146 protein-coding genes and 1 pseudogene are annotated in these 86,583 nt (G+C 68.7%); 20 read left to right on the top strand and 127 right to left on the bottom strand.

The features are described from left to right. Positions 1-147, bottom strand: a pseudogene (locus tag B0675_RS42395) (chorismate mutase); the annotation flags it as partial. 497 nt (positions 148-644) lie between these two features. Here B0675_RS42395 and B0675_RS40940 point away from each other — a divergent pair. Then, on the top strand, positions 645-881 hold the full coding sequence (locus tag B0675_RS40940; protein WP_241540086.1) for a helix-turn-helix transcriptional regulator: 237 nt from the start codon (positions 645-647) through the stop codon (positions 879-881). A gap of 194 nt (positions 882-1,075) precedes the next feature. Here the strand turns inward: B0675_RS40940 and B0675_RS41185 are convergent, their stop codons facing one another. Then, positions 1,076-1,303, bottom strand: coding sequence for a hypothetical protein (locus B0675_RS41185; protein ID WP_143661138.1), 228 nt, complete (start codon positions 1,301-1,303; stop codon positions 1,076-1,078). 135 nt (positions 1,304-1,438) lie between these two features. Between B0675_RS41185 and B0675_RS39655 the strand changes: the two genes are divergently transcribed. Next, positions 1,439-1,684 carry a GntR family transcriptional regulator gene (locus tag B0675_RS39655; protein ID WP_241540087.1) on the top strand — a complete coding sequence of 82 codons (246 nt, stop codon included), beginning with the start codon at positions 1,439-1,441 and terminating at the stop codon, positions 1,682-1,684. Positions 1,685-1,717: 33 nt separating this feature from the next. Continuing rightward, on the top strand, positions 1,718-1,906 hold the full coding sequence (locus tag B0675_RS39660; RefSeq protein WP_081223865.1) for a hypothetical protein: 189 nt from the start codon (positions 1,718-1,720) through the stop codon (positions 1,904-1,906). A gap of 56 nt (positions 1,907-1,962) precedes the next feature. On the opposite strand, the gene B0675_RS39665 is transcribed toward B0675_RS39660, so the two are convergent. From B0675_RS39665 to B0675_RS41190, 4 genes are all read right to left on the bottom strand, one after another. Beyond that, positions 1,963-2,175, bottom strand: coding sequence for a hypothetical protein (locus B0675_RS39665; protein ID WP_143661139.1), 213 nt, complete (start codon positions 2,173-2,175; stop codon positions 1,963-1,965). Positions 2,176-2,182: 7 nt separating this feature from the next. Then, positions 2,183-2,482: a hypothetical protein gene (locus B0675_RS39670; RefSeq protein WP_179165506.1), complete on the bottom strand. Its 300-nt coding sequence runs from the start codon at positions 2,480-2,482 to the stop codon at positions 2,183-2,185. A gap of 104 nt (positions 2,483-2,586) precedes the next feature. Next, positions 2,587-3,096, bottom strand: coding sequence for an ImmA/IrrE family metallo-endopeptidase (locus B0675_RS39675; RefSeq protein ID WP_179165507.1), 510 nt, complete (start codon positions 3,094-3,096; stop codon positions 2,587-2,589). A 199-nt stretch (positions 3,097-3,295) separates the two neighbouring features. Then, positions 3,296-3,508 (bottom strand): hypothetical protein, encoded by a 213-nt coding sequence (locus B0675_RS41190; protein WP_143661140.1) that lies wholly within the window; start codon positions 3,506-3,508, stop codon positions 3,296-3,298. A gap of 67 nt (positions 3,509-3,575) precedes the next feature. Here B0675_RS41190 and B0675_RS39680 point away from each other — a divergent pair, with 67 nt between their 5' ends. Next, a complete protein-coding gene (locus B0675_RS39680) occupies positions 3,576-3,779 on the top strand; it encodes a hypothetical protein (RefSeq protein WP_081223868.1) in 204 nt (67 codons plus the stop codon). Between the two features lies 1 nt (position 3,780). On the opposite strand, the gene B0675_RS39685 is transcribed toward B0675_RS39680, so the two are convergent. From B0675_RS39685 to B0675_RS39700, 4 genes are all read right to left on the bottom strand, one after another. Then, positions 3,781-4,086: a hypothetical protein gene (locus tag B0675_RS39685; RefSeq protein WP_081223869.1), complete on the bottom strand. Its 306-nt coding sequence runs from the start codon at positions 4,084-4,086 to the stop codon at positions 3,781-3,783. After that, positions 4,083-4,325, bottom strand: a complete 243-nt coding sequence (locus B0675_RS39690; protein ID WP_143661141.1) for a hypothetical protein — start codon at positions 4,323-4,325, stop codon at positions 4,083-4,085. Before B0675_RS39690 ends, B0675_RS39685 begins: the two co-directional genes overlap by 4 nt. Positions 4,326-4,565: 240 nt before the next feature. Further along, on the bottom strand, positions 4,566-4,805 hold the full coding sequence (locus B0675_RS39695; protein ID WP_143661142.1) for a hypothetical protein: 240 nt from the start codon (positions 4,803-4,805) through the stop codon (positions 4,566-4,568). A gap of 21 nt (positions 4,806-4,826) precedes the next feature. Beyond that, the gene (locus B0675_RS39700) at positions 4,827-5,024 is read right to left on the bottom strand and encodes a hypothetical protein (protein WP_081223872.1); all 198 of its coding nucleotides are present in this window, start codon (positions 5,022-5,024) and stop codon (positions 4,827-4,829) included. Between B0675_RS39700 and B0675_RS42655 the strand changes: the two genes are divergently transcribed. Together B0675_RS42655 and B0675_RS39710 are read left to right on the top strand one after the other, a co-directional pair. After that, positions 5,023-5,754: a DUF6233 domain-containing protein gene (locus B0675_RS42655; RefSeq protein WP_347110922.1), complete on the top strand. Its 732-nt coding sequence runs from the start codon at positions 5,023-5,025 to the stop codon at positions 5,752-5,754. The two genes, B0675_RS39700 and B0675_RS42655, sit on opposite strands and share 2 nt — an antisense overlap. A 40-nt stretch (positions 5,755-5,794) precedes the next feature. Further along, a complete protein-coding gene (locus tag B0675_RS39710; protein ID WP_081223873.1) occupies positions 5,795-6,661 on the top strand; it encodes a DNA ligase in 867 nt (288 codons plus the stop codon). Between the two features lie 81 nt (positions 6,662-6,742). On the opposite strand, the gene B0675_RS39715 is transcribed toward B0675_RS39710, so the two are convergent. Further along, positions 6,743-6,940, bottom strand: coding sequence for a hypothetical protein (locus B0675_RS39715; RefSeq protein WP_081224686.1), 198 nt, complete (start codon positions 6,938-6,940; stop codon positions 6,743-6,745). A gap of 4 nt (positions 6,941-6,944) precedes the next feature. Continuing rightward, entirely contained in the window at positions 6,945-7,130 is a 186-nt protein-coding gene (locus B0675_RS39720) for a hypothetical protein (RefSeq protein ID WP_081224687.1), read from the bottom strand. Positions 7,131-7,252: 122 nt separating this feature from the next. On the opposite strand from B0675_RS39720, the gene B0675_RS39725 reads away from it, so the two are divergent. Beyond that, positions 7,253-7,441: a hypothetical protein gene (locus B0675_RS39725; protein WP_081224801.1), complete on the top strand. Its 189-nt coding sequence runs from the start codon at positions 7,253-7,255 to the stop codon at positions 7,439-7,441. A gap of 34 nt (positions 7,442-7,475) precedes the next feature. Beyond that, entirely contained in the window at positions 7,476-7,661 is a 186-nt protein-coding gene (locus B0675_RS39730) for a hypothetical protein (protein WP_081224688.1), read from the top strand. Between the two features lie 179 nt (positions 7,662-7,840). Here the strand turns inward: B0675_RS39730 and B0675_RS41690 are convergent, their stop codons facing one another. From B0675_RS41690 to B0675_RS41695, 4 genes are all read right to left on the bottom strand, one after another. Further along, a complete protein-coding gene (locus tag B0675_RS41690; RefSeq protein WP_081224689.1) occupies positions 7,841-8,203 on the bottom strand; it encodes a helix-turn-helix transcriptional regulator in 363 nt (120 codons plus the stop codon). Positions 8,204-8,492: 289 nt separating this feature from the next. Beyond that, positions 8,493-9,065: an endonuclease domain-containing protein gene (locus B0675_RS42400; protein WP_241540208.1), complete on the bottom strand. Its 573-nt coding sequence runs from the start codon at positions 9,063-9,065 to the stop codon at positions 8,493-8,495. Further along, on the bottom strand, positions 9,062-10,219 hold the full coding sequence (locus tag B0675_RS39745; protein WP_179165576.1) for a tyrosine-type recombinase/integrase: 1,158 nt from the start codon (positions 10,217-10,219) through the stop codon (positions 9,062-9,064). The genes B0675_RS42400 and B0675_RS39745 overlap by 4 nt, the downstream gene beginning before the upstream one ends. A 1-nt stretch (position 10,220) precedes the next feature. Further along, positions 10,221-10,580, bottom strand: coding sequence for a hypothetical protein (locus B0675_RS41695; RefSeq protein WP_179165577.1), 360 nt, complete (start codon positions 10,578-10,580; stop codon positions 10,221-10,223). A 64-nt stretch (positions 10,581-10,644) separates the two neighbouring features. Between B0675_RS41695 and B0675_RS39750 the strand changes: the two genes are divergently transcribed. Continuing rightward, complete coding sequence (locus tag B0675_RS39750; protein WP_081224691.1) at positions 10,645-10,824, top strand: hypothetical protein; 180 nt, start codon at positions 10,645-10,647, stop codon at positions 10,822-10,824. A 57-nt stretch (positions 10,825-10,881) separates the two neighbouring features. Here B0675_RS39750 and B0675_RS41700 read toward each other — a convergent pair whose 3' ends face one another. The 65 genes from B0675_RS41700 to B0675_RS40050 form a co-directional block, all read right to left on the bottom strand. Continuing rightward, entirely contained in the window at positions 10,882-11,040 is a 159-nt protein-coding gene (locus tag B0675_RS41700; RefSeq protein ID WP_179165578.1) for a hypothetical protein, read from the bottom strand. A 14-nt stretch (positions 11,041-11,054) separates the two neighbouring features. After that, entirely contained in the window at positions 11,055-11,372 is a 318-nt protein-coding gene (locus tag B0675_RS39755) for a hypothetical protein (RefSeq protein ID WP_143661177.1), read from the bottom strand. 35 nt (positions 11,373-11,407) lie between these two features. Further along, positions 11,408-11,776: a hypothetical protein gene (locus B0675_RS39760; RefSeq protein WP_081224693.1), complete on the bottom strand. Its 369-nt coding sequence runs from the start codon at positions 11,774-11,776 to the stop codon at positions 11,408-11,410. A 57-nt stretch (positions 11,777-11,833) separates the two neighbouring features. After that, positions 11,834-12,175 carry a hypothetical protein gene (locus tag B0675_RS39765; RefSeq protein ID WP_241540209.1) on the bottom strand — a complete coding sequence of 114 codons (342 nt, stop codon included), beginning with the start codon at positions 12,173-12,175 and terminating at the stop codon, positions 11,834-11,836. 29 nt (positions 12,176-12,204) lie between these two features. Then, positions 12,205-13,143 carry a hypothetical protein gene (locus tag B0675_RS39770; protein WP_179165579.1) on the bottom strand — a complete coding sequence of 313 codons (939 nt, stop codon included), beginning with the start codon at positions 13,141-13,143 and terminating at the stop codon, positions 12,205-12,207. Positions 13,144-13,208: 65 nt separating this feature from the next. Further along, positions 13,209-13,829, bottom strand: coding sequence for a hypothetical protein (locus tag B0675_RS39775; RefSeq protein WP_081224695.1), 621 nt, complete (start codon positions 13,827-13,829; stop codon positions 13,209-13,211). An 8-nt stretch (positions 13,830-13,837) separates the two neighbouring features. Beyond that, positions 13,838-14,599, bottom strand: coding sequence for a hypothetical protein (locus B0675_RS39780; RefSeq protein WP_081224696.1), 762 nt, complete (start codon positions 14,597-14,599; stop codon positions 13,838-13,840). Further along, positions 14,596-15,687, bottom strand: a complete 1,092-nt coding sequence (locus tag B0675_RS39785; RefSeq protein ID WP_081224697.1) for a DUF5047 domain-containing protein — start codon at positions 15,685-15,687, stop codon at positions 14,596-14,598. The genes B0675_RS39780 and B0675_RS39785 overlap by 4 nt, the downstream gene beginning before the upstream one ends. A gap of 3 nt (positions 15,688-15,690) precedes the next feature. Next, positions 15,691-17,922, bottom strand: a complete 2,232-nt coding sequence (locus B0675_RS39790; RefSeq protein ID WP_081224698.1) for a hypothetical protein — start codon at positions 17,920-17,922, stop codon at positions 15,691-15,693. A 10-nt stretch (positions 17,923-17,932) separates the two neighbouring features. Continuing rightward, on the bottom strand, positions 17,933-22,867 hold the full coding sequence (locus tag B0675_RS39795) for a hypothetical protein (protein ID WP_081224699.1): 4,935 nt from the start codon (positions 22,865-22,867) through the stop codon (positions 17,933-17,935). A gap of 22 nt (positions 22,868-22,889) precedes the next feature. After that, a complete protein-coding gene (locus tag B0675_RS39800) occupies positions 22,890-23,240 on the bottom strand; it encodes a hypothetical protein (protein ID WP_081224700.1) in 351 nt (116 codons plus the stop codon). A 59-nt stretch (positions 23,241-23,299) separates the two neighbouring features. Then, positions 23,300-23,734 (bottom strand): hypothetical protein, encoded by a 435-nt coding sequence (locus tag B0675_RS39805; RefSeq protein ID WP_143661178.1) that lies wholly within the window; start codon positions 23,732-23,734, stop codon positions 23,300-23,302. A gap of 89 nt (positions 23,735-23,823) precedes the next feature. Further along, positions 23,824-24,303, bottom strand: a complete 480-nt coding sequence (locus tag B0675_RS39810) for a phage tail protein (RefSeq protein WP_241540210.1) — start codon at positions 24,301-24,303, stop codon at positions 23,824-23,826. Positions 24,304-24,482: 179 nt separating this feature from the next. After that, positions 24,483-24,875, bottom strand: coding sequence for a hypothetical protein (locus tag B0675_RS39815; protein WP_081224703.1), 393 nt, complete (start codon positions 24,873-24,875; stop codon positions 24,483-24,485). Beyond that, entirely contained in the window at positions 24,872-25,201 is a 330-nt protein-coding gene (locus tag B0675_RS39820; protein WP_081224704.1) for an HK97 gp10 family phage protein, read from the bottom strand. The genes B0675_RS39815 and B0675_RS39820 overlap by 4 nt, the downstream gene beginning before the upstream one ends. 15 nt (positions 25,202-25,216) lie before the next feature. Further along, a complete protein-coding gene (locus B0675_RS39825) occupies positions 25,217-25,597 on the bottom strand; it encodes a hypothetical protein (RefSeq protein WP_081224705.1) in 381 nt (126 codons plus the stop codon). Next, positions 25,597-26,013, bottom strand: a complete 417-nt coding sequence (locus B0675_RS39830; RefSeq protein WP_081224706.1) for a hypothetical protein — start codon at positions 26,011-26,013, stop codon at positions 25,597-25,599. Before B0675_RS39830 ends, B0675_RS39825 begins: the two co-directional genes overlap by 1 nt. Before the next feature lie 8 nt (positions 26,014-26,021). Further along, on the bottom strand, positions 26,022-27,038 hold the full coding sequence (locus tag B0675_RS39835) for a glycosyltransferase family 4 protein (protein ID WP_347111317.1): 1,017 nt from the start codon (positions 27,036-27,038) through the stop codon (positions 26,022-26,024). A 14-nt stretch (positions 27,039-27,052) separates the two neighbouring features. Then, the gene (locus tag B0675_RS39840) at positions 27,053-28,009 is read right to left on the bottom strand and encodes a phage major capsid protein (RefSeq protein ID WP_081224707.1); all 957 of its coding nucleotides are present in this window, start codon (positions 28,007-28,009) and stop codon (positions 27,053-27,055) included. An 11-nt stretch (positions 28,010-28,020) separates the two neighbouring features. Beyond that, positions 28,021-28,680, bottom strand: coding sequence for a hypothetical protein (locus B0675_RS39845; protein WP_081224708.1), 660 nt, complete (start codon positions 28,678-28,680; stop codon positions 28,021-28,023). A gap of 63 nt (positions 28,681-28,743) precedes the next feature. After that, positions 28,744-29,517 (bottom strand): hypothetical protein, encoded by a 774-nt coding sequence (locus tag B0675_RS39850; protein ID WP_081224709.1) that lies wholly within the window; start codon positions 29,515-29,517, stop codon positions 28,744-28,746. Further along, a complete protein-coding gene (locus B0675_RS39855) occupies positions 29,498-30,961 on the bottom strand; it encodes a phage portal protein (RefSeq protein WP_107483001.1) in 1,464 nt (487 codons plus the stop codon). Before B0675_RS39855 ends, B0675_RS39850 begins: the two co-directional genes overlap by 20 nt. Further along, positions 30,958-32,589, bottom strand: coding sequence for a terminase (locus B0675_RS39860; protein ID WP_081224711.1), 1,632 nt, complete (start codon positions 32,587-32,589; stop codon positions 30,958-30,960). Before B0675_RS39860 ends, B0675_RS39855 begins: the two co-directional genes overlap by 4 nt. A 1-nt stretch (position 32,590) precedes the next feature. Continuing rightward, the gene (locus B0675_RS39865; protein ID WP_081224804.1) at positions 32,591-33,070 is read right to left on the bottom strand and encodes a hypothetical protein; all 480 of its coding nucleotides are present in this window, start codon (positions 33,068-33,070) and stop codon (positions 32,591-32,593) included. A 356-nt stretch (positions 33,071-33,426) separates the two neighbouring features. Next, complete coding sequence (locus B0675_RS39870; RefSeq protein WP_081224712.1) at positions 33,427-34,629, bottom strand: hypothetical protein; 1,203 nt, start codon at positions 34,627-34,629, stop codon at positions 33,427-33,429. Then, positions 34,626-34,925, bottom strand: coding sequence for a hypothetical protein (locus tag B0675_RS39875; protein WP_081224713.1), 300 nt, complete (start codon positions 34,923-34,925; stop codon positions 34,626-34,628). Before B0675_RS39875 ends, B0675_RS39870 begins: the two co-directional genes overlap by 4 nt. Then, on the bottom strand, positions 34,918-35,169 hold the full coding sequence (locus B0675_RS39880) for a hypothetical protein (RefSeq protein ID WP_081224714.1): 252 nt from the start codon (positions 35,167-35,169) through the stop codon (positions 34,918-34,920). The genes B0675_RS39875 and B0675_RS39880 overlap by 8 nt, the downstream gene beginning before the upstream one ends. 6 nt (positions 35,170-35,175) lie before the next feature. Continuing rightward, entirely contained in the window at positions 35,176-35,394 is a 219-nt protein-coding gene (locus tag B0675_RS39885; protein ID WP_081224715.1) for a hypothetical protein, read from the bottom strand. After that, positions 35,379-35,585: a hypothetical protein gene (locus tag B0675_RS39890; RefSeq protein ID WP_081224716.1), complete on the bottom strand. Its 207-nt coding sequence runs from the start codon at positions 35,583-35,585 to the stop codon at positions 35,379-35,381. The genes B0675_RS39885 and B0675_RS39890 overlap by 16 nt, the downstream gene beginning before the upstream one ends. Before the next feature lie 11 nt (positions 35,586-35,596). Further along, a complete protein-coding gene (locus tag B0675_RS39895) occupies positions 35,597-35,884 on the bottom strand; it encodes an endonuclease (RefSeq protein ID WP_081224717.1) in 288 nt (95 codons plus the stop codon). 2 nt (positions 35,885-35,886) lie between these two features. Further along, positions 35,887-36,087 (bottom strand): hypothetical protein, encoded by a 201-nt coding sequence (locus tag B0675_RS39900; RefSeq protein ID WP_081224718.1) that lies wholly within the window; start codon positions 36,085-36,087, stop codon positions 35,887-35,889. Then, the gene (locus B0675_RS41790; protein ID WP_206602759.1) at positions 36,080-36,808 is read right to left on the bottom strand and encodes a hypothetical protein; all 729 of its coding nucleotides are present in this window, start codon (positions 36,806-36,808) and stop codon (positions 36,080-36,082) included. The genes B0675_RS39900 and B0675_RS41790 overlap by 8 nt, the downstream gene beginning before the upstream one ends. Further along, positions 36,808-37,023, bottom strand: a complete 216-nt coding sequence (locus tag B0675_RS41195; protein ID WP_143661179.1) for a hypothetical protein — start codon at positions 37,021-37,023, stop codon at positions 36,808-36,810. Before B0675_RS41195 ends, B0675_RS41790 begins: the two co-directional genes overlap by 1 nt. Positions 37,024-37,039: 16 nt before the next feature. Further along, positions 37,040-37,285, bottom strand: coding sequence for a hypothetical protein (locus B0675_RS39910; protein WP_081224719.1), 246 nt, complete (start codon positions 37,283-37,285; stop codon positions 37,040-37,042). Between the two features lie 18 nt (positions 37,286-37,303). Continuing rightward, the gene (locus B0675_RS39915) at positions 37,304-37,687 is read right to left on the bottom strand and encodes a hypothetical protein (protein ID WP_143661180.1); all 384 of its coding nucleotides are present in this window, start codon (positions 37,685-37,687) and stop codon (positions 37,304-37,306) included. 21 nt (positions 37,688-37,708) lie between these two features. Next, positions 37,709-37,903, bottom strand: a complete 195-nt coding sequence (locus B0675_RS39920) for a hypothetical protein (RefSeq protein ID WP_081224721.1) — start codon at positions 37,901-37,903, stop codon at positions 37,709-37,711. Then, on the bottom strand, positions 37,900-38,766 hold the full coding sequence (locus tag B0675_RS39925) for an NAD-dependent epimerase/dehydratase family protein (RefSeq protein WP_081224722.1): 867 nt from the start codon (positions 38,764-38,766) through the stop codon (positions 37,900-37,902). Before B0675_RS39925 ends, B0675_RS39920 begins: the two co-directional genes overlap by 4 nt. Beyond that, positions 38,766-39,365 carry a class I SAM-dependent methyltransferase gene (locus B0675_RS39930; protein WP_081224723.1) on the bottom strand — a complete coding sequence of 200 codons (600 nt, stop codon included), beginning with the start codon at positions 39,363-39,365 and terminating at the stop codon, positions 38,766-38,768. The genes B0675_RS39925 and B0675_RS39930 overlap by 1 nt, the downstream gene beginning before the upstream one ends. Next, positions 39,362-40,072 (bottom strand): hypothetical protein, encoded by a 711-nt coding sequence (locus tag B0675_RS39935; RefSeq protein ID WP_081224724.1) that lies wholly within the window; start codon positions 40,070-40,072, stop codon positions 39,362-39,364. Before B0675_RS39935 ends, B0675_RS39930 begins: the two co-directional genes overlap by 4 nt. 12 nt (positions 40,073-40,084) lie before the next feature. Further along, a complete protein-coding gene (locus B0675_RS39940) occupies positions 40,085-40,372 on the bottom strand; it encodes a hypothetical protein (RefSeq protein WP_081224725.1) in 288 nt (95 codons plus the stop codon). Between the two features lie 8 nt (positions 40,373-40,380). Next, a complete protein-coding gene (locus B0675_RS39945; RefSeq protein WP_081224726.1) occupies positions 40,381-43,140 on the bottom strand; it encodes a hypothetical protein in 2,760 nt (919 codons plus the stop codon). Between the two features lie 33 nt (positions 43,141-43,173). Next, the gene (locus B0675_RS39950; RefSeq protein ID WP_081224727.1) at positions 43,174-43,569 is read right to left on the bottom strand and encodes a hypothetical protein; all 396 of its coding nucleotides are present in this window, start codon (positions 43,567-43,569) and stop codon (positions 43,174-43,176) included. 613 nt (positions 43,570-44,182) lie between these two features. Beyond that, positions 44,183-44,422, bottom strand: a complete 240-nt coding sequence (locus B0675_RS39955; RefSeq protein WP_241540212.1) for a DNA-binding protein — start codon at positions 44,420-44,422, stop codon at positions 44,183-44,185. 123 nt (positions 44,423-44,545) lie between these two features. Beyond that, complete coding sequence (locus B0675_RS39960) at positions 44,546-45,319, bottom strand: GIY-YIG nuclease family protein (RefSeq protein ID WP_143661181.1); 774 nt, start codon at positions 45,317-45,319, stop codon at positions 44,546-44,548. A gap of 114 nt (positions 45,320-45,433) precedes the next feature. Further along, positions 45,434-45,655 (bottom strand): hypothetical protein, encoded by a 222-nt coding sequence (locus tag B0675_RS39965; protein ID WP_081224730.1) that lies wholly within the window; start codon positions 45,653-45,655, stop codon positions 45,434-45,436. After that, the gene (locus B0675_RS39970) at positions 45,652-46,110 is read right to left on the bottom strand and encodes a DUF6221 family protein (protein WP_081224731.1); all 459 of its coding nucleotides are present in this window, start codon (positions 46,108-46,110) and stop codon (positions 45,652-45,654) included. The genes B0675_RS39965 and B0675_RS39970 overlap by 4 nt, the downstream gene beginning before the upstream one ends. Before the next feature lie 169 nt (positions 46,111-46,279). After that, complete coding sequence (locus tag B0675_RS39975; RefSeq protein ID WP_143661182.1) at positions 46,280-46,675, bottom strand: hypothetical protein; 396 nt, start codon at positions 46,673-46,675, stop codon at positions 46,280-46,282. Further along, a complete protein-coding gene (locus B0675_RS39980; protein WP_081224733.1) occupies positions 46,672-47,391 on the bottom strand; it encodes a hypothetical protein in 720 nt (239 codons plus the stop codon). Before B0675_RS39980 ends, B0675_RS39975 begins: the two co-directional genes overlap by 4 nt. Positions 47,392-47,926: 535 nt before the next feature. Then, positions 47,927-48,412, bottom strand: a complete 486-nt coding sequence (locus B0675_RS39985) for a hypothetical protein (protein ID WP_081224734.1) — start codon at positions 48,410-48,412, stop codon at positions 47,927-47,929. A gap of 109 nt (positions 48,413-48,521) precedes the next feature. After that, positions 48,522-48,794, bottom strand: coding sequence for a hypothetical protein (locus B0675_RS39990; RefSeq protein WP_081224735.1), 273 nt, complete (start codon positions 48,792-48,794; stop codon positions 48,522-48,524). A gap of 51 nt (positions 48,795-48,845) precedes the next feature. Then, complete coding sequence (locus tag B0675_RS41705; RefSeq protein ID WP_179165580.1) at positions 48,846-49,007, bottom strand: hypothetical protein; 162 nt, start codon at positions 49,005-49,007, stop codon at positions 48,846-48,848. Between the two features lie 43 nt (positions 49,008-49,050). After that, positions 49,051-49,560, bottom strand: a complete 510-nt coding sequence (locus B0675_RS39995) for a hypothetical protein (protein WP_081224736.1) — start codon at positions 49,558-49,560, stop codon at positions 49,051-49,053. Then, a complete protein-coding gene (locus B0675_RS40000; protein WP_081224737.1) occupies positions 49,560-50,351 on the bottom strand; it encodes a hypothetical protein in 792 nt (263 codons plus the stop codon). The genes B0675_RS39995 and B0675_RS40000 overlap by 1 nt, the downstream gene beginning before the upstream one ends. 150 nt (positions 50,352-50,501) lie before the next feature. After that, complete coding sequence (locus B0675_RS40005) at positions 50,502-52,580, bottom strand: hypothetical protein (RefSeq protein WP_081224738.1); 2,079 nt, start codon at positions 52,578-52,580, stop codon at positions 50,502-50,504. Further along, a complete protein-coding gene (locus B0675_RS40010) occupies positions 52,577-53,908 on the bottom strand; it encodes a hypothetical protein (protein WP_081224739.1) in 1,332 nt (443 codons plus the stop codon). Before B0675_RS40010 ends, B0675_RS40005 begins: the two co-directional genes overlap by 4 nt. 21 nt (positions 53,909-53,929) lie before the next feature. Continuing rightward, on the bottom strand, positions 53,930-54,139 hold the full coding sequence (locus tag B0675_RS40015) for a hypothetical protein (RefSeq protein WP_081224740.1): 210 nt from the start codon (positions 54,137-54,139) through the stop codon (positions 53,930-53,932). A gap of 1 nt (position 54,140) precedes the next feature. Then, positions 54,141-54,344, bottom strand: a complete 204-nt coding sequence (locus B0675_RS40020; protein WP_081224741.1) for a DUF4236 domain-containing protein — start codon at positions 54,342-54,344, stop codon at positions 54,141-54,143. After that, the gene (locus B0675_RS40025; protein ID WP_081224742.1) at positions 54,344-54,655 is read right to left on the bottom strand and encodes a hypothetical protein; all 312 of its coding nucleotides are present in this window, start codon (positions 54,653-54,655) and stop codon (positions 54,344-54,346) included. Before B0675_RS40025 ends, B0675_RS40020 begins: the two co-directional genes overlap by 1 nt. Before the next feature lie 11 nt (positions 54,656-54,666). Next, complete coding sequence (locus B0675_RS40030; protein WP_081224743.1) at positions 54,667-54,963, bottom strand: hypothetical protein; 297 nt, start codon at positions 54,961-54,963, stop codon at positions 54,667-54,669. A 19-nt stretch (positions 54,964-54,982) separates the two neighbouring features. Continuing rightward, the gene (locus B0675_RS40035) at positions 54,983-55,579 is read right to left on the bottom strand and encodes a hypothetical protein (RefSeq protein WP_081224744.1); all 597 of its coding nucleotides are present in this window, start codon (positions 55,577-55,579) and stop codon (positions 54,983-54,985) included. Continuing rightward, complete coding sequence (locus B0675_RS40040) at positions 55,579-55,857, bottom strand: hypothetical protein (RefSeq protein ID WP_081224745.1); 279 nt, start codon at positions 55,855-55,857, stop codon at positions 55,579-55,581. Before B0675_RS40040 ends, B0675_RS40035 begins: the two co-directional genes overlap by 1 nt. Before the next feature lie 197 nt (positions 55,858-56,054). Continuing rightward, positions 56,055-56,213 (bottom strand): hypothetical protein, encoded by a 159-nt coding sequence (locus B0675_RS41710; RefSeq protein ID WP_179165581.1) that lies wholly within the window; start codon positions 56,211-56,213, stop codon positions 56,055-56,057. Beyond that, complete coding sequence (locus B0675_RS40045) at positions 56,213-56,611, bottom strand: hypothetical protein (RefSeq protein WP_143661183.1); 399 nt, start codon at positions 56,609-56,611, stop codon at positions 56,213-56,215. Before B0675_RS40045 ends, B0675_RS41710 begins: the two co-directional genes overlap by 1 nt. Next, the gene (locus B0675_RS40950; RefSeq protein ID WP_107483002.1) at positions 56,611-56,844 is read right to left on the bottom strand and encodes a hypothetical protein; all 234 of its coding nucleotides are present in this window, start codon (positions 56,842-56,844) and stop codon (positions 56,611-56,613) included. The genes B0675_RS40045 and B0675_RS40950 overlap by 1 nt, the downstream gene beginning before the upstream one ends. Then, positions 56,844-57,482 carry a hypothetical protein gene (locus B0675_RS40050; protein WP_081224747.1) on the bottom strand — a complete coding sequence of 213 codons (639 nt, stop codon included), beginning with the start codon at positions 57,480-57,482 and terminating at the stop codon, positions 56,844-56,846. The genes B0675_RS40950 and B0675_RS40050 overlap by 1 nt, the downstream gene beginning before the upstream one ends. 213 nt (positions 57,483-57,695) lie before the next feature. Between B0675_RS40050 and B0675_RS40055 the strand changes: the two genes are divergently transcribed. The 7 genes from B0675_RS40055 to B0675_RS40085 all read left to right on the top strand — a co-directional run bounded on the left by B0675_RS40055 (position 57,696) and on the right by B0675_RS40085 (position 61,816). Continuing rightward, the gene (locus tag B0675_RS40055; RefSeq protein ID WP_081224748.1) at positions 57,696-58,040 is read left to right on the top strand and encodes a hypothetical protein; all 345 of its coding nucleotides are present in this window, start codon (positions 57,696-57,698) and stop codon (positions 58,038-58,040) included. Between the two features lie 72 nt (positions 58,041-58,112). Further along, on the top strand, positions 58,113-58,763 hold the full coding sequence (locus tag B0675_RS40060) for an NUDIX domain-containing protein (RefSeq protein WP_081224749.1): 651 nt from the start codon (positions 58,113-58,115) through the stop codon (positions 58,761-58,763). Next, entirely contained in the window at positions 58,760-59,173 is a 414-nt protein-coding gene (locus B0675_RS40065) for an NUDIX hydrolase (RefSeq protein ID WP_081224750.1), read from the top strand. The genes B0675_RS40060 and B0675_RS40065 overlap by 4 nt, the downstream gene beginning before the upstream one ends. 318 nt (positions 59,174-59,491) lie before the next feature. Next, entirely contained in the window at positions 59,492-59,797 is a 306-nt protein-coding gene (locus B0675_RS41715; protein WP_081224751.1) for a hypothetical protein, read from the top strand. 93 nt (positions 59,798-59,890) lie between these two features. Continuing rightward, on the top strand, positions 59,891-60,385 hold the full coding sequence (locus B0675_RS40075) for a hypothetical protein (RefSeq protein WP_081224752.1): 495 nt from the start codon (positions 59,891-59,893) through the stop codon (positions 60,383-60,385). A 156-nt stretch (positions 60,386-60,541) separates the two neighbouring features. After that, the gene (locus B0675_RS40080; protein WP_081224753.1) at positions 60,542-61,084 is read left to right on the top strand and encodes a helix-turn-helix domain-containing protein; all 543 of its coding nucleotides are present in this window, start codon (positions 60,542-60,544) and stop codon (positions 61,082-61,084) included. A 24-nt stretch (positions 61,085-61,108) separates the two neighbouring features. Beyond that, positions 61,109-61,816, top strand: a complete 708-nt coding sequence (locus B0675_RS40085; RefSeq protein ID WP_081224754.1) for a hypothetical protein — start codon at positions 61,109-61,111, stop codon at positions 61,814-61,816. 45 nt (positions 61,817-61,861) lie between these two features. Here B0675_RS40085 and B0675_RS40090 read toward each other — a convergent pair whose 3' ends face one another. The 23 genes from B0675_RS40090 to B0675_RS42520 form a co-directional block, all read right to left on the bottom strand. Continuing rightward, positions 61,862-62,347: a hypothetical protein gene (locus B0675_RS40090; protein WP_081224755.1), complete on the bottom strand. Its 486-nt coding sequence runs from the start codon at positions 62,345-62,347 to the stop codon at positions 61,862-61,864. Continuing rightward, the gene (locus B0675_RS40095) at positions 62,344-62,823 is read right to left on the bottom strand and encodes a hypothetical protein (protein ID WP_081224756.1); all 480 of its coding nucleotides are present in this window, start codon (positions 62,821-62,823) and stop codon (positions 62,344-62,346) included. The genes B0675_RS40090 and B0675_RS40095 overlap by 4 nt, the downstream gene beginning before the upstream one ends. After that, on the bottom strand, positions 62,820-63,065 hold the full coding sequence (locus tag B0675_RS40100; RefSeq protein WP_081224757.1) for a hypothetical protein: 246 nt from the start codon (positions 63,063-63,065) through the stop codon (positions 62,820-62,822). Before B0675_RS40100 ends, B0675_RS40095 begins: the two co-directional genes overlap by 4 nt. Continuing rightward, entirely contained in the window at positions 63,062-63,379 is a 318-nt protein-coding gene (locus tag B0675_RS40105; protein WP_081224758.1) for a hypothetical protein, read from the bottom strand. Before B0675_RS40105 ends, B0675_RS40100 begins: the two co-directional genes overlap by 4 nt. Continuing rightward, complete coding sequence (locus tag B0675_RS40110) at positions 63,376-63,774, bottom strand: hypothetical protein (protein ID WP_081224759.1); 399 nt, start codon at positions 63,772-63,774, stop codon at positions 63,376-63,378. Before B0675_RS40110 ends, B0675_RS40105 begins: the two co-directional genes overlap by 4 nt. Continuing rightward, positions 63,771-64,007: a helix-turn-helix domain-containing protein gene (locus tag B0675_RS40115; protein ID WP_081224760.1), complete on the bottom strand. Its 237-nt coding sequence runs from the start codon at positions 64,005-64,007 to the stop codon at positions 63,771-63,773. The genes B0675_RS40110 and B0675_RS40115 overlap by 4 nt, the downstream gene beginning before the upstream one ends. Next, a complete protein-coding gene (locus B0675_RS40120; RefSeq protein WP_081224761.1) occupies positions 64,004-64,288 on the bottom strand; it encodes a LuxR C-terminal-related transcriptional regulator in 285 nt (94 codons plus the stop codon). Before B0675_RS40120 ends, B0675_RS40115 begins: the two co-directional genes overlap by 4 nt. Next, complete coding sequence (locus tag B0675_RS40125; RefSeq protein WP_081224762.1) at positions 64,285-64,506, bottom strand: hypothetical protein; 222 nt, start codon at positions 64,504-64,506, stop codon at positions 64,285-64,287. The genes B0675_RS40120 and B0675_RS40125 overlap by 4 nt, the downstream gene beginning before the upstream one ends. Beyond that, complete coding sequence (locus B0675_RS41720; protein ID WP_179165582.1) at positions 64,503-64,676, bottom strand: hypothetical protein; 174 nt, start codon at positions 64,674-64,676, stop codon at positions 64,503-64,505. Before B0675_RS41720 ends, B0675_RS40125 begins: the two co-directional genes overlap by 4 nt. After that, positions 64,673-65,029, bottom strand: a complete 357-nt coding sequence (locus B0675_RS40130) for an HNH endonuclease signature motif containing protein (RefSeq protein WP_206602760.1) — start codon at positions 65,027-65,029, stop codon at positions 64,673-64,675. Before B0675_RS40130 ends, B0675_RS41720 begins: the two co-directional genes overlap by 4 nt. Positions 65,030-65,132: 103 nt before the next feature. Beyond that, positions 65,133-65,354 carry a hypothetical protein gene (locus B0675_RS40135; protein WP_081224764.1) on the bottom strand — a complete coding sequence of 74 codons (222 nt, stop codon included), beginning with the start codon at positions 65,352-65,354 and terminating at the stop codon, positions 65,133-65,135. Beyond that, positions 65,351-65,617, bottom strand: a complete 267-nt coding sequence (locus B0675_RS40140) for a hypothetical protein (protein WP_143661184.1) — start codon at positions 65,615-65,617, stop codon at positions 65,351-65,353. The genes B0675_RS40135 and B0675_RS40140 overlap by 4 nt, the downstream gene beginning before the upstream one ends. Continuing rightward, complete coding sequence (locus tag B0675_RS40145) at positions 65,614-66,663, bottom strand: hypothetical protein (protein ID WP_081224766.1); 1,050 nt, start codon at positions 66,661-66,663, stop codon at positions 65,614-65,616. Before B0675_RS40145 ends, B0675_RS40140 begins: the two co-directional genes overlap by 4 nt. A gap of 64 nt (positions 66,664-66,727) precedes the next feature. Next, complete coding sequence (locus tag B0675_RS40150) at positions 66,728-67,084, bottom strand: hypothetical protein (protein ID WP_081224767.1); 357 nt, start codon at positions 67,082-67,084, stop codon at positions 66,728-66,730. A gap of 80 nt (positions 67,085-67,164) precedes the next feature. After that, the gene (locus tag B0675_RS40155; protein ID WP_081224768.1) at positions 67,165-67,881 is read right to left on the bottom strand and encodes a DNA cytosine methyltransferase; all 717 of its coding nucleotides are present in this window, start codon (positions 67,879-67,881) and stop codon (positions 67,165-67,167) included. 37 nt (positions 67,882-67,918) lie between these two features. Continuing rightward, on the bottom strand, positions 67,919-68,386 hold the full coding sequence (locus tag B0675_RS40160; protein ID WP_081224769.1) for a hypothetical protein: 468 nt from the start codon (positions 68,384-68,386) through the stop codon (positions 67,919-67,921). A 58-nt stretch (positions 68,387-68,444) separates the two neighbouring features. Further along, entirely contained in the window at positions 68,445-68,744 is a 300-nt protein-coding gene (locus B0675_RS40165; RefSeq protein ID WP_081224770.1) for a hypothetical protein, read from the bottom strand. Between the two features lie 197 nt (positions 68,745-68,941). Next, positions 68,942-69,889, bottom strand: coding sequence for a DNA cytosine methyltransferase (locus tag B0675_RS40170; protein ID WP_081224771.1), 948 nt, complete (start codon positions 69,887-69,889; stop codon positions 68,942-68,944). Beyond that, positions 69,886-70,122 carry a hypothetical protein gene (locus B0675_RS40175; RefSeq protein WP_081224772.1) on the bottom strand — a complete coding sequence of 79 codons (237 nt, stop codon included), beginning with the start codon at positions 70,120-70,122 and terminating at the stop codon, positions 69,886-69,888. Before B0675_RS40175 ends, B0675_RS40170 begins: the two co-directional genes overlap by 4 nt. Beyond that, positions 70,119-70,313: a hypothetical protein gene (locus B0675_RS41200; protein WP_143661185.1), complete on the bottom strand. Its 195-nt coding sequence runs from the start codon at positions 70,311-70,313 to the stop codon at positions 70,119-70,121. Before B0675_RS41200 ends, B0675_RS40175 begins: the two co-directional genes overlap by 4 nt. Then, the gene (gene dnaB, locus B0675_RS40180; RefSeq protein ID WP_241540213.1) at positions 70,310-71,668 is read right to left on the bottom strand and encodes a replicative DNA helicase; all 1,359 of its coding nucleotides are present in this window, start codon (positions 71,666-71,668) and stop codon (positions 70,310-70,312) included. Before dnaB ends, B0675_RS41200 begins: the two co-directional genes overlap by 4 nt. Next, complete coding sequence (locus B0675_RS42405; protein WP_241540214.1) at positions 71,665-72,246, bottom strand: ATP-binding protein; 582 nt, start codon at positions 72,244-72,246, stop codon at positions 71,665-71,667. The genes dnaB and B0675_RS42405 overlap by 4 nt, the downstream gene beginning before the upstream one ends. Further along, positions 72,243-73,310, bottom strand: a complete 1,068-nt coding sequence (locus B0675_RS42520; RefSeq protein WP_081224774.1) for a hypothetical protein — start codon at positions 73,308-73,310, stop codon at positions 72,243-72,245. Before B0675_RS42520 ends, B0675_RS42405 begins: the two co-directional genes overlap by 4 nt. A gap of 216 nt (positions 73,311-73,526) precedes the next feature. Here B0675_RS42520 and B0675_RS40190 point away from each other — a divergent pair, with 216 nt between their 5' ends. Further along, the gene (locus tag B0675_RS40190; RefSeq protein WP_143661187.1) at positions 73,527-73,745 is read left to right on the top strand and encodes a hypothetical protein; all 219 of its coding nucleotides are present in this window, start codon (positions 73,527-73,529) and stop codon (positions 73,743-73,745) included. 59 nt (positions 73,746-73,804) lie between these two features. Here the strand turns inward: B0675_RS40190 and B0675_RS40195 are convergent, their stop codons facing one another. From B0675_RS40195 to B0675_RS40300, 23 genes are all read right to left on the bottom strand, one after another. Then, positions 73,805-74,221 (bottom strand): hypothetical protein, encoded by a 417-nt coding sequence (locus tag B0675_RS40195; protein ID WP_081224776.1) that lies wholly within the window; start codon positions 74,219-74,221, stop codon positions 73,805-73,807. Next, the gene (locus tag B0675_RS40200) at positions 74,218-74,631 is read right to left on the bottom strand and encodes a hypothetical protein (protein WP_143661188.1); all 414 of its coding nucleotides are present in this window, start codon (positions 74,629-74,631) and stop codon (positions 74,218-74,220) included. Before B0675_RS40200 ends, B0675_RS40195 begins: the two co-directional genes overlap by 4 nt. After that, on the bottom strand, positions 74,624-74,899 hold the full coding sequence (locus tag B0675_RS40205; protein ID WP_081224778.1) for a hypothetical protein: 276 nt from the start codon (positions 74,897-74,899) through the stop codon (positions 74,624-74,626). The genes B0675_RS40200 and B0675_RS40205 overlap by 8 nt, the downstream gene beginning before the upstream one ends. 91 nt (positions 74,900-74,990) lie before the next feature. Continuing rightward, positions 74,991-75,329: a hypothetical protein gene (locus B0675_RS40210; protein ID WP_081224779.1), complete on the bottom strand. Its 339-nt coding sequence runs from the start codon at positions 75,327-75,329 to the stop codon at positions 74,991-74,993. Further along, positions 75,326-75,547 carry a hypothetical protein gene (locus B0675_RS40215; RefSeq protein WP_081224780.1) on the bottom strand — a complete coding sequence of 74 codons (222 nt, stop codon included), beginning with the start codon at positions 75,545-75,547 and terminating at the stop codon, positions 75,326-75,328. The genes B0675_RS40210 and B0675_RS40215 overlap by 4 nt, the downstream gene beginning before the upstream one ends. 68 nt (positions 75,548-75,615) lie before the next feature. After that, on the bottom strand, positions 75,616-76,401 hold the full coding sequence (locus tag B0675_RS40220) for an AAA family ATPase (RefSeq protein ID WP_081224781.1): 786 nt from the start codon (positions 76,399-76,401) through the stop codon (positions 75,616-75,618). 10 nt (positions 76,402-76,411) lie between these two features. Beyond that, entirely contained in the window at positions 76,412-77,251 is an 840-nt protein-coding gene (locus tag B0675_RS40225; RefSeq protein ID WP_081224782.1) for a PD-(D/E)XK nuclease-like domain-containing protein, read from the bottom strand. Next, entirely contained in the window at positions 77,248-77,577 is a 330-nt protein-coding gene (locus B0675_RS40230) for a hypothetical protein (RefSeq protein ID WP_081224783.1), read from the bottom strand. The genes B0675_RS40225 and B0675_RS40230 overlap by 4 nt, the downstream gene beginning before the upstream one ends. A 127-nt stretch (positions 77,578-77,704) precedes the next feature. After that, positions 77,705-78,820, bottom strand: a complete 1,116-nt coding sequence (locus tag B0675_RS40235; RefSeq protein ID WP_081224784.1) for a DNA polymerase III subunit beta — start codon at positions 78,818-78,820, stop codon at positions 77,705-77,707. Beyond that, complete coding sequence (locus B0675_RS41730; protein ID WP_179165583.1) at positions 78,817-78,963, bottom strand: hypothetical protein; 147 nt, start codon at positions 78,961-78,963, stop codon at positions 78,817-78,819. The genes B0675_RS40235 and B0675_RS41730 overlap by 4 nt, the downstream gene beginning before the upstream one ends. Before the next feature lie 68 nt (positions 78,964-79,031). Then, on the bottom strand, positions 79,032-79,376 hold the full coding sequence (locus B0675_RS40240; RefSeq protein ID WP_081224785.1) for a hypothetical protein: 345 nt from the start codon (positions 79,374-79,376) through the stop codon (positions 79,032-79,034). A 131-nt stretch (positions 79,377-79,507) separates the two neighbouring features. Continuing rightward, positions 79,508-79,852, bottom strand: coding sequence for a hypothetical protein (locus B0675_RS40245; protein WP_081224786.1), 345 nt, complete (start codon positions 79,850-79,852; stop codon positions 79,508-79,510). After that, positions 79,849-80,178 (bottom strand): hypothetical protein, encoded by a 330-nt coding sequence (locus B0675_RS40250; RefSeq protein ID WP_081224787.1) that lies wholly within the window; start codon positions 80,176-80,178, stop codon positions 79,849-79,851. Before B0675_RS40250 ends, B0675_RS40245 begins: the two co-directional genes overlap by 4 nt. Next, positions 80,175-80,543 carry a hypothetical protein gene (locus tag B0675_RS40255; RefSeq protein WP_081224788.1) on the bottom strand — a complete coding sequence of 123 codons (369 nt, stop codon included), beginning with the start codon at positions 80,541-80,543 and terminating at the stop codon, positions 80,175-80,177. Before B0675_RS40255 ends, B0675_RS40250 begins: the two co-directional genes overlap by 4 nt. A gap of 94 nt (positions 80,544-80,637) precedes the next feature. After that, the gene (locus B0675_RS40260; RefSeq protein WP_081224789.1) at positions 80,638-80,877 is read right to left on the bottom strand and encodes a hypothetical protein; all 240 of its coding nucleotides are present in this window, start codon (positions 80,875-80,877) and stop codon (positions 80,638-80,640) included. Further along, entirely contained in the window at positions 80,874-81,176 is a 303-nt protein-coding gene (locus tag B0675_RS40265; protein ID WP_081224790.1) for a hypothetical protein, read from the bottom strand. Before B0675_RS40265 ends, B0675_RS40260 begins: the two co-directional genes overlap by 4 nt. Further along, positions 81,177-81,395 carry a hypothetical protein gene (locus tag B0675_RS40270; protein WP_081224791.1) on the bottom strand — a complete coding sequence of 73 codons (219 nt, stop codon included), beginning with the start codon at positions 81,393-81,395 and terminating at the stop codon, positions 81,177-81,179. Continuing rightward, positions 81,395-81,757 (bottom strand): hypothetical protein, encoded by a 363-nt coding sequence (locus B0675_RS40275; RefSeq protein WP_081224792.1) that lies wholly within the window; start codon positions 81,755-81,757, stop codon positions 81,395-81,397. Before B0675_RS40275 ends, B0675_RS40270 begins: the two co-directional genes overlap by 1 nt. Next, positions 81,754-82,299, bottom strand: a complete 546-nt coding sequence (locus B0675_RS40280) for a hypothetical protein (protein WP_081224793.1) — start codon at positions 82,297-82,299, stop codon at positions 81,754-81,756. Before B0675_RS40280 ends, B0675_RS40275 begins: the two co-directional genes overlap by 4 nt. Then, positions 82,296-83,111 (bottom strand): hypothetical protein, encoded by an 816-nt coding sequence (locus B0675_RS40285; protein ID WP_081224794.1) that lies wholly within the window; start codon positions 83,109-83,111, stop codon positions 82,296-82,298. Before B0675_RS40285 ends, B0675_RS40280 begins: the two co-directional genes overlap by 4 nt. Next, on the bottom strand, positions 83,108-83,434 hold the full coding sequence (locus B0675_RS40290; protein WP_143661189.1) for a hypothetical protein: 327 nt from the start codon (positions 83,432-83,434) through the stop codon (positions 83,108-83,110). Before B0675_RS40290 ends, B0675_RS40285 begins: the two co-directional genes overlap by 4 nt. Before the next feature lie 105 nt (positions 83,435-83,539). Continuing rightward, positions 83,540-83,833: a hypothetical protein gene (locus B0675_RS40295; protein WP_081224796.1), complete on the bottom strand. Its 294-nt coding sequence runs from the start codon at positions 83,831-83,833 to the stop codon at positions 83,540-83,542. Further along, positions 83,830-84,036, bottom strand: a complete 207-nt coding sequence (locus B0675_RS40300; protein WP_277625271.1) for a helix-turn-helix transcriptional regulator — start codon at positions 84,034-84,036, stop codon at positions 83,830-83,832. Before B0675_RS40300 ends, B0675_RS40295 begins: the two co-directional genes overlap by 4 nt. 216 nt (positions 84,037-84,252) lie before the next feature. Between B0675_RS40300 and B0675_RS40305 the strand changes: the two genes are divergently transcribed. The 3 genes from B0675_RS40305 to B0675_RS40315 all read left to right on the top strand — a co-directional run bounded on the left by B0675_RS40305 (position 84,253) and on the right by B0675_RS40315 (position 86,549). Then, positions 84,253-84,771 carry a helix-turn-helix transcriptional regulator gene (locus tag B0675_RS40305; RefSeq protein ID WP_081224798.1) on the top strand — a complete coding sequence of 173 codons (519 nt, stop codon included), beginning with the start codon at positions 84,253-84,255 and terminating at the stop codon, positions 84,769-84,771. 98 nt (positions 84,772-84,869) lie between these two features. After that, positions 84,870-85,274 carry a hypothetical protein gene (locus tag B0675_RS40310; RefSeq protein WP_081224799.1) on the top strand — a complete coding sequence of 135 codons (405 nt, stop codon included), beginning with the start codon at positions 84,870-84,872 and terminating at the stop codon, positions 85,272-85,274. 21 nt (positions 85,275-85,295) lie between these two features. After that, the gene (locus B0675_RS40315) at positions 85,296-86,549 is read left to right on the top strand and encodes a hypothetical protein (protein WP_081224800.1); all 1,254 of its coding nucleotides are present in this window, start codon (positions 85,296-85,298) and stop codon (positions 86,547-86,549) included. The last annotated feature ends 34 nt before the right edge of the window (positions 86,550-86,583 follow it).

Below are 86,583 nucleotides of genomic sequence, written 5' to 3' on the forward strand. Positions count from 1 at the left end.
TCATTGAGGATCTTGACTGGCCGCTCCTTCGCTGGTCAAAGAGTTATCGGCGATCCGCTCATGGTGTCTGATCACTTCAGCGATGATGAAGGTGAGGAGCTTCTCGGCGAAGGCCGGGTCCAGTTCTGACCTCGCGCTCTTCCGCAACGCCCCAGCTAGGCGGCATCGCCCTCGAACGGCGAGCCCTCCCCGACGTCCTGGGAGTACCTCCGGAGTTCATTGCGGATGTCGTCCGCCTACCTCTAGTCGTCCCCTAAAAATCCCCTAAGGGATCACTGGATTGCTGCAGCTCAGGGCAGCCAAGAAGAGACAGGCGGCCCCCCACACTCCTGCCGGCCAGGCGTGAGGGGCCGCCCCAAGTGCCGAGCCATCACCGAGGGGGGGCTAATCCGTAGGTGACGGCCCGACACGCTCGTGGGGTTCGACCTGTCTCCTTGCCGGATGGATGCAGGTCGATGCCTTGATTCACTCGATCGAGCGAACGGGCGTTCGAATCTTGCACACTACAGCCACCCCTGCGGCGTTCTCCATAGCGCGCAGAGCTGAGAGCTGCAGCGACGCACCTCGGGTGGCGCGTTTCAAGATCGAATATTGCCCGGTAAACCGGGCTGACTTATGATCATCTTCGGCAGAGCGTTTGTCACGTGCCCCGCCTGCCCGATGACGACTCCTGGCTGCTCCGTGAGCGCCGCGCCATCGGCGACCGCATCCGCATCAGGCGCCTTCACGAGAACATGACCCAGGAGACCGTGTTCCTCGCAGCCGGCCTGTCGCGCTCCGCCTATCAGGACATCGAGGCAGGCAAGACCGACGCGCGCATCGGCTCCCTGCATCGGATCGCCTGGGTCCTCGGCGTGCACGTGACGGACCTCCTCCGCTGAAGTTGAATCTTTGTCAAGAGAAGACCATGACGCGAGACCGGAAACAAGCTTGTTGGGTGCATTTATCTGACCAATATTGGTCCACACCACCGATGTCCGTAACCGGTTGCGTATGCCCTGGCCAGGACTTTTCGGGACTGGTATCGGTTAACTGTCGCTTACTCGGCGTTTGACCGACCGTTCAGTACCGGCCATCACGCGCCGCGGGCGATGGACCGTAAGGCCCGCGCGGCGATCCCCTGCCACAGCTCGTACAGTCGGGCCCCGTCGGGGCAGGCCTGGTCGATGTCCTTGCATGGCTTGCAGCTTCGGCAGTGCTGCACGTAGACGTTCCACGCGGCCGTCGGCGGCGACAGCTTCCCCCGGCCAGCCGACGCCTGTCGGCTTCCCGTGGGGGGTTCGGGGTCTCTACGCTCGTCCACGTCGACGCTCCGCTTGCCGGTTGGTTCCCCGGCCGTGCATGGCGGGGCTGTTTCAGCAGCTTAGACATAGCATGCTATGGCGTGCCACGTATGCGACCGCTCGCGTGGCATGGGATGGCGTGTCACGTTGACCGTGTGATCGAATTCGAGGCGGATGTGCCCAGGTGGAAGCAGGTAGCCGAGGTGATCCGTGGACGGATCGCGGACGGCACCTATGCGCCCCGCACTCGTGTCCCCTCGGTCGTTCAGCTCGCCACCGAGTTCGGGATCGCGCAGGCGACCGCACAGAAGGTTCACCGCGGCCTCCGCGACGAGGGCCTCATCTACACGGAGCCGGGCCTCGGATCGTTCGTCTCCAGCCGGCCTCCTGCCGAGGGCTGACCGCTGTCACACCCGGCGGCTACGCTTTGATCTATGTCCTCCCCTCCCCCGCTCCCGGGTTCCGCGCGGCCTGCCGACGTGGTGAATGAGGAGATCCGCGCCCTGATCACGCGGGCTGGCGGCTGGCTGTACGGGGAGACGCGGCAGCGGTACGAGGTACTGCGCGACGAGTGGACGGTCGCGACGGCCGCTGAACGCGGGGACATCGTCGAAGCGGCATAGAGTGCATGGCGAAGCCCCGGCCACTAGACCTGGCCGGGGCTTCGCTGTGTCCTGCGTCAGGCGTCAGGGATGTCGGCGGCGGTCACGGTCTCGAAGTGCCACCATCGGCCGTCTTCCCACTTCATGACTTGGGCGGTGTCGGCGCCGGAGCGGAGTCCGGTCCGGACGTGCGCGAACGCCTTGGCCTCGCTGGTGTGGCCGATCTCGGCGAGCTGGGCGCCGCCTTGGGAGAGGATCACTCGCCAGGGCTCTCGGGGCTTTGCGGTCATCGGTGCCTCACTTTTCGTGGATCTTGCGGGCGTGGTTACGGATGCTGAGGGGTGCTCCTGCGTACTCGCAGTTCGGGCAGATTTCCCAGCCGCCTTCGTCGACGGCGGCGTCGAGGACGGACTTGTCGGGGCCGAAGCCGTGGTGGCTGAGGAGGCGGGCTACGGAGCTGTCGTAGCGGGCGGCGAGGAGGGCGGCTTCGGCGACCTTGTCGTGGCCTCGGCAGAAGAAGGCGCCGAGGCTGGTGGTGCCGCCGCAGCCGCACCAGCAGGTGCCGGTGGGGAGTAGGCGGGGTGTCTCGTTGGTCATGAAATCAAGATAGCCAATCTAGATTGGCTATCAAGATGGACTAGGAAAGATACGCACCCCGATGGACCGTGCGCCGGGACGGGCATGTCGCCCCGGCGGCGTGATCAGACGTCGAGGATGATCCCGAGCCCCATCAGCCGGCCGGCCATAGTCGACCTGGTGAGGTCGAAGCGTGGGGCGAGTAGGTCGACGAGCTGAGCGGCAGTCCGGAAGTCTGCCTCGACGGCCGCGCTCCGGACCGCCGTCTCGGGGGCGAGGAGTTCCAGGGCGAACCGGTTGGCCTCGGTCTCCTCGCGGTCCGTTGGCAGGCTGGCCAGGTTGCCCAGAGCGTGGCGTTCGACGGTGTCGAGGATCAGGTCACGCCGCCGGTGAAGTTGCAGATGCCCGACGAGGTGGGCGAGGGCGAACCGCTGCCGGGTCGGGTCCAGGTCCGCGTTGATGCCGATGACGGTTTGATCGTCGCGGCGCACCAGCATCCCGGACAGTTCGACGGGGGCCGGCTGGCGGACGACGGTGGCACCGAGCCGTTCCGCGACAGCCTCCGGGTCTACTGGAAGCCCGCTGGCGGGGCTCTCCTGAACAAGCTGTCGTGCCGCTGCCTCACCTCGCGCCATACCGTCCCCTTCGCCGCAGCGGCGTGAAGAGGCCCCGTCCGCGAGGGACGGGGCCGTCTGCGCGGAGTCTGCGACCCGTTGCCTCGCAGCACTGGCGGCGCGCACCGCCTTCGGTCGTCCCCGTCGCCGGCGACTTCCTACACGGGCCCGGTGAGACCTTGCCCCGCGCCCGGGGTCCGGCGTTCGCGTCATGCCGTGGCTACGAGGGTAGCTGGTATCGCCTCCCGCAGGACATGCATCGCGGCTTGCCGTGGTAGCCGGTGACGGTGCCGCCGTTCGTCATGCAGACGGCGCCGTTGGGTGCCGTGTTGTCGCCGTCGAGGAGGAACCAGGCCTCCCCGCATCCGCAGACTGCTCCGTCGTAGGCGGGCTGGGCAGCCTCGGACCTACGCTCATCAAGGTTGATGGTCATGGATCAAGGCTCGGCTACCGGGAGTGCCGCTTCAAAGGGGAACCGGTGAGCAACCTATGATCCCGGGGTGGCTATCGAACTCCCCCCGGACCTGATTGCGCTGGAACGTTCCGCCTGGACGGAGATTCAGGCTGGTGCGCTGACCGTGGACACGGCGCGGGCCGTGCACGAGGGGATCGCCGCGTTCGCTGCCGAGGCGGGGCACGCTCGGTACGCCGTCGAGATGGGGCTCAAGCAGACCGTGCGGCATCCGGAGCCCGAGGCGGCCTGACCTACTCCGCCGCCTTGAGCGCCCGCTCGATGACCTCGTCGAATGAGCTACCCGCGATTCCGAGGCGCCCCAGGATCAGAGGCTCGCGTACCTGCTCCTCGGCGGCAGTCAGCCGGTCGTCGCGGCGCATCGCGCGCCACGTCCGGAAACCGAGCTCGTACTCCTGTGCCGACGAGTACGCGTGCCGGTGCGGCGCCTCGACACGCTCCCCCAACTCGCCAGCGGTGTACGGACGTCCCGAGTCGGTGTGTTCTTGGTCGTAGCCCCAGCGCACCGAGCAGCCGGGACCGTGCTTGCGGCAGTTCACGGCGCCTCGCAGCGGTGGATACGGGTAGCGACAGGCCCCTGCCAGCTGTGAACCTCGACGGTGTCGCCGCGGCAGTCCTTCGTCAGGCAGATGGTGCGGCCGGGCCGGATCGGGCGCTCGGGCGACTCGTCGGCTAGGCCGAGTTCGCGCTCCAGGCGGGCGATGCGCGCGTAGTCCGGGCGGGCCGCGGCTGAGGCCGGGCGCCGCCAACTGTGGCGGGCGAGAGACTCCCAGATCATGTATGGCCATCGACAGAACAGTGGGGCGTTCGGCTGCTCCCCCACCAGCGCGAAAACGGCGGCAGCCGCACAGCAGAAGATCCAGACGTTGACTGGGATCTCAGGCATCGACGCGCCCTCCAAAGTCGTCCGCCCCGCCCGGTCTCTCAGCGGGCGGGGCGGCACCGAGTAGCTGCCCAATAGCTCTGCATACTGGACAGTTGACCGCCAGTTTACGGGCCGCCACCGACAACTCGGCGGTCAGCGCGTCGAGATGCGGTACTCGTCGACCGGCGGGTGCTGCTCGTCCGGGTCGATGACGTCGGGGATCTGGTCGACCCACCACGGCATGTCAGTGCGCGCTTCGATCCACGTCCGCTGCCGCCCGGCCAGCTCGTGCGCGTAGCCGTTCATCAGCGTCCGCGCCTCGTCCTCGCTCACACCAGCCGCGAGCAGGCGAAGCCAGAGAGCCATCGACGGAGACTTCGGATCCAGACTCATGCGGCCAGGATGGCAGAGCGGTCAGTCCTCGTCGGGCCACCTGTGGATAACCGTCCCGGTCGCGGTGTCGGTGAGGGTGATGACGGCGCCCTCGACACCCCAGTCCCGCACCCACACGGGGATCTGCTTCCTCGCCGCGGTCTCGGTTGCCCACCAGCCGCGCATCGTGCGACGCCCGCCCATCGTCAAGGTCAGGCGGTAGCGGCCCTCGTCATCCATGCTGCTCATCCTCGAGCAGGACGTGGAGCGGGACGCGCGCCTCGAGCGCCGCGTCGCGAAGAACGGCGAGTACTTCCTCGAGCGGCGCTGGCGGCCCTGCCGGTTTCGGTGTCGTCGCCACCATGCAGGCGATGCACCGGTCCACCCAGAAGCGGCCCCGGCCGGGAACGTCGGCTACGCCGGCGACAGCCGCGGCGCGCCCGCAGCGGAGGCAGGCGCGTCCCTCGGCGAGGCGTCGCTTGCCGCTCGAGCGGAACGGGGCATCGGCGGGCGCCAGCTCGAGGTCGTCAACTGTGACGCCGAAGAGAGGCAGCAGGTCAGGGCTGTGCATGCTGTCCTCCCGTTGCTCGAGCCCGATGTGACGGTCGCAGCGTACAGCCCTACTATCGAACATGTGAACGACCCTGTCTTGTCCAGACTCGAGCAGCTCCGGTTCCTCGAGCGCGTCCAGCTCGCCGACCTCGAGCGCACCCAGCGCTGGATCGCAGCCGAAGAACAGCGGCAGCTCGAGCGGCGACGAGGCGAGCAGGCACGGCCGCCCGCCCCGGACTGGCTCCTCGAGCAAGGACTCAATGGCGGCCGACCCGTGTACGTCCATCGCGGCGACTGTCACATGGCGGGCAAGCGGCGGAGCGGCATCACCGAGGACCAGGCGCGCCAGGCCCTGCGGGAGCAGGTGGCCGCCTGCGCTCACTGCCGACCGGACACCGATCTCGGCCTGCTGGAGTAGCCGACGGGCAGATACTCGAGGGCGGCGGCAGGCTGATCGCATGGACTTCCCCGTCGATGTCGCTCTCGCCGAGGCGGTGCCGCGCCTGCCCACGGGGGACGGCTGGTGGTACGAGGTGAAGTTCGACGGGCACAGAGCCGTGATCTGGCGGGAGGCAGAGACGGTCCGAGCACAGGCCCGGTCCGGGCGGGACGTGACCCGGGCGTGGATGGATCTCGCGGTCGCCGCACTCCACACTCTCCGGCCGGGCACAGTCCTCGACGGGGAGGCGGTCATCTACAAGGGCGGTCGCGTCGACTTCAGCGCCGCGCAGTCCCGGGCCGCCTCATCCCCGTCGCGCGCCCGGCAGCTGGCCGCAGAGTGGCCGGCCACCTTCGCCGCGTGGGACATCCTCCGCCACCCCGACCACGGCGACGTCCGAGGCCGCCCGTACACGGAGCGCCGCGGCCTCCTCCTCGACCTCCTCGAAGACGTTCCGCCACCCATCCAGGTCGTGCCCGCCACCGACGATCCGACGGTGGCGCAGGCCTGGTACGAGACGCTCCACGACGTCGGCATCGAGGGAATCGTCGCGAAGCGGGCCGGCAGCCCGTATCGGGCCGGGCGGATCTGGCAGAAGATCAGGCATGCCGACACCGTCGACGCGCGGGTCATCGGTCATACCGGGCCCGCCGCACGGCCGCGCGCCCTCGTCGTCGAACTCCCCGACACACGGCACCGGCTGTCGCAGGCACTCACCGCGCCGCTCGCCGCAGCCGTCGCCGCACACATCGCCACATCCGGGCCCGGCCGGCGGAACCGCACCCGGGACCTCGGCAGCTACACCACCGTCGCGCCCGGGCTCACCGTCGAAGTGCTGGCCGGCACCACGCGGCACGGGGTCGTCACGGTGACGCGAGTCCGGTGAGCCACTGCGTGGCGCTAGGCTGAAATAACGATGCCCCGCCTGCTTGCTTCAGGCGGGGCATCGTTTAGTCGTGAGGGCCGGTCAGGCGTCGCGGAGGTCGTTGTTGCGGTACGGCCCGTCGGCTGCCATCGACGCGACCTCGTAAGCACGTCGGGCTTCCGCGGCTCCGAGGGCAAGCTGTTCCGCGATGGCGTGGGCGTCACCAGCGGCCTTTTCCAGGCGGAGCGCCGCGGCATAGAGGGCGTTGATCAGGTCGGGCGCGGAGTCCGGGGTGGCCATCGGTTCAGTCCCGGCCTACGACGATCACCGGCTGGCGCTTGGGGTAGGTGACCTTTTCTCCACTGGAGTAGGTGACGATGACCATTTGCGCCTGGTCCTCGACCCTGTCAACGAGGTACGGCAGTGGGTCATCCTCGCGGATAACTCGGTCGTTGCGGGTGAGGCTGTCTGCGGTGGCGATGCTGGTCATTTCCGTCTCCCCTGCTTGCCATTCGTTTCTGTTCAACAAGAATGACGGGCGCAGCGCTCCTTGTCAACTCGTCACGCCAGATGGATGCTAGATTCTGTTAAACACAAACCGAGGGGGGAATGATGGGACGACCCGCCACCGGGCAGACCAAGGTCATGGGCTTCCGGCCACCCAAGCCGCTACGCGACGAGTTCGAGCAGTTGGCCGCAGCCGAGGAGCGCACACCGTCCGACGCCCTCATCGAAGCCATGCACGACTGGGTAAAGAAGAAGCGACGCGAACGAGAGACGCCCGGTAAGGCTGAGGCGTAGAGCGACTGTCAGACCCGGCGGCGATACTCACCCCATGGCGATCACGATGAAGAACTACGGCCTCACCTGGACCGAGCCTGACGGTACGAAGCAGGCGTCCGGCGTCAGCTACGACAAGGCCAGCGCCGAGGACCGGAAGAAGCGGCTCATTGCGGCGAAGTGCACCGACGTCGAGATCGTCGAGGTGAAGCCCGGGGAACGGCTCCAGCCCGCAAGCTGACAGCCGCATGGCCTCCCGTGGGGAGCCGGGAGGAGCGGCGGGCCCCGCACACGGCAACGCAGCGGGGCCCGAACGACATCCCGCCCGGGGGTGGATCGAGAAGCCGCACCACCACCATGCACCCGAACCAGCCACCGCGATAGATCACGGCCGGAAACAGGTACACATCGAACCTGCGATCAGTGATCCTTCGCCATGACTCGGACGAGATCGGTCAGCGCCCGTCGCTGGCCATCCGGCAGCAGGGCCATCATGCTCAGCAAGTCCGCGGCCTCACCGGTGACATTCCACGGCAGGTGCAGGTCAAAGAACTGTGCAGCGGCAGCCTCCCGAAGAGAGGCCACGTCTACGCGCAGGCCAACCGCCATCCCAGCCAGCGTTGCCGCGCTCGGTGCGACGACGACCTCTCCCGTCTCCAGGCGATGCAGCCAGGCCGACGACACCGACGCTCCCGCTTCGGTGCAGGCCGCGGCGAGCGAGTGGTACGAAAGCTTCAACTCGCGACGTCGCGCCTTCACCAGTTCCCGCAGCTCGTCCGCCATGGCCCTCTCCCTCAAAAGACAGACCCGCCTCGGCAGGGGCGCGAGGCAGGTCCGCAGCAGTCTGGCACGAGGGGCTGACAGGCGGGACGGCCTTCGCCTACCGTGATCAGGCGGCCACCGTGTTCGCAACCCCCCTTCGGGGCGGGGTCCTTCGGGACGCTCGGTGGCCGCACCTGACCTTGGAGGGGACGTGAGCGACACCACGTGGGGCCTCAGCGACACCGCCTGGGGCTGAGCCAGACAGCACAACGCCCCCGCAGCCGGCATGGCTGCGGGGGCGTTCGCGCGTTCAGAGCCCGATGTCTTCCGATGCCTTGGCTAGCGGGTTCCAGTAGCGCGCCTGAACCGTGAGGATCGCCGCAGGTGGCCGCTCCCGATATCTCCGGTACGGCCCGGCGTCCCGGAACGCTTCGGCGGTGTTGCACCTCTGACATAGCAGCCCGCGAACGAGCCCGGTCGCATGGTCGTGGTCCGTGACGAGGGTGGTTGTTGCGGAGCAAATCGCGCACCTGCTGGCCTGCCACTCTTCGATCACGGCGAGCCCGTGAACGTCCGGATCGGAGTCTCGGAGCGCGACCTCGTTCGGTAGGTCCCAGCTCCAGCATGCAGGCGCCATTCCCTCAATCCTCCGACGCACCTCTTGCTCCGCAGCTTCAGCGGCTGCCACCTCGCGGTCATATTCGGCGCGCTCCTCCGAAGTGAGGTGGCGCAGGCAGGAGCGAGGCCGCCCCTCACGCTTCGGTAGGCGCCAATACGCGAGTGGACTCTGCTGGCAGGCGGTTCCCCGCTTGGTGAGCCGGCCGCAGGGCGGTGGCGACGAGTAGGCAACCGTGTCCACGTCGAACGGGAACTTGTAGGTCACGGTCCCTCCTTGGATGCTGGGCGAAAGCGATCGGCGATCCCCCCGAAGAGGGCTTCGGCTGCGTCGACGTGAGCGGCGTTTCGTTGGCCCTTGTTGCGGCGCTTCCAGTAGCCGACGGTGGTGGCGGGGTTGTCGTGGTCGGCAAACGCCTGGACTTCGGCGAGGTCGACGTGATCGTCGAGCATGTGCGTGATCCGGCTGGCGCGTAGCACGTGCGGGGTGAGCTTCCGGCAGGACTTGCACTTGGTAAAGCTGTGCTTCTCCGGCCCGTCGACCTGCGCGCAGGTGAGGACGCGGGCCTTTCGGCCAAGGCGGGTGAGGAGCCGGGCGATGTCGTGTCGGTCGAGGCGCTGGCCGGCGGAGTCGAGGAGCAGCGCCTTCTCTGTGCGTCCTGCGGTGTGCGCATCGAGGAGTTCGGCGACGGTGACGGGGAGCGGCAGGATCCGCTCCTTGTGTTCCTTACGGGTGACGTCGAGGTACGAGCGTCGTCCTCGTTCGATCCGGTCGGTGACGTCGGCGGCGCACATCTCGGAGACGCGTCCGGCGAGGGTATAGAGGAGCAGGACGATGAGCGCGTCGAACTCGTTCTCCGCTGCCCGAACTACCGCTTGGACCTCGCCGACCTCAAGGACGGGCGTACTGCGGGAGGTGTTGCCCTTGTCGACCTTGGGCCGGTCGTCTTGGGTGACGGGGTTCCTGGGGAGGTCGATCTTCTCGGCGGCGTAGGTGTGCAGCGAGGAAAGCGCGTTGAGGTAGCGGCTGATCGTGGTCGGCGGAGTGCCACGGCCTTCCATCCGTAGTCGCCAGGCGCGGATGTGGTCGGCGGTGAAGCAGCCGAGGGCGAACCGTTCGTGGCCGAGCTCTTGGGCGTACCCGCCCCAGACGCGGCGGATGTCGTCGACGTAGTTGCGTTTGGTCTGGAGGCTGCCGCGGCGGGTGGAGGATAGCCAGTCCATGACCATGACGAAGGTGTCGGGGGTGACGGCTTCGGCGAGGAGTTCGGCGCGGGGCCGGTAGATGCGCTTCTGCCCTTGGCGGCCGACTTGGACCATGCCGAGGTCGTCGACGAGCTTGCGGCGGACTTCCTCGAACAGGTCTGAGCCGGGCAGCGCGATCGAGCGCTCGGTGCACTGTGTGGCGAGCTGGTCGGTCACGTCACTGTCCCGTAGAGACGTGGATGGACTCGCCCGGCCGGTTGGCGGTGATCGGGAAGTCGTAGGCGCCGAGGATGGTGACGAGGGCTCCGTGCATTGCCCGCTGCGCTGCCGTGTAGCGCGCTCGCACCTCCTTGCCGCCTTCATCTTCGAAAGCGATGGCGAGTCGGTCGTGGACCTCCCAGCGGACCAGGATGCAGCCGAGAGTCATGTCGGCGGTGACTGCCGCGCCTCCCGGGTCGTTTCCGTCGGCGCTCGGATCGGCGTCCATGTTCAGGAGGTTGATCCCGGCGTCGACAAGGGCGGCCCGCACGGCGTCTTCCAGGTCGATCAGAGCAGGCGTGCACTGAGGCTGAGTCATAGTCAAATGCTAGCGCATAAGGGAACGTTATGCGCTAGGCTGCCGTCTCGACTAAGGGGGATGAATGAGGATTGATCAAGCGATCGACGAAGTGCTGGACGCGATCGGCGACGACCCGGAGTATGCCGAAGCCCGCCGCGAGCTGGACGCGGCATCCGACGCGCTACGCACCGGCACCACAGCCGAGGCGCACTCCCACCTCGTCACCGCGAATCGCCTCCTGGCTGAGGCTTGCCCAATTTAATGCCGCACAGACGGATCGCCCCCGCCCGCCTGCCGAAGCAGGGGGCGGGGGCGTTCGTCACCCACTCTCGGGCGGGTAGTCGGGTTCGAGGAACGGGCTGATCGACGGTGCCGGCGTCGGCTGCTCGTCGAGGCGGCCCATCTCTTCGAGGGTGTCCGCGTCCGCCGCGGCATCGTCGCGGCGGGGCCGCATCGGGATCGGCTCAGGCTGGGGCATTCGCACTCCAGTTCTTACACGTCGATGGAGTCGAGGTAGGGCCGGGCCCGTTCCGGGATCGGCCGCGGCAGCGGCGGTTCGAGCCCCGACTTGCGGATGTAGGACACGAGTCTGCGCCGGTCCACGACCAGCCAGGAAATCGCGGCACCCTGCCCGGTGATCTGCTCCTGCTTCACGACAGAGTCCGATTCGAGTTCACTGATCCGGCTCCCCTGGCGGCCGATCTCCTTCTCCATACGGTCGGTGACCGCGGTGAAGTCATCCCGCTTCTCCTGCCGCTTCGTCCGACGTGCGGACCGCGCGGAGACGACGCCGCCAGCTGCCGCGACCACCGCCATCCCCGCCTGAACCCAGGTGTCTACGCCCATTACTCGACTCGCACTCTCTTCACGCGGGGCGGCTCGCGCCATCCCGCTACAACCAGCACGGGAACGGCGATCGCAGTCCACACCGAGGCGGCGACCCAGCCTCTGGGGAAGTCGCCCTGCAGCCATGCGGTCAGATAGGACAGCATCCACGGCAGCACGATCAGCGGCAGCACCAGGAAGCCGACCCAGTCGGCGCCCTGGGGAAGCCAGGCCGAGATGACGCCGGCGAGTCCTGCCGCAATCCACAGCCAGCCCCACACGTGCAGCGACATGATCTGCGTGGCGAGGGTCAGGCCGCGTTGGTCGGGCTGCGGGGAGACGAGTTGCGCGTACCCGTACAGCGTCCACACGGTTCCGTAGGGCAGCAAGAAAGCCCCTCGACGGCCAAGCACCTTGCTCAGCCGTCGGGCGGCACGACGGTGCATCTACACCACCGTCGGGCTGGTGCCGACCGAGGCGGGTGCCGCCGGGCTGGACGGGGAGACCTGAGCTCGGGTCAGGAGGGTGAGCGTTGCCAGGACGACCGTGTTGATCGCGCCGACCGTCGACTGCGACACGTCGTAGCCGAGGGTTCCGACCAGGACAGCGCCCGCGGCGACGATCGCTGTGAAGGCCTGCGGGGCGATCGGGCGGGTCATGGCCGCGGCGATACCGCCGAGGATCGCGGAGACGGCCGCGACGATGGCGCCAGCGGTCTCGGCGGACAGGCTGGTGACGCCGAGGCTGACGATCAGGCCGAGCACGGCAGACAGCGTGTTCAGAACCACGACCGGTTCCTTGCCGAAGATTCTCACGTTCAGGACTCCTGTCCGGTGACGGCGACGTCGACCTTGATGACGGCGTCGGCGATGGCCTTGTCCACCGCGGCCACCACGGCCGCCGTGTCGACGTTCTTGCCGAGCTGGCCAGCGATCGCGGTGATCGCGGCGGACTGTGCGGCGAGCGTCTTGTTCGCGTTGTCGAGGCGCTTGAGGATCTCGGTGACCGAACTCGACAGCGTCCAGGTCGGGTTGGTCTTCGGTGCGCCCGGGACGACGATGACGCCGTCGTAGGTGAGGACGGCTTTCGCGACCTCGGCGGCAGTGGGCATGTCGTCCTCCTGGGCGGGGGTGGTGCCGCCGCTGACGGCGGCGAGGATGGCGGCCATCGGGAACTGGCCCGGGTCGCCGTGGTCGTTTTCGGGGACGTGCTGGTGGCCGCAGTGGCCGGTGAAGGCTGTCCACTTCGAGGGGGACATGCGGACGCCGTTGTCGCCGTAGCTGCCCGGGTACGCCTTGAACGTGACCGTGGAGGTGAGCGGCACGCCGTGCTGATCGTGGGCCCACTTCGCGAACGCGGCGAGGTCTCGGATCGCCCAGTCGGGCAGCTCGGGCGTGTACAGGTGGGCGTAGCCGGCCTTCGTCCACTTGGCGTGGGTGGCCGGGTCGCAGGTGCCGACGATCTCGATCTGGCAGACGTTGAGGGTGTTCGTCTCGACGCCGCCCGCCTTGTTGACGAGGGCGCGGGCGGACACGTCGAAGTCGAAGTGCTGGTACCAGACGAGGCGCTTGGCGGCGAAGTCCGGCTTCGCGGTGAGGTTCGGCGCCTCCGCTCCCCCGCTGTACGAGGGGAGAGACGTTCCTTCGGTGGTGTGCCAGACGATCACGTTCGACTCCATGACGGAGCCCGGGTACTTCGTCCCGTACCAGTAGGCAGTCGATGCGCCGGGGTAGCGCTGCGGGCCTGTCCTGGCCATGAGGCCCCCAATCAGGGCATAGAAAAAGCCCCAGTTCAGGGGCGCGGGCGTGGTGCTGTGGGGGGTTAGAGGGAGACGGTGACGCCGTTGAAGCCGATCCACGGCGGTTTCACGTCCGTGCCGATGCCGAAAATCACGAGGTAGCCGTCGGTCTGCACGTCGAGCTTGAGGGTGATGCGCTCGCTGCTGATGTCCGAGCAGGGCACGACGACGGTGCGGAGGGTGGTCGGCCGGACTGACGTCGGCAGGGCGGAGGCGTTCACGGCGTAGCTGGACGGCGGGGACGCCGGATACGAGGTCCGGTTCACCGCGCCGCGGAGCTGCAGGGAGTCCTCGCCGGAGACGTTCAGCCGGCGGTACTGCAGGTTGCCGTTGCTGTTGCCGTTCTGCGTGAAGCCGGAGGCCAGGCTGATCGTCGTCCACGACGAGGTACCGACAGACATGGCCACCCACGCGGTGCCGTCGTACACGTCGAGGCGTCCCACATCGGTCAGCCACGTCATCATGCCGGGGACCGGAGCCGAGGACCCGACGAGAGTGGCGCCCCGTGCGGACGCCGACGCGAACGTCATCCTCAACCGAGGCAACACCCCCGCGGCGAACAGAGCGATGGCGTCAGGGATCGACGGGGCGTCCGTCATCGACCAGAGGCCGATGCCCTGCCCGTAGCCGTCCGTGGTGGACATGCGGTCTCCTATCCGATGCGGGTGACGCACAGGGTGGAACCCTGCGCGAGGCGAGTACTGGCAGCGTTGGAGACGGCTTGCGCCCACTGAAGAGTGACGGAGCCTGCCGTTGTCGTCGTGACGATGCCTTCCTCGATGGCGCACGCCTGGTTGGTTGAGGAGTCCCGGTCGCCGTAGGTGCAGGCAGTGCTGAAGTTGTGGACGCCCCAGCGCCCCTGCCCGCCGGACGAGGTGGCCGACAGGACGGTGCCCTGGTCTGCGCCCACCGCGGACCGGTTACCGGTCCAGCCGGCGGGCACCGACCACATCGTCTTGAACCGGCCAGCCGGGCTGCTGCTGACCAGGTCGATCGCGGCGTAGTGCAGCCAGAACTCGACGCGGTAGACGGCGTTCGCATCCAGCAGGCATGTGAGGTCGGGATCGTCGGTGAACGTCGTCGTGCTGCTGCGGTCGGTGTTGGCGGGCTTGTACCGGTAGACCGACATGTAGAGCGGGGTTGCGCTGGTGGCGAGCCGGTTGAGGGCGATTAGGTTGCCGCTGCTCGACTGGCTGACGACGGCGACGTCCCCGATGGTCGGGCTGACGTAGGAGGATAGGCAGCGCCAGACGAGGCCGTCCGCGGTGATCGTGCCGGCCCCCACTGCGGTGACGGTGGCGAGGCGCCAGTCCGCGCCGCGCACTGAGGGGGCCTGTTCGCCGACCCGTTTCGCTTGGCCTTGGAGTGCGGTGGTGAGGGCGGAGCGGATCGCGTGGTCGCTGCTCGTCGTCACGAGTCCTCCTTGGCGGAGATCGTCGCGATGGGAAAGTCGCCGCCTTCGTCGAGCGGGACGGAGAACGAGGCGACCTGGTGGAGTTCACGGCTCTGGTCCTCGTGCATCACGCGCAGCACGTCGCCGGGTTCGAGCGCAGGGTTGGGCAGGCTGGAGAAGTCGCCGGACGCGTTCGGGGCCTTGGACTGGGCGAGCTTGAGGTTCGCGGCCTGCGTGCATGCGGCGAGTGTCATCAGCGTCGACGAGGAGAAGAACATCGGTCTCCGCCCGAAGGGTCCGCCCCAGTACGTCGGGGAGTTCACGTCGGTGTCGGTGGCCAGGTAGGAGACGGGCGGAATGTTGTCGGTCGTGTTCTCGCCGCGCGCCAGGACGCCGTTGAATACGTTGTCCGAGGTCATGGCCCGGTTGCCGGAGATGTAGACGCCACCCTCGGTGGCCTCAACCGCCCACACGGGCGGGGTCGTCAGCAGCTCAGGCAGGGTGGCGATGATGAAGACGCCGTCGGCGTTCGGGTACACCTCGGCGCCAGCCGCCGCCGCGATCTCCTGCGCGCCGGCCCACGGATCCGCTTCGACGTCGAAGGCGCGTGATCCGATGGGGGCGTCGACGATGAGGCCGAGGATGTCCGCGTCGGGGATGCTCCGCTGGATCAGGCTGGATACGGCACCGACGACCGTCCCGGACACAGTGAACGGCAAGGTGAACTTGTCGTCGGCGACGATCGCAGACAGATCCTTGCCGGTCAGGGTGATCGGGCCGTCGTTGATGTCGCCGCCGACCGAGTCCAGCCGGAAAAGCCCGAGTGGCACGAGTTCCTCGGTACCGTCCCCGAAGTACACGCCGCGGGAGATCCGGAGCCGGGCCCCATAGGTGGCGAGCTGGTCAGTCGGCGAGCGCGGGATCAGGGCCGGGTCGGGGCAGGTGACCGAGCAGGTCCGCCGGGTTGCCTGCCCGCGGTCCACGGTCACCGACCCGCCCGTATGGTCGAGGTCGATGACCTGGCCGGTCGTCAGGAACAGTTGGACGCGCGTGGCTACCTGGTGGGACTCGGCGAGCCGGGCCAGGAAGCGGTCGGAGACGGGGTACAAAGCTCACCCCATTCGCCGGTCGAGCAGCAAGTCCTCGCAGGTGGCGTACACGGCGAGAAGGTCCGCACAGGTATCGAATTCGGTCACGACGTCCTGCCAGGTACGGCCCGCCGCGCCGTTCACCGCGGTCGTCACCGGCATGTCCTGCTCAGTGAGAGGCAGCGTCCACGTCCGCCATGGCTCCTGAGCCGGCCCGCCGATCCGGCCCTCGGAGACGCCGGCGACGGACACGTACATGTCGTCGACGCCCATCCCCGGATTGGCCTGCCAAAGCAGCGTGTTGCCGGAGCTGAGGAGGGTGCGGAGCGCGATCCGTTCCTCGTCCGTGCGAGTCCAGACAGCAAGGCTGCCCTCCAGCCCGCCGCGGATACCAGACAGAACAACCGCCCGGCGCCGGCCTCGCACCCGTTGCACGGACTGCTGGATCGGCTGCTCCCAATCCGGGGGCCCCTGCACCACGACGCGCATGTTGCGCTGCGGGTTCCCGGGGTCCTTCAGCCACGTTTCGTTGATGTCGGCGAGCGACAGGACGGCTGGCGCGGAGGTCCGCGAGGAGGGTCCCGCGCTGGGACTCGACCGCATCTCGATGCGGTAGTAGACGCTCACCCCGATGGGCGCCTCGTGGTCCTCGATGACGAGGATGTCCGAGGTGATGGCCTGCTGGTTGACCAGCCCGGATGTTCCCCGGACGAGGGCGCGCGCCCCGTCAGGCGTGATCCGGTAGACGGTGAGGAGCCAGTCGAGCGGCAGTTCGCGCAGGGTCAGTTGGATGTAGCCGCTGTCGTCGACGGCTTGGACGGATGTCAGGGGCAGGACTTGCCACAGGACGACCTGGTCGATGTGGAGAACACTCGACGTCGCCGAGGCGGTGGGGATGAGCTCGATGGCTGCCTGCGTCGCGGTGGCCGGTGCCACGGCGTCGCTGGCCAGCGCGTACCAGGAGCCGCCAGGGATGGCGTACAGGGTGCCGGTGGATGCTCCGAGGTCCGTGTTGGAGGCGTTGTACCAGCGGACCTTGATGGTGATGTTGGTCCACGATCCGGCGCCGACGTGAGCAAGGATCTGTGCCCGGAAGTTCTGTCCGGCCGCGCCGGGTGTAGCGAACTTCGCCGAGCGCAGCGTCGAAGCTGTCGCCGTGGACGAGGCGACGTTGAGGGCGTAGGAGCCTTCGAAGTACGCGTTACCCCATGGGGTCGTCCGCGACAGCACGGCGATACCGGACGCAGTCGTCCACCCTGCGACGCCCTGCTCGAAGCCGGTGTCGGCATACGGCATGACCGAACCGGCCTGCAGCTTCGTAGCTGCAGTGACAACAACGGTCTCCAGGCGGAGCACCTGTCCGGCAGTCGCCGAGTCCACGCCGGCCGCGACAGAGCAGGTCGCCGCGTTCGACGGCGCCGCCAGCGACGCCCGCTGCCGGTACATGCCGGTGCCGGGGGCGGCCAGCGTCGACTTCTGGGCGGCGATCTGCGTGCCGGACCCGTCGTAGAAGCGCAGCTCGATCCACGTCGTCGACCCGGAGGTGGGCGGCTGCAGGTAGGCGTAAGCCAGGTACTCGGTGCCCGGGGTGACTGTCGGCCGGTCGATGGCCAGGGCCGAGGCGTTGCCGTTGGCGACCGCCGTGATCGCCAGGGTGTGCCCGCCGACGTTGTACGCGTCGACCGCCCACGAAACGACGGGGACCTGACGGGAGATGGCCGCGTTGGTGATGGACGCCCAGCCCGCAGCGTCAATCTCCGCAGACTCGGTGTTGAAGTTCAGGAGGTTGCCGACCGTGCGGATCGGTAGCCCGAGGTAGACGTTCTCCCAGTAGTGATTGACCGTGGAGCCGACCTCGGTCGACGAGAGCAGCACCTGCGCCTGCGTTGCTGTCGCAGGTGCTGCCCCCGCCACGCTCACCCGGTGCCAGCCGGATGATGCGGCAGCCGTGGTGAGCGACCAGGTGACGCTCACCTCAGTGCCCGTCGCTGTCAGCCAGCGGATGCCGATGCGTTCGGCGACCACCCCGGCCGTGTCGGAGAACGCCTGGTAGACGGTCCCGGCGACGACCGGATAGGAGGAGACGGTGCGGGCCTGGATCTCACCCGCGGCGACGGACTTGACGACGAGGCAGCCATCCCCGTTCCGGCCGCCCGTCCCCTTGGCGATCGTGCAGTTGAGCTTGGACGTCCACCCGGAGGTGTTCGGGTCGATGGACTCAGTGGTCGAGCTGAGGAGGTTTCCGGGGATCGCCAAGATGGCCTCCTCAGCTCGCGTTGAGTACCTGGATCAGGGCCTGCTGGCCCTCCCGCATGACCGCCGAGGCTTCACCGCGGACCCGGCCGAGGAACTCGCCGGAGTCGAGCCTGAGGTCGCCCTCGAAGCTCATCGGCCCTGACGGTCCGCCGCGTGCCGCCATCGACGTGAGGGCGTTGGCCTGAGCCGTCGTGAACACCGGCTCCGGTCGCCCGGTGCCGTTGTTGACAAGGTTGAGGCCGGGCGGGATGTAGCCGCCAGCGTCGTAGGTGCCGGGCTTGAACCCATACCAGCTGCCGAACAGACGGTCGTTGTAGCCTCGGGCCCGCGAGCCGACGACGACCCCGGCGCCGCCGCGGGATTCCACGTTGGTCTTGGCGATCGTGCCCGCCGTGTGACCCACACCCGCGTTGGTGATGCCGATCTTGAACGGGCTGTTGCCGTGGTAGACCCAGCCGGGCGGCGCCGTCTTCCCCGAGAAAGCTCCAGTCGCCCACCTGCGGTGCGGCTTCTGGCCTCGGATGACGGACTCGATCGCCGACATGAACCCAGAGCAGTCCCAGCTGGGGTTGCCGTTACCGGCCCACTGGTACGGGAGACCAGCCTGCGTCTTCGCCCACTTCAGACCCGCGGCGATCCGCGGGCCACCGATACCGCCGGCGCCCTTGTCGTCGGCCTTCTTGCTGTAGCCGAACAGGGCATCAATGATCTTGTCGGGGATCTTGCGGATCAGCTTGCCGATCCCAGTGTCCATGCCCGGGAACTTGGCCAGCAGCGGGTTGACGACGTTCTTCACGCCCGCCCGCGCTGACGCCTCCAAGGTGTCCGTCAGCCAGGAGGCACCCTTCTTGATGGAGTTCCAGGCGTCCGAGCCGGCACCCTTCAGTGCTGAACCGGCCGACTTGATCCATCCGAAGATGCCGCCGTCCGCGAACCGCTGGACCACGCCACCCGCGGCGTACCGCGAGGACATGTCCGTCGCCATCGGTGCGCTACCGCCGAACGCGGGCGCCAGAGCAGCCTTCACGCCCTGGGCGCCACGGCTGGAGGCGATCGAGTTCAGCGTGTTGATGAACCCGGAGCCGACCGCCCGCGTGAACTCGGGCCGCATGATGGCCTCGCCGCCCGACAGTTCAAGCGCGCCGCCCGTCGGGGAGACGAACCGATGAACGTCCTTGCCGGGCGTGTAGCCAGGCATGATGCCGCCAGAGGCGAAGGAGAACTTGCCCAGCTTCGGCGCGCCGAAGGCCGAGGCGACCTTGTTCCAGACGCCGCGGATGCCGTTGTTGTAGACGACGTCGACGACGTACTGGACGGGGGCTTTCGCGATCCCCTTGATCTTGTCCCAGGCGACCTTGATGGCGTCTTTCGCCACCTTGAACGCGTCGGCGACCTTGCCGACCGCGGACTTCAGCCCGTCGAAGACGGGCTTGATGCCCTTGTCCCAGGCCCACTTCGAGACGAGGACGATCCCATCCCAGGCGGGCTTGAGGGCGTTCTTCCACAGCCAGACGCCCCACTTGCCGACGGTCTTCAGCCCGAGGACGAAGGCGTCGAAGAGCGGCTTGAGGACGTTCTCCCACATGATCTTCGCGCCAGACTTGATGCCGTCCCACGCAGGCTTGATCGCGTTCGACCACAGCCACTTCGCCTTGTCGCCGATCTGCTGGAACGTCGGCTGGAAGACGTTCTTCCACAGCCAGACCGCGACTGTGGCGATGCCCTGGAAGGCGGGCTTGATCGCGTTGTTCCACAGCCACATTCCGGTGGCGGCCAGGATCTTGAACGTTGCGATGATCGGCAGAAGGACGATCACGACCAGCGCCGTGAACAGGATCTTCGCCGCCGCAGCGATGAAGTTGAAAGCGGGCTGGATCGCGTTCGTCCACAGCCACGTCGCCACGCTGGCGACGCCCTTGAAGTAAGCGATGATGAAGCCGATGTACGGCTTGATGATGTACGTCCACAGCCAGACGACGATGTTCCCGATCCACGTGAACACCGGCTTCAGCACCGTGTTCCACAGATACAGGGACGCCGTCTTCAGCCAGTCCCAGACCGCCTGCACCCCGGCCCGGAACCAGCCGAACCGGTTGTAGGCGTAGACCACCGCGGCGATCAGGGCCAGGATGCCGATCACGATCAGCGTGTACGGGTTCGCCGCAGCCGCCGCGTTGAACGCCCACTGGGCGATCGTCCACAGCCGCATCGCCACGACAATCCCGTAGATCAACAGGATGAACCACGGCGCCTTGTCCGCCACGATCGCGATCGCATTGGCGATCCCGCCGAGGATCTGCAGCAGGGGCCCCGACAGGGGCGACAGGGCTTCGCCGACCTGCAGGAAAGCGTTGGCTATCTTGCCGAGGGCGTCACCCAGAAGCGGCGCCTTGTCCGACGCGAAGTTCAGGAACCGCTCGAACTCCGGCGACCCCTTCAGGCCAGCCCCCCAGTCGGCGAACCGCTGGGTGATCTTCTGCATCCGCTTCGAGATGCCGTCCATGTGCGGCAGGAAGGCGTCGACGATCCCGGCCATGCCCTTGATCAGGTTGCCGATCGCGACACCGAGCCCGACGACCGCCGGGACGACATTGCCCTGCAAGTCCTTCTTGAAGCCCTGCCAGAACGGCGACTTCACCGACCGCGACGCCCGATCCTGCAGCTCCGTGATCGCAGTGACCGCACCCCGCACAAACGGCGTCAGCGTCGGCAGCGTGTTCCGCAACGACACCAGCGCCCGCGTGAAGATCGGCATCACGGCGGGCTGGAGCGACTTCGACCAGTCCCCGAACGCCGACCTCAGGCCGACGAAGGCGTTCAGTGTCGCCCGCGCCGCCGGCGTCAGTTTCGCGAGTTCCGCCTGGTATTTGGCCTGCGCGATCGCCGCCTGATCGATGCCGCCCGCCGCGGACAGCGAAGCCGACTGGATCTGGCGCTGCGCCGAGGCGATGGAGTCCGCGCCCGACTGCTGCGCCTGCACAACCCGCTCCTGGGCGCGCGCAATGTTCTCCGCGCCCTGCCGCTGCGCCTCCGAGACGTTCTTCTGCGCCTCAGACAGCTTCGCCTGCGCGTCCGCGATCGACCGCGTGTTCTCGATCTGCGTCTTCGCGACGTCAGCTTGCGCCTTCTTCAACGCGCTGGTCTTGTCGATGACGGCCTGCTGCGCCGAAGCAAGCTGCTCCTGCGCCGACTTGACCGTCGCCGAGCCCTCGACGCCGGCCTTGTTGGCCGCCTTCGTGTCCGCCTGCAACCGCTTGGTCGCCAACTGCTGTTCGTTAAGCCGCTGCACCGCCCGGTCGTAGGCGAGCAGCACCTTCTGCCGGTCGAGATCCGAGGCGTTGGGGTTGTTCATCACCGCATTGCGTGCGGCCGTTGCTTCCTTCAACGCGATCTCGGCGTCACGCTCGCTGAGCTGCGAGTCCTTCAGCTGGTTGTTCAAGTCCTGCAGCTGCCGCGACGCCTCCGCGCGGGCCGCCGTCAGATCCAACTGCGCCTGACGCGACGCCTTCTGCGCCGAAGCGAGATCCTTCTCCGCACGGTCGACCTGCTCGTTGGCCTGCTGCATCCGCTCCGCGGCAGCCGCATACGCGTCCGCGAGACTGACGCGCGCAGACTTGACCTGTGCCGCAGCCTGCGCGTTCGCCTTCGCCGCGGCTCGCGACGCGTCGCTCACGCCACGCTCGGCGTCAGCGATCTGCCGGGCAGCATTGCGCTGCGCAGTCGCCAGCGACTGCTGCGCGCCCGCCATCTGCAGCGCCTTCGACGCGCCCTGCGACGACGCCTGACCGCCCTTGTACGTGGCGTTCGTCGCCGCATCCTGGGCAGCCTTCTGAGCCTGCAGAGCAGACCCGATGCCCTTGAATGCGGGCACCGCAACCAGCGCGATCGAGCCGATACCAGCAGCAGCCGCGACACCAGCCGCAGCGATAGCACCCAGGCCGGCGGCCACCACCGGCAGAGCCGGAATGATCGCCGGGCCAAACGCGATCGCAGCCGTGATCAGCACCTGCATGCCCGACACGGCAGACGTAGTATCGACATCCACCCGGGCCGTCTGACCATCGAGACGGTTCACCGCCGCCTGGAACGCCGCCAGTTGAGCGGCAGCCGCACCGGCATCCACGCGGACGTTGACGTCCGCGTTCTGCGAGGACAGGCGCGCCAGGCGGGCCTGGATCTCCGTGATCCTAGCCAGGGCGCCGCTGGCGTCGATGTCGATTCCGACGCGGGCATCGCGAAGGGACGTCAGCTGCGCCCGCAGGCGAGCGATCTCCACCTCGGCCGGCGTGGTGTCCGCCCCGATGTTGACATTCGGCAGAGACGCCTCAGCCTGAGCCACCGCGGCCCGCAGACGGGTGCCGAGCTGGCCGTCCGTCTCCATACGGATCCGCAGCGGGTCGGCCGACACCTCGTCGATCTGCGCCTGCAGGGCCTGCAGCTGTGCGATCGCCCGCGCCGTGTCCGCGCGCACCGCCACGTTCGGGTGGGCTGCGCCAATACGGCGCAGCCGCTCCTCGATGTCCGCGGCCTGCGCGCGCGCCGTCGCAGCGTCGATGTCGATGCCGACGGTTTTGCCGGACAGCGACTCCAGGCGGGCCCGCAATCGGGCGAGGTCCGCATCGATACCCGTGTCGCCGAGCTTGATGTCAAGCTTCGGCATGCTGCGGAACGCTTCAGTGAGCTTCGCCCGCAGACTCCGCGCGAACGCACCACCCGTGTCCGACCCCTGCCGCGTCGCGGCCGGACGTGCCGCCTTCGCACCTTCGTTGATGCCGTCGCGGATCGCTGGCGCCAGGTGAGTGACCACCTGACGGCCGATGATCTTCCCGATCTCCTCGCCGACCTGCGTAGCCGGCGGCACAAGAGCGGCCTGCAGTCGGCCGAGGATGCCCGACGCGTTCGGCAGAACATCGACCTCGACTGAGCCGACAGAGATAGCGGGCACTGAGGGCCTCCCCTCAGCAGCGCTACGCGGCGCCTCCGTTGAGCAACTCGAACAGGGTGTTGGCCTGCAGATCCGACATCTGCTGTTTCGCCTTGACGGCCCTCGCGCCGGGCCGGCGGATGGGCTCCGGCGCCGTCGGCCGCTGCGACTTCTTCTCGGTGTTGACGCTGAGCAGCACGTACTCCAGGCGGGCAACCCGGTCCGCGATCACGGCCAAGAGGTGGTCGCTCTGCGACCAGCGGCCCTTCTCCGGTTCGCCCTTCTCCGACTGCTCCGCAAGCTCTTCATCCGACAGGCCGTTACGAAGGGCAGTCCACGTCGCCGACTCGGACGGCAGATGCTGGATGAGGACCCGCAGGCGGCGCCATGTCATGGCGCCGCGGTGCACGTCGAGGAGGTCGACACCCTGGTAGTAGCGGAGCAGGTCGGCCTCTACCGCCTCCGGGTGCGCCTCGACGACGGAGCGGGTCCACTGGATTTCCCCAGGCTCTCACCGGCCAGCGCTGCGGCCCCCTGGGAGAACTCCATGAACTCAACGATGGTGGGGTCGAGTTCGAGGTACAGCTCGTAGTCGTCCGGGTGCAGCACCGCCTGGGCGAACCCGTCGAGGTTGCCCTGATTGAGCATGCGCTGCCACGACGACCGCCACGCCGACGGCGGAATGACCTGCACCTCTTCGCCGCACAGGTCGGTAGTGACGTAGTGGCCGTCTGCTTCGATCTCCTGGGCCTCAGCCTCAGTGACGTCCGGCTCGTCGACCTCATCGGGTTCGACGTCGCGACGCGACACCGGAGGGCGGGACGCGGATCGGGCCGCGGTCCGCGGCTTCCTGCTGCTGGCGGTCGACTTGCGGGGTGTGGTGGCCACGGCGCGGGTCTCGCTTTCTGTGATGGCGCGGGCAAGGTGCAGAGGTGGGCGGACCGGGCCCGCGCCAGCATGCCGGTCCGCCCACCCGTTCAGGAGCCCGAGTAGGCGGGCGTCGCGGGGATCTTGTCGACGTGGTAGACCGTGTTGCCGGCCTCGTCCGGGTAGGTGGTGATCGTCCACTCGTAGCCGCTGATCTCGTCCTGCTTGAACGAGACGTCGGAGCGGTCGTTGATCTCCCCCTGCGGGACGTAGAAGCCCTTGAAGGACTCGCCGTCGACGACGAGGAACCAGAACGCGCGCCGGTCCGGGACGGGAGAGGCGGTCTCGGCGAACTTGGTGATGCCGTCCTCGTCCGGCTCCAGGTCCGCCTCGTCCAGCCGGTACTGCAGCGACTGGACTGCGACGCGGCCCGTCTCCCACACCGTCAGCCCGAACGTCCGCACGGACTTCGTGATCTGGGTGCGGAACGGGGAGGTCAGGCCCCACGGCGTGAACTCCTGAGAGTCCTCGTCGAAGCCGTAGGTCAGACCGTCGTCGCTGATGGCGCCCAGCGGCGTCCACGGGGCCATAGGCTGATCGGTCGGCGAGGCGAGAGCCGGCGTGCCCACCGGGCTCACCCAGCCCCCACCCGTCGCCCCGACGAGCGAAAGATCCGAAGATCGAGTGATGTTGACCATGCTGTGTCTCCAGACAGAGAAGAGCCCGCGCACGGGCAGGAACGGGGGTCCGGCGCGGGCCCAGAGGACGGTCAGGAGACCGGGTGGCAGAAAAGCTCGTAGGTCGCTCCGACACGGCGGAGCAAGGTGTTCTCGTAGGGGCGGATCGCAGGTAGAGATAGGCAGCCGGTTCGGCCGATCACCGTCGAATCCGAGGTCGAGCCGCGCAGTTCACGCGTCACCCAGTCGTGCACCTCGCGGGCCAACGCGATCGCGTCAGGCCTGCTCGCTGCGTACACGTTGATATCGACGATCGGACGGGACAGCAGAAGGCCGTCATCGCCGCCGCCCGGGATCTGCTCGATCTGGATCGTCGGTAGCTCACTGAGGAGCCGGTTGTCGAGCTCGTCACGCACGACCGCGTCCGGAAACCGGGCCGTCCCGCGGGTGATGAGCTCCAGCTCGATATCGACGAGGGCGGTCACTGATTTCGCCCGCCGATCTGAGCGGCCCGCAGCAGCACGTGATGCGCGCGGACCTTCTCCGTGCCGTACTCCACCCAGCGGGCGTAGTAGGCCGAGTTCGAGACCGTGGCTACAGCGCGGTCCCGGCGACGCCCGCCACGGGAAGTACTGTCCGTCGACCACGACGCCTTGTAGTGCCCGGCGGTCGAACTGCCCTCGTCGACGGGAGACAAAGCCACGGCGGCGCCCTTGATGACCTTGGCTCGGCGAAGCATTTCCGCTTCCATGCCGGGCATGCGGAGCATCTGCCCGACGCCCTTCTTTTTCATCTTGAACCTGGCAGCCACTGCACCTCCCCTCGATCAGCCGGTGACGCGGTCGGCGGCGAACTGGATGACGCCGCGGGTGCCGGTGAACGGGGAGCGGCCCCAGTCGCCGGGCTCGCCCGTGATGTCGCAGACAATCCCGCGGACCTTCGCCTTGTCCGTCGTCCTCAACGGCAGGCGAGCATGGCTGGGCTGGCTGGACGGCACGTACACGGTCCAGCCGACGATGACGGTGTCCCTGGCCTGCTGCTGATCCCCGCCAACCTGCGGTGTCTCCGCTCGCGGAGTGACCACGCAGCCCACCAGGTCGAAGGACTCGTCCATGCCTGGAAGCGGCTGACCGCGCGGCCCTCGGCCGGGTGACTCGCCCCTGCGCAGGATCCGCACCGTCTCGCCGTAGGGGTACGAGCCGGGCATCAGGGGAACCCCCAGCCCGCCTCGAAGTCCTCCACGAACACGCCGTCGTCGTCGATCGGCCAGGACGCCGACGGATCCGCTGATGCGGGCGTCGGATCGACCGTGAACGCGCCACCCCGGCCGGCCAGGGACTTCAGCGCCGACTTGTCGGCCTTCGTCAGATACAGGCCGCCCGAACCGGACGGACGCTGAACCGACATCGGACCGATCGTCTCGTAAGACACCTGCTGCGGATTCACGTAGGCCCGGCCGGCGACCGAGAGGACGACAGCCTCGGCGCCCTCAGGCAGGGGCGTCACGATCGTCTGGCAGAGCGAAGTCGCCGTCGAAACGAGAAGGTCAGCGCGGTCGCCTTGGATCTCATCGAGACCCAAGTAGAGGCCGAGCTGCTCGGCTGTCGGAGACGTGAAAGCCATGACGCCTCCTATCGGGCCAGGCCCTCCACGGCGGAACACCACGCGGCCAGATCGGCCGCCGGATCAAGCTCGACACTGCGGGCCTTCGCCCGCTTCGACGCCAACCGGTACTCGGCAGAGGTCAGCAACTTCCGCAGCACCGCCTCGTAGCCGGCAACATCCTCGCGATCGACGAAGATGCCCGCCTCGCCCAGTGATTCGCACAGGCCCGGCGTCGGATGTGCAACGACCGGGATGCCACTCGCGAGCGCTTCCACACCGGTGCGACCCCACGACTCGTAGGACGACGGCATGAGCAGCACGCGGGTGCGGGCGTACACCTGCTCCCGCATGTCCTCGCCGCGAACATGCTCGACGATCTCCACGTTCGGCAGGTCCGGGAGGATCTGCTCCCCGTAAGCGCCCTTCACAGCAAGGAACTGCTGATCCGGCATGCGGCGCGCCAAGGCAGCGAGCACCTTGCCACCCTTCTCCGGATTGCAGTTGACCAGCGTGATCGCCTTCCCAGGCTTGGTCGCATACTCGCCGGCGAAGACGGGCGGGCGCACGATCAGCGAAGACTCCGGCCGAACCGACTTCGGGTACTCGGCAAAGAAGAGCTCCGCCTCCCGCTCCATCCACACCGAGTTGTAGACCGCCAGGGCGGTCCCGCCAGCTGCGGCATCCCGGAACGTCGCGCGGTGCGTGTTGTGGCAGACCACCACCAGCGGCTTGCCGTAGCCGCGGGCCAAGGACGCCGCCGACGGCACCGTCTCCAGATGGGCGAGCAGCATGTGCGACCGCTTCACGGCGGTCGGAAAGTCCAGCCGAGACTCCAGCGGAATCACGCGGATCCCGTGGTACTCGTACTCCTTGTGGGCCTTCCCATACCGCGACAGCCACACCTGCACGTCGTGGCCACGTTCCACCAGGGGCCGCAGCATCGACACGAGCATGTGCTCCGCGCCCGCATTGTGCTCCGGCGGCATCGCGTGCACCCGGGCAACGATCGACAGCGGCTTGGCGGTCCCGCCCGGCGCGGACACCGGGACCGCCCTACTCACGAGCCGCTCGGGGTACCGGTGAACTTCACGAACGCGTCGGCGTCGCCCATCACGAAGCCGTAGTACGCCTCCGCGAGGATCAACACCAGGTTCTCCTGGAACGCGCTGTGGACGCCGCCGTCCTCGTCCACGTAGGTCGCCTGGTCGGAGATCCGCACGGTGATGTCCATGCCCACGCCGTAGGCGGCCTGAGTCCAGTCGCCGCCGATCGCGCGCAGACCCGTGTCCGCAGACGCGGACTGCCGGCGCTGCTTGCCCGACACGCTCCGCGAGTAGGCGAGCGGCTCGCCGATCAGGGTGCCCGCCGACGCCATGTTCGTGCCCGGCGTCTGCGTGTCGACCAGGATCGGACGGCCGGTCGTGTCCGTCGCCAGCAGCAGCTTCGGCTTCAGCCGGTGGTCGGCGACCGTGCCCGTGTAGTCGTAGTCCTCGTCGACGACGAGGTCCATGCCCTTGACGAGGTCGGCCCAGATGCCGCCCTGGCCCTGCGCCGTCGTGCCCAGTGCGACGGACTGCGAGGTCATCGCCAGGTACTCGGCGAAGGGACCGGTCGCACCCTTCATCGTCTTGCCGTGGATCGCCGCATGGTCGAAGGCCCGCGCGAACGCCGTCGGCAGGTCGTTCTGCAGCTGGGAGTACAGGCCCGCCGTGTTCGTGCGGGCGACCTCCATCGCGACCGGGATGAGCACGGCGAGCTTCTTCGCCGTCATGTGCTTGACGTCGATGCCGCCGGTCGACAGGGGCTTCTTCTGCCCCTGACCGACCCAGTCGGCGGTCGGCACGTCCATCGGGATCGGCACGGACGTGGTGGCGTCCAAGGCCAGCGGCGCCTGACGTGCGAGCGCCATGACCGCGGACTGCTCCACCGACTTCTCGAAGATCGGAGCGGTGATGGTCCGCGGGAGGAGCTCCTCGGGCAGACCGGAGGTAGTGATCGGGGCCGTAGCCACCATGATTCCTTCTCTCAGCGGCCAGGAAGCCGCGACTTAAGCCATCCGGAGAACTCGTCCTCCGGGCTGGGGGCCTTCGTTCGGTTGGCGCCGGACGCTTGAGTGCGATCCGGTGCAGGACGCCGCGGGCCCTCCGGGGGCTGGCTCTTCGCCCAGTGCGGCTTGCGCTCCAAAAGCGCCTGAAGGTCGGCCTCGATGGCCGCCTCGTCGATGTCGCCGTCAGAGTCGATGTACGAGTCGAGGTCGAGCTCACCGAACGCGTCGGCTGGATCGGCGAACGCCGCCCGACTGTCTGTTGCGGTGCCAGCGAGGGCCTGCACCTGGCTGCGGACCAGCCGCTGCCGGGTCTTGGCGATCTGCTCCTGCGCTGCCGTGAGCTGCTCGGTGAGGCGCTCGGACTCGGACAGGTCCGCTTCCTTGCGCTTCTTGAGTTCGGCCAGCAGCGGCTCCTGCTCCTTGAGTCGCTTGCGGAGGTTCTCGGCCTCGCTGTTCTTCTTGCGCAGCGCCGCTTCGAACTTCTTCCGGTCGAACGGCTTCTCCTCGCCGCCGGCGTCCGCCTCCTGGGCGTCGTCCTGCTGCTCGATACCGTCCTGTTCCGCAGTGGCCGTCTCCTCGACGGTCTCCTCGGTCCCGGACTCCTGCTGCTCGCTGCTCTGCTCGGTCTCTTCGGGCATGACGAATCGGCCCTCCAGGGGCTGTGGAAATGAGAAAGGCCGCCACCAGGGCGACCTCGTTGATCAGAAAGAACCGGGGAGCGGGTTCGAGTCGTGCTCCGTCAGCGCCCGCCGAAAGCGGGCCAGTTGACTCCCCGAATGGCCAGCGGCGTACTCCTCGTACAACCGCGCCCACTCGGAGGCCTGGGGGGAGGGCTCGAACTTCTGCCCTCGAAAGACCGGGATGACGCCGCAGTGGCAGCCGTCATGCGCCCGGAAGCCAGCCGTGTCCTGCGCATACACCGAACCGCGGGCAGCCAGCAGCTTGCAGAACGCGCACGCGCCGAGCGCCGCAGACCGTGCCCACGCTGTCGCCTGCGCGTCCCGACGCACCGCGCCCAGAACCGTCGCCCGCCCGGTATCCGCAACCAGCTTCTGCGCGACGGCCTCCGCCTTCTTCTCAGCCTGGCCGAGACGTACCTCGACCGGCTGAAGCTGCGCTCCGGTTGCCGCGTCCGGGTCGCGGTCCCAGACGTCCTTGGCGGCCCACCGTAGGCTCACCTCGGTCTGCTCCGGTGTCGGCGGGTCTGCGACCGGCACGGTGAACGTGCCGGCGACTCTTGCCGCCTCCCGTTGGGCGTCGTAAAACTCGGCGCCCAACGCCGCTGATGTCTGCGCGTACTGGTCGACCACGGCCTGCATGGCCGTGAACCAGTCCGGCATCGATGCCCGCAGCCGGGCGGGAAGGATCAGCCGTCGCAGGCCTCGGACATCGCGCACCAGCAGACGGGTCAGGCCGAGCTGCGCGGCCCGGTACCGGTCGGCGTCCCGGCCCCCGTCAGAGACCGCCGTCGCCACCAGACACCTCCGCAGCCGTCGGCAAGCCGACCGCAGGCCGCTCGTTCACCGCGGCCAGCCGATCCAGCAGGCCGCCACCGGTAGCTGCCGCCGACGAGCGACGGCGGTCCACGGCAATCCGCTGCCGCTGACCCTCGGTGAACCCGGCCATCTCCAACGTGACGTCGGAGTCCGCCGGCAGGACACCTGCCTGGACCAGCTTGACGGTCGCGTCGACTTGCGCGGCCACCGTCGGGGTCGCCGGGTTCCGCCACACCGTTTCGATGCGGCGCGTGCTGTCCGGCGGCTCACCGTCACGAACCCAAAGGGCCAGCCGCATCGCCTGCTGCCATCCCGCACCGAACCGCCGGATCCGGCGCTCCGCCTTCTTCACCTGCCGGTTATCCGCGAACCGAATCGCGTCCGCTGACGCTGGATTGTCACTGCTGTAGCCCAGTACGTGCGGCGCCACCGACATCTGCGACGCCATAATCCTGGCATACAGGTCGATGAACTTCGTCATGCCCGACGGATCATGAGCAGCGAACTGACCCACGGTCGGAATGGCGCCGTCCTCGTCCCGCTCCAACGCCAGCACCCGGCCGATGTACGTCTCCCAGGCGGACTTGGCGTTGCCCTCCGCGTCCTGGAACGCCGACTCCGACGCACCCAGGATGTAGCGCTGCGGCGCCCCGTAGAACTCGGCGGCAACCTCCATGCCCATCAGCCGGCGGCACGCCGCATCCGTGATCGACATGACCTCCGGGGTGATCTCCGACTTGCCGACCCGGTCCGCGGTCCGCTGCCGATTCGCCAACCGAACCACCGGCACGACCCCCAGGCCGTGCATGTCCCGATCGACAACCTCCCAGCCACCCGACGGCGACGGCACAGCCATCACCGTCTGGTCCGGCAGATACAGGACCAGCATCCGCTCCTCGGGGCCCGACTCGACGAACGAGTCAGCGGCGCACTCGCGGAGCGCGGCCGTGCCCATCCGCAGGCGGGCATCCCACATCAGCGTCATGTCCAGCGGCGACTCAGCCGAGATCAAGGGCGGACAGTCGTCCCCACAGTCCCCCGCTCCGACCGCCAGATACTCGCGGCCGTACACCAGCGCATCCAGGTGCGCGAGGCTCGACTCGTCGAACAAGTCGTTCGCCTCGGCGATCTCCGTCAGCTCCGAAGCGTCAGCACCATCGGCCCAGCGGAACGCCTCCAAGTCGAGGCGCTCCTCCAGCGATTCGACACCGACCCGCGGCCAGCCGATCACCGTGTGCAAGCCACGGAGCTGCGGAGGGATAGAGATACCGAGGTCGCGGACCAGCTGCTCGCCGTTGAAGTAGGCGTCGCGCAACTTGAGTTCCCACCGGTCCCGCAGCATGTCCGCGCGAAGCACGTTGATCAGCGCGAGCTCGTCATCCGACAACGTCAGCAGCGGCAGGTCAGGAATCGAGACGGTCACCGCAACACCACCACCCGTCCCGACTTGCCGGTCTTCTTCTTGCCGAGCCCCTTGGCCATGGCGTCTACTCGGGCTTGCCATGCGAGGACAGCAGCAATGGCGGCGTCGATCTTCTTCGGACTGTCGGGGTGCTCTTTCATGATCTGGATACCGCTGCGCGACTCCCGCCGGCGAGAGTTCAGGATGTGCCTCGTCAGCACGCTCGACCCGTCGTGTGAAAGCTCCCCGTCGACGACGCTCGACCGGAACTTCTCCAGCGCGCGCACGATCTGATTGGAACGACCTCCGGTCATCCACCACTCGATCGGATGCTGAGTCGACGACTTGAGCTTCAGTCGGCGCCCGTGATCCGCCTCCCACTTCGCCACATGCGACTCCCACCTGGCCGGGTCCGCATACATGCCGACGACCTTGTACTCGCGGAACGCGTCCTCGACGGCTGCCAGCACCTCGACAGTGGGGACCTGCCAGTCCTGGCCAAAAGGCCCGTCAGGCTGCTCCCAGCAGCCGAGAAGGAAGAGATGACCGTCGGACACCCGGCAGCCGACCAAGGCGGTGGCGTCCGTGACGCCGCGGTTTCGTCGCCGCGAACCGTCGAAACCAAGGACAATCTCCTCGCCGCGACCGACGACCTTGTCGGCGGCGGCTACGCCAGCCCACTCGGGCTGCGAGATCCACGAGTCGGATGCGTGAGTGATCTGATTGAGGAAGTCGGCGCGGGCCGTCTGCGGGTCTGTACTCGGATCCCAGATCGTGGCAACGATCGTGTCCAGGTCGACGTGCCCGCCGTTACGGTCGGCCGAGTCGCCGTAGGTGTACGCCAAGCCAGCCGTAAGCGACTGGCGGTCCGTCATGTCGGTCTCAGGCGGGGCCTCGCGATGGTCGTAGTACAGCCCGTCATCCCGAGCCCGGCCCTCCCGGATCTTGGCCCAGAACGCCGCCGACTCCTCTGCTACCGATCCCTCTCCGGGAGTGAAGGCGTTTGGGGACTCGATGGTCGTACCGCCGACCTTCGCGGCGTTGATACGCATCGTCTCCGCTAGCCGGTTGCCGCGGTTCGAACGCACCCACTCCTCGGTCTGGTCCAGCACAGCGAAGACCGGCTTGTTGCCCTTCACTGTTCGAGCCGACGACGTGATCGGCTCGATCCTCCCCCGTGGCAGATTGACGAAAGTGTCCAGCGGCTCCAGGCCCGGATACTCGTCGATGACCGGCCCCTGCAGCATCTCCAGCAGCGGCGCCCACGTGTTCTTCGTCTGGGTCTCTGACACCGCGGCGATCTGCACCAGTGGTGTGCGCACCTCAGACCACGGCTTGCCGACAGGCTGTCCATCAGCGTCCCAGCCATCTGGGACCACCGGGCCGAGAGCCTCAACGATCGCCAGTGCTGCGAGGAAGGGGCTCTTCCCCCACCCGCGCGGGCGACTGATGACCCCTCGCCGGAAGCGTCGCTTTCCGGTACGTGGGTCGATCTCGTAGTAGCGGAGGACAAAATCCTCCTGCTCCGGATACAGCAGGAACGGCTCGTAGTCGCCTCGGTCCGGAGCTGCCAGCATCTCCGAGATCCAGTCGATGACCTCGAATCCGAGGGTCGGGACGGCTCCGGGCTCCGACGGCTTCCACGGCATGTCAGCTCCCCGTCGACTCCTCCGGTGGCGGAAGCGCACGAAGAACACCGCGGCGCTCCCTAGCCGACCGGCCACCCTCGGGCCTCTTGCTATCGGCTTCGTCGGCCTGCGCGAACTGCATCCGCAGTCGCGCCCTGTCCTCCGGAGTCGCGCCGAACTTCGCCACCCGCAGTCGCAGCTCCCCGGCCGCCGACATCTCCCCCGACCACAGCCGGGCATGCACGACAGCCGTGTCCAGGAGGAAGTCCCAGTCGGTCGACGAGAAGTGCTCCGCCTGGGGCGACGCCTTCCACATCTCCCACCAGTCCAGCGTCCTCGCCGGCCACGCGTACTCGACCAGATCGCCGTCCTTCATCACCGACAGGGTCGGGAGTTCGGGCGGCTCGGCCTGCTCGAAGCGCAGGATCGTCTGAGCGTGCGGGTCCTTGCTATGCCCAGCTCGCCGCCTCGGGTCCTTCGGCGCGGGTCCGCGGCCAGCCATGAGGCTCACCTCCGCCCGTCTGATCTCAAGATCCAAATTCCCCAGACCCAGGGCCGACCTCAGCGCGTATACGGCCCCGATCCCTGAAGATCGCGGGGAGGGGGCATGCCCCCGGGTGGATCATGGTGGAGCCGGCCGATCAGGATCCCTAGTTCGATCATGGAATTTCAGGCCTTGCCGATCTTGCTCATCTCGATCATGTTCGTGTGTTCGAACTCGCTTCGTTCGACTGATCGTTCGATCGAGCCTTCGCTCACTCGACCTTGATCCCGAACGTGCGATCGAGTCATGCCTCACCGCGACCACGACCTCAGGCCTGCCCGACCACGACCCCTAGGCCGGCGCCGCCCTGCCCCTCACCCGTACCGGTAGGCGGTGACGTCGAGGGTCTGGCCTGCCGCGACGAGGAGCCCTGCGGTGACGGTGACCGTGAGGCCGGCTGCCGTCTGGGTCCCTGCCTTAACGGTTGCTGTGGCCTTGCCGATCAGCCCTGAAGTCTGCGCGATGTCCACGCTGTACGTGCTGCTCGGCATGGGCATGGACCACGTGATGACCTGGTCGTAGCTGGCACCGAGCGCGATGAGAGGCAGCGTCGGAACGGCTCGCCTGATCGCAACGGTCTTGGCCTTGAGCGCTGCGACGTCTGTCTCCAGTGCTGTTGCCCTGCTGGCAACGGCTGCTGCTGCAGTGTTCGCCTGGTCGGCTTTGGTGCCGGCGGTTGAGGCTGCCGCCTGTGCTGCGGTTGCTGCGGCTTGGGCTGTCCCCGCTGCCGTGGCCGCACTGTCGGCCGTGGTCTTGGCGCTGGCAGCCGTGGTGTTGGCTGCGGTGGCTTTCGTGGCGGCGTCTTGTGCCGTGGTCTGCGCCGAGGTGGCCGCGTTCTGTGCAGAGCTCGCCGCGTTCTTCGCGGTGGCGGCGTCCGAAGTGGCTTGTCCGGCGGCCGTCTTGGCCGCCGCTGCGTCCTTGCTTGCCAAGTTGGCGGTCGACTGGGCGGTATCCGCCGCAGTCTTGGCGTCCCGCGCGTCGGTCTGGGCCGTGCTCGCTGTGGCCTTCGCCTGACTGGCGTCGGCCTTGGCGGCCGTGCTCGCGGTCTGCGCTTGGTCGGACTGCGCGAGGGCCTGTGCGGATGCGTTGCTCGCCGCGGTCGCCGTGGTGCTGGCCTGCTGGGCAAGGACTGTCGAATCCTGGGCGACACCGATTGCGGTGCTGGCCTTGTCGTAGGCGCCCTGGGCCTGGACACCTGCGGAGTCCGCGTCGGCTTGTGCTTCAGCGATGAGCGGCCGGAGGGCCGCGGTCGCCTCCTCGGCTTGGTCGATGAGGCCTTGGAGGCGGGCGTGTTCGATGCCGGCGTTCTGCTGGATGGGGGCGAGTTGGGCTGCGATGTCGCCGAGGGTGGCCATGCGCGTGGCTATCTCTGCGGCGAGCGCGTCCTGATCGGCCTTCTGTGCGGCGAGCCGCTCCGCGACCTCGGCGTTGTCGGCGAGTGCCGCGTTGGCGACGGTATCGACCATCGCTTTGGTGGCGGCGTCGGGCACCTTGGGGCTGTAGCTGGTGCGCCTCATGCCCGGGTCACCGACACCTTCGGCGTCCCGGCCGAGATCAGTTTGACGACGGTCGGGCCTGCGGTGGGCGGCTCGACTTGCGCGGAGCTGATGGCGGCGGGGAGGACGCGGGAGGCGCGGCCTTCGACGGCGGGGTCGCTGCCGTCGACGGTGAAGTAGATGGGCGCGGCGCCGTCGTGGGAGAGGACTTCGATCTCGTCGACGTCGTCGGGGAAGTGGATGGTGGTGACGGTGCCGGCGTCGAGGGTGACGCCGTGAACGCCCCACTCGTCGGCTTGGACGGTGTAGCTAGCCACGGCGTCCTCCGCGCATTGCCTTGGCGTGGGCGCTGGTGGTCATGCCGGTGGCGGCCATGTGCCGGAGCTGGCAGTAGCCCTTGGCGCGGGCGCCCATGTACTTGGAGAGCAGACGGTTACAGCGGGACCAGTCTCCGGGTGTGCCCCAGCGGATCTTGGCTGCGCCTTCGCCGCGGGTCCAGTAGTTGCGGAGGGTTTGGGCGTTGCCGCGGTTCTTGCGGCTTCCTCGACCCTTGCTGGCCACAGATCATCACTCCTTCTGCGGCGCGGGCTCCTGGTGTGCGGGTTCCTGTTCTTCGTCTACCCGTTGGATCTGGGCGCCCAGTCCTGCGGGGATGGCGAGGCAGATGCCGTCGGTGTCTTTGAAGACGGCCCATCCGTCGGTGATGACGAGGTGGAGGTGGGGGTCTTCGATGAGGACGTCTTCGCGTTTCTGGTCGCGCGGGTGGACGATCAGGTAGGCGGGCACGCGGTCTCGCCTTCGTATTCGACCTCGATCTGGTGTGGATCGCTGGCTCGCGCGGGCAGGGTCACGGTCACCTTGGCGTTCTCGGGCAGCATGAAGCCTGCTCGTTCAGCGAGGACGCCCGCGTAGTACGCGAGCTCATCGACGTTCGGGGCCTCGTCTTCGAGGTGGAGTGAGAAGCGGATGCTGGACATGGCGCGGGTCCTTAGAGGAGTCCGGGGTGCTGCTCGGCCGGCCGTGTCCGTCCGGGTCGTGGGTTGGCGCGCTGGGCGTCGTTCCCTTCCCGGCTGCTCTTCTGTGCGTGGCATTCGGCGCAGACGCCTTGGAGCTGCTTGTGGTCGTCGGTCTTGGCCTTGATGTGGTCGCAGTGCGTCGAGGGCCGAACGCCGCATAGAACGCAGGTCGGATTCTTGGCCAGCGTCTCGGCGCGAAGGCGGGCCCAGTTACTGGGCAGCCGGCTCTTACGGTCCGAGTTCTTCCAGCCGCCGCTCATCGCTACTCCTCGGGGCTGCGTTCGGTGTCACTGCCGAGTGCCCAGTTGGCGAAGCCGGTGCGTTGCCCGGTGGGGCTGCTGGCGACGACAACGCCGTACAGGCGGATGGCGGCTGCTTCGGCTTCGTCGAGTGCGCTGTCGCCTTGGGCTTCGACGGTGATCTCGCGGACGCCGTCGGACAGTTTGACGGTGACGTCAGGCATCGGTCGGCTTGGCGCGGAGATTGGCCACTTCAGCTTTCAACTCGGCGAGCTGGGCTACATGGTTGTCCCTGAGGCATTCGCTTGATCGTTTCATGCCTGCGAGGGTCTGCGCCGCCATGCTGAGGCGCTTCTCTGGTGTGACCTGGTTCCATCGCGCGATGAACTGTCCGGGGGTGGGTGCGACGTCGGGACTCCAGCCGGGTTCTTCGCCTGTACGAAGCCGCTCCAGTTCCTCTGCCTGCATGTTGCGTTCCTTGCGGATTGCGGCAGCGGCGTTGCGGATGTCGTCCCAGTCGCGGAGCGGGTCCATACCGAGCGCGTCGGTGAGCTCGCGTTTCCACTTGGCGAGCCGGTCCATGTCGCGGGCGATGTCGGTGCGCTCGTTGGCGGCCTCGACGGCGCGGGCGCGCAGTTCGTCGGCCTGTGTCCAGTTGACGGGCTTGCCAGCGATGGTCATCTCGTAGCGGGCATCCCCTGGCAGGTCGCCGCGTGCCGGGTCGAGGTACGCACTGGTGTCGTTGGCGGGGATCTCGACAGTCTCGGGCGTGACGATGACAGCTCGTGCCCCGATCTGCTGGGCGATGTCCCGCCAGTAGTCGCGGTACGGCACGTCCGGTCCGATGGCGACACGCTGCGGGACAGACTCGTCGACGACGAGCACGAACGGTGCCCGCTCATCGTTGGCGCCTTCGGGGAGTTCGAGGATCTGCAGGCGGGCCATCAGACGTCACCTCCGTCTACCGGAGGGAGGGCGGCGTTTTCGATGAGGTAGTTGCCAGCCTCAACGAGGAATTCACCGAGGGCTCGGTATACGTCTTCGGCATGGAGGGTAGTGCCACGGAGCGCAACGGAGAGGGTGCCGATGCGCCCGCCGATGGGGACGGCTCCGGGCAGGCAGGTTGTGACGTCTACGGGTGCTTCGATTTCTGCAGCCATGGCGCGGGCTCCTGGGTCAGAGGTCGTCTTCGGCGGCGATGACGATGCGGCGGGCGAACAGGGTCAGCGTGACCGTGACCGCTTCGTCCTCACTGATGTCGTGCACGCGGATCTTCGTGCCAGCCGGCATTGGGATCTCCACGCCGTTGATGCGCACTGCGCTCGGCACGAGGATTGGAGCGGCGCCTTCATGCCGGTCGATGATCTCGATGTCGGCGCCGCGTCGCTGGGGCGCCTCGTCCTTGCTGGTGTCGATGGCCATGGCGCGGGCTCCGTGGGGTCAGTGCGGGTCGATGGGCACGGTGACGAGTCGTAGCGGGTGGTCGCGCTCGTCGAGTGCCTGGAGTGTGAAGGTGAGCAGTGCGCGGAGCAGGGCTCGTTCCCGTGCGCTGCCGGGGAGCCCGCCGACCTGGTCGACGACGCCGATCGTCTGCCCGTCGGAGTGGCCGTAGACGAGGCTGACGGGGTTCGGCGCGTAGAGCTTGGCGTACTCCTGCGCGTACTCGTTGAGAGTGCGCATGAGGTCTTCGCCGTCGATGGCGTGGCAGAGGGAGCAGATCCGGACTGAGGCCGACGCGTGCGCGGGCTTGTTGTAGGACCAGGAGTGCTCGCAGAGACTCTGGGCGCTCATCGCCTGGTGTTCGGGCATGTCAGGGGAAGCCATGGGCGCGGGCCTTCCGTGGGGTTACTCGGCGGCTTCACGGCCGTCGAGGCTGTGGTGGGTGTAGACCCAGCCGTCGGATCCGTCACCCATCGGGCTGGGGCTGGGCGTGGGTCCGCACGGGCAGAGGTCGGTGAGGTCGCGGACGAGCAGGTCGTCGAGCGGGGCGACGTGGACTTCGTTGCCGCCGGTCTGCTTGGCCAGCCACTGCCCGCTCATGCGGCGAGCGCCCGCGCGATGCCTTCTTCGAGGCTGACGCGAGGCTGGTACACGTCGAGCATCCGCTTCGGGTCGCACACGCGGTGGTGGACGCCTTGGGGTGCGGTGGCGAGGTGCTTCAACTCGGGCTGGTAGCCGGCTGCGATAGTGACGAGGCCGGCGAGTTCGTCGAAGCTGGTCGCCCTGCCCCAGCCGATGTTCATCGGCCCGGTGGCGTCCTGGTCGACGGCTGCGAGGGTGGCGCCGACGAGATCCGAGATGTGCACCCAGTCGCGCGTGCTACTGCCGTCGCCCCAGATCTCGAACGGATCCTGCCGCTCGCGGGCCCGGCGGATGAACGCGGGGAACGGGTAGCAGTCGTCTTGATCTTCGCCGTAGCCGGAGAACGGCCGCAACGAGTGGACGCGGCAGCCTTCGGCTTCGGCGTACTGGGCGAGCTGCTCCCCCGCGAGCTTGGCGAGCCCGTAGGTCGCGTCGGGTCGTCCGGGCTGCTCGTAGTTGATGTCCGTCTCGACGAGCCGGTGGATCTCGCCGGGCTGCTGAAGCGCGACCGGGTAGGCGGCTGAGCTGGAGAAGTAGACGGCGCGCGGGGTGCCGGTGCGGATCAGCCACCGGAAGTACCAGGCGTCCAGCGCTAGATTGGTGGCGACCCCGAGCGGCGATCCGTCGATGCTGGCCCGGCCGCCGACGACTGCCGCGCAGTGAATGGCGAGGTCGTAGGGCCGCTGGTCGAAGCGGTACAGATCGAGTGCGTCGCGGCCGTCGATGAGGTCGACGCCGGTGACATCGTCGCCTCGCTCGTCGAGTGCGGCGTGCAGGTGGCGGCCGACGAAGCCCCGGTGGCCGGTGAGGAGAACGCGCATCAGCCGGCTGCCTTGACGGCCCGGTAGACGCCCCAAGGCAGGTGGCTGTCGATGGGCTCCAGTCCGATCCGCGCGCACGCCTCGTCCTGCTGTTCCTTGGACCAGGTGGTGACGCCGATCCAGCTGTCGGCTTCGGCGGGCTGGTCGCTGAGTGGCCAGTCGAGGACGAGGATCCCGCCGAGTTTCGTCGCGGCCCGCAGCTTGGCGACGATGTTGAGGCAGTCGCTGTAGCTGTGGTGGATGAGGACGGCGAGGCTGTAGACGGCGTCCATTCGGCGGCGGCCGAGGTGCTTGGCGATGCCGTCGGCGTCTGCGAGGACGGCGTCAGCGTCGGGGAGGCGTTCGGCGAGCCGTTCGAGCATGCGTGGCGAGGAGTCGACGGCGGTCACCTCGTAGCCGAGGACGGTCATGGGGATGGCGACGCGGCCGTCACCGCAGCCGAAGTCGAGCACCTTCGCCCCGTCGGGGATGACGGTGGCGAGCATCTCCGCCTGGTCCTGCCCGGACTCCCAGTACGCGTCTTCGGACACGCGGCGGAGCGGGTGAATCGCTTCGGGGTCGGCCTGATCCCAGGCCTGGATGACAGCTTCGGCGGTCACGCTGCCTCCTCGACGAGCTTCCGCAGCTTGACGAGGTCGGCTTCGAGCCCGCCGTTGTCGCGGTAGTCGATGTAGGCGGCGCCGTCAGCCTGGGAGCGTTCCGGGCTGTTGCAGTCCTCGTAGACGGCGTCGAGGCTGGCCTTCCCGGCGGCCGGGTGCAGGTGCTCGATGACCATGTCGTCGAGGTAGGTGATCCGTCCCATGCCCTTCCCCCAGTCGAGCCAGACGAGGTCGAGGCAGAGGTGGACGAGCTGTGGCGGCGCCATGTAGTCCAGCGTCGTGACGATGTCGGAGGTCATTGCGACGGCGGTGGCCATGGCTTGGCCTTGGAGCAGGTCGTTGCCGTAGACGATGCCGGGGCCGCCGGACAGGCACTCCCGGATCCGGGCGTCCCACGCCATCGTTGCGGCCCGGGGCCGGTGGTCGTCGCCCATGAAGGCGAGGTACCGGTAGTTGGGGGCGTTCTTCACCGCGGCCTGGTTGAGGGTGCCGCACAGCCGCTTCCGCGCCCAGAACACAAACCGCACCCGCTGGTCGTCGGCGAGATCCTTCGCCAGCGCCTTGTACGCGGCAAGCTCCGGATCGTCCTTGTCGACACAGAACAGCAGGTCGGCGGTCGCCCCGGTGTCGTCCCACGCCTGCACGATCTCGGGCACGGCCTGGGGTCGGCCGCGGGTGGGGATGATGACGAGCAGGTCGTCGGCCATGGCGCGGGCTCCTCAGTTGATCGTGAAGCGCGGGGATTTGATGACGGGCCGCTCTGGTGGGGCCTGGATGCGCACCCAGGTCCGGTAGGTGCCGGGTCCGGGGTCGATGGCGCCGTCGGGGCCGATGAGGATCATCGCGACGTGATGCCCGTTGTCGGTGCCCCAGGCGGCGGCATGCCAGTCGCCTGGCTCGGGCCGTTCACCGTCTTCGAGGACGGCGACCTCGACCGTGTATCCGGCGGGGTCGCCGCTGCCCGCGGTGACGGGGGTCATCAGATATTCGCTGCTCTCGCGTTCCACCAGACCCCCTACGTGTGCGGCTGCTGCGCTCTCCAGGAGCTGTACGGCGCGCCGGCTTCATGCCGGGGGCGGAGGGTTCCTGCGGCCCAGCGGGTGCGGGGGGCTCCGGCGGTGAGCGTGTCGAGTTGTTCGACGGGCCCGGGTCCGGTGACGCCGCCTGCCGCGATGAGGGCTGCGAGGACGGCGAGTTGGCCGGTGATTTTCCGCGTGACGGCGGGGGTTGCGCTCGTCGTCGCTGTGACGGCGAGGCTGGCTGTGCTGGTGACGGCGACAGTCCCGCTGGCGGCCAGGCTCGCGGTGGCGGTGAGCGCGGCGGATCCGTCGCCTGCAGCGGTAACGGTTCCGTCGGCGGTTGCCGTTGCGGTCGCCGCGAGTTGCGCGCCACCCGCGGTGGCAAGGTCACCGTGGGCGGTCGTGCCCGCGCTGACGTCCAGAGTGTCCGCGGGGGCGGAGGTGCCGAGCGCACCTTCGGCTGCTGTCCCCGCGGTAGCTGTGAGGCTCCCGCCGCTGGCCGTTGCGCGGGTTCCCGCTGCCGCCGCGGTAGCAGTGGCGTCGAGGAGTCCGTTGCCGGCTGCCGCGGTTTGGCCGTCGGCGATGAGGCCAGCGGTTGCCGTGAGGCTGGCCGACGATTCGCCTGCCGCGCTGACCGCGCCTGCCGCAGTGGCGGTCGCGGTGGCCGCGAGTACGGCGGCGGCCTGGCTGGACGCTGCCCCGCCGGCTGCCGCTGTCGCGACGGCGGTCAGGTCTGCCGAGCCTTGTGCGGCTCGAATTCCGTCGCTGGTGGCGGTCGCGGTCGCCGCGAGGTCTGCGGTGCCGGTTCGGCCGGGAACGCCCGAGGCGGCCAGGCCTGCCACGGCTGCGAGTTCTCCGCCCGCTGTTGCCGCGACTGTGCCGCTGGCGGATCCGGTTGCGGCGGCGGTGAGGCTGCCAGCCCCGGTCGCTGCACGGTCGCCGCTGCTCGTGGCGGTGGCCGTGACGGCCAGGTCGCCGGCGAGGTCGCGCCCGACGCTGCCGCTGGCCGCGATGGTTGCTGTACCCGCGAGGCTGCTCGCTCCGGTGCCTGCGACGGCTCCTGCCGAGGTCGCTGTGCCGGTGGCCGCGAGTGCTGCCTGGCCGCTGGCCGCCCTGGCGCCTGCGCTGCTCGTCGTCGCAGTGACCGCGAGGCTTCCTACTCCGACCGTGCTGGTGGTACCAGCCGCTGTCGGTGCGGCCGTGGCGGCGAGTGTTGCTGCCCCTGCCGCTGCGGTCATTCCGGCTGCTGTCGGGGATGCGGTGGCGGTGAGCGTGCCAGCGCTGGCCGTTGCAGACGACCCGGCGGCCGTGAGGGCTGCGGTCGCGGCGAGCGTGGCGGCACCGGCCGCGTCGCGGGTACCGGTCGCACTGCTGACGGCGGTTGCCGCGAGGGTGGCGCTGCCTGCCGCGGCAACGGCCCCTGAGGCGGATGCGGTTGCTACTGCGGCGAGGCTTCCACCAGCCGCTGTCGCCCGCTGTCCTGTTGCGGTGGGGCTGGCGGTCGCGGCGAGCGTCCCGCTGCCCGAGCCGCCGAGAGCGCCGGTTGCTGTCGCGGTGGCGGCGCCGGTGAGGCTTCCGTCGCCGGTGACCGCGTTGACGGGCACGTACTCGACGAGCGCCCACGCGGTGGAGATGCGGCGGGTAGTGGTCTGAGAGGTGTTGGAGCGGTAGCCGATCTGCGCGTTGGCGAGGGTGGCTGCCGTCCAGGCGGTGCTGGTCTGCGGATTGCTGTAGGCGGTGAGCTGGTACAGGCGGGGGACGGCCGCTTTGTGCGTCGACCAGCCGTTGACGTTGACGGAAGTCGACGCGGATTCGGAGACGGTGCCGCCGGACTGGCCTTTGATGCGGGTGACGATGCTCGCTGCGGTGGTGGCGTTGGAGCCGATCCGCACGCCGACGGAGACGAGGCTGATCGCGTCGGAGGCGCCGATCCCTGCGCTAGTCGGGGAGGTGAGGGTGAAGTCGTCGATCGTGGTGGTGCCCGTGGCGATCGTCGAGTTGTAGCTGGTCGCGTCGTTGGGCGTGACTTCGTTGACGCGGGTCCAGTTGTTCGCGGCGCCCGCGGTGCCGCCGACGACGGTGGCGAAGCCGTTGTTGTCGCCCTGCCCTGCGGGCTGGAGGTGGACCACGGTGCCGGGGCCGGGGAGGCCGGTCTGTGCCGTGCCCGTCGTGTCGTTGACGGCGATGTCGTCGATGCAGATGTCCAGCGAGTTCGCTGACTGGAGGGCGCCGGCACGGACGCGACTGAACCCGTTGATGTTGGTGCACATCTGGTCGCTGACCAGGGTGCCGTCGATGTACAGCTTGAACGCGGAGGTCCCGGCCGTGATCGTGCCCGCGACGTCGTTGAAGTCCGCTTCGATCCGGTACCACTGGCCGATGCTGAGCGGGCTGGTGGCGGAGCCGAGGTCACTGCTGGCCTGATCGTCGCGGAGGACCAGGCTGCCGTCGGTCTTCAGCCGGATCATGCCGGGGAAGTAGCCGGACTGGCCGATCCCGTACACATTGCAGTCGGCGGCCGGGAGCGCGTTGATGTACAGGTAGAAGCGGTGGAATGTCCGCATGACGACACCGCTGGTCAGCTGGTGCTCGATGTAGGACGTGCCCGCGGTCGGGGTGACGCGCAGGGAGGCCGCGCCGCCGCGGTGGATGCTGGTGGAGATGGCCGGTGAGCCGCCGACGGTGTTGACGTCCTGCGTCTCGACGAGGGCTGTCACGGACTGGAGCTCGAAGCCGCACGTCCACATCCGCGCCACGGCGACCTCCCGACGGTCAGGCCGCGGTCAGGATCAGGAGGCCTGCGGTGAGAGGGAGAGGCTGAGCGACGTCGCCGTGAACGTGTCGCCCGACGACCACGCCTTCGACGAGCTGAGGGCGACGGAGAACAGGAACGTGCCGCCGGAGGCTGCGGACCATACGGAGATGTCGGTGATCGTCTCGCTGGTGCCGCCGTTCGTCCACGACGGGTTAGTGCCGGTGAGGGCGAGCGCGGACCCGGACGAGGACGCGGCGAACGTGAAGACGGGCCGGGTCGTCGAGCCGGCGGACACCGCGGTGGTTCCGGCCGCCCCGGGGTTCGCGGTGTGGATCTGCGCGTAGGTGGTGATCGGCCCATAGGCCGCGCCGGCCGTCCGCAGGGTGTTGAGCCAGCTGGATACCAGGGAGGTGGAGAGGCCCTCAGCCATCGGTGTTCGTCTCCTCTGTGTCGGGAGACGCGTCGGCCTCCGGCTGCGGGGGGTGGGTGACTTCGCCCTCGGCGTGGAGGGTGATCGTGATCGTGTGCGTGTCGGCCACGGCGGCCTCCGTTCGCGTGAGTTCCGCTGGGGACGTTCGGGGAGCGCCGCCGTTCCGGAGTCGAACCGGGACTGGCCAGCTGTGGACGACAGCCCTCGTCTGCCGACGACGTCCCGGCTTAGCGGTCCCGCCGCCCGGCGCTGGGGGCGTAAGAGGCGGCGGGACGATCAGGGGTGTGGGCCTCGGGCGGCGCCAGAGAATGGGAGCTCGGTGGCGTCAGCGGATCCGAGGTCGTGCTCGGCGACGTGGTCACGCACGACCGCCAGGTCGAACGAGAGGTACATCGTCGAGCCGGACTGGCCCGCGAACGGGACAGCGGACACGGGGATATCGAGGCCTGCGGCACAGACGGGACAGGTGATCGTGCTGGTTCCGACTGCTGCCACGGTCTGCCTCCCATGTGTTGTGCGTCCGCCCCAGACCCCCACAGGACTGGGGCGGACGAGGGGGCCGAGCGCGTGGCGCTTCAAGGCCCGGCCTGCGCGACCACCCGCGCAGGGGCTTTCAGGCGGCGTGAGCGTCTGCCTCGCGCGCCGGGATTTTCGGGGGCGGCGTGGGGGTGATGACCCGCTGGGTTTCCTTGTCCCGTTCAGCGGGATCGATCTCCATCAGGTCGTACCGGGCGTTGCGGCCCTTGCCGTAGACCTTGATGCGCCCTTCGGATGCCCAGCGCCAGATCGTGCCGACGGGACGGCCGGTCCAGTAGGCGGCGTCTGCTGCGGTAGCGAGTGCGATGGAGGGCACGGTCACCTCCGGGAACGACGAAGGCCACCCGGTGCCGGGTGGCCTCAGCGCGAAGTTCTGCTATCTGAGCAGATGATCGCTTCGGTGATCGGGTTTTGTCAACCCACCGATGTCAACAGCCCCTCACGCCACGTTGCGGCGTTTCTCCGTCAGAGACTTGAGGTCCGCCAGGAGGTACAGCTTGGTGCCGCTGGAGTCTTTCAGTAGGTGATGCAGCTTGCCTCTATGGACCCAGACGTGAGCGGTACCAAGCCTGATGCCGAGGGCGCGAGTCCCGGCTTCCAGCGTGACCAGGTGTGGGGTCATCGGTACGTCGGGAAGCCGCAACCGTCCGGGCTTTTGAGCGAGGTTGGCCAGTGTTGGCCAGCTCGGGTCGGGCGACCCGTGTGCGGAACGGACGGCTTCGATGTGCGCGTCGAGGATTTCGTCGCGGTGGAAGTACTCGGCTCCACGGCTGATCCGAAGGGCTTTGAACTCCTCGTGCCTCGCCGCCTCTTCGGGACGTCCGCCCGGCTCCCACGCAAGGACAGCATCAGGGATGAGATTCCCGAAGCGCTTATGCGGCTGCGAGGTGTATCCGATCTTCACTAGCGACCCGCGCTGCGCGTAGTAGACGATCGACTCCGGGAAACGGCTGGGCTGCCGGTCCGCTTCATTCTGTAGATGGCGCGCATGCTTGCCGCGTCCCTCTTTGATGGCCTCGGCGATCGTCTCGCTGTCGAACTCTCCGCCCTCGCGTCGGATCCTCTGAAGTTCTGCCGCGATGAACATGAACGCCGGATCGCTCTGGTCGACTACGCCGATGAGGCTCTGAACGCTTGGGCGCACACCCGCCGACGCGGTTTCCGCTCTCCCGTATGGGCGGGCTAGTGGGGCCTTGCGGTTACTCTGAACCATGTCGATCTGCTTTCTCCAGGTCGGCCACGCCCCGGGATCGGTCGCACGATCGCCGGGGTCTCAACTGCCCCAATTCTACCGTCCTTTGGATCTATTCGGCGGGATTCGCGCAGGTCAACGGACGGATGCCGTGTCGCTACGTGGAGCGTTCCGGCAGATCCAGAACAGCAGTGCGGACAGTCCGCAGATTCCAACGGCGCAGATGATCAATCCGATGCCGCCGATGATGTGTTCCAGGTCGCCCCAGAAGTAGCTGACGCCGAGGGCGCCGACGCCCAGCCCGAGCAGGCACGTCAATACGGAAAGCACGCATCCGGCGATGTTCGACCCGCTCACGGCGCCCACTCCTCGCCCTTGTGGTCGGGGTGCCCGGCGAACGGTTGGGCGAGCAGACGCAGGGTTCGGCAGGGGTGGCGCTGCGGAGTGCTGCCGCCATGGGTGGGGTACCCCCACCGCCCGTCAACGCAGGTGCCGCAGCTCCCGTCATTCACGTCTGGGTGCTCTTCGATCAGTGCGAGCTTGGCGTCGAGGTCGGCGATGACGTCGGGGTCGGGTGCTGGCTCCTCGAACTGGGTCATGACCGACGCCTCATGGACCTCGTGACCGCACGGGTCGAAGGACCCGAGTGGCCAGCCGATGGATTGGCCGCCCAGGGAGGTCGTCATGCCCGACGTCGGGCGGGAGCAGACCGGGCAGCACGCTCCGGGCTCCCATGTGCCCCGCACGATCCGCTGCTGACGGTCGCGGGCTTCGGCATACCGGGCGCGCAGAAAGTCGGTGATCTCGCTCATATGGCGGCTCGTGGCAACCAGACCCATGCGGCCGGTTCAAGGTCGGGGTCGTCGTCAGCGCTGTCGAACCACGAGTCGAGGCACACCTTGCAGAGGGGAAACCAGTAGCCCGAGCTGGTCTTCCATCGGGCGACCGTGGGGCCACAGCTGCCGAGATTGATGACGCAGTTCACGCCGCTGCCTCTTCCGTCGGCAACGCCCAGCAGGCATCAGTGCAGTCGCGCCCCTCGTGTGGCAGCCCGCCCTCGCTCATCTCCTCGAAGGAGACGGTCCGCATCGCCTGGAGGCACCAGGCGCCCTTGGGTGTAAGCCATGCGCCGTTGACGCTCGATCCGTGCTCGGTCAGCTCGGCCACGTCGATGACGGACATGATGATGTGGTGCGCCGCGCCACCGCCGGTGAGGGTTTCCGCTAGCCGCCAGCCTTCATTCTCGTAGTAGGGGGCGAGCGAGAGGAGGTCGCGGACCAGCACGTAAGCCTCGTCGGGGTTACCGCAGCCGCAGAGTCCGAGGTCTTCGTAGAAGATCCTGTTCAGATGGTCGCGGACCGCTTCATCCACGCTCATGCCGCTACCCCCGCCGCTTCGGCGAGTACGGCGTCTTGTGCGGCCCGGAGTTCCCGCCACTCCCCCAGCGTCTCCCACCGCTGCCCGCAGGTGTCGCAGTGGACGCGGTGGCTGTCGGCGCGGGCGGTGAGCGGCTTCCAGCAGAGTTGCCCGTCGGGCCGGGCCGGGCAGTTGCCGATTTTGACGCGGCCGGGGCGGCGGACGTCGTTGACGATCGCCGCGCACTCGGCGTGCAGCTTCCGCAGGTCGTCGATGTCTTGGCCGACTGAGTCGTAGGAGTCGGCAGCCCACGGCAGATTGTTGAGCAGGAACGTCACCAGATGCGGGACCGTTTGTGCCGCACTGCCGCGCCAGGGTGCGACGGTCCAGCCGAGGGCCTGCCGCCACGAGTCCTCGACCGCCGACAGCCTGGCCGCGACACCGCCGGGCCCGACGAGGGAGAGTACTTCGAGGCGGGGCGGGATCGGCGGCGTCTTCGTCCCCGAACTTCCCCCGCCTGTCCGGGAGGCGCCCCGCATCAGTGCGGCCGTCGTGTTCAGGCGCTGGAAGAGGGCGGGGAGTTCGGTGAGCCGCACGCGGGTCTTGTCTTCACAGGGCCGGCATATCTGGCGGCCGAGCTCGTCGGCCCACAACTGGTGGGCCCGGGTTCCGTCGGCGGGTCCGGCGGCGCAGGTCGGCCATTCGTATCCGTCGTCGGGGGTGGGGTGGTCGTGCATCGTGCGGCTCCTCGGCGGTGGTACGGGAAGCAGTGACGCTAGGGCCAATGGTGCCCTATGTGACCGACAAGCCGGGCCAATGGCCCTGTCCTAGTCCTCATTGGGGCCGGCTTGGCGTCGCGCCGTGTAGTAGGTGAGGGCGGCACGTTGCCGGCGGCTCGCTGTCTGTCCGGTCGCGAGGTATCGGACGAGCACCCAGAAGCGGGCGGTGAATCGCTTGAGGCGTTCCATCTGTGAGGCCCTCTCGGATCGTTGGTGCATGGACTGTCGTGCGGGAGTGGTCGCTTTATCGATTCCTACCCTGCTCCGTTACCGGCCTTGCAACACTGCCGCCATGAGCGACGTCGTCTACATGGTGCGGGCGCGAACCGAAGCGGCCTGCAAGCGGGAGTTGGCGCGGATCTGCGAGCGTATGGACGCCGAGGTCGCCACCGATCCCACGGACGCAGCTGGCCGTCACTGGGTTGCGCGGGCTGTTCCCCGAACGGCAAAGGCCCCGACCGCGGACGGTCGAGGCCCTGTCTCCGGCTAGCAGCTACTCGTCTTCCTGCTCCAGTTGTGCGGCGAGGGCGTTGAAGGCGGTCACGTAGCGGTTGGCTGCCGAGAGCGTCTGGCTTTCGGGGGTGACGTTGAACGTCTGTGCGGCCCCGTTCCCGAAGGTCACGTTGATGACGGCCGCACCCTTGTTCTTGCGGCCGGTGGCGGCAGCTGAAGCGCCCATCGTTGCCGCCCCGGCAATGAGCCGGGTCGCTGTCCAGCCCTTGTGGGCGCCGGCGTTGACGAACTCCGCGGATCCGCCCTTGATCGGCCCGAGGTTGGTGACGCCCATCTTCGACGACGGCCACATTCTCATCGTCGCGGCCGTGTTCATCGTGCGCTCGGCCGGATGGGCTTCTCGCCACGCTTTGAGCGCGGCCTTGTCGGCGGCCTTCTGGTCGGCTGCTTCACCGCGGATCCGCTGCTTCTCTGCCTTCGCGGCAGCCTTCTGTGCGGTCTTCTCCGGGTCCTGCTTGAAGAACATGACGCCCCCTCGGTGCGAGTCCAAGGGGGCATCATGCGCCTGCTGCCGGAGCGGTGGGGTCGGGAGTGCCCGAGTTGTAGCCGATCGAGGACATCGAGATGGAGCGTGGCTACGTCCACACGCCGTCGATGTAGGCGCGGGCCGCGGCGTCGACGTCGGCTGTCTGCCCGGCGGCGATGGCGAGGAGTGGCGCCTGGTCGTTGAGGTGCGGGTTCATGCCGATCATCCAGTTGCGGGCGGTCGCCTCCTCTTCCTGGTCGGCTATGTGCCGGAAGATGCGGTGTGCGGCTTCCCGCTGTTCGGCGTCGGTGAGACGGTCGGTGAGCGGTTCGCCGAGCCAGGCGGTCAGGTCGGTGGTGGTGCGGTCGGATGTTCGGGTCACGCCTGCTCCTTCATGCTCGCCGGGCGAGCGTCGCTTCTGTGATCGACCGGGCTACAGCGCCGAGTCGAAGGTGATCGGTCGGACTGGCGGCCGGTCGGCGCGGACGGTGATCCGGCCTGCGGTGTCGCGGCTGGCCGGCTTGATGGCGGACAGGGGCGTGTGCGGGCGCCGGGCCGGTGGGGCGGAGCGGCGGGGGATGTCGGTGACGGTCATGTCAGCAGTGTGCTCTCGGCTCCTTCTCATCGGGTCCTTTCGGTTAGAGCCCACGGCTGTGGGCGAGTTCGGCTGCGCGTTCGAGGTAGCGGGCGGGGAGTCGGGGGTCGCGCTGGTTGTCGTTCCAGCTGGGGATGGTGTTGGCGTGGGGGAAGTCGCGGCGGATCGCTTCGAGGAGCACCACGCAGGCGTCGTCGGCCTGGCCGCGACTGTCGGCTGCGGCCTGGATGGCGCCGATGAGGCAGCGGGCGCCCTGCTCGTTTCGCAGCCCTCCGGTGCACCAGCCGGCTGCGTCGAGGCGGAGCCGGGCGCGGTGGAGGGTGGCGGCGATCGGCGTGGGGTACGGGCAGGGCGCCGCAGTGGGGGTGAGCGGCAATGGCGCGGTGATCTCGGGGATGGGGTCGGCGGCGGGGATGTGGGCGGTGTCGACTTCGAAGGTGAGGTTGGCGAGGGTGAGGCGTGCGTCCATGACGAGGCCCACCTCGACCAGCCGCGCGTCCAGGTCGAGTTCGACCGGGGCGGCGGCTCTCGCGGTCGTGGCGGGCGCGGTCATCAGGCGGCGACCTTGGCGGGTGCTCCGGTGCCCTTGCATTCGGGGCAGACGACGAGGAGTTGTTCGTTGCCGAATGCGGCATGGATCTTGCCGTGGCCGGAGCACTTCCAGCACTTCCCGGCGGCGATGGCCTTGCCGACGGGCATGAACTTGTTCTGCTTGATCCACTGCTCGTCGGTCATGCCGGAGTCGGTGACGACCTTCGACGGCATCGGCTCGGGCTGCGGGTCGGCGGCCTGCTTGGCTTCTTCGCTGGCCTGCGCGTACCAGGCGCCGCCGACGCTGCTGCCGCCGTGCTTCTGACGTTCGTGGGTGCGTAGGCCGGCGGTGGCGGCCTTGGCGTCGCGGTAGCGGGGCTTCTCCTTCTTGCCGCAGGGGCAGGCCCAGCCGAGCAGGCCGGTGCTCTTGTCGGGGCCGAACCGGCTGGCCTTGTAGACGGCCCACTTAGAGACTCGCTGCTTGGTGGGCTTGGCCGGGCAGCGCTTGGCGCCGGTGAAGGCGCCGCTCTTCTTGTCCTTGGTGTAGACCTGCCCGAGACCCTTACAGGTGGGGCAGCCTTCATGGGTCAGCTTGAGGATCGCGGCGTTCTTGCGGGAGAGGACGGTGTCGTCATGGTTCTCCAGCCTCTTCACCGCGAAGAGGACCATCCGGGATCCGATCTGGGCGTGGAGGGGGCCGGTACGGGGGACCTTGACGCGGCCGACGGACTTCTTCCGCGACGAGGTGCGGGCGGCGGGCTTGCGGCCCTTCGCGGCGGTGCGCCGGGCCGGCTGCTTGCGCTTCGGGGGCATGATCGGAACTCCTCTTCAAGAACGTCATATATATGGATCAATAGGGTGGCAATGGGCCGTCTTTGGCCCGGCAAGGCCCCGTCTACGGCCCGGCTAGGCGATCAAGGGGATCCGCTGGTAGCCGGGCCATAGACGGCCCGAAGACGGGGGTCAGGCGGCCCGAAGACGGGCTTTAGCCGGGTCAATGAGCCCCGCAGCGGCCTGCTCGACCGCTCCACGCGACCAACCTCGGACCTGCTTGCCGTCCCACTCCTGGCGGGTCGATGCCACCGCTGGCGCATGCTTGCGCAGCACCTGCGCCAGACTCGTCGCATCCAGTTCGAAGCCGGCTTCGCCAAGCGCGGGCAGCAGTTCCTCGGTCGTCGGCAAGAAGGGCTTCTCCCCGAACGTCCGCAGCAGGAAGGCGACGGTGCGCGCGTCGTCCACGCCGCCCTGCGCGTCGAGGGCTTCGAGCCGGTCTGCGAGTGAGACCTCGCCCGCCTGGCCGTCTCGGCGGATGACGTGCAGGAGGTCCGCCGCGGCGAGGCTGGCGTGGTCGAACCAGGGCCGGCCTGCCTGCTCGCGCTCCCTGACGGCCTGCCGGATCTGGTCTCGCTCGAAGCGGTTCCAGCGCCACAGGACGGGCCGGTCGAAGCCGGGGCCTGCCATATAGAACTTGCCTGCGTCGTAGACGCGTTCGTCATCGACTGCGGGCCGCAGCCGGTCCGGGCGGTAGCCCATGGCGCTGGCTCCCTTTCCGAGGACGAGGGGAATGTCCTCGCTTCGGGAGGCGAGCATGACGCGGTAGGTGACCGCGCTGGCGATGGCGTCGCCGAGTGAGTCCTGGGTGGCTTCCTGCGCAGCGAAGATCAGGTAGACGCCGGTCTCCCGACCGATACGGATGATCTCGATGGCGAGGTCTTTGGCCTCCTGCGGCAGGAAGATGAACTCGTCGACGATGCCGAAGATCGCCGGGTCCTCGGGGGTGGGTTCCCACAGGTCACCCATCTCCTTGGCCGACTTGACCTGGTTGCGGCCGGACGCGATATCGCGCATCCACCGGAGCTTCTCTGTGCATTCCTTGCCTCCGCGGATGGGCGGCAGGGCCATGACCTCAGAGAACTCGCGGATGCCGTCCTTGACGGGGTCCATCTCGATGGCGATGGCGTCCCGGCATGCCGTGATTACTTCGGCGAGGCTTCGCAGTGCACCCTTGGTCTTCGCGGACCCGGACGAGCCGATGATCAGCATGAACATTCCACGCAGGCGCAGCTCCAGCGATGAACCGTCCATGCAGCGGCCGTAGACCACGGCGTCCCGAACCGAGAGGCTGTTCGGCGCGTGGACCGCAGGGCGCGGCATGTCGGCGAACGGGTCCGTCTGCACGAGGCGCAGCGTGACGTGGGAGTTGTCGTCGAGGTCCGGCTCGATGAGCGTTCCGCCAGTCCCGATCCCGAAGTGGGAGTCCAGTTGGTCGGCGACCGCGTTGACCTTGCCGGGGGTGGCTCCCTTGAGGACGACGTCGATCTCCCAGCCCCAGCCGCGGTATCCGAGGACGCGCACGCTGCGCGTTCCGATGCCCTCCCAGGCAAACGCACGCGAGATGCACTCCTCGACCTGGCCCGGGGACTGGCAGACGGCGAGAGGATAGGGCTCGTCGGAGTCCGGGTTGTCCTGCTCGGCGATCATCATCTGGGGTGCGATGTCGGGACGCTGGTCGCGGTAACGGCCGTACAGGGTGATGCCGACGCCCGCCGCGAGACCGGTCACGGTCGGAGGGATCGCGGTGGACAGGCCAACCGCGTCGAGACTGGTGCCCTCAGCGAGCGCGATCCAGCCGGCCAGGTTCAGCCCGGCGGTGACGCCTCCCGTCCAGCCGAGGAACCGCCACCGGGAGTGCCGCTCCTGCTTGACCTTGTTCCAGTCGGACGACTTCGCCATGCCACCGATGACCTCTTGGAGATCGTGGGCGCGGACGTAGCGCCAGCCGAGGAACGAGACGGCCTTCATCCCGATGCTGAAGTAGCGGACGGACAGCCCGGTGAAGCGCGCGGTCCGGGAAAGGGCGACCATGCTGGCCCCGCCCGCCTTCGCGAGGACGGGCACGCGCGGCTCGTAGGTGGCGACGATGCCGGGCGCGATGTCGTCGACGTCCTCACCGGAAAGGTCGTCGGGGACTTCGAGCTCGCCCGGGATCACCTTAGACAGGTCCCAGCCGGCGGGGAAGTCGGGGTGCTGATCGAGGCTCATGACGCGTCCTTCTGGCGGGCGTTACGGGTGCGGAGCAGATCGGCGTGCGCGCGTCCCGCGGCACGGTTGTATCGGGGCGTGTCGCCCTTCGTCCGTCGGGGCGGATTCGGCTTGTAGCCAGAGCGGGGTGTTTGGATCGCACGCTGCGCGTTCGTGGTCTTGCTGAGGGTGCTGACGGGGGTGCCGGTGAGGGCGGCTTCGACGCGCTTTTCGGCGGCGCGGCGGGAGCTGATGGACGTGATGGACTCGCCCGGGTCGGTGCCCTCGATGTTGCGGTAGGCGCGCGGCCACACGGCCGAGTCGTCCGGCTCCTTGCCGAGCGCGGCGCCGATCTTCACGGCCTCCTTCCAGACCTCCGGAAACTCCCGCTGCCGGGTCTCTCGAAGTTCCGTGCGTGCCTTCTCGGCAGCCTCCCTTGCGACCTTCGCGTCGGCGGCGCGCTGCTTAGCTTCGGCGGCCAGACGCGCGGCCTCGGCGCGCTCGGTCTTGCGCTTCGCTCGCCGCTCGCGGCGGGTGAGTGCTCCGTCGCGCTTCCGGATGCGGCCGTGCTCGTGGAGATCCCACACACCGGGGCCGGCGACCGAGGCGAAGGCAGTCGCGATGGCCGTGGCGGGGTCGAAGGCGTTAAGGCCGTGCCACAGGTTGATCGCGGCGGCGATGAACGCGAGGAGCCAGGCGATGAGGCGGTAGTGCCAGTGCGGCCGGCGGGCGGCTACCGCGGCGGCGGCACCCTTGAGGACGACCCAGGCTCCGCCTTCGAGCATGAGCGGTGCGGCCATCAGCCAGAGGGCGTTGGGGTCGTAGAACGCGGCGACCTGTACGGGGAGGGCGACGATCGCGCAGACGATGTAGAAGCCGCGGGCGTAGTCGCTCCACTTGTCCTCGGCCTTGGCCTGCTCAGCCTCGCCAGCCTCGGCCGCGTGCTTCTTCTTCTCGGCGGTCTGCGCCGCTTCCTCGCGAGCCCGGTCGGCGTCCTCCCGTCGCCGGTTGTGTTCGGCGATCCGCGCTTCGGAGGCGGCCTGTTCTTCGGCTTCCTTCCGCTCGTTGCGGTTGTTGGCGAGGGCGAGCTTCCGTGCTTCCTCGGCGGCCTTGGTGCGGATCGCTTCGGCTTCGGCTTCGGCGAGAATGCGCGCCTTCTCGACCTCGGCTTCGCTGCGGGCCCGGATCGCTGCGGCCTCGGCGGCAGCAACCAGGTCGACGGCCGGCTCGGCGGTCTCGACCGGCTGGGGGCTGCTCTGTTCCTTGTCGGGCTGGGTGATGCGCCAGTCCGCGAACTGCACGGCGCGCGGCCTGGTGCTTCCGTTGGCGATAGACGGGCTGGCGGTCATGAGACTCGGTGTCCTTTCAGGTCAGCCGCGAGTGCGGCGGTCGACGAGGGCGGCGGTGATGCCGAAGACGGCGAACAGAACGACGAAACTGCCTGTCGTCACCAGCGGCTTCGGGAGTCCGGCGAGACTGAGGACGACGGTCGTCGCCATGGAGGCGATCACGGACGGGATGAAGATCGCGGACATCTGGGGGAGCGGATAGCGGCGCTTGAAGAAGGCGATGATCCGCATGTCACTCCCCCGTCCTGCGTCGGCTGCGGGTGGAGCGCCAGCCGAACGGGCCGGGCAGGTCCATCGACGTGGTGCGACGGCCGGTGGACGAGATCGTGTGGCGCGGGCCGGATCCGCCGCCCAACGTGACCGACCAGGAACGCCGGTTGATGTTGAGCCGGACACCGGGGAAGATCCGGAAGCTCTGGCGGAACGTGATCGGCATCAGACGCCCGCCGATCCGTGGCTGGTGTGGTCGGTGGCCATGCCTTCCAGAACGGCAAGCCGCGCTTGGGTGTGGTTGCGGGTCGCCCGGATCTCGACCGCGCAGCCCTCGACGGAACACCGGTACACCTGCGTCGTGACGCCCTTCATGACCGCCATCAGCAGCCAGATGCCAGACGACAACATCGACAGGGCCACGGTGACCAGAGTCAGCGCCCCGACATCATGTACCGCCAGGTTCGCTACGGTGACGCCGGTGGTCACGCTGATCACCGCGCCGCCCGCCACCTCGGCGGGGTTCAGCTTCTTCATGGGGACCTCTCTCAGATGGGCGCGCTGGTGCGCGCCTTGTGGAATTCGCGAATGAACTCGTCGGTCAGGCCGGAGCCGATCGCGGCTCCGACCGGGCCGATGCCGGTCACGGAGGCGGCCCACAACTCCAGCCAAGCCGCCCGGAACGCGATGTAGTTGAGGACGGGGCGGGCGGCACGCAGCGGGAACACGACCGCCCCCAGCCCGACCATCACGAGGAGGGCCAGGAGCCGCACCGTCCACCGGCCCACGAACCGGGCCGCCAGCGTGAGCCGGCCGGGCTTCGCGGTGATCAGATAGGCGTGCACGGGAAGCTCCTCTCGGCGATCAGCGGGTGGCGGGGGTTCGGACGGCCGCGTCGAGGGCGTCCCACACGCGTGTGCCGGGTCCGAGGTCGGGGTCGATGACCGTCACCTGCCAGGCGTCGGCGATCTCCTTCATGGCGTCCCGGCTCACCCCGGCCCAGATCTGGCGGAGGATCCGGGGCGGCAGGTAGGCGCCGAACTCGGTGTACGGCTCGCCGTCCCGCGTCGTCGCCGTGTAGCCCTGGCCCTGCGGAAGCAGCCACGGATGGGCGATCAGCACGATCACGCCGGCCGCCTCACCCGCCTTGCGGATCCGGGACATGAGCAGCTCGTCGGCGACCAGACCGGACACGGCCGCCCGCTGCTGCCAGCGCAGACCGTCGAAGCCGACACCGTCGAACCCAGGCTGGGACTGGTCGGTGAGGAACCCGGCCCGGTTCAGGCGGGCCAGCGTCGGAGCGATCTCGACGGTCTCCTCGGCGGCACCATCCCGGTAGCCGGGCCACATCGACAGCTCGCCGTCCACCCAGCGGGCCATCAAGTCGGCCAGCTCGGGCAAGGTGCGGGCCCGGCGCCACAGCTTCATGTCGGCTTGGCGCTTACGCCAGTTGGTGAACATCAGGCGGCCTCGGTCCAGGCGGTGAGCGCGTTCAGCTGGTCGACGAGCCGGGGTCCGAACGGCTGCGCAGCGTCGATCTCCTCGGCCCGGTCGAAGATCGCGGCCAGGGTCGGGGAGTCGTTCGACCGGTCCGCGGCGATCGCACGAAGCAGGAGCTCGGCGCCCTCGTCGCCGCGGACGGCCTCCCAGGAGTCATCGACCTGGGTGGCGCGGAGGCCAGCGGAGATCTCCCGGACAGTCGAGGAGACGGTGCGGAGGTCGGCATCGAAAACGAACATGGGGGATCACAGACCCTTTCAAGGTCACAGGAACAGTCGGGGTAGAGCTGAGGTGGAGAGCCGCGCCGGCGGGTGCCGGGGGGGGAAGGATTTCTCCGCCAGCGCGGCCGTTCAGGGGCCCTACTTGGGCAAGGGGGTCTCGCTTCGCCGGTTGGCTTCGGCGACCTTCTTCGACATCGCGGCGCGCTCGTCGGCGGTCACCGTCGGCCTGCCACGACGAGGAATCGGTCCGACTCCAGGTCCATGACGACCTCGACAGGCTGACCAGCCTTGCGGAGCTCGGCCGCCTTCTGCTCGGCCGGCCACGAGCCGCGTGGGCCACCGGCGGGGAAGCTGTCCAGGATCTCGGCGCCCATCACGCACCCGCCTTCACGGGCCCGTAGGCGGCTGCGAGTTCGGCCGCCTGAGTGATGAGGTCGAGGACGTCGGCCAGATCCCGGCCGGGCTTCTCCGCCCAGGCGTCGATCTGCGCGAACGGCGCCTTCAAGTGGACCTGGAGGATCTGCTCCATCAGGTCCCGGCCGACAACCTGCGTATCCTCGTCGCCGACACCGTTAGCGCGGGCTGCCCGCATAGCTGCGGACAGGTCACGCTCGAAGGTGGGCTCCCAACCGGTCAGCTTCAAAAGATCGGCAGTCGCCGTCAGGTGTGCGGAGATACTGGCGCCGCTCGGGCGTTCACCGGACACACCGATCCACGTCGCAACCGGGATCCGGAACGACACAGCCTGCGCGGCGAAAGCGAAGTCAGCCATCACGCACCCACCTTCGGCCGGACGTAGGAGGCCAGGTCGTGCGCCAGGCGGTCCGCGGGAGACATCGCCGCGGTGGGCCTGTCGAGGGCGACGGCCTCGGCGAGGCTGACCGCGACGACCTCCGTGCCGTTGATGACCGCGGTGTCGCCGACGCCCATGCCGGACACGACCCGCTCGATACGGCGGTGCTCGGCGATGACGGGGCTGGTGTCGACCTCGATCGCGGCGCCCATCAGACGGCCTTCACGAGGAACAGCACCCCGGCGTCGGCGAGGATGCCCGCGTTCTCGGCGAGGTTCTGCTGCGCGTTGCTGATCGCGTAGAACTCCGCAGCCGACAGGCTTGCGGCGGGCTTTGCACTCAGCTCGTCGTAGCGGGCGGCGTTCGTCTTGTAGCGGGCGACGGCCTTCCGCACGGCCTCCGGGGCGGCGGCGCCGGCCATGGCTGCGCGGACAACGGGCAGGTCCGTGGGGTAGACCGCCGACTCCTCTTCCAGGTCGGTGGTGACCTGGACGGGGCCGACGCCCTGCACGTTCACGGTGAGGATGAGCTCGATGGCCATCCACGTGGACGAGCCGTCGGAGGTGCTGCGCTCGACGTGGCGGGCGGTGACGGTGCCGCCGACCCGCTCGAAGATGGCGTTCAGCTCGACCTGCGACCAGACGATGTGGCGGGTCGCGGTCTCGCCGAGGTCTTCGCGCGGCTGGTAGCTGCCGCGGAAGCCGAGCGCCTTGCCGACCTTGGCGGCCAGCTCGCGCTGCGGGGCGGCCAGGGCGTGCTCGATGCGGTGCATCGCCTGCACCGCCGCCGGGGGAAGCGGGGAGGTGGGGCGCTGGGCGCCCGCACGGTTCTGTACGATCTGCGTAGCCACAGGGTCTCCTCGTTAGAGCCTGGTGGTGAGGCCCTGGCCAGGGAGTGGAGTCCCTGAGCTGGGGCCGTTTTCGTTTGTGGGGCGCAGTCGGTGGAGCGACTGCTGACGCTTTGGGCGGTGGAGCGCCCTCGGCTTCAACACCATACTGAAGATGTTCTGAGGCTGTGTCAACACTCTATTGAGAACTGGCGCGTTGACTTCTACTCTGGCCTCATGACAGATGCGTTCACGGAGTCCCTGGAGGCGAAAGTCGCCGAAGTAGCAGCCATAGACGACCTGCTTGCGCGAGGCCTTGCCGCGCTCGAAGCCCGCCAGAAACTGGCGTCGAGCGACCAGGACCTCTACGCGATCCAGCAAGCGGCCGTGCAAGGGCTGCGCCCAGGACGCACGTGGGCGGAAGTCGGAGAACTCTTCGGGCGCAGCTACGCCTGGGCGGAAGCCATCGCCAAGGGGCGGAGTTCGAAGCGGAGCAAGACTGACCATGCCGTCGAGTCAACGCCCCCCGCGGGCGCGGCAGAAGGACAGCCGACGGACACCGGCACGCCAGATCAGCCGTAGGTAGACACGGGGGCGACACCGCCTAGCCGTCGCCCCGCCAGACCCGAGCGCCACGAGCACGGGAGCCAGATAGTGGACGTCGCGACCTGGACAGGCCGTACCGCCTGCCTGCTTCAGCAGGCCATGCGGATGACCAACGAGGAGTTCGCCGAACGCCTCGGCCTGTCCGACCGAACGATCAGCCGATGGCATTCATCGCCCGCGATGACCCACCGGCCTGAAGTCCAGCAGATCTTGGACCTGGCATACGAGAGGGCAGGTGAGGCGGTGCACCGACGGTTCGCGCTCCTGATGCGACCAGCCGAGCCGGCTGTTGCCCAGCCAGCTGTTGCGGCGCAGGCGCTGCGGGTGGCGATAGCAGTCGTACTGCGCGGCGACGAGGTTCTCCTCGTGTGCCGCCGCGGGGACGGGGAGCTGCGCTGGCAGTTCCCGGCCGGCATGGTCAAGCCGGGCGCGGCGCCGGAGTCGGTGGCGGTGCAGGAGACGCACGGCGAGACCGGCGTGCACTGCACGATCCGCGCGCAGCTCGGCGAGCGCATCCACCCGGTGACCGGCGTGGTCGCCTCCTACTTCCTGGCCGATCACCTGGCCGGTGAGGCGTCGAACCGTGATCCGTTGGAGAACGTCGACGTGGCCTGGGTGCAGCGTTCGGCGTTGACCCGCTTCATTCCGCAGGACCAGATTTTCCCGCCCATCCTGAACGCCCTGGAGGCTGCTGCGTGACGACCGAGACGACGACCGAGAAGCCTCCCGTATCGGTGGCGATCATCACCGACGGCGGCAAAGTCCTGATGGCGCGCCGCAGGGCCGCGGAGGGCGAGATCTCGTGGGTGTTCCCGGGGGGCGCGATCGAGGCCGGCGAGTCGCCGGAGCAGGCTGCGGTCCGCGAGGTCGACGAGGAGACCGGGCTGAAGGTCGAGTCGGTCAAGGTGCTCGGCGACCGGGTGCATCCGAAGAGCGGGGTGCCGATGCACTACGTCGCGGTGCGCCTGGTCGGCGGGGAGGCCCGGGTCGCGGACGATGAGGAGCTCGACGCCGTCGCCTGGATCACGCACGCCGAGATCGCCGACTACGTGCCCTACGGCCTGTTCGGGCCGGTGCAGGAGTACCTCGACGAGGTCCTGCCGCACTGATCGAGTTTCAGCCACGTTCCGGCCGGATTGTCGCGGGCATCCCGTAGACACTCGCTGCACCCAGCAGCATTCACCGACATGGGGCAGCAGTCAGCGTCATCCAGCGACACCGAAGTGCGGGCCGGTTACGTAGACAGCTGCACGAAACCGCAGCTCAGGCCACCTACCGAAAAGCGCACGCTGCACCATCGAGATCCTGCCGACAGAGGTAGGTTCCAGAAACGCGAACGGCCCGGTGCGTCAACACCGGGCCGGTTCAACCAGCGGTACCAGCCGCTGATCATCCGTTCACTCACGCCAGCGAGAGAGGGACTATCCATGAGCGTAGCGCAAGGCTGCACGCTGCCCCAGACCGAATCCCCGAGCACTGCCGACCTGCTCGACACCCCACTCCCCCAGTTGCTGGCCGACCTGGGCGCCGTGCTGGTCGAGTCCGGGATCACCGAGTACGGGTTCTCCGGGTACGCGCATCGGGAGGGTGGCCGGCTGCTGTTGGCGATGCGCCGGGGGCAGCCGGCGCTGGAGCGGGACTGTGTCGCGCGGGCGCTGCTGGGTAACGCGCTGGGGGTTCCGATGCCGGAGCTTCCGGAGCCGTTCCGGGTGTCTGACCTGGCGACGCTGTAGCTCCTTCCACTCTATGCACCCCTGCATTGACAGGAGCTATGCAGGGGTGCATAGTTACCGACGTCGGAGCACCACAGACCAGCAGGGGGCGTCATGTTCAGCGAGATCGGCGAGCGATACCGCAGCGAGAACGGCACCACCTACATCGTCGTCGAACCCAGCACACCGGGCAGTGGCGGCGCCCTGCTGCTCGAAGACTTCGAGATCCTGGAGAAGCCCGACAGCTTCGACTGGGGCCCCGCGCTCATCGCCTCGGGCAACATGGACGGCCCCCTCACCCGCATCGACGACAACCCGGAAATGACGCGCCTGGTACTCAAGCGCATGGAGCGCATCCGGATTGAAGAGGCCGTGTGGGCGAAGGTGCCGGCCGACCAGCACCGGCGGTTCTACAACGCGATGGTCGACGTCCAGCGCTGCACGGTAGCGATGGACAAGGCGCAGGCCGAAGTCCTCGCTTACGCCGGAACGCGGGCCCGCGAGCTGCAGAAGATGGTCGACATCGTCGGCAGCCAGTCCGCCGTGGCGCGACTGCTCGACGTCGAGCAGTCAACGATCAGCCGGGCGCTGCGACACCAGAACGACTAGGACGGCCGCCAAAGCCCCCGCCACCTCGGTCGAGGTGGCGGGGGCTTTCGCGTGTGAGCTGGGGTTTTCAACTCGGCTGTCACTCATTCTAGTTACACCCCTTGCCATAACGTAGCGCGGCGCTACATTATGGAGTCATCGACCAAGGGGGACCCGATGAACACCACCGCCGCCGCACTCCAGGCCAACGTCACCGTCGCCACCATCCGCACCTGGTGCCGCCGCGGCGTCGTCACCGCCGCCAAGCAGGCCGGACGCTGGATCATCGACACCGCCTCCCTCGCCGCCCGCATCGCCATCGGCGCCATGCGCACCCGGAAGGCCACCCACGTGATCGACCTCAACGCGACCTACAGCGGCCAGCTGCTCCCCGACGAGGCGCCCCGGACGTTCACCGTCACGGTCAAGCGGCGCGTCTCCCCCGACGGCGAGCACCTCACCGTCATCCGCAGCATCATTCCCCTGGTTGCCGACAAGCTCGACGCCATCGCCGATCTCGGCGACCGCATCGCGAGCCTCAACGCTCTGGCGGGGGCGAACATCGTCATCAGCGACACCGCGCACGACGACTGGGAGGGTGACCCGATCGCCCGCGAGCGTGGACTGTTGCGCACCACCTACCGCGGCGGCGCAGCCGGAATCTCTGTCGACGACGTGTTCGAGCTTGCGGCCCAGATCCGCACCCAACTCGCGGCCTGACAGCGCCCAACAAGGAGCCCCGAAGTGATCCCCGCCTTCCCGCCCATGCCGGATCAGGACGTCCCGTTCTTCGTGCAGACGTCCGGAACCTACGACACCGACGACTGGGGTGACCTGGAACGTCACGGCATCGACCCCGACCGCGACTGGTGGTGCGAGGTGGTCCTCCGAACGAGGAGGAGCGACGCCATCGCGAGCCTGTATCCGCCCGGCGCGCAGCGTCACCAGCCCCTCGTGGAGTTCATCCTCGGCGCCGACGACCTGTACGAGGCCGAGGCTGTCGCGCACCGCGCCATCCGCGTCGGCCGTTCGATCGCCGCACTCCTCGTCGATCCGGCCGACGCGGCTGCCTGGCAGGCGCTACGAGGACAGGGGCTGCCGGCCGCGCATGTGGATGAGATCAGGTCGTGGCTCCGGGCCGTCGAGGAACTGGGGCACCGCTGGGAGCCCCTCACTCTGGAGGCCTCGGGCTGGGCCGGCGAGTTGTGGACGGTGTCGATGATCGCCGAGTACCTCGGATACGAGGGCGCGTCCGCCACCAACAGTGCCCGCGTCTGGCTCTCCCGCAAGGGGATCAAGCCGGAGGGTCGCCAGACAGGGCGCCACGGACAGACCGAATACGACGCTGATCTGATCCGTCAGGCGAAAGAGGCCAGCCCAGGCAAGGGGCGGCGTGGCGCCCAGCGAACAGGTGGGCGCTTCACGGGCGCGGCCACTCCCTCGCCAGAATGAGCGACCCGCCCCCGCTCCGGTACCCGGGCGGGGGCTTCGTCGTGTTCACCGTCGTCGTCGGGCTGGCCCATACGGGCTCTGCCACGCCGGCCGATCACGGGGGCGGACGGGCTTGCAGTCGGCGTCGATGACCCCGGCCTGCTTGAGGGAGTCGAGGGAGCGGGCGATGTTCCGGCCTGCTTCCTCGACGGCGGGCTTGACGGACTCGTAGAGGGTGCGGGCCAGTACGTCGAGGATCTCGCGGGCGCGGCGGGCTCGTTCGATCTGGACTCGCCGTATCTGTTCCTGAAGTTCCTGCCAGGCACGCATGAACGCTTCGTCCGGGGCTGGCAGTTCAGTGTGGAAAACCAGGCCGGTGGCGTGCCCGAGCTCCTGCCACTCACCCGCCTCGTCGGCGACGAACACGCTCGGGGTGACGCCCTGGAAGCCGGCCGGGTCGACGGCGGGCTGGCTGCGCATCGCGTCGCCGCTGACCGTCCAGTCGTCGAGGGTGGAATCGATCTGCTGGAGGATGTCGTCGGCTCGGGTCACGGCTGGGTCCTCACGCATTCGGGATGCAGTTCGGCCGGTGCGAGCCCGGCCTGATCAGCGCGGCTACAGGCAGGGCACGGCGCTGGCTCGGTCGCTGCCGGTTCGTTGGGTGCGACCCGCAGTTGCGCCTCCCGGATGATCCCGTCGGTGTTCCACCAGGGCTGGCCAGCCTCGCCCAGAGCGACGCCGTCGAGGATGTCGAGCATCGCTTCCGCGTGGCGGAAGATGCGGTTCAGGGCGTCGTCTTCGGCGAGATAGCCGTGCCCGCACGGGTGCATGACGATCGGCTGCGCGAGTGTCGCCAGCCGGCTTGGCAACACCTCGACCTTGATCACGTGACTGCGGCATGTCGAGCAGCGCGGGTACGGAAGCAGGATGGCGGCGCCGTCTCGCATCCGACGCCTCCGGTATTCGATGATCACCACCCAGGCGAGGAGTTCGGCATCCGTCAGGGGGCACACGTCGAGGTCGTTCACGGCTGCTCCTTGGCCTGGCCAGTGGGTCCCGCGATCGCGTCGTGCAGCTCGATGAGCCGCTTGTCCCACCAGCGGGCGAGCGGTACACCGAGCGGGGGCGCGCCTTCCTTCACCCACCGCTCGTACAGGGCGATCACGCGGGTGACGTCGGCTTCGGCGGATCGGTGGAGTCCGGCGAAGACGCGGGCCGTGGTCTCCGCGTCGGTCGCTTCGGTCGCTGCCTGCTCGGGCTGGTCGGTCATGGTCGGTTTCCTCCGCAGGCGTGGACTCGGATGGTTCCGTCGTTCTTCGGCTCGTACAGGCGGTGGCAGTTAGGGCAGGGAATCTTGGGCTGGCCGGGTTCGATGAGGGCTGCAATGTCGGTGTCGAGGTCGAGCCAGACGAGCAGGGTGACCAGGGCGTCGGCTTCGATGCCGCGCCCGTTACCCATGCGGGTGAAGACGCTGACGGGCAGGCCGACTTGGCGGCCGACTCCGCGCCAGGACAGGCCGAGGCTGCGGCGCTGGATGTCGAGGCGGCGGTGGAGTTCGGGAACGTCGAGGCGGTGGCTGCTCATCCGGCCGCCTCCATCGCCCAGGCCCGGTCGGCTGCGGCCTCGAACAGATGGGCCAGCTGCTCGCTGGTGTGGGTGGCGGCCCAGCCGGTGACGGCTTTGTGGGCGCGGGCTACGCGCTGGGCGAAGTAGCCGGCCTGCCAGCTGATGTCGGGCCAGCCTTGGTCGGTGACTTCGGGGTCGACGAGACCGCCGAGGAGGATGAGGGCGACGCCTTCGGCTATGGCGTGGTCTGGGGTGATGACCGCGGCGAAGTCTTCGAACGTTGCCGTACCGAAGAGGGCGCGCCGCAGGGCCATGATCGGACCGTCCACAGCGTAGGCGGCAGCCTCGGCGAGTCCGGTCGAGATTGTCGGGGCGGTGGGAAGCGCGGCGAGTTCCGCGACGGACAAGGTCATGCTGCCCGCTCCCGATTGTCGGGTCGGACGGTGATGTCGATGACGTGCCCGGCCAGCCCGAGGATGCCTTCAGCCCAGGTGAGGGTGAGGGTGGCGTTGCCGGTCAGCATCATGTTCAGGTGCTTGGTGGACACGCCGAGCTGTCGGGCAACCTCGGCCTGGCTGAGGCCGGCAGCGGCGAGGGCGGCGCGGACCTGGGCGCGGAGTTGCTCCTCGGCGGTGGACTCGCTCATGCGGCTGCCTCTCTCCGATTGCTGCGGTGTCTGGCTGTGGCCCTGGCGGCTTCTACTTCGTCGAAGGTGATGACGCGGCGGCGGAGGGCGATCACGACGGCGTGGGTTCGGGTCTGCGCTCCGAGGCGGACCATCGCTTCCTTGAGCCGCAGGTGGATGCCTTGCTCGGTCGTGTTCAGGCGGGAGGCGATCTCCCGGCTGGTGTAGCCGGCGGCGGACAGGCGGAGGGCTGCGACTTGTCCGGGGCTCAGCGGCTGGCCTTCGACTCCCGGGTTCCTCATGCGGGCCTCCGCTGCTCGACGGGCGCCAGGTATTCGCCTTCGACGTAAGGGATGCAGTCGTGGTGCGGCAGGTCGGCGGAGATGCGGCACAGCCAGTCGCCGGTGGGTCCGAGGCAGGCGCGTCCGCGGTGCGGGGGCCCGTCGTCGCGCATGCCGGCGGGGATCGGGCCGCCGCGGTCGGTGAGCCGGCGGCCGGGCGGGAGTTGGGAGTTGCTCATGCGGGCCTCCGTTGTTTGATGCGTCCGTCGGGTGTGAGGTGGCCGTCGGCGTCGGCGAGGAGTCGGATGGCCCGTGCGATGACGGCGCGGTTGGATTCGCCGCGGTAGCAGCGGGTGAGGATGCTGGCGGTCTCTGGGTCGAGGTACACCACCGGGCGCGGGGCGGTCACGAAGCATCCCGGCGGGCATAGGCGGCGGCAGCCTCGGCGAGATCGCTCGGTGATACGCCGGAATCAAGGACCTGTTGCACGGCCTCTCGGATGTAGCCGATGCGGCCAGGCGGCGGCCAGGGCAGGCCCTCCGATTCGCGCCAAGCGCGCCACTCGGCAGGGGTGAAGTCGAGCTTCTCTCGGTTGCACGGCTCGCAAGCCGCAGCCAAGTTACTCAGGTCGCCCGAGCCTCCCTGCGCAACAGGGATGACGTGGTCCACTTCGGTCGGGAACGGGCCGCCGCAGTATGCGCAGTTGGCATCCAGAACCTGGCGACGAACTCGCGCCGGGATGTACCGCAAAGGGTCGGTCATGGTCATCTTTCTGTTCGGGTGGGCCGCCGCCCTGCCCGCTGGATGGCGAGGAGGGCGGCGGTGATCAGTGGTGAGGCGAGGACGCCGACGAGGAACCCGAAGGTCATCGACAGTCCGAGCAGGGGTATTTGCCGCACAGGCTGTGGTCGCGGCGGATGGCTCGGTCGATGGCGGGCGGGATGCTGTGGCTGACGGCGGTCGCCGTGGCGAGGCAGTCGTCGCCGCAGAAGGGTTCGCGGTCCGGGCTGTCGCTCCAGACGGTGGGGGTCCAGTTCCAGATGGCGCGTCCGCAGAGGGCGCAGTTGAGGGGCTCGTCCTCGGTCATGCGGCTTCCTTCTCTGTGTGGGCCCAGGCGGGCGTGTGCGGGCCTGTGAGCGGTTCGGTGGGGCTGGAGTCGCATTCGGACTGCGGGGCCGCCTGCGCCCCCGTGGAGCCCTTCATGACGGCACGCCATGCCTTGACCGCCGCCAGCCCCGCGAGCAGCAGGAGCAGAAGCGCGGCTGCGGTGAGGCCGGCGATCCACAGGGCGACCACGTCGAGGAGGAAGCCCGCGGTGTCGACCGCCTCGACGAACAACGCCGCCCTCACGACGGAACCTCGTCGTAGCAGCCGCAGCGGAACCCGCCGTCGTGGACGGGAGGCGCGGGCGGGACGGGGATCAGGGTGGGGCAGCCGTCGGGGAAGCCAAGGCAGTACTCGGCGACCTCGGGCTCGGCCTCCGTCGTGGGTGTGGCAGCAGCACCAGACCCGGCAGCGGGCTGGAGGCTGGCCCGGATCGACGCGCAGATGGCGGGGATGCCGCTTGCCGGGTCGAGGTCGTGCGGCATCTGGCAGTGCGGGCAGCGGGGGCGCGTCTCGGTGTCTGGTGTTTCGCCAGCCCGACCCGCGACAGCAGCCCCGGACGCGGACTGGTCGGTGGGGCAGCCGCAGCCCCAGTTGTGGGACTCCGGGTACGGGCAGTGCTCGGTGTGCTCGACGCCCCACTCGCACTCTTGGCAGCCGGCCATAGCGCGGAGCTGTGCCGAGGCGTCGCGGCAGGGGCGGTACTTGTCCGGCTCTAGCACGCCGTCGGCCTTCGCCTGTCGGGTCGCGGCGTCGATGGCGTCGGCGCCCTCGTTGAGTGCGTCGGCGCGGGTGGTGGCCGGGTCGGTGCCGGGCAGCACCGCGAGGACAGCGGCGGCGTGACGGAGGTACGTCTGCCAGAGCGGCTTACCCTCCAGCCGCTCCCCGTCCGCCCACTGCGGTCCTTCGGTATGGGCGATGGCGAGCGCCGCCGTCCGGTGCTGCGCATCGACGACGTAGCAGGGGCCGTCGCTGCGATGGAAGATCCCGGTCTCGCTGAGGTCGCCGCAGACGCACGGCTCGGCCGGGTCGGTGGGGTTGGCGGGCGGGGACACGACAGACGGCACGGCAGGGTCGTGCAGCCGCGCCTCCTCCGCTGCGCTCGGTTCGATCAGGTTGATCAGCCAGCCCGCCTCTCCCTCGTAGAAGACGGGGTCGTCGGTCTGGGCAACGGCCGCACGCTGTACGGCAGCCAGCTCCTGCGCGTGGAGGATGAGCGCGCCGTCGATGATGTCCTCGGGCAGTCCGTGCCGCCAGAGCAGGGCGTGGGCGGTCTCGGGGTTCTCGGTCATTGGTCACTCCGGTCGGTGGGTGGGGGGCTGCCGGGGCAGGCAGCCCCCACACGGGCAGAAGCAGTCAGTTGAGGACGAGGACAGTCACCGGCAGCGCGCCGGGAGTCGAGGCGTCGGCGTCGTCGCACACCCACACGTAGTCCGGGTCCTCGCCCTGCTCCGGGTCCGGCTTCCGGAAGATCACCCACTTCTCCTGGGTGGATCCGACCCACTCGGACAACGTGGCGCGAGGGTCGTCGGCGAGGTTGCACAGGCCGATGAAGACGCGGGCGTGCCGGTTGAAGGCGGCCAGGGCGCGGCGGTCTCCGGGGTGGCCGAGGGCGAGCATGTCGCCGTCCTCGCCGATGTTGCAGACGGAAATGCCGTAGTGGGTGGCTTCGGTCTGGGGGTTGGTCAGGGGCGAGGCGAGCTTCTGGTCCATGGTGCTGCTCCTGTCGGATGCGAGAATCGGGCCAGCCGGCCGCCGCCTGTTATCGGCAGGCGGCGTCCGGTCTGCGGGGGTCATGCGGCGAGGTCGGCCGCGGTCAGGCTTGCGGCGAACCGTCCGCCGATGAACCGCGCGTAGGCCGGCGGGATCGCCTCGCAGACCTCGCGGATCCCGAGCGGGATGTCGCCGCCCTCCGGGACCTTGATCCACGGCATGCCCATCGCGTCACAGGCCGCGTTCTGCCACGCGCGGGAGTGCCGCCCGCCGTGGATCGACATGAACGGCCGCCCCGGGGTGGGCAGGTAGCCGTTCCGGGTGCACAGCGCCACGTGCCTCGGGTGCGCGGGCGCGGTCAGCCCCCAGTTCGTCTCGAACAGCCGGTGCCGGTACATCGGCAGGTCGAACATCGGCCCGCACAAGGTGATCGGGTCCCGCAGGTCGGACAGTGCCGGCTCCACGTTCTCGATCACGTAGGGGCGGCCCGTCGTGAGCATCGCGTCACGCGCCGGATGGATCAGCTCCGGGTACGTCTTGTGGTTGTAGGCGTTCAGGTTCGACTTCGCCTGGCACGGCGGGGATCCGTGGACGAGGTCGAACTCGTGGCCGTGGGCGCGGATGTACTCGATCGCGTCGCCCTGGACGAACGTGAACGGGTAGTTCGGCTGCGGGGCGATGTCGACGCCGACGACCTTGAATCCGGCGAGGTGGTAGCCCATGGCCATGCCTCCGGCACAGCAGAAGGTGTCGAGGACGGTGAGTCCGTTCCAGGGGCGGTCGGGCAGGGAGCGCATTGCGGGGTCTCCTTGGGGTGGGCTGGGTGGAACCGGATCAGGAACCGGCAGGGGCGGCGAGGGCGGTCGTGGTCGCCTTGCGGTCGGCGAGCATCCGCAGCCACGCGGCGACCTGAGGCCCGGCCTGGACGCCGAAGAACGACACCTCCGGGGCTTCCGGGTCCGCCATGTCGGCGACCTTGTGCAGCACGTCGCTCGCGAACGTCCCCAGTGCGAGGGCTGCATCGTCCTTCGGGGCGTCGATGCCGACGGTGGCCCGGGAGAGCAGGTACAGGGCTCCGTAGGCGTCACTGCCGGGGTCTTCGAGGTCGTAGCAGAGCGCGGCGAGAGCGGCGCGGGCCTGGACGGCGGGCGCCTCCAGCTCGCGCAGCCGGCGGACTTCGGCGACGAGGAGACGCGCGGTCTCGGCATCGACGACGCCTGACTGTCCGAGGCCGGCGAGGAACGCTTCGGTCTGTACGAGCTGGCCCTCGGTGAGCGGCTGAGCGGCGGTGCGGTCGGTCATGATCACTCCTTGTTGACGGTGCTGTCAGGGTGTGCGCGGTCAGACGTGTGCCGGGCCGTCAGGCGGGCTGAGGCTTGTGGGCGTCGCACTCCCAGTTCGCGCCGATGTGGTCGCGGTAGTGCTGCATGGTGATCAGCTCGGTCCTGCCGACGGTGATCCCTTCGCGCTCGGCTGCGGCCTGCTCGCGCTTGCCCTTGTTGAGGTGCTCGTGGGCCTGCTGCGCGGTGGCGACGACGCGGCTGCCGGAGACGGCGACGAGCGCAGCGACGATGCAGCCGCAGGGGCGGCGCTGGATCCATCCGCAGTCATCGAGCGGGACGGGCTGATCGTTGACGGTGACAGTGAGTCCGGTGGTCATGGTGTGGCTCCTATGCGGCGTCGTGGGGTGCGCGGGCGTGGGGTGGGTGGTTGAGGCTGGAAGCCCTGTGCGGCTCTCAGGGGCGCTGGAACGGGTTCGGCGGACCCGGACGGCCCCGGACGGCTCAACGGCCGCCACAGGCCCGGCGTGGGGCGCGCACAGGGCAGGCGCGCCAGGTAGCCGAGATCCGGTCCCCCTCACGCCGCCACCGCCAACCGGGCTGCCGGCGCCGCGACAGCGGCAACAAGGACGGCGGCCAGCGGCGGCGGGACGGCGTTGCCGACGGTCATGTGGCGTTGCCCCGCGTTGCCGTGGAACCGCAGGCCGGGCCGGAACCCCTGCAGGGCCGCGCACTCTTCGACGGTGGGCCGCAGATGGTGCACGCCCTCCCGCTCCCGCCAGGCCGGGGTGCCGATGTGGCGTTTCATCGCCTGCCGGGTGCCGTTGCCGAACGGTTCGGCGCCGCCCGTGTACGTGCCGCCGCCGGTCACCGACGGGGCGGGCCGCCGGGTGTAGCCCCAGCCGATGACGTCGGCCATGGCCGTCAACGTCGGCTGGCCGAGTCCGCCGTGGGTGGGTGCGGGGATGACGGCGTCGCGGCTGCGGGAGGCGATGAGGACGGCCCGCTTGCGGTGCTGGCCCAGCCCGTAGCCGGCGGCGTCGACGACGGCCGCATCGGTGCTGTAGCCCCAGCCGTCCAGGATGCCGGCGTACTGCTGCCAGACGGGGAGCACGGACGGGACTTGCTCCATGCAGATCCAGTCGGGCATCAGGTCGTACATCCACCGCATCGGCTCCGCCGTCAGGATCGACCGCCCGTCGAGACAGGCCGCGCCGATCGCAGCCCGGGTGTCTTTGCCGCGGGACAGGTCTTCGATCGCCTGGTGCACGCGGGGCAGATCTTGCAGGCCGAGCTTCTTCCCGGACTTGTTGAAGCCGGGGCAGGGCGGGGAAGCGATGTGCCCGCTGGTGCGGCCCTTGAACGGCCACGTCGGGTACTGGGTGACGTCGCAGCGCACCGTCCGGTGCCCGGCATCCATGCGGGTGCGGCATGCGGCGGCGTCCAGTTCGAAGCCGATGTCGGTGAGGCCGAGCGCCGGGAGGGCTTCGGACCAGCCGATGCCGGCGAACGTGTGCGGGATCACGCGGCCACCGTCCGGTGCTGCTCGGGCAGGTCGGCGTCGCAGTAGAAGCCGATGCTCAGGTGCATGCCGTGGTCTTCGACGACCCTCCACACCGCGGTCGCGGTGCAGGCGGGCCGGCCATCCTGCTGGCGCTGGTGGTTGGTGGTGCAGTCGGCGAAGTCGCTGTAGTCGGGCAGCAGCCAGCCGCGGGTGTTGTGGCGGATACGGGCGGTCGGCTTGCGGCGGCGGGTCATGCGGCTTCTCCCTGCTGGCGGCGGCGCTCGGCGGCGCGGTGGACTTCGGAGTAGGCCGACAGGAGTCGGCTGGTGGCCCAGCGGTGCCCGCAGTTAGGGCACTGGTAGCCGTGGACGATCGCGTCGCCGCGGCGCTTCTCGGCTGCCGGGGCTATACCGCGACGGCAGCCGTTGGGGCAGGAGTCGGTCATGTCTGCGCCATGTCGACGAAGCGGCTGTAGTGGCCCTGGAAGGCGGTGGTGATCGTCGCGGTGGGGCCGCCGCGGTTCTTGGCGACGATGAAGTCGGCCTCACCGGCGCGCGGGCTTTCGCGGTCGTAGGCGTCCTCGCGGTGGAGGAGGATCACCATGTTGGCGTCCTGCTCGATCGCTCCGGACTCGCGCAGGTCGGACAACAGCGGCTTCTTGTCGGTGCGCTGTTCGGCGCCGCGGTTGAGCTGCGACATGGCGATCACGGGGACGTGGAGTTCGGCGGCGAGCTTCTTCAGGCTGCGGCTGATCTTCGCGACTTCCTGCTGCCGGTTCTCGCTGCGCCCGCTCATCTCGCCCTCCATGAGCTGGAGGTAGTCGATGACGACGAGGCGCAGGTCCCGCTTGCGTTTGATGCGGCGACAGTGGGAGCGGATCTTCGTCAGGGTGAGGCCGGCGTCGTCGACGATGTCGAGCGGCGCCTGGTTGATCATCGGCCAGGCCTTCGCGAGGCGCGTCCAGTCGTCGTCGGTCATGCCGTTCTGGCTCTGCAGGTGGTGCAGGGCGACGCGGGCCTGAGCGGACGCGATCTTCATCTTCAGTTCGGTGCGGGACATCTCCAGGCTGAAGAACACGGCCGGGAGGCCTTCGACGATCGTCGCGTGGCGGACGATGTCCGTGCCCAGGGTGGACTTCCCGATGGCGGGCCGGGCTGCGATGACGATGAGCTGGCCGGGCTGAAGTCCGTTGGTGAGGGTGTCGAAGTCCGTGAACCCGGTCTTCACGCCGCGGGCCGGCCCGTTCTTCTGGAGGTGCTCCAGATGCTCCAGGAAGTCTTCGCCGTCGGAGCCGATGAGGGTGTCCTCGTCGCCGCTGGCGGTGTCGTCGACGATGCCGTCGACTTCGGCGCGCAGATCGTCGAGGAGTTCCCCGGTCTCGGCGGTGCCGTCGGCGATGACGTGCAGGGTGCGGGTGCACGCCGATTGCAGGTTCCGCAGGACGGCCTTCTCGCGGACGATCCCGGCGTAGTACTCGCCGTGTGCGGCGCTGGGCGCTTGCTGGACGAGGTGGTGCAGGTACGGGACGCCGCCGATACGGGTCAGGTCGCCGGTCTTGGCGAGGTCGTCGGCGAGGACGATCGGGTCGACGGGTTCGTCGAGGAGGTAGCGGGAGACGATCGCGGCGAAGACGGTCTGGTGGGCGGGCCGGAAGAAGTCGGCCGGGTTCTTGATGATCTCGGTGACGTCGGCGATCGCGTCGCGGGACAACAGCATCGAGGAGAGGGTGGCCAGTTCGGCAGGCAGGTCGTGCGGGGCGAGGGTCTCGCGCTGCTCGGGCTCGAAGTCGTCGTGGGTCACTGGGTGCCGCCCTTCCTGCGGTCGTCTCCGGTGAAGCGGGCCACGGTGGCGCCGTCGCCGATGCGGGATGCGGCGCGGTCTCCGAGGACGTTGCGGAGTTCGGCGGTGGTCAGGTTCGTGGCGATGACCGTCGGCCGCCGGTTCTGCCAGCGGCTGTCGATGAGCTCGCTGATGGCGTCGGCGGTCCAGTCGTTGACGGCGCGGGCGCCGAGGTCGTCGATGGCGTACAGGTCGGCCTCGCGCCATCTGGTGAGGGCTTCGTGGTCGACGGGCCGGTCGGTGGCGACCTTGACGTCGTAGGTGGTGGCGATGCGGAACAGGCCGCGCCAGCCGCGGCGGATGAGGGTCTCGTTGAGCTTCCACAGGTGCCACGTCTTCGTGGTGCCGATCTCGCCGGTGAGGATGAGCGAGCCGTGGCGGCCGTCGAGGTAGCCGTCCATCCAGGCGTGGACGTCGCGGCGGAGGGTGCCGGGCTCGTCGAAGGCGGCGGGCCGGCGGTCGAGGAAGGTCTTGAGGCGGTTGGCGACGGCTTCGGCTTGGGCTTCGGCCCGCCAGGCGTCGTGGTCGGTGGTGGTCATGATGCGAACAGGTCCTCGACTTTCGAGTTCGTGTAGTCGTCGGCGGTGTGTGTGTCGGCGCGGGACCCGGTTCCGGCGACAGAGCGCAGCTGGGGGCGGGTGGCGCGCTCGGAGGCGTACTTGGCGGAGCGGCGGATCCACTTCTGCCATTCGGCGGGCCAGTTGGGGCGGCGGACGCATTGGGCACGGAAGTGGTCGACGAACTGTGCGGTCTCGTAGTCGATGTCGAGTCCGGGGCCGAAGGTGTCGAGGGCCCAGCGGCGCATCGAGTCGGTGAGTGCGAAGCCGTCGATGTCGATGGGGGCGTCGCCGTCAGGCGACGAGGGGGTCGGCTCGCTACTACCTGAGGTCTTCTCCCCCACCTCAACCACCACGGGGTTTGGGGCAGGGGCAGGGGTAGGGGCAGGGGCAGGGGCAGGGGAATGCGCGTGTGGCGCGCGCCCGCGCCCGCGCGTAGAGCCTTTCGGACCCCCTTCGGCAGGGGGCTGCGAAGGGGTATCGGAGGGGGTTCCCGAAGGGGCTTTGGAGGGGGTTGCCGAACCCCTTCGGGACGGGTCCGGGTCGGGGGTGCCGAACGCCTTGCGGAGGGTGCTGATGTGGATGACGACTTGCTGGCGAATGGACGGGCCGTCCTGCCCCTTGTACTTGGTCGGCTCGTCGTTGAGTTCGTCCAGCGGAATGCGGTCCATCTCGGCGAGCAGGGCGGCCTGGAGGCGGGGTGAGGAGATTTCGAGGGCGCCGGAGACCATGGCGCCCATGACCTTCGGCATGCGCCAGACGCCGTCGTTGCGGACGAAGGAGCGGATGAGCAGTTCTTCGGTGTCGTCATCCATGACGACGAAGTGGGTCTCTTCCAGGCGCTGGAGCAGCTTCTCCAGTTCGGCAGAAGTGAGCCCGCGGGCCTTGCGGGACCAGCGCCGCAGCGTCAGGTCGAGCAGGCCGGCGTGGTTGAGGTTCGGCTGCGAGATGAGGAACAGGTAGAGGCGCTGCTCCTTCTCGTCGAGCGCGAGAAAGTCGGGGTCCTCCCAGATGCTGGTGAGAATCCGACCGTGTCCACGGGCCATGAGTAGGTGTCCTTCATAGAGTGCTGGTTTGGGGGCTTTCGGGCGCTCGGAACCAAGCCCTTACGGCGGCCTTGTTTGTCGTCCTCGTGCCGCCGTGGCACAGCAGCAGCTTACCTCGGGGTGTGTAGGCACATGCAATACGAGAGCAATACATGTTGCGCGACTTCCGCCACCGCCGGGGTGTGTTGCTCCTGCACAGTCAGCTACGCTGTCGACATGACGACGAGAGGGACGCCCGGCCGGATGATCCGCATCGACGACGAGATGTGGGAGCTCTACGGCCAGCTCTGCGCGGAGGAAGGCACCACGCGCACCGACGAACTGCGTCGTCACATCCACTCTCGGGTCCGCGCCTACTGCAAGGCGAAGGGACTCGAGCCGCCCAAGCCGAGGCTCATCGTGCGCCGCAAGAAGCCGGCCGCAGACTCCGACTGACATCGGCCCCTCCCCTCTCTCCTCCGGCCCCGCTTCGGCGGGGCTTCGTCATGTCCGGGCTAGGCGGCTTGGCTGCCGAAGATCGCGGCGTATTGGTCGCGCATGGGCTGGTCTTCGACGTGCCGCGGGTGGACGCATCGCGCGACGCCGCAGCCCGGCTTGACGGATCCGACGGGTTCGCGCTGCCAGCCGAGGGTGAAGGCGATCCGGTAGGCGGACTGCCGTGCCCCTTCGTGGCCGACCCGAAGTGCGGTGGTGGTGTACGGCCAGAGCAGGTGCCCGTCGGTTGTGGGTGCTGCTCGCCGCCAGAACAGGTCTTCGTGCGTGGAGCGGCTCGGGCCGGGCTTGTGTGGCGGGAGTGCGAGCAGGGCGCGGATCTCGCCGACGGTCTCGGTGCGGACGTGGACCTGTCGGGCTATCGCACGGTCGCTGTAGCCGGCGCGCAGGAGTTCTTCGATGGCTGCTCGGGTGCTCATGCCGCGGCCTCCAACTGCTGCCGCTTGGCCGCCCATCGCTGCTGCTGAAGGTGGTTGGCGCAGAGTCCGCGTCCGGCGGCAGCCGACTTGCAGCCGCCCCGGGCGCACAGCTGGTCGGCGGGGAGCATGCCGGCTTCGGCTTCCCAGTCCTTGATGCGCCGCTCGTAGACGTTGAGGCGGACGGAGACGGCGTGCCGTTCGACGTCGTGGCGGCGCAGCCAGAGTGCGGCTTCGCGAAGTTCGTCGGGGTTGAGCGGCGGGAGGGGGTGGCCGCCGTTGAGGACGCGTTCGACGGCGTACCAGTCGATCCGGTAGGTGCTGAACTCGGTCTCCTTGACGGGCGGCACGAACCGGGCGTCCCGGCCGCGGGCGATCTCGGCGATGAAGGGTCGTTCTCGCATCTCAGGCACGGGGGTCCTCCGTCTCGTGGTTGTCGGGGTCGTTGGCGTACCGCTCAAGGAGCTGGAGGCTGTGCACGGTCTGGCCGCGCCGTTCGACCCGCCGTTCGTGCCGGTCGAGGAGGATGCCGATCAGCAGCCAGGCGCAGAGGATGGCGAGCGTGCCGACGGCGATCACGGCCCAAATCCCGTAGACGGCGACGAGGTTGATGAACCAGTCGGCGGCGGGGTGCAGGCTGCTTCCGGCGTTCCGGTAGGCGTCGACCTGTTCGGGGCTCATGTCCGCCTCCTGTTGCGGCGGTCGATGATCGCGGCGGTGACGGCGACGATCGACAGGAGCAGGCCCGCGGCGCCGAAGATGAGGGAAAGCATCAGGCGGCCTCCGCCCGGTCGGCGGCGGTGCGGCGCCGGTAGACGGCTATCGAGTGACCCTTGGTGGCGGGCGCCGTGGACGGCACGTAGGTGCGGGTGTGGATCAGGTAGTTGTGGCCCATCCCCCGCAACACGCCCGGCAGGACACCACCGGCGACCTCAGGCAGCTGGTCGCGGAGGTCGTTGGCGGAGACGGTGTCGTGGTCGCGCATCCAGATGAGGACGGCCTGCGCGACAACTTGGCGGTCCCAGTCGGAGGCCTGCCGCACGAGCTGGGCGAGCGTCTTGTCGCGGACGTCAGCAGCGACCTGCTCGGCGAGAGTGACCCGGCGGCTCATGACGTGCGTCCCTTGTGCTTCGTGGCGGCGACGTCCGACCAGGCCTTCATCTCGGCGAGCAACTGGGAGCGGGTCGCCGGGATGGCGGTGGCCGCCGCGAGGGCGAGCGTGGCGTGGATCTGGGCCGCGGCCAGGCAGTCTTGCCGCTTCTGCTGCGGCGAGGCCTTCGCGAGCTCAATCAGTCGTTCAGACTCGGAGTAGTGCTCGGGTCCTGTCACGGCGTGGTCTCCTTGAGTGGTGGCGACCGGCCGCATTACGGGTGCGGCCGGCCGCCGAATCGGGTGGGTTACTGCTTGGGCGCGGGCTCGGGCTGCTGCTGCGTTTCGGGCTCGGTGTTCAGCCAGTGCAGGAGCGGGCCGGCGACGTCGCGTGCTCCCTGCGGGCGCGGGATGACCTTGCGGGTCAGCTCCGGGCAACGGGACTTGAGGACTTCGAGGGTGTTGTCGATGTCCATCGCGACGGCGACGTCGAACTCGTACTCGATGCCCTTGCGCTGCTCCGGCCGGGTGCCGACCTGCTTCGGCTTGCCGTTCTCCAGCACCCACTCCGTGTAGGAGCGCATCGAGGCGACGACGTGGCCGGGGTAGGCGAGGATCGCGGCGACCATGTCGTTCTGCATGGGGGTGCCGTCTTTCCACCCGGCGAACTTGTTGCCGCCGTACTTCGCCTTCGCCTTCTCAACCTGGTCGAGGGTGCCGTCGGTGCCCTTCCAAAAGTGGGAGAGAGAGTCGACGAACACCGTCGGGTAGCCAGACTGGGCGGCGGCGTCGAGGGCGCGGGCGAGGTCGCGGGGGTCGTAGCGCTCCATGGCGAGGGTGTCGAACTGGATGCCGCCGACACCGGCGTAGAGGCTGGCGGCGCCCCTCTCGGTGTCGATGACGGCGAACCGGCGGCCCGCGGACAGGCCGTGGCAAATGCTGAGGCCGGTCCACGTCTTGCCGGAGCCGGACAGTCCCTGGATAGACAGGCGGGCCTTGCGGCCGGCCTTGCTGGCGGGGGCGAACGAGAACTGCGGGGAGTCGTCGGCCGCGGGGCGGGGCGCGGAGCGGACGGGCTGGCCGAGCTGGGACATTCGGTGTCTCCTAGGCGTACTGGCGCTCGACCCACGAGGGCAGCGCAGTCATCGGGTTGGGCAGATAGCCGGGCCATTCGCCGGACTGGCTGCAGATGGCGTAGGCGTTGAGGGCGACCTGGTTGAGGTGCCGGCCGATCTCGCGGGCCATCGGGTCGCAGGTCGTGACGACCACCAGGTACGGCGGCTCCTTCTCCTGCAGCACGAACTGGAAGGGCTTCTCGGGGTCGGCGACATCGAGGGCGACGCCGGCGTCGAGGTACCACTCCTGCTGCTGCATGTAGCCGTGCTCGTTGAACGCCTTCTCCAGGTCTTCGCGGCGGCAGGAGCGGGCGGTCTTGTAGTCGACGATCTGGCCGTCGTGGCGCAGCCAGTCGAAGCGGGCCCGGCGCCAGACGCCGCCGTCTTCCCAGAAGGCGGACTGTTCGGCGGTGCCGCTGCCGGGTTCGAGGAGGGCCGCCGCTTCGGGGTCGGCGCGCAGGGCGGCGGCCATGGCGTTGACCTGGTCGAGTTCGTGGCGCTTGAGCGGGATGTTCCCGGCTTCACGTATCGCGGCGACCTCGTCCTTGATCGCGTTGGTGTTCCACTTGTCGGCGTCGACGAGGACGAGTTCGGGGCCGTCGTCGAGGACGAGCTTGTGGGCTGCGGTGCCGAGTTCGAGGGCCTTCTTCGGCGGCTCCCGGTTGTCCAGCCAGTACTTGAACTTGGCCGGGCATTCGGCGACGAGCTTGCGGGCCCCGCTGGACGAGAGGCTGCCGCCCGGAATGGGGTCGCTGTGGTACAGCTCGGCGTCGATGTCGTACAGGCCCGGCTCGACAGCCGGGGCCTCGACCTCCACCGCGGCGGTCATGCGACTGCCTCGGCGCAGTTCTCGCAGCGGCCGTCGAAGGTGAACGGGCCGGTGCTGTCACCGCACTTGCAGCCGAGCGGCGCCTGCCCGGTCGCGATGCGGCGCAGCTTGGTCAGGCCCTCCTCGTCGTAGCGGGCGAGGTGGAGGGCGGCCGAGAGCGCCGGGTAGGCGTCGCGGAGGACGGCCCGGTTGCGGACGTCGGCGGATTCGATCGCCGCCATGAGGTGGACGGTGAACGTGCCGGGCTGGGCGCCGCCTGTGCGGTCGTAGCGCCACAGCACGTGACGTGCGGTCTCCGGCGGGATGGTGGTGCTTTCGGTGCTCATGTGACTCGCTTTCGGGTGCAGTGGTTGGGGGCCAGCTCCCCGGGCCGGGGGGGGGTGCTCCGGGGAGCTGGCCCTGGGTGGCGCGGAGCTGGGGGAAACTCGACGCGCCGGACTGTGGAGTTGTGGATCAGAGGCGGATCGGCATGACGATGTGGCGGTAGCTGCTGGCTTCGGGGTCAGCAGCGGTGATCACGATCGGTTTGGTCGGGCCGAACAGGCCGATCCGCACGTCGGGGGTGTCGGTGACCGCGAGGGCCTCCTGCAGCCAGTGCGGCTTGCAGGCGATCTGGATGGCCGGCCCGTCGAGGTGCTGCCCGTCGAGGTGGTTCATGGCGGTGGCGCCGGTGTCGTCGCCGGCCGCGCGCACGGTGATGTCGTCGGAGCCGAAGCCGAGGAGAATCTTCGGCTTGCCGTCTCCTGCGACGAGCACGGTCCGGCGGATCGTGTCGACGAGGTCGGCGACCGGGACGATGGCTTCGGTGGTGAAGCCCCCGGTCGGGAACTTTCCGAAGGGGATCCGCTTGCCGGGATCGATGAGACCGATCGTCGAGTAGCGGACCTGGTCGCCGATCCCGAACGTCTTGCCCTTGAAGGACAGGCCGATCTCACCGTCGAGGCCCTTGACCGCGGCCTCCAGCGAGCTACCCACCACTAGCGCTTCGAGCTGGCCCTGGTCGCCTGCCGGCGTCCACGGGATGGTGCGGGCCGCCATGCGGTACCGGTCGGTGGCCCACACCAGCAGCCGGTCGCCGTCGGCTACGAACTGGATGGCGGAGCGCCACAGTTCGTTGCCGATGGTCTTCGCGTCGCTGTCGGTGGCCTTCGCAACCTGCCGCACAGCGGATGCGAGTTCACGGGAGTCGACGGTTCCGTCGACGCTGCGACGCTCCGACAGCCGCGGGAAGTCGTGGGCCGCAAGGATGCTCAGCCGGAAGACGTCGCGACCGGCGGCCAGCTCCAGCTGCTGGTCGGCGTCCGTCAGCTCGATGAGCTCCGAGTTGTAGGCGCCGACCACCTGGGCTGCCATCCGCCCGGGGACGACGATCCGGCCCGGTTCCATGACGTCGGCAGGCAGAGTCGCCCGCGCGTCGCCGCTGTAGCTGGTCCCGGAGATCGACACCTGGTCCTCCGCGGCCTCGATGAGGAGGCCGGCGAAGACCGGGTTGGTGGGCTTGGCGTCGAGCTGGCTGGCCGTCCAGGCGAGGAGGTCAGCGAACTGGCGCCGCGCGAGGCGGACCTTCACGCTGCTTCCGCCTCTCCGATGTTCTCGTCGTCGACCTCGGCCTCATCGGTGCGCGCCTCGGGCTGGGCGTAGCCCTTGGTCTGCAGCGCGGACAGCGGGAACAGGGTGGGGTGACTGATCTCGATGGTGTTGGACTCGTTCATGGGGGTCTCCAAGTAGTGGTGCCGGCGGGCGGATGCGGGATCGACGCCCACCGGCGGGTAGGTGGGGGTCAGGCGGCCTCGGCGAACGTGCTCGCCTGGTTCTCGATCAGGGCGGCCGGGACGTCGAAGCCGCGCAGGGTCAGCAGCTTTCGGGCGATGCGTCGCACATCCGGGCTGGTGGGCGTCTCGCGCCACTGGGGACGGCTGCCGGCCGGGGAGAGGAGCGCCCACACGTACATGTAGGCCTCGAACTGGTTCTGCCAGATGCGGCCCACCTGGTAGCGGTCCTCGACCTGGCCGAGGTTCAGGCGGGACAGCGTCTTGACGTCACAGTCCTCACAAAGCCTCTCGAAGTGATAGTTGCCGGGTTCGTCGAAGGCAGGGCAGGTGATCTGCTCGCCGGTGTTCAACATTCGGGGCTCCCTCTGGGATGCTTGATCTCGGATCCCCGGGCGTCTCTAGCGCTCGGGGCTTCTTTGTTCGCCGGCCGCCCAACCTCTTGCGGCCGGGCGGCCGGGAGTTCAGGTGGTGGCGTGGGGGGCCGTCACCAGGCCCCTTCGGGTAGGTCATAGGCCGGGTTCGGTACGTAGTCCGGGTGGTCCTCGCCGACTTCCTCGTTGCTCAAGGGATTGCTCGACCGCTCCGGCTCGGCGGCCTGACCCCGGGTGGTGATGCGGGCAGTGAGTCGGGCTTCGTGGTGCTGCCGGTTGCAGCGGTTGCAGGCGTGCCGTCCGCGGCCGAGGCGGGTCCAGCCGGCTTCGATCCCGGCGTCGACGGCTTCGGCGCCAGTCGCGTACACGGCGGTGCTGTTGCCGTCCTCCAGGGAGTCGAGGCAGTCGTCGACGTCGCAGTCGAGGACGACCCCGTCGGGGACGCTGCGCGTGCTCACGCGACCGCCTCCAACTCCGGCTCCAGAACAGGCCGCGGCGTTTCCACCGTCTCCTCGCTGTCGAACTTCAACTGCTTCTCCAGCTCGGCGATCTGCGCGTCGCGCGCCTGCAACTGGGCGGCCTGCCGGTTGATGAGCTGCTCGGACTGCTGCAGTCGCCCCTCGGCGATCTCGGCGCGCGCCCGCAGTACCCGAGTCCTGGCACCGAGGTCCCGGAACCGCTCGTGGCACCAGCTGATGTATTCGCGGTCCGCGGCCCGGTTGCGGCGCAGCTCCGCGTTGCCCGCGCCGGCCCGTCGGCTGCCGACCCCTCCGAGGAGCTTCACGCCGCCACCTCCGGCCGGAGGCTGGCCGCGGTGTCGCGGAGCAGCTTGGCCGCTTCCCGCTTGCCGTGCCCCTTCGCGTCGTTCCAGGTGACGACCGCCGCTTCCGGGATGCGGGCGAGGATGGCCTGCTCGGCGGACCAGACGCGAAGGTCACGGCCCGCGTACCGGGGTGTGCCGTGGGCGGCGATGTTGAGGGCGCCGATGATGTCGACACGGCAGTTGGTGAGCTTGGTGCCGCCCGCGGCCTGCCGGTGGTCGTACAGGTCCCGCTTGCAGTGCCCGTTCTCGTCGATGACGTCCGCGGCTTTGCCGAGGAGTTCGGCGATCTCGGTGTCGGTCGGCGGGGTGAGAGTCTCGGTGGTCACTGGCCCTCCTGGCGGGCGCGGATGCGGTGGGAGATGCGCTCCCCGGCGAGGAGCAGGAACGGGAAGCCGGCGCAGAGGACGATGGCGATGTAGATCACGGCCGCCTCCGGATGTGCTCCGGCTTCAGGCCGAGCTGGTCGAGGAGTTCGAGGTAGCTGGCCGCGATCAGCGGGTCCCGGGCGAGCTCCCGGCCGACGAGCCTGGGCATCAGGTCGTCGCGCGGGTCGGGGTGTTCGCGGCCGATCTGGTCGGCGACTCGGACCGCGGCCCGCCGGTGTACCGCCTCGTCGACGAGACCGACGGTGAGCGCGTCCTGGGAGAGTTCGCTGTTCACGCCGCCACCGCCTTCGCGGCAGTGCGCAGCGCGTGCAACACCTGCATCTGCGTGCGGCCAGCGGCCCGTTCCCACCCGGTGACCGATCGGCCGCCGAGGTGGTCGACGAGGGCGTTCCAGGCTTCGATCGTGGCCTGCTCGGCGTCGATCGAGCTGCGGCCCGGGATGAAGCCGGCGGCCCGGTCGATGGCGTCGGTGATCGGGTTGCGGTGCGGGTCCCAGCCCTCCGCCTCCAGCAGGTCCGCGGCGCCTTCGACGATGCGGCCGACACGGGTGCGGGTCACGGTCAGCGTCACCATCTAGGCCACCTGCCAGAGGCTGCGGTTGCGGTTGACAGCGGCGGCCTCGGCGAAGACGACGGCGAGCTTGTCGAGGGTGTCCTGATCGGCGCCCGCCAGGTTCAGGACGGCGGCCGAGCCGAGCCCGACAGTGAGGCCGCCGTTCGTCGTGTCCAGGCCGACCGCGTCGACGTCGTCGCCGACGAACACGATCGCCTGCGATACACGGGTCTCGCTCATCACGCCTCCAGGGCGGTCAGGTTGGGGTAGCCGGCCTCGGCCGCGTCGTGCTGCTGGAAGACCAGCTCGCCTGCCGCGATGGCCTGGCTGGTGTCGGAGTGGAGGCCGCAGTGCTGGACCAGGCCGGTCAGCGGCACGTGCAGCATCGGGTGCGACGGAGACGTCATCTCCGGCCCAGCCACCCGGTCGTATGGCTGGCCGTCCCATTCCCAGGCGGTGCCGTCCACGTCCAGGTAGGGGTGCGTCAGAACCCACAGGCGGCGGTCTGCTGTGCGGAAGATCCGCGGCGTGACCATGTCGGCTGTCAGGGGGATGCCGGTTCCGGCGATCCGGGACGCGAGGTCGCGGTTGAAGGCGGTCATGACGCCGCCTGCCGTCCGGCGTGCGCCTCGTGCTTGCGGCTGGCCCAGGGCTTTCCGCTCGCGCTCGTCCGGACCGTCCACTCGATCGGGCCGTGACACTTCCGCAGCGGCCGGTGATACCAGGAGCGGGACATGGCCAGTTCGCCGCAGCCGGGGCAGGCGATCTTCGGGCCGATCGGCGAGCCCGTCATGCCGGTGCGCTCATCCAAGTACGGCCGGCGGACCGACACATCGCCGTCGACAGCCTGGTAGCGGTTGAAGTCCGGCAGGTCGGAGCCGTCGCCGCACATCTCCAGCGCCTCATCCTCGGACTCGGCAGAAACCGGGATCAGGTACACGCTGGTGACCTCGAAGGCGAGGTAGAACTCGCGCTCGTTATGACCCCAGCCACCGGGCAGCAGCTTGAGCACTCGATCGCTCAGTTCGCCGGACGGGACGGGGCGAGGCCACCGGGTACCGAAGTGCTCGTGGTCCCCGGCGTGGCCGAGTTCCTTCGTGCAGCCGGCGAACTCGTTGCCCTCGTGGGGCTCGTCGCACTTCACGCCGTCACCTCGGATCCCTCGGCGGCCTGGTCGGCGCGCACCTCCAGGGCTTCGGTCGCGTCGTCCAAGGCGGCCAGGTAGCCGTCCCGGTACGCTTTCGACTGCTCGCCGTCCTCGTCCGGCGCGGGTACGTCCATCGCCGCAACCGCCTTCGAAGCCTCAGAGAAGACGCTGGAGCGGAAGGCGCGCGGCTGGGCGAACGGGTCGTCTGCCTGCGGCATCACCTGGTGGTAGAGCCACTGGGCACCCAGAGCGTCGGCGCCTGGGTCGTCCGCGTCGAAGATGAACGACGACAGCGACTGGCCGGTCGCCACGAGGGCGTTCTCCAACTCGGCGATCCGGGCGTGCGCCTCGACGACCATCCCCCGCAGGTGCTTCACGTCGCGGGTGAGCTGGTCGACGTTCAGGCCAGGTGCGGGCGCGGGGTTCCAGGTGTGCTGGACGCCGTCGACCTTGGCCCGGTGCATCCAGCCGTGTCCGAACTGCTCGGTGCAGCGCACGTCCGGTCGGCCGGAGCGGAGCAGACCGCAGAAGCCGCCTGGCGGGGGGAGTTGCAGGTCGTGCCACTCGCCGTGGTGCAGTTCCTCCGTGCGGTAGCTGCCCATCGAGCGCTGGAAGCGGAGGCGGTTGCTGGTCTCCGGGTGCCAAGCCTCGTGCCAGTTCTCGCGGTGGCCGACCGGAAGGACGCACTGCACGGGCAGTGACCAGTGGACGGAGATGCAGCGGGACTCGTCCGACCGGTTCGGGCGGACCGCGTTCTGACCGTCAGTCCCGTGCGCGGCGCGGGCGGCGATGTCGGGGTAGGCGGTCATCGGGCACCGCCAGCAAGCATCCGGAGAGCGTCACGGACGTCGATCGGCAGCAGGGCCTCGTCTACCGGAAGGGACTCGACCGTGAACGTGCCGAGGACCGAGAAGCCGCTGGCGATGCAGCCACGCGACAGCGCCGAGTTCACCTCGACGTAGAAGGAGCGGTCACCGAGAACGGTCTTGGCGTGAGAGCGGATCGCCTCCGACAGTTCGTCCACCGTCGAAGCAGTGACCGTCACCGGCGCCAAAGGCGTGCCGCCGATGCTGTGGATCCGATCGAAAGCGATGCGGTACCGCACCATCGAGGTCTGCGAGTATGTGGACAAGGTCCACTCCTGTTCTGTCAGGGACGTGTGGGTGGATCGGTGCGACCCTCGGGTCGCGGGGCCCCGGCTGCCGGAGTGCGATCCGGCGAAGGGGCCATCCGCCTGTCAGGCGGCAGCGCGGGCCGGCTTCGCGAACGGCTGGACGGTGAACTGCTCGGTGATGGCCCGGATGTTGAGGCCGGAGAACCACACCTTGTTGCCGTTGTTCACGTGGGGGATTTCGCGGGCGAAGGCCATCAGGCGGAGCTTGCGGGCGACGAAAGGCAGCCACAGGGCGGCCTCTTCCGGCGTGTAGTGGAAGAGCTCGCCTTCGGGTGTGCTCGGCGCGGGGATGTTCTCGCGGATGGTGGGGGCGCTCCTCTTGCGGGGCGCGGTCTTCGTGGCCTCGGGGGCGGTCACGGGGTCTCCTTGTGGGTGATGTCGTCGGGGGTGACACCCAGCGCTGCCGCGACCTTCTTGATGTTGTCGTCGCCGAGTCCGGCGAGTCCGTGCTCGACTCGCGAGAGATGCGACCGGTGGATCCCCGTCTTTGCGGAGAGCGTGCGCAGGCTCATATTGAGAGCCCTCCTTCTGTAGCGGATAGCGCTGGAGTGCGGTCTCACGCCTCAAAAGCTAGCCAACAGGAGTGCTTCGGGCAAGCCCTGCGAGTGCATTGCGGGCACTTTTTTAGAGCCTCGACAGGGGCGCACGCCCCCTACCTACCGGTAAGCACGGTGCGCCCCATGCAACCCAAACGCTCTATTTGCGTGCTCAACCGCAGGTCAAAAGGCTGAATCCCGGCTAGGTGGTTGCATGGAGGTAGTGCATGATGTGGAGACATGGAGTCAGAGCGAGACTGGGAACGACTGGGTCAAGCCTTCGCTGAAGCGCGCAAGGCGGCCGACCTCACCCAGATCGAGGTCGCCGAGCGGCTGTCCGTGACGCGCACGCCCATCCAAGCCATCGAGCGCGGCCGGCAGCCCAACGGCCGGCCCTTCAACAAAGTCACCAGCACGATGCGGGCGTATGCCCGCCTCGTCGGCTGGACCGAGGATTCCCCCAACCGCATCCTCGCGGGTCACGAACCCGATACCGCCCCCACGATTGAAGAGCAGGCCGCAGAGCGGCAGTCGACACTGCCGCCGGCGATCGACCTGGAGCTGCGTTCGGGAAAGACTCTCGACAGCACAGTGGTGCACCTCGGGTCCGAGGATGAGGACTCGCGCATCATCGTCGTCCTCAAGGGCTCGGACGACATCAGCGACGAGGAGCTCGACAAGCTCTGGAAGCAGTGGCGTCAGACCCGGCGACACCTTCAGGGCCTCCCTTCCGGCACGGACGCCCCACAAGAGCCGTAGGCATTTTCGGCCCCAGACGGTCGACTGTGACTCAAAAGTGTGCTTCGATCGACGGACCGTCACCGAGGGGGGGCACTGCTCGGATCGGGGAAGTGCGTATGTGGGTCATGCACGTTGAGCGTGTTGAGGGTGACTACATAGAGCCGGAGATCATCGATCTCGAAGACGGCACCGGATGCCTGTTCAGGGTCCACGAGTCAGACATCAGCGAGGACGGTCCCAAGCGCCTGTCACAGCTGTTGACGGACCAGGCGCAGCGGTGGGCACCGCGACCGCCTGGCTCCGCGCCGGGGCCCGTGGTGAAGGTGCAGTGGCTGTGCCTTCCCGGGCTGCCGGACCGGTTCGCTATCGGTGTGGAGGACAAGGCCGATTCGATCGACTACACGGTGGACTCGTCCCTGTTGAGCCAGCGTGCCGCCGACTATCTCGGCCGTCTCGACACGGAGCGCTCCCCGTACTGGCAGCGTGTACCAGAGGGGTATCACGACGGCGACGCCGTCTGATCCTGGGCGAAGGGAACGGCCGTGGCGCACGCCGAGAAGGTCTTCAAGGTCAAGAACGGGAAGAAGACCACCAAGTACACGTGGCGGTGCCGCTACAAGAGGCCAGACGGCAGCTTCGGCAGCGAGCCCGGCTTCCCGACGAGGAAACTCGCCGAGGACTGGGGTGATCGTCAGGAAGCGGCGATCAAGGAAGGCCGCTGGATTGACCCTGAACTGTCGCGTAAGAAGTTCGGTGTTTTCGTACACGAGTGGATGGCGGCTCAGAAGCCGCGCGGTCGGACGACGATGAACCGCTGGGCGCGGCTCGAAGGCCACATCCTGCCGCGATGGAAGGACGCCCCACTCGTCTCGATCAACTGGTTCGACGTGGAGGCCTGGGCGCGCACCCTCACATGCGCGCGCAGCACCACGAAGGACTGCGTGCAGCTGATGAGCCGCATCATGAACGGCGCTGTCGACGCCCGGCACCTCATCGTCAACCCGATGGCGGGACGGCGTCTCACCGGGCTGCCGGCCGATCCGGCGAAGAAGAAGGCGGACGAGGACCAGGTGGCCACGCCGGAGGCGGTCCTCGAACTGTCGCGGCGCCTCGGCCCCGTGTACGGACTGCATATCGTCACAGACGCGTTCACCGGGCTGCGCTACGAAGAGCTCGTCGGCCTGCACCGGGACAACACGCTGCTGGAGCGGCGTCAGAAGTACGACGGCGGGGTCTTCACCTGTCCGATCATTCGGGTCGATGGAGATACGGGCGTGCTCGCCGAGTACGACGTCCGTGACGAGGAGGGGAAGCGGAAGGCGTTCCGCGGGCTGGAGCCTCCGAAGAACGACAAGTCCGGTCGGGACGTGGACGTCCCCCCGTTCCTGGCGGTGCTGCTGGAGAAGCATCTCGCGGAGTGGCCGCACGAGTTCGTGTTCACGACGCTGTCCGGCAAGTGGTGGTGGCGCAGCCACTGGCACACGATCCTGCGGCCGGCGGCGGACGGCAGGGAAGCCCGGCCCAAGGCCCGCGGTAACGCGGTGAAAGAGGGGTGGGAGCCGATCATGCCAGGGCTGACGATGCGGGATCTCCGGCATACGCATGACACCTGGCAGGAGCAGATCGGCGTGCGCCCTGTGTTGGGGTACGAGCAGATGGGGCACAAGTACCCTGGGATCAAGGGCACGTACCGGCATCCGACTCCGCCGATGAGGCAGGACCGGCTCGATGGCTTGCAGGCGCTTTACGAGCGGGCGATGAGCAATCTGGGGTGGACGAGCATCTGGGAGAGTTGATCTCCCAAGGATCCCCTAAACGATCAGTTGTAGA

The organism is Streptomyces sp. M41(2017), assembly GCF_002078175.1.
Taxonomy (GTDB): domain Bacteria; phylum Actinomycetota; class Actinomycetes; order Streptomycetales; family Streptomycetaceae; genus Streptomyces.

Bases quoted from the DNA above. Each gene is read 5' to 3' on its own strand.
- B0675_RS39660 (WP_081223865.1), top strand. From the start codon at position 1,718: ATGTCCTCCCCTCCCCCGCTCCCGGGTTCCGCGCGGCCTGCCGACGTG.
- B0675_RS39665 (WP_143661139.1), bottom strand. From the start codon at position 2,175: ATGACCGCAAAGCCCCGAGAGCCCTGGCGAGTGATCCTCTCCCAAGGC.
- B0675_RS39670 (WP_179165506.1), bottom strand. From the start codon at position 2,482: ATGACCAACGAGACACCCCGCCTACTCCCCACCGGCACCTGCTGGTGC.
- B0675_RS39675 (WP_179165507.1), bottom strand. From the start codon at position 3,096: ATGGCGCGAGGTGAGGCAGCGGCACGACAGCTTGTTCAGGAGAGCCCC.
- B0675_RS41190 (WP_143661140.1), bottom strand. From the start codon at position 3,508: ATGACCATCAACCTTGATGAGCGTAGGTCCGAGGCTGCCCAGCCCGCC.
- B0675_RS39690 (WP_143661141.1), bottom strand. From the start codon at position 4,325: ATGATCTGGGAGTCTCTCGCCCGCCACAGTTGGCGGCGCCCGGCCTCA.
- B0675_RS39695 (WP_143661142.1), bottom strand. From the start codon at position 4,805: ATGAGTCTGGATCCGAAGTCTCCGTCGATGGCTCTCTGGCTTCGCCTG.
- B0675_RS42655 (WP_347110922.1), top strand. From the start codon at position 5,023: ATGCTGCTCATCCTCGAGCAGGACGTGGAGCGGGACGCGCGCCTCGAG.
- B0675_RS39700 (WP_081223872.1), bottom strand. From the start codon at position 5,024: ATGGATGACGAGGGCCGCTACCGCCTGACCTTGACGATGGGCGGGCGT.
- B0675_RS39710 (WP_081223873.1), top strand. From the start codon at position 5,795: ATGGACTTCCCCGTCGATGTCGCTCTCGCCGAGGCGGTGCCGCGCCTG.
- B0675_RS39715 (WP_081224686.1), bottom strand. From the start codon at position 6,940: ATGGCCACCCCGGACTCCGCGCCCGACCTGATCAACGCCCTCTATGCC.
- B0675_RS39720 (WP_081224687.1), bottom strand. From the start codon at position 7,130: ATGACCAGCATCGCCACCGCAGACAGCCTCACCCGCAACGACCGAGTT.
- B0675_RS39725 (WP_081224801.1), top strand. From the start codon at position 7,253: ATGGGACGACCCGCCACCGGGCAGACCAAGGTCATGGGCTTCCGGCCA.
- B0675_RS39730 (WP_081224688.1), top strand. From the start codon at position 7,476: ATGGCGATCACGATGAAGAACTACGGCCTCACCTGGACCGAGCCTGAC.
- B0675_RS41690 (WP_081224689.1), bottom strand. From the start codon at position 8,203: ATGGCGGACGAGCTGCGGGAACTGGTGAAGGCGCGACGTCGCGAGTTG.
- B0675_RS41695 (WP_179165577.1), bottom strand. From the start codon at position 10,580: ATGACTCAGCCTCAGTGCACGCCTGCTCTGATCGACCTGGAAGACGCC.
- B0675_RS39750 (WP_081224691.1), top strand. From the start codon at position 10,645: ATGAGGATTGATCAAGCGATCGACGAAGTGCTGGACGCGATCGGCGAC.
- B0675_RS41700 (WP_179165578.1), bottom strand. From the start codon at position 11,040: ATGCCCCAGCCTGAGCCGATCCCGATGCGGCCCCGCCGCGACGATGCC.
- B0675_RS39770 (WP_179165579.1), bottom strand. From the start codon at position 13,143: ATGGCCAGGACAGGCCCGCAGCGCTACCCCGGCGCATCGACTGCCTAC.
- B0675_RS39775 (WP_081224695.1), bottom strand. From the start codon at position 13,829: ATGTCCACCACGGACGGCTACGGGCAGGGCATCGGCCTCTGGTCGATG.
- B0675_RS39800 (WP_081224700.1), bottom strand. From the start codon at position 23,240: ATGACATGGCGCCGCCTGCGGGTCCTCATCCAGCATCTGCCGTCCGAG.
- B0675_RS39810 (WP_241540210.1), bottom strand. From the start codon at position 24,303: ATGGCCCCGTGGACGCCGCTGGGCGCCATCAGCGACGACGGTCTGACC.
- B0675_RS39825 (WP_081224705.1), bottom strand. From the start codon at position 25,597: ATGCCCGGCTCGTACCCCTACGGCGAGACGGTGCGGATCCTGCGCAGG.
- B0675_RS39830 (WP_081224706.1), bottom strand. From the start codon at position 26,013: ATGGCTTTCACGTCTCCGACAGCCGAGCAGCTCGGCCTCTACTTGGGT.
- B0675_RS39840 (WP_081224707.1), bottom strand. From the start codon at position 28,009: ATGGTGGCTACGGCCCCGATCACTACCTCCGGTCTGCCCGAGGAGCTC.
- B0675_RS39845 (WP_081224708.1), bottom strand. From the start codon at position 28,680: ATGCCCGAAGAGACCGAGCAGAGCAGCGAGCAGCAGGAGTCCGGGACC.
- B0675_RS39860 (WP_081224711.1), bottom strand. From the start codon at position 32,589: ATGCCGTGGAAGCCGTCGGAGCCCGGAGCCGTCCCGACCCTCGGATTC.
- B0675_RS39865 (WP_081224804.1), bottom strand. From the start codon at position 33,070: ATGGCTGGCCGCGGACCCGCGCCGAAGGACCCGAGGCGGCGAGCTGGG.
- B0675_RS39870 (WP_081224712.1), bottom strand. From the start codon at position 34,629: ATGAGGCGCACCAGCTACAGCCCCAAGGTGCCCGACGCCGCCACCAAA.
- B0675_RS39890 (WP_081224716.1), bottom strand. From the start codon at position 35,585: ATGTCCAGCATCCGCTTCTCACTCCACCTCGAAGACGAGGCCCCGAAC.
- B0675_RS39895 (WP_081224717.1), bottom strand. From the start codon at position 35,884: ATGAGCGGCGGCTGGAAGAACTCGGACCGTAAGAGCCGGCTGCCCAGT.
- B0675_RS39900 (WP_081224718.1), bottom strand. From the start codon at position 36,087: ATGCCTGACGTCACCGTCAAACTGTCCGACGGCGTCCGCGAGATCACC.
- B0675_RS41790 (WP_206602759.1), bottom strand. From the start codon at position 36,808: ATGGCCCGCCTGCAGATCCTCGAACTCCCCGAAGGCGCCAACGATGAG.
- B0675_RS41195 (WP_143661179.1), bottom strand. From the start codon at position 37,023: ATGGCTGCAGAAATCGAAGCACCCGTAGACGTCACAACCTGCCTGCCC.
- B0675_RS39910 (WP_081224719.1), bottom strand. From the start codon at position 37,285: ATGGCCATCGACACCAGCAAGGACGAGGCGCCCCAGCGACGCGGCGCC.
- B0675_RS39915 (WP_143661180.1), bottom strand. From the start codon at position 37,687: ATGGCTTCCCCTGACATGCCCGAACACCAGGCGATGAGCGCCCAGAGT.
- B0675_RS39920 (WP_081224721.1), bottom strand. From the start codon at position 37,903: ATGAGCGGGCAGTGGCTGGCCAAGCAGACCGGCGGCAACGAAGTCCAC.
- B0675_RS39925 (WP_081224722.1), bottom strand. From the start codon at position 38,766: ATGCGCGTTCTCCTCACCGGCCACCGGGGCTTCGTCGGCCGCCACCTG.
- B0675_RS39935 (WP_081224724.1), bottom strand. From the start codon at position 40,072: ATGGCCGACGACCTGCTCGTCATCATCCCCACCCGCGGCCGACCCCAG.
- B0675_RS39950 (WP_081224727.1), bottom strand. From the start codon at position 43,569: ATGGCTGAGGGCCTCTCCACCTCCCTGGTATCCAGCTGGCTCAACACC.
- B0675_RS39960 (WP_143661181.1), bottom strand. From the start codon at position 45,319: ATGGTTCAGAGTAACCGCAAGGCCCCACTAGCCCGCCCATACGGGAGA.
- B0675_RS39970 (WP_081224731.1), bottom strand. From the start codon at position 46,110: ATGAGCGAGATCACCGACTTTCTGCGCGCCCGGTATGCCGAAGCCCGC.
- B0675_RS39975 (WP_143661182.1), bottom strand. From the start codon at position 46,675: ATGAGCGTGGATGAAGCGGTCCGCGACCATCTGAACAGGATCTTCTAC.
- B0675_RS39980 (WP_081224733.1), bottom strand. From the start codon at position 47,391: ATGCACGACCACCCCACCCCCGACGACGGATACGAATGGCCGACCTGC.
- B0675_RS39985 (WP_081224734.1), bottom strand. From the start codon at position 48,412: ATGTTCTTCAAGCAGGACCCGGAGAAGACCGCACAGAAGGCTGCCGCG.
- B0675_RS41705 (WP_179165580.1), bottom strand. From the start codon at position 49,007: ATGACCGTCACCGACATCCCCCGCCGCTCCGCCCCACCGGCCCGGCGC.
- B0675_RS39995 (WP_081224736.1), bottom strand. From the start codon at position 49,560: ATGACCGCGCCCGCCACGACCGCGAGAGCCGCCGCCCCGGTCGAACTC.
- B0675_RS40000 (WP_081224737.1), bottom strand. From the start codon at position 50,351: ATGCCCCCGAAGCGCAAGCAGCCGGCCCGGCGCACCGCCGCGAAGGGC.
- B0675_RS40005 (WP_081224738.1), bottom strand. From the start codon at position 52,580: ATGAGCCTCGATCAGCACCCCGACTTCCCCGCCGGCTGGGACCTGTCT.
- B0675_RS40010 (WP_081224739.1), bottom strand. From the start codon at position 53,908: ATGACCGCCAGCCCGTCTATCGCCAACGGAAGCACCAGGCCGCGCGCC.
- B0675_RS40015 (WP_081224740.1), bottom strand. From the start codon at position 54,139: ATGCGGATCATCGCCTTCTTCAAGCGCCGCTATCCGCTCCCCCAGATG.
- B0675_RS40020 (WP_081224741.1), bottom strand. From the start codon at position 54,344: ATGCCGATCACGTTCCGCCAGAGCTTCCGGATCTTCCCCGGTGTCCGG.
- B0675_RS40025 (WP_081224742.1), bottom strand. From the start codon at position 54,655: ATGAAGAAGCTGAACCCCGCCGAGGTGGCGGGCGGCGCGGTGATCAGC.
- B0675_RS40035 (WP_081224744.1), bottom strand. From the start codon at position 55,579: ATGTTCACCAACTGGCGTAAGCGCCAAGCCGACATGAAGCTGTGGCGC.
- B0675_RS40040 (WP_081224745.1), bottom strand. From the start codon at position 55,857: ATGTTCGTTTTCGATGCCGACCTCCGCACCGTCTCCTCGACTGTCCGG.
- B0675_RS41710 (WP_179165581.1), bottom strand. From the start codon at position 56,213: ATGGGCGCCGAGATCCTGGACAGCTTCCCCGCCGGTGGCCCACGCGGC.
- B0675_RS40045 (WP_143661183.1), bottom strand. From the start codon at position 56,611: ATGGCTGACTTCGCTTTCGCCGCGCAGGCTGTGTCGTTCCGGATCCCG.
- B0675_RS40950 (WP_107483002.1), bottom strand. From the start codon at position 56,844: ATGGGCGCCGCGATCGAGGTCGACACCAGCCCCGTCATCGCCGAGCAC.
- B0675_RS40055 (WP_081224748.1), top strand. From the start codon at position 57,696: ATGACAGATGCGTTCACGGAGTCCCTGGAGGCGAAAGTCGCCGAAGTA.
- B0675_RS41715 (WP_081224751.1), top strand. From the start codon at position 59,492: ATGAGCGTAGCGCAAGGCTGCACGCTGCCCCAGACCGAATCCCCGAGC.
- B0675_RS40075 (WP_081224752.1), top strand. From the start codon at position 59,891: ATGTTCAGCGAGATCGGCGAGCGATACCGCAGCGAGAACGGCACCACC.
- B0675_RS40080 (WP_081224753.1), top strand. From the start codon at position 60,542: ATGAACACCACCGCCGCCGCACTCCAGGCCAACGTCACCGTCGCCACC.
- B0675_RS40100 (WP_081224757.1), bottom strand. From the start codon at position 63,065: ATGACCGACCAGCCCGAGCAGGCAGCGACCGAAGCGACCGACGCGGAG.
- B0675_RS40105 (WP_081224758.1), bottom strand. From the start codon at position 63,379: ATGAGCAGCCACCGCCTCGACGTTCCCGAACTCCACCGCCGCCTCGAC.
- B0675_RS40110 (WP_081224759.1), bottom strand. From the start codon at position 63,774: ATGACCTTGTCCGTCGCGGAACTCGCCGCGCTTCCCACCGCCCCGACA.
- B0675_RS40115 (WP_081224760.1), bottom strand. From the start codon at position 64,007: ATGAGCGAGTCCACCGCCGAGGAGCAACTCCGCGCCCAGGTCCGCGCC.
- B0675_RS40120 (WP_081224761.1), bottom strand. From the start codon at position 64,288: ATGAGGAACCCGGGAGTCGAAGGCCAGCCGCTGAGCCCCGGACAAGTC.
- B0675_RS40125 (WP_081224762.1), bottom strand. From the start codon at position 64,506: ATGAGCAACTCCCAACTCCCGCCCGGCCGCCGGCTCACCGACCGCGGC.
- B0675_RS40130 (WP_206602760.1), bottom strand. From the start codon at position 65,029: ATGACCGACCCTTTGCGGTACATCCCGGCGCGAGTTCGTCGCCAGGTT.
- B0675_RS40135 (WP_081224764.1), bottom strand. From the start codon at position 65,354: ATGACCGAGGACGAGCCCCTCAACTGCGCCCTCTGCGGACGCGCCATC.
- B0675_RS40145 (WP_081224766.1), bottom strand. From the start codon at position 66,663: ATGACCGAGAACCCCGAGACCGCCCACGCCCTGCTCTGGCGGCACGGA.
- B0675_RS40150 (WP_081224767.1), bottom strand. From the start codon at position 67,084: ATGGACCAGAAGCTCGCCTCGCCCCTGACCAACCCCCAGACCGAAGCC.
- B0675_RS40155 (WP_081224768.1), bottom strand. From the start codon at position 67,881: ATGCGCTCCCTGCCCGACCGCCCCTGGAACGGACTCACCGTCCTCGAC.
- B0675_RS40160 (WP_081224769.1), bottom strand. From the start codon at position 68,386: ATGACCGACCGCACCGCCGCTCAGCCGCTCACCGAGGGCCAGCTCGTA.
- B0675_RS40165 (WP_081224770.1), bottom strand. From the start codon at position 68,744: ATGACCACCGGACTCACTGTCACCGTCAACGATCAGCCCGTCCCGCTC.
- B0675_RS40175 (WP_081224772.1), bottom strand. From the start codon at position 70,122: ATGACCCGCCGCCGCAAGCCGACCGCCCGTATCCGCCACAACACCCGC.
- B0675_RS41200 (WP_143661185.1), bottom strand. From the start codon at position 70,313: ATGACCGACTCCTGCCCCAACGGCTGCCGTCGCGGTATAGCCCCGGCA.
- B0675_RS42405 (WP_241540214.1), bottom strand. From the start codon at position 72,246: ATGACCACCACCGACCACGACGCCTGGCGGGCCGAAGCCCAAGCCGAA.
- B0675_RS42520 (WP_081224774.1), bottom strand. From the start codon at position 73,310: ATGGCCCGTGGACACGGTCGGATTCTCACCAGCATCTGGGAGGACCCC.
- B0675_RS40190 (WP_143661187.1), top strand. From the start codon at position 73,527: ATGACGACGAGAGGGACGCCCGGCCGGATGATCCGCATCGACGACGAG.
- B0675_RS40195 (WP_081224776.1), bottom strand. From the start codon at position 74,221: ATGAGCACCCGAGCAGCCATCGAAGAACTCCTGCGCGCCGGCTACAGC.
- B0675_RS40205 (WP_081224778.1), bottom strand. From the start codon at position 74,899: ATGAGCCCCGAACAGGTCGACGCCTACCGGAACGCCGGAAGCAGCCTG.
- B0675_RS40210 (WP_081224779.1), bottom strand. From the start codon at position 75,329: ATGAGCCGCCGGGTCACTCTCGCCGAGCAGGTCGCTGCTGACGTCCGC.
- B0675_RS40220 (WP_081224781.1), bottom strand. From the start codon at position 76,401: ATGTCCCAGCTCGGCCAGCCCGTCCGCTCCGCGCCCCGCCCCGCGGCC.
- B0675_RS40225 (WP_081224782.1), bottom strand. From the start codon at position 77,251: ATGACCGCCGCGGTGGAGGTCGAGGCCCCGGCTGTCGAGCCGGGCCTG.
- B0675_RS40230 (WP_081224783.1), bottom strand. From the start codon at position 77,577: ATGAGCACCGAAAGCACCACCATCCCGCCGGAGACCGCACGTCACGTG.
- B0675_RS41730 (WP_179165583.1), bottom strand. From the start codon at position 78,963: ATGAACGAGTCCAACACCATCGAGATCAGTCACCCCACCCTGTTCCCG.
- B0675_RS40240 (WP_081224785.1), bottom strand. From the start codon at position 79,376: ATGTTGAACACCGGCGAGCAGATCACCTGCCCTGCCTTCGACGAACCC.
- B0675_RS40265 (WP_081224790.1), bottom strand. From the start codon at position 81,176: ATGGTGACGCTGACCGTGACCCGCACCCGTGTCGGCCGCATCGTCGAA.
- B0675_RS40270 (WP_081224791.1), bottom strand. From the start codon at position 81,395: ATGAGCGAGACCCGTGTATCGCAGGCGATCGTGTTCGTCGGCGACGAC.
- B0675_RS40275 (WP_081224792.1), bottom strand. From the start codon at position 81,757: ATGACCGCCTTCAACCGCGACCTCGCGTCCCGGATCGCCGGAACCGGC.
- B0675_RS40285 (WP_081224794.1), bottom strand. From the start codon at position 83,111: ATGACCGCCTACCCCGACATCGCCGCCCGCGCCGCGCACGGGACTGAC.
- B0675_RS40305 (WP_081224798.1), top strand. From the start codon at position 84,253: ATGGAGTCAGAGCGAGACTGGGAACGACTGGGTCAAGCCTTCGCTGAA.
- B0675_RS40310 (WP_081224799.1), top strand. From the start codon at position 84,870: ATGTGGGTCATGCACGTTGAGCGTGTTGAGGGTGACTACATAGAGCCG.